Below are 81,705 nucleotides of genomic sequence, written 5' to 3' on the forward strand. Positions count from 1 at the left end.
TCAGCGAGGTGGCATTATAGAGATTGCGATCACATTGGCAAGCCCTTTTTCTCGTTTTTTTTGATTTTTTTATCGTTTGGGTGTTTTTTATTCTAAAAGGCGAGTTTTCACTACTATTCTACCTCCATACACCCTGTAATCGCCCTGAATAAGGAAAAAAGGTGAGCTCAATGAGAAGCTACAAAGGTATAAAGCCTGAACTTGGTGAGCGTGTTTACGTTGACCCAACCTCTGTTTTAGTCGGTGATATCCGAATTGGCGATGATTCTAGCATTTGGCCATTGGTAGCAGCGCGAGGCGATGTAAACCACATTCACATTGGTGATCGAACGAATATTCAAGATGGCAGTGTTTTGCATGTCACCCATAAGAACGCTGAAAACCCAAACGGCTACCCATTGATTATTGGTAATGACGTTACGATTGGCCACAAAGTGATGCTGCACGGTTGTGAGATCCACGATCGTGTTTTGGTTGGTATGGGAGCTATTGTTTTAGATGCTGTTGTAATTGAGTCAGAGGTGATGATCGGAGCAGGCAGTTTAGTGCCACCAGGGAAAGTATTAGAAAGTGGCTACTTATATGTTGGAAGCCCAGTAAAGCAAGCTCGCCCTCTATCAGAAAAAGAACGAGCTTTCTTGCAAAAGTCTGCCAACAACTATGTGCAGAACAAAAACGACTACTTAAATGAAGTAAAAGACTTGAACTAAAGCCCTGTTAACCGATGATGATATGGCCTTCTTCGTTGAAGGCTTCATCTTCTATTAGCTCTTCAGCCATTTCTTCTAGGTCGAATCGGTAATCAGTAAACACTTTAATTGCCGCTTGCTCAGTTTCAATCAGTGAACCACTGAGCTTTTCTAGCTTTTGTTTCGTCACAAAGCACTCTATTAGTGCGCCTGATTGTTGCGCCGAAAAGTTTACCGATTGTGATACTTCATCCCATGATTGAATATCTGGGAATAAGATGGATTGATTCATCGCTTATTGACCTTCAAGGTTCTTTCTTAGTTCTCTGAGAACTTGTTTGGCACCAGGACGTAAGCCACGCCAGAGCATAAAGCTTTCCGCAGCCTGCCCAACTAACATTCCAAGACCGTCATACGCATGAGCGGCACCATTCTCTTTTGCCCATAAGTTAAAGCTCGTCACCCCTTTGCCATAAATCATGTCATAGCTTGTACTGTTAGCGGCAAAGATGGAGGATGAAATAGTCGGTAGTTCACCACTAAGAGAAGCGGATGTGGAGTTAATGATGACATCATACTCTTCATCAATACTTGCCATCTCTTTGGCGAGGATAGGACCGTGAGAGACAAACAGCTCTGCGAGCTCTTGTGCTTTACTAAAGGTACGGTTGGTAATGGTTAAAGAGGTCGGCTTTTGATCGAGTAGTGGCTTAATAACACCACGAGCTGCACCACCAGCACCAATAATTAGGATTCGCGCACCTTCCAATACAACCTGATGCTGAATCAGATCTTGCACTAAACCTGCACCATCAGTGTTGTCACCGATGATTTCACCATCGTCTAACTTCTTGAGGGTATTTACCGCGCCTGCTAACTGAGCCCGTTCTGTCAATCGACTAGCAAATTGATAAGCATCTTCTTTAAATGGCATAGTGATGTTGCACCCCTTGCCACCTTCAGCAAAAAACACCTTCGCCGCGTCAATAAAACCATCAACAGGTGCACTTTCTGCGGTATACACCAAAGATTGATTAGTTTGACGAGCAAACAAGGTGTGAATGAATGGCGACTTACTGTGTCCGATAGGATTACCAAACACGGCATAGCGATCGATTTGCTGGGTCATTTCCTTACCTTTGTTCCTTACTTAGATATAGAGAAAACAGGGCCACCTGATTACAGATGACCCTATCACTATCTATCTATATAGAAAAGGAGATTCCGTGCTTACCACTCTCGGGGCGTTAGGTATCGCTCGTAAAGCTCAGCTTCTGGCGATCCCGCTTCTGGCTCGTAGCAGTACTCCCAGCGAGCGAGCGGCGGCATTGACATCAGAATCGACTCAGTACGCCCACCGGTTTGTAAACCAAATAAGGTGCCACGGTCATACACTAAGTTGAACTCTACGTAACGGCCGCGACGATATAGTTGGAATTCACGCTCACGCTCACCATACTCGATCTCTTTACGACGAGAAACGATCGGCAAATAAGCCTGGCAATAGCCTTCACCGACAGCTTTGATGTAAGCAAAACACTTATCAAATTCCCACTGGTTTAGATCATCAAAGAACAAACCGCCAACACCGCGAGTTTCATTACGATGTGGTAGGAAGAAGTATTTGTCACACCATGCTTTATGCTCTTGGTAAACATCGTCACCAAATGGCGCACAAAGCAGTTTTGCAGTGTCGTGCCATGATTGGCAATCTTCTTCAAATGGATAGAACGGCGTTAGGTCAAAACCACCACCAAACCACCAAATTGGGTCTTCGCCATCTTTTTCTGCAATAAAGAAGCGGACATTGGCGTGTGAAGTCGGTACATAAGGGTTTTTAGGGTGAATAACCAAAGAAACACCCATCGCTTCAAAACGACGACCCGCTAGCTCTGGACGATGCGCTGTCGCAGATGCTGGCATTTCTTTCCCTTCCACATGCGAGAAGTTCACGCCTCCCTGCTCGAAAACAAGGCCATCACGCATAACACGTGAGCGCCCACCGCCACCAAGACGTTCGCCCGGTTCACGATGCCATGCATCCTCGACAAAGACGGCCTTTCCATCTTCTTGTTCTAACTGCTGACAAATGGAGTCCTGAAGTGACATCAAGAACTGCTTTACGGCGTGCTTATCGATCGCTGACATACGTTATTACCTATTACGTGAAACCTAATGATGGCTGGCTAGCAGGGTTAACCCTGTCTTAATATTTGTGAAGTTTTGGCGTCACGAATCTCGCTGGGTTTATCACGACCGCTGGTCTCGCCACGAAGAATGGCGACCAGCTTATCACCCAACTGCTCTTCGACTTCTTCCGTGGTCATACACGGTGGTAAGCCGGAAAGATTCGCGCTGGTAGAGGTTAACGGCTTTCCGAATGCATTACACATTTTTTGCACCAAAGGATGATCAGTCACACGAACCGCAATTGAATCAAACTGCCCTGAAACCCAGTTGGATACTTTATCGCTCGCTGGCATGATCCAAGTGTATGGGCCTGGCCAAGTGGCATGAACAGTCTGTAATTGTTCTTCAGTCAACTGAGATTCATCAATATAAGGCAAGAGCTGATCATAACTTGCCGCGATGAGAATCAGCCCTTTTTCTACCGGACGCTGCTTGAGCTCTAATAGCTTTTGAATTGCTTCTGGGTTATCTGGATCACATCCGACACCAAAAACCCCTTCTGTTGGATAGGCAATCACTTCGCCTTGCTTGAGTGCGTTGAGCACTTGTTCAAAGTTATCCACCGATTACTTCCTATTTGTTTGACTGTGTTGTTTTCACTAAGTGTACAAATATTCATTCTCAGACACTAAAGCAATTTTTTTATAAAATGTATCAATAGCGCCAACAACAAGACGCAAACGTTTGCTTGAGATAAAAATCCCCGTATAATGCGCACAAATTTATAGCTCACCTAATTTTTGCAGCTTAAAGGAGTTTGAGATGAAAGTCGGTATCATCATGGGTTCTAAATCCGATTGGCCAACCATGAAACTAGCAGCGGACATGCTAGACCAATTTGGCGTGCCTTACGAAACAAAAGTAGTGTCAGCACACCGAACTCCTCAATTACTGGCTGACTACGCCAGTGGCGCAAAAGAACGCGGCATCAAAGTTATCATCGCAGGCGCAGGTGGTGCAGCCCACCTACCAGGTATGGCGGCGGCGTTTACTAGTTTGCCAGTGCTTGGGGTTCCCGTTCAGTCTCGTGCACTGAAAGGTATGGATTCACTGCTTTCTATTGTACAGATGCCAAAGGGAATTGCGGTTGGTACATTGGCGATTGGCGAAGCGGGCGCAGCAAACGCCGGTATCCTAGCAGCGCAAATCCTAGGCACTCATGATGAAAACATCATGGCGAAGGTAGAAGCATTCCGTAATGAGCAAACGGAAACAGTTCTCGCAAATCCAAACCCTGCAGAGGATTAATCAGATGCATGTACTGGTTCTTGGTGCGGGTCAGTTGGCTCGTATGATGTCTCTGGCTGGTGCGCCACTGAATATTCAAATTTCAGCTTACGATGTCAGCAGCGGTGATGTCGTTCACCCTTTAACTCAACAGGTACTTGGCCATGGCTTGGAAAATGCGATTACGCAAGTTGACGTGATTACTGCCGAGTTCGAGCATATTCCACATGACGTGCTCAAGGTTTGCGAAGCGAGCGGCAAGTTCCTACCAAGTACGCAAGCCATCAAAGCAGGTGGTGATCGCCGTATTGAAAAAGCACTGCTTGATGATGCTGGCGTGCGCAACGCGAAATACTACGTCATTGAAACTCGTGAAGACTTTGAGCGCGCAATTGAACACGTTGGTATGCCAATGGTTCTGAAAAGTGCATTAGGTGGTTACGATGGTAAAGGCCAATGGCGCTTAAAAGAAGCTTCTCAAGTCGACGACATTTGGACTGAGATGGCAGAGTGCATCGCGGCAACACCAACTCAAGCGATTGTTGCTGAAGAGTTTGTTCCTTTTAACCGCGAAGTATCACTGGTTGGTGCTCGAAGCAAAGATGGCAGTGTGGAAGTGTATCCTCTGGCAGAGAACGTCCACACCAACGGTGTATTGAGCCTTTCTACTGCGATTGATGCGCCAGGGTTACAGGAACAAGCAAAGCAAATGTTCACGGCAGTCGCAGATAGCCTAGATTACGTTGGCGTATTAGCGCTTGAGTTCTTTGATGTCGATGGGGCACTTTTAGTGAATGAGATTGCTCCACGCGTGCACAACTCTGGTCACTGGACACAGCAAGGTGCAGAAACGTGTCAGTTTGAAAACCATCTGCGCGCAGTGTGCGGCTTGCCATTAGGTAGTACGAAATTGGTTCGTGAAACCTCAATGATTAATATTCTTGGTGAAGACACACTACCAGAAGCATTGTTATCAATGGATGGTTGCCACCTTCATTGGTATGGCAAAGAGAAACGTGCAGGTCGCAAGATGGGACACATCAACGTGTGTGGCGACTACCCAGGAGAATTGCACCGTAGGTTGTGCGCTCTGGCAGACATCTTAGACCCAATAGCTTTCCCAGCCGTGCAAGCGTTCGCTAAACAGCCTCAACACTAACGTTTGGCAGCAAAAAAATAAAAAAAGGGTCGCACGATGCGACCCTTTTTAATTCCTTTGATGTATTTACCCTTGTTGGGTGTGCTGGCACTTACGGTTGGCACATTGCAATTTCACACCACTGGCGAGTTTCTTCTCCACCAACAGAGTAAAACCACACTCTTCGCATCGCCCCTTGACCGGAGCAAGGTTCACAGCAAATTTGCATTTAGGGTAGTTATCACACGCGTAGAATGTTTTGCCAAATCGGGTTTTACGCTCAACCAAATGTCCTTTGCCACATTCAGGGCAAGCGTGTTGCTCTTGTGACTGCGCCTCTGGCTCTGGTTGATTAATCGACTCAATATGATGACAAGCCGGGTAGTTACTACAACCGACAAACATGCCGTAGCGCCCTTGGCGGAGTACCAACTCATTGCCACACTCAGGACAAGGCACACCCAACTCTTTCACGATGTGCCCATCATTGCTGTGTAGCGGTTTAATATAATCACAGCTTGGGTAATGGTTACAGCCGAGAAATGGGCCATGTTTTCCGTGCTTGAGAGCTAGCTCACCACCACATTTTGGACACGGCTCCTGTTCCAAAGCGTGTTCATGGGCAGAGAAAAGGGTGTTGTCGATTTTACTACTCATACTTACCGTTTCGTGAAAAACACACAAAAAGACAAGCTCGCGTTTATTCTAGCTAAACTCGAACTTGCCCAGATGGTTAGTGAAGAATCCCTTGTTCCTTGGTGTACAACAGCTCTTCCATTAGCGTGTAAGCGTTTTCGTTGCCAGGCACATTAAACAGCACCATCAGAATGATCCATTTGAGGTCTTCAAGCTCAAACTCACTCGTTTCTAATCCCATCACTCGGTCAATCACCATTTCGCGAGTTTCTGTGGTTAACACATTGATTTGCTCGAGAAACAATAGAAATCCTCGGCATTCCAAATCTAAACGCTGCATCTCTTTCGCTGTGTAGATACGAGTTGATGACGAAGCCATGCAAGTCGAGATTGCAGAAGAGGTGTCACTTTGCTGCAATGCGGCAAGCTCTTCTAACCAGACAAGGGCTTTGTAGATATCTTTTTGTTGGAAGCCTGCACGAAGCAACTCTTCTTCCAACTCGTCTTGTTCGACCTGTAACTCTGCATCGCTATGGATGTAGGTTTCGAATAGATACATCAGTATATCCATCATCATAGCTAGCCCCTCCCCTTTCGAATATAGCCACCTGAAACCGCAACGACATGCCCAGAGAGTTCTAACTCTAAGAGCTGCATCATGACTTCTTGGACAGGTATATTGGTCCTGTTTGCAAGAATATCAACCGGTGTAGCTTCACTTCCTACGTTAGCTAACAGCTGAGGAAATGGCAATTCTTCTTCATCATTTAACGTAGAAAATAAATCGGTACTCTGATTAATAGACCAATCAAGCAAGGACTGTATTTCATCTAAGACATCTTTCGTCTTTTCTACGAGGCAAGCGCCATGACGTATCAACTGGTTTCCACCGCAGGCATGGGGGGCATTGATTGACGCTGGCAGCGCAAATACTTCTCGACCTTGCTCAAGCGCGTAACGAGCTGTAATTAACGAGCCGCTCTTTTTCGCCGCCTCGACGACCAGTACACCAAGCGATAATCCACTAATAATACGATTACGACGCGGGAAGTTTTCTGGGCGCGGCTTGGCATTAGGCCGAAACTCAGACACCAAAGCCCCATGTTCAATAACACGTTGCGCTAAACCACGATGACGTGCCGGATAAATATTTTCTAAGCCAGATCCTAGCACCGCAATCGTCTTACCACCCGCTTGCAACGCACCATCATGCGCATGACCATCAATGCCTAAAGCGAGACCACTGGTGACAATAAAATCGTGCTGAACAAACTCTGCAGCAAACTGACGTGCATGCTGTAATCCATCAATACTCGCATTTCGACTTCCAACCATCGCGATTTGTGGCTGAGAAAGACAAGTAGGGTCTCCTTGAACAAAAAGTAGAGGTGGCGGTGCAACGATTTGTTTGAGCTGAGGTGGATAACACGGGTCAGTCAGTGTCAGGATATGATGATTTGTAGAAGCCTCAAGCCAGCTTAAACAAGCATCGACTTCTTTATCTGTTGAAGCCCAAGCTTGAATTTGCTTAGTTGTTAACCCAAGTTGTTGTAGCTGTTCAGGAGAGAAGTTTACGATGTTACGTGGCGTGTCTCTTGCCAGTAGCTTATTCATTTTGACGCCGCCAATGCCTGGCAAACAACTCAGTTTTAACCAGGCAGCGAGATCATCGTTATTTCGTCGATTCATCGATGGTTAATTCGTCCGCCAACGGTGACACCACCGAAATATCTTGGTTAATGGGTTTCGTACTGTTAGTGATCAGTGCCAAGCTAAAGTACTCATAAGGACGAATGACCAGCAACTCACCAACTTTGCTTTGAGGCAAAGTAATTTTCTTATCAAGCACGCCAAACTCTTTCTTGAACTCATCGCCGTCTTTGTAAACTGGGTGCGCGTCTTCTTTTAAATCAAACACACTGCCTTGCTTGAGATTGTCTGACGTGCCTTTATCAATCACCACGACTTGGTTAGTTGAACTAAAGCGAATACCTTCGATATTACCTAGCAACTTTGCAGAACTGCCTTGTGGCGACGGCAGCGGATAGAACGTAGTCGTGAAGTCAGTATTCTCAACCGATTGATTTGGCAACGCGATATCGTTACGTAGGATTTCTTGCATTTGCGATGTAAGCTTCAAACCTGAATAATCACTCGAAGCTTCAACGAGCTCGCCTTTGGCAATCAAACGCAGCGCGGTAATCTCTTCGGACACATCGTCACGCGAAAAGGTAGCTACTGGTCGGTAAATAGCCCAACCTGTCGCGGTCTGATTGCCATTGATATACAGCACATCTTCTGCAGTCAGATACTTACTGCCTTTGCTGCTACCCATCACTTTTGCTGCTCTGTTCAACGAATCTTTATCTAGCAACCGATCCGATTTAAGGTAAGGCATCACCAAACCTTCCGCGACCGTTGGTACCGCTTTCTTTTCCGTGATACGTGCTTTCGGGCTCAGCTTCTTAACCGGTTTTAGGCTCAACACGGGCTGACCGTTAATCCACACCAAAGACAGCTTGTCACCGGGATAAATTAAATGAGGGTTATCGATTTCCGGGTTTACTTGCCATAAACGAGGCCACAACCACGGGCTATCTAAGTACATGGCCGAAATATCCCATAGCGTATCGCCCTTCACAACTACATATGTTTGTGGCGCATCATCTTTAACAGTCAGTGGGTTCGCATCCACATTTGCTACAGCGTTGAAAGAGAAAAGTAACGGCAACGTAACACTGGCAACGTTGCGGAAAATTCGATTCATGACCCTCGTCCTTGGTCTATTAAGCAGGAACCAGAATGGAAATTGGTGCAAGGATGCTGTCATTTAGGCTATAAAATGTCTAGAATTGAGCCAACAAGGTTTGTGCTGTTTCGGCACAGTTCAATATTTCGAGTGAATATGTCTGTATTACAAGTATTAACATTCCCGGATGATCGCCTGCGCACAGTCGCAAAGCCTGTTGAAGCGGTGACACCTGAGATTCAAAAAATCGTCGATGACATGATTGAAACCATGTACGACGAAGAAGGTATTGGCCTTGCTGCAACGCAGGTTGATATCCACAAACGTATCGTAGTGATTGATATTTCAGAAACTCGCGATGAGCCGATGGTGCTAATCAACCCTGAGATTCTGGAAAAGCGTGGCGAAGATGGCATCGAAGAAGGCTGTCTGTCGGTACCAGGTGCGCGCGCACTTGTGCCTCGCGCTGCAGAAGTTACCGTTAAAGCACTGGATCGTGATGGCAAAGAGTTCACCTTTGAAGCCGACGACCTGCTAGCGATTTGTGTTCAACACGAGCTTGATCACTTACAAGGTAAGCTGTTCGTGGATTACCTATCGCCACTGAAACGCAAACGCATTCAGGACAAGCTAGCGAAAATCAAACGCTTTAACGAGAAGCAGCAAAACGCTTAATCTCGAACCATACCAATTAGAAGGAAGTCTACCTTGAGTCAGTCTTTACGAATTGTCTTTGCAGGTACTCCGGATTTCGCCGCCCGTCACTTGGCGGCGTTGTTGTCTTCGGAGCATGAAGTCATCGCGGTTTACACAAACCCAGATCGTCCAGCGGGTCGTGGCAAAAAAATGGCTGCGCCACCGGTAAAACAACTGGCGCTAGAACACAATATCCCGGTTTACCAACCTGAAAGCTTTAAGTCCGACGAAGCGAAACAAGAACTTGCCGATCTGAACGCCGACCTCATGGTTGTCGTGGCGTACGGTATGCTGCTGCCACAAGCGGTTCTTGATACCCCTAAACTGGGTTGTATCAACGTACATGGTTCTATCCTACCTCGTTGGCGTGGTGCGGCTCCAATCCAACGCTCTATTTGGGCGGGCGATGCAGAAACTGGCGTGACCATCATGCAGATGGACATCGGTCTCGACACTGGTGATATGCTGAAGATTGCAACTCTGCCAATCGAAGCGACAGATACCAGCGCTTCAATGTACGAAAAATTGGCTGAGCTTGGTCCAGAAGCCCTGATTGACTGCCTAGTAGACATTGCTGCGGGTAAAGCAGTGCCAGTGAAGCAAGACGATGAGCTAGCGAACTATGCGAAAAAGCTCAGCAAAGAAGAAGCACGCATCAACTGGAACGACGATGCGGCGCACATTGAGCGCTGCGTTCGTGCATTTAACCCATGGCCAATGAGCCACTTTGAGGCGGCAGAAAACAGCATCAAAGTATGGCAAAGCCGTGTCGCAGAGCAAACCAGTGACAAGCCAGCCGGCACCATCGTGCAAGCAGATAAAACCGGTATTTATGTTGCGACAGGCAACGGCGTACTGGTGCTAGAGCAACTGCAAGTTCCTGGCAAAAAAGCCATGTCAGTTCAGGATATTCTGAATTCGCGTGCGGCTTGGTTTGAAGTGGGCACTCTGCTGGTTTAAGCCATATTAGGGGTTATCATCCCCAATAATACGAACTTTTAGAGGGCAGAGATGCCCTCCTTTACTTTAAGGTACTCATCATGAATGTTCGCGCTGCGGCTGCTAACGTCCTGTATCTTGTCGTCGACAAGGGCCACTCACTTTCAAGCGCTCTTCCAGCGGCTCAACAAACGGTACGACCTCGTGACCACGCTCTGCTACAAGAGATCTGTTACGGTGCGCTACGTTACCTCCCTCGCCTAGAAATGATCGCAAACCAGTTGATGGATAAGCCCCTCAAAGGCAAACAACGTGTATTCCATCACCTAATTCTGGTTGGTATTTACCAACTGAGCTTCATGCGTATTCCTGCGCACGCAGCAGTTGGTGAAACGGTTGAAGGCACTAAAGAGCTGAAAGGTCCTCGTCTGCGTGGTTTGATTAACGCTGTATTGCGTAACTACCAGCGCAACCAAGAAGAACTCGACCAAATGGCCGTCAGCAACAACGCTGGCAAGTACGGTCACCCAAGCTGGTTACTAAAACTGCTGCAAGAGGCCTACCCACAGCAATGGGAAAGCATTGTTGAAGCGAACAACCAAAAAGCACCAATGTGGCTGCGTGTGAACCATCAACACCACACTCGTGATGAATACCTTGCGCTGCTCAAAAATGAAAACATTGATAGCACGCCACACACAGAAGCAATGGACGCCATAAAATTGGCCGCACCATGTGATGTGATGAAGCTACCTGGTTTTGAAAAAGGTTGGGTTTCGGTCCAAGATGCGGCGGCGCAGCTCTCGATCAACTACCTAAAACCACAAGACGGCGAACTGATTTTAGATTGCTGTGCAGCGCCAGGTGGCAAGACGGCGCACATTCTAGAGCGCACGTCGGGCAGTGAAGTGGTCGCGATTGACTGCGACGACACACGCTTGAAACGTGTGCATGAAAACCTGAAGCGTCTCAACCTTCAGGCAAAAGTGGTTTGCGGTGATGCGCGTAATCCACAAGAATGGTGGCAAGGCGAGCAATTTGATCGCATTTTGCTGGATGCCCCATGTTCTGCGACTGGCGTGATTCGTCGTCACCCAGACATCAAATGGCTACGTCGTGCAGACGACATCGCCGCATTAGCAGAGCTACAGAGTGAAATTTTTGATGCCATGTGGACGCAACTGAAACCCGGCGGCACCATGGTTTACGCGACTTGTTCAATCACACCGCAAGAAAACGTGGAGCAAGTAAAAGCGTTTTTAGCACGTACCGCGGATGCGCAACTGCTGGATTCTGATCCCGACCAGCCTGGTCGTCAAATTCTACCAGGCGAAGAAGATATGGATGGTTTCTACTACGCAGTGCTAACTAAAACACACGCGTAACAGCATGCTAAATAGGGCGATTGGAGTGATTTCAATCGCCTTTTTCAGATACGAGAAAAGAGTATGAAGATCATTATTCTTGGTGCAGGTCAGGTTGGCGGCACACTGGCAGAAAACCTAGTGGGTGAAAACAACGACATCACCATCGTCGACAACAATGCCGACCGACTGCGTGAATTGCAGGACAAATACGACCTGCGTGTGGTCAATGGCCATGCGAGCCACCCAGACGTGCTGCACGAAGCTGGCGCGCAAGACGCCGATATGCTCGTCGCAGTAACCAACACTGATGAAACCAACATGGCCGCCTGTCAGGTCGCGTTCACTCTATTCAATACCCCAAACCGCGTTGCGCGTATTCGCTCTCCAGAATACTTGGCAGAAAAAGAAGCCCTGTTTAAATCTGGCGCTATTCCTGTTGATCACCTTATCGCACCAGAAGAACTCGTTACGAGCTACATCGAACGTCTGATCCAATACCCAGGCGCGCTGCAAGTGGTGAGCTTTGCTGAACAGAAAGTCAGCCTAGTGGCGGTGAAAGCCTACTATGGTGGCCCGCTGGTGGGTAATGCGCTGTCTGCTTTGCGTGAGCACATGCCGCACATCGATACCCGTGTGGCGGCTATTTTCCGTCAAGGCCGTCCGATTCGCCCACAAGGTACCACCATCATTGAAGCCGACGATGAAGTGTTCTTCGTTGCAGCAAGTAATCATATTCGCTCAGTGATGAGTGAGCTTCAGCGCCTAGAAAAACCGTACCGCCGCATCATGATTGTTGGCGGGGGTAACATCGGCGCAAGCTTGGCTAAACGCCTAGAGCAAACTTACAGCGTGAAGCTGATTGAGCGTAACTACCAGCGTGCAGAAAAGCTCTCTGAGCAACTAGAAAACACCATCGTGTTCTGCGGTGATGCGGCAGACCAAGAGCTTCTCTCGGAAGAGAACATCGACCAAGTCGACGTCTTCATCGCGCTGACCAACGAAGATGAAACCAACATCATGTCTGCAATGTTGGCAAAACGCATGGGCGCTAAAAAAGTGATGGTGCTGATCCAACGTGGCGCTTATGTAGACCTGGTACAAGGCGGCGTAATTGATGTAGCAATCTCACCTCAGCAAGCCACTATTTCAGCCTTGCTAACGCACGTTCGTCGCGCTGATATCGTAAACGTATCCTCACTTCGCCGCGGCGCTGCGGAAGCGATTGAAGCCGTCGCTCACGGTGATGAAAGTACATCTAAAGTGGTTGGACGTGCGATTGGAGATATAAAGCTTCCACCTGGGACCACCATTGGTGCTATCGTTCGTGGCGAAGAAGTTCTTATTGCCCACGACCGTACGGTCATCGAGCAGGATGACCATGTGGTGATGTTCCTGGTCAACAAAAAATACGTATCAGACGTCGAAGCGCTATTCCAGCCGAGTCCATTCTTCCTCTAGGATTTTCCTATGGTCAACTTACGTCCCGTACTGTTTGTTATTGGGCTGGTTTTATCCAAACTGGCCCTGTTTATGTACGTGCCGACTTTGGTCGCTTTCTTTACCGGTACGGGGGGATTCCTCGATTTCGCCCAAGCCGTTGTGATCACGCACCTTGCCGCCTTCATCTGCCTAACGATAGGTCGAACCGCCAAGTTCAAACTCAGCGTACGCGATATGTTCCTCATCACCAGTTTGGTTTGGACCATCGCGAGTGCGTTTGCCGCCTTGCCATTTGTGTTTATCAACCACATCAGCTTCACCGACGCCTACTTCGAAACGATGTCGGGTATCACCACGACGGGCTCAACGGTGCTCAGTGGCCTAGACAACATGGCGCCGAGCATATTGCTGTGGCGCTCTATTTTACAATGGCTTGGTGGCATTGGTTTTATCGTGATGGCGGTAGCAGTGTTACCTATGCTGAATGTCGGTGGTATGAAGCTATTCCAAACCGAATCATCAGATTGGTCGGATAAAAGTAGTCCAAGAGCGAAAACGGTCGCCAAAAACATCGTAGCGGTATATTTAATGCTAACGGGCCTATGTATTTTGGGCTACTTGATCACCGGCATGAACCTGTTCGAAGCAATCAACCATGCCTTTACTACGCTATCGACGGGTGGATACTCTACATCTGATGGGTCAATGAACCACTTCTCTAATGGCGCACATTGGGTGGCCACTACCTTTATGTTCTTAGGTGGTTTGCCGTTTTTGCTCTTTATCGCCGCGTTACGTAAACGCCGTATTGATGTGTTGGTTAACGACGCTCAAGTTAGAGGATTTTCGTACCTGTTCGTATTCTCAAGCTTAGTGATTTCAGCTTGGTTAGTGATTCGAGATGGGTACACCATTTTGGATGCCCTGCGAGTGTCGATGTTTAATATTGTCTCTGTCGTCACCACAACTGGCTTTGGCTTAGAAGACTTCACCGCATGGGGCGCATTACCCACCACTCTTTTCGCATTCTTAATGATGGCGGGGGCATGCTCAGGCTCAACGTCTGGCGGGATCAAAATCTTCCGCTTCCAAATTGCAATGACGCTGCTAAACAAACAAATGATGAAGTTGATTCACCCTTCAGGAGTGTTTGTACAGCGTTATAACCAGCGACCGGTGAATGATGATATTGTTCGCTCAGTGGTGGCATTTGGCTTGATGTTTTTTATCACTATTATCTTTATCGCGGGTTGTTTAAGTGCACTAGGCCTCGACCCTGTGACCAGTATTTCTGGCTCAATCACCGCCGTTGCCAATGTTGGCCCTGGTATGGGCAGTGTGATTGGCCCGACAGGCAACTTCGCGCCTCTGCCCGATACTGCCAAATGGCTCTTAAGCTTTGGGATGTTAATGGGCCGCTTGGAAATTCTGACTATTCTTGTACTGTTCTTTCCTGCGTTTTGGCGCCGCTAAGCAGACTCTAATTAAAAGGTATAACAATGAAAACATGGATTACTCTGGCGACCCTACTTGCCGCCTCATCCACATACGCCGCCGAGGTCATCACTTTAGCCGATGGTCGAGAAGTGAAGTTGAACGATGACTTTACCTGGGAATACGTCATGAAAAAACCGGCGCAGCAAGCGACGGAGACACAAACAACAGCAAGCGTAGTTGAAACAATCGCAGCTCCTGCGATTGCGACAATTCCAGTGGTAACGAAAACCGTTGGCACGACCGTGGTGGTAAACGCCAAAAAGCCAACCATGCAGCTATCAGATTCAGGTGTGGATGTATTGATTGGTTCAGCAAGCTATCAAAGCGGTGAGCTTATTTTGCCTACATCAATCACTAACCAAAGCTCTCAATCTGTCATTCAAGTGGAAGTTGAGGTGCAAGTGTTTGATATGTCTGGTCAGCAACTGGCAAAAGAAAACGTGACTGTTTGGCAATCCATCAAGCGCATGGCGGATACCTACCTGCGACCACAGCAAGCGGAACAAGGTAAGAGCATTAAATTGGCTGTACCGCAATCACAGCAATACCAGTTTTCAGCCAAAGTGCTAGAGGTAAAAACTCGCTAATACGTGTTTAATATTCTTTGTTGAGCCTATCGGCTAGATAGGCTCAACAAAGTAATAAATCGCAAAGAAATGGCACACGCAGCCAGCCAAAACAAAGCCGTGCCAAATCGCATGGTTAAAGGGAATACGCTTCGCAACGTAGAAAATCACCCCCAGTGAATACACAATTCCACCAGCGGCAAGCAGTGTAAGTCCGCCGACATCCAAGTTAATAGCTAATTGATAAATCACAATCAACGATAACCATCCCATCACCAAATACGTCATCAAAGAAAGCTTTTTAAATCGATAGACGAACGCAACTTTCATGATGATGCCGATCAACGCAATGCTCCAAATAACGATCATCAACCCAAATGCTAGAGGTGTTCTTAAGCTGACTAACAAGAAAGGGGTATAGCTGCCTGCTATCAAAAGATAAATAGCACAATGGTCGAAGGTTTTTAGCCAACGTTTCGCTTTGGGATGAGGGATCGCATGATAGAGCGTCGAGGCCAAAAATAGCACGATAATACTCGCACCATAAATCGCCATACTGGTAAGCGTTAAAGTGTCAGCTTGATGGTCTATGGCTTTAACTAACAGCAGTATCAAGCCAACAATACCAAAAATCATCCCTATACCGTGGGTGATGGTATTGGCCAGTTCTTCACGTTGACTGTATTGAGGTTTCTGCAGCTCGGACATCAATGCGCCTATACTAGAGTTTGAAATTTGCTCTAGTATGGCACATTAGGCTTACACGTGTAAGCTTAAATTAAGACTCATGAACGGCAGTAGTTTGATCGAGATAATTGAGTACCAGTTCGCCAACTTGATCTGGCTTAGTCGTGGCAGGAATGGTCAGCTCTCGCTTGAGTTTGCCACTACCCAGTAAGCTCGCGAGCATGCCACCTTGCCCCTTGCGTGTGCGGTCAACTTCAAACCACAACTTGAGCTCTTGCTCACTGCGGTGGGCAACAAATTCTAATTCGCGCCACACGCCGTGGTAAGGTCCGTCGGTTGGCACCAGTTCAAACTCTTGCACAAATGGTAGATCGAATCCTTTCACTTCCTCGCATTCCACCTGGCGAATTCGTAAACCTTGCGCTTCAAATGCAGATAGTACCGCATCCATCAGTGGATCAGGTCGGACGGTGAGGATGTCTTTATCAGTCGGATCCAAAGCAGCAGCAACGTCTAAGCCAGTTTCTAACCATACTTTGGCATCACCAATGGTGACAGGCGTGTTCCAAGGCACATCGAGCTTAACATCGAAGGTACGCTCTTCGCCGGAATGGATGGTAAATGCGTAAGGGAGACTCCACTTAGCAAGCACATGAGTTTGAGGTACTCGGCGCATGCTGTGTCCTTCTCGCGCACCACGGTCATCAGGGGCTTCTGCGATGTAGCGGCAACAGAGTTTTAAATCAATGTTGTCGATCGCTTGTTCAGTCGCACCACCATATACATGGATCGACACATCCACACTTTGACCTGGGTATAGCACGTCTTGGTTTAAGATTGAGTCGACCTTCGCGCTCCCAATCCCAAAACTGGCAAGTGTCTTCTTCAAAAATGACATAGGCACCTCCTTCATCGAGATCTCATACTACTACTGCTGATCGTGGGATCAAACAAAAATTGCCTCGAACATCGCGACAAAATGACAAAATCTAAACAATTCAATTGCTCAACTATCGACCAATTATTACAAGGATGCTAATCTTACACTTGATATGCATGCATATCGGTATTCCTGACTCATTAACTGGATTGGCGAGAGCCAGAAGAGTGATTCTTCAATCTTGTTGGAGCCTAGCTCATAATGATTCAGGCCATTACATCGGCAATGGATATGCCTGACAGTTAGGTAAATTAATGCGCCCAACAACAGTCAGGTTCGCACACACTAATACTAGTGCAATGCGCCGCCGCAGTGGCTTTACTACTGCACCAAAGGCAAAGCAAGTTGCGCCAGCAATGACATTGGTTGAGAAGACAGCAATGATGTCGAGTGTTCCGGCCAAAGTTATCAAAGCAGCTTAATCAAAAGCGCGGCGCCAGCTGCGCTTTTTTCTTTGCACGCGACTCATAAAGCTTCAAAGACTTAGAACAAACTACAGTGAAAGAGATCGTTTTTCCTATTTGGTCTTAGCAAAGCAATTTGGTACCTTTACTGCTAATTACACCTATAAATTCTGTGGAGAAAGAAATGAAGTGTCATCGCATTGAAGAGCTGCTTGAGCTACTAGAGCCTGAATGGCATAAAGATCAAGAGCTGAACCTCTTGCAGTTCATCGTTAAGCTGGCAAAAGAAGCAGGCTATAAAGGAAAGCTAGAAGATCTGACCGACGATGTACTGATCTACCACCTTAAAATGCGTAATAGCAGCAAAGATGAAATGATCCCTGGACTCAAAAAAGACCAAGAGGACGATTTTAAAACGGCGATCCTACGCGCTCGTGGCATCATCAAATAACTAGCTCAACAGCCAGTATTCTTTAAGCGACTCTCTCTGTGAGTCGCTTTTTTATAACCAAAGTTTTTAGTCCCACAATTGGTTATAACTGTTCAGCCAATTATCAGGTTAACTGTACTGATTTTTGTTGTTAAACATTGACTGCGTTAAAGAAACGGAATTGTTATTGATTGTATAATCGCCGTTCATCAGTATTTACTAAAATAATTATGTTCGGTCATCTTTATGACGGAACGAGCAGCAATGTCATCGAGCGACATCAATAGAAATGACGCCGTACATTATAAAAGCCTAAGAAGGATGAGTGCATGAGTCAGGACAAGATCGATATCAAAGATGTGACTCCTAAAACCTATAATCCCAAAACCCATAAAGGAAACGGGGATCGGTTCAACCCAAGTAATCGCATCTATGTACGCGAAAGCAAAGGGACTTACCAGAAACTGCGTCGTTACGGTGGTTGGTTTTTACTGCTTCTCTTCGCTTTGATACCGTGGATCCCTTACGGTGAACGTCAAGCGATCTTGCTTGATATTGGCAACCAGCAGTTCAACTTTTTCGGTACCACGTTGTACCCACAAGATCTTACCCTACTCGCCTTGCTGTTTGTGATCGCGGCGTTTGGGTTGTTCTTTATTACCACCTTCTTAGGTCGAGTTTGGTGTGGCTATCTCTGCCCACAAACCGTCTGGACCTTCATGTATATCTGGTTTGAAGAGAAGCTCGAAGGTAGTGCCAATAAACGCCGTAAACAAGACTCCAATAAGCTGACGGCGAATTTAGCGATGCGTAAAACCGTCAAACATATAGCTTGGTTTGCCATTGCACTCGCCACTGGTTTTACTTTTGTTGGCTACTTCGTGCCAATGAAGCAATTGGTTATCGACTTTTTCACCTTTAACGCCAACTTCTGGCCCGTCTTTTGGGTAATGTTCTTTGCCATTTGTACCTATGGTAATGCTGGTTGGATGCGTTCCATCATGTGTATTCACATGTGTCCTTACGCGCGCTTCCAGTCTGCCATGTTTGATAAAGACACCTTCATCGTTGGCTACGATGCAAAACGTGGGGAAAAACGTGGCCCACGTCCGCGTAAAGCCGATCCAAAGCAACTTGGTTTGGGTGATTGTATTGATTGTGATTTGTGTGTGCAGGTGTGCCCAACAGGTATCGATATTCGTGACGGCTTGCAGTATGAATGTATCAACTGTGGCGCCTGTATTGATGCGTGTGATAACACCATGGATCGCATGGGCTACGAGAAAGGCTTAATTAGTTACACCACCGAGCATCGCTTATCGGGTAAGAGTACCAAAGTCATGCGTCCGAAGCTGTTAGGCTATGGTGCCGTACTACTCGTCATGGTCGGTCTTTTCTTTGCCCAAATTGCAGCGGTAGACCCAGCCGGCATGAGTGTTATTCGCGACCGTAACCAACTGTTCCGCGTTAATGGCTCGGGAGAAGTAGAAAACACCTACACCCTCAAGGTGATCAACAAAACTCAGCAAGTGCAAGAGTACTCGTTGGATGTTGAAGGGCTATCCGATGTAAGCTGGTATGGTAAGCAGACAATTCAGGTCCAGCCAGGTGAGGTATTGAACCTGCCAATGAGTCTTGGTGCCGATCCTGACAAGCTAAACTCTGCGATTACGACAATTCAGTTTATACTCACCGATAAGAGCAACGAATTCACTATTGAAGTAGAAAGCCGTTTTATTAAAAAACTATAGCGCTACTTCAGTGACTAACGGAAAAAGGCTCAGTAATGAGCCTTTTTGTTTATATGTCCCAAAATATGTTTAACTTTGACGCCCTTACCCCAGACTTTATGTGGTACGCGTTAGAAAGCATCGGCGTTCGCGCAGAATCAGGCTTTCTTCCCCTCAATAGCTACGAAAACCGTGTTTATCAATTCACTGACGAAGAGCGTCGTCGTTATGTCGTCAAGTTTTACCGTCCTGAACGTTGGAGCAATGAACAGATCCAAGAGGAACACGACTTTACTTTAGAGCTGATTGGCAATGAGATCCCCGTCGCACCACCTGTGCGCATCAACGGTGAAACCCTGCATCACTATCAAGGCTATGCTTTTGCGCTGTTTGATAGCGTGGGTGGTCGCCAATACGAGGTTGACAATTTAGATCAGCTCGAAGGTGTAGGGCGTTTCCTTGGCCGCATCCATAAAGTCGGCAGCCGCCAAGCCTTCCAACATCGCCCTACGATCGGCTTACAAGAATACCTGTATCAACCAAGAGAGATTCTGCAAAACGCCAATATGATTCCAATGCACTTGGAGAACAGCTTCTTCAATGACTTGGATATGCTGATCAAATCAATTGAAAGCCACTGGCAAGAAGGTTTCAATATGATTCGTTTGCATGGCGATTGCCACCCAGGCAATATTTTGTGGCGAGATGGCCCTATGTTTGTTGATTTGGATGACGCTCGTAACGGCCCTGCAGTACAAGACTTATGGATGCTATTGAACGGTGAACGCCAAGACAAACTGATGCAGTTGGATATTGTTTTAGAGGCTTACCAAGAGTTTTGCGACTTTAATCCTGCAGAATTGAAACTAATCGAGCCACTTCGCGGTCTACGAATGGTGCACTATATGGCATGGCTAGCAAAACGTTGGCATGACCCTGCATTTCCTCTCGCTTTTCCATGGTTTAATGAGCCAAAATACTGGGAAGGTCAGGTCCTTGCATTTAAAGAGCAGATCGCCGCTTTAGAAGAAGCACCGCTGTCTTTAATGCCTCAGTGGTAAGTCAGGCCAAAAATTCAAAAATGGAGATATTTCGATGAAAAAACTGTTCGCACTGTTTTCTATGCTGATGTTAAGCCTGTCGGCACATGCAGCGCAATTCAAAGAAGGTGAACATTACAAAGTATTGGATCTTGAGGCATCAAAAAAACCTCTTGTGACGGAGTTTTTCTCTTTCTACTGCCCGCACTGTAATAGCTTTGAACCGGTTATCCAGCAACTGAAAAAGCAGTTACCAGAAGGTACTAAGCTATTAAAAAACCACGTTTCTTTCATGGGTGGCAACATGGGCCCATCAATGAGCAAAGCCTACGCAACGATGGTTGCATTAAAAGTGGAAGACAAAATGGTGCCAGTGATGTTTAACCGCATCCACAATCTAAAGAAAGCACCACGTAATGATGAAGAACTTCGTCAAATCTTCCTTGATGAAGGTGTAGATGCGAAAAAATTCGATTCTGCATTCAAAGGCTTCGCGGTTGATTCAATGGTTCGCCGTATGGACAAGCAATTTGAAAACAGCGGTCTAACCGGCGTTCCTGCGGTTATCGTTAACAACAAATACCTAGTTCAAGCACAAAGCATCAAAACGATGGATGAGTACTTCTCTCTGGTGAACTACTTGCTGACACTAAAATAAGCACATCGATATCAATCAAAAGGGGAGCACGTCGCTCCCCTTTTGTTTACTTGTAAATCTCTTGTAGTAACCGATCTTTTTCTTGCCACACATCACTCAGCCATTGTTGAAATTGCCGCTTATAGGGCTTATCGTTGAAGTAATCACCAAGCACTCTTTCATCAACGGGTAACACATTTACACGCACAACCACCTTGCTCATGCGGCCCATCAATAAATCCTTGAACGGTTTATGCGTATTTTCTGGGTACGCCAACGTAACGTCGATAATGCTCTCGAACTGTTCCCCCATCGCCGCTAACGTGTACGCAATCCCGCCCGATTTTGGTTGCAGCAAATATTGATAGTTTGCTTTACTCTTACGCTGCTTTTCTTCGGTAAATCGGGTTCCTTCGACATAGTTAACCACTGTGGTTGGAGTGTGTTTGAATTTAGCGCACGAGCGACGTGTCGTTTCTAAATCTTGACCTCGCTTATGAGGATTGCGGATCAGATACTCTCGCGAATAGCGACGCATAAATGGCATGTCGAGCGCCCAACACGCCATCCCGATGAAAGGCACATACAGCAGTTGTTGCTTGAGGAAAAACTTCGGCATGGGAATACGGTCTTTAAACACGCAGCAAAGCACAACAATATCTGTCCAACTGAGATGATTACTGATCAGCAGATACCACCCGTCTTTTTTAAGCGCTTCACCGCCCTGAACATCCCACTCAACACGGTTAGATACCGCCAGAATGCACGCATTAACGGTAGCCCATAACCACATCACCTTATTGGCACAAACGGTCGCTATCGCTTTTAGCTTTACGCCAGGAAGCAATATTTTAAATACAGCGATAACACAAATTGCGAGTGAACAAACCGCAGAATTGAGAATCACAAAAGAAGCGTTAAAAAAAAATAACAAATATGCCAACATGATAGTCAAACAACAGTGATAATGTGTGAAGAATAAAACAGCGTGTAATTATACTGCGCCTTTGCCACATTGGAACATGCGTGGAAATGGTCAGATTTGTTACCGCAACCAATATGTGCACCACTCATTCGACAACAAGGAGATAACGAATGAAACCAAGGCTACTTCTCTTGCCTTTGGCCTTTGTCGTCAGTTCTGCTCAGGCTCAACTCGCTGAAACCGCAGGTTTTGGCGGTGAAATTTCGCTGAATGCCGGATTCATATCATCAGAATCCAATTTCAATACAGAAAATAGTAACACCATCGATTCTCTCGATAAGCGTGCCGATAGTGACAGTTCCGTTATCGCTGCACCGCTAGGGAGTGTGACATACACCTTTGGTAGCCGACTCAACCACCAAGTTTACGCCGGTACCACACGCTCAGATGTCGCGGTAGGTACACTCGCTTTTCAGTTGGGCTATCAACACGAGCTACAATCTGGCACCGTGCTCGATGTTTCCTATCTGCCGACGGTACTCAAAGGCGAAACTTGGCGCAACCCTTATCAAGTAGGAACCGCACGTAAAGAGACGGATGTTGACGGCAATGCGTATCGCTTTCAGATCAAAGGGTTGATTGATAAGAACTTCAACCTTGATCTTGCTTATGCTGATAAAGACATCGAGCAGGAGGCAGTGACCGACCGCTCACTTGCTCGCGATGCTAACCTTTACTACGTCAAAGGCGACTATCGCATTCCACTCAACCAAACGTCTATGTTGCAACCCGCTTTCACCTACATCAATCAAGATGCCGACGGTAAGGCGGAATCATTTGATTCGTACGGGTTTGACATCAGCTGGTTTAAATTTATCAATCGCCATCGATTGGCTCTCACCGCGGGTTACGCATGGAAAGACTATCAAGCCGCTAGCCAAACTTTTGCTAAAACACGAAATGACGACACCATCAGCCTATTTGCGGCCTACGAATATCAAAACGTATTTGACTGGCAAGACTGGTCGTTCATTTCTTTAGCCGGCTATAGCCAAACTGACTCGAATATCACGTTTTATGAGGAGAAAGAGTACCTATTGTCACTTGGTCTCAACTACACCTTCTAACGTCCTTCATCGCAACAAGGCGCTCACAACACTTGTTGCGATGACACTTTGCTGTCTATACCGCTTGCGCCGTAAGCTGTTTCAGTAAACGGTCCATCGCTCGATACCCAAGTGCCTCGGCCAAGTGCGTTCGTTCAATTTGCTCCGCCCCATCCAGATCGGCGATTGTTCGCGCCACTTTGATAATACGATGATACGCACGAATCGAGAGCCCTAAACGATGCAAAGCGGTTTCAAGAAACTCAGCATCACTCTTATGCAAGGGACAAAACGCCTCAATTTCTCGACTACCTAGCAGTGCATTGACCTTACCACTGCGGTTTAGCATATTGTTACGCGCATGGCTCACACGCGCTTTTACGATAGCAGTCGGCTCACCACGATCACCTCCTTCTGCTAATGTCCCTTTGGGCAAAGCTGGGATTTCTAAAGACATATCAAAGCGATCTAACAGTGGTCCAGATAATCGACCAAGGTAGCGCAAAATAGCTTGTGGATTGGTGCGCGCTTGATTGCCTTCGTAATATCCTGTCGGGCTTGGGTTCAATGCTCCAACTAATTGGAAGCGAGCCGGAAAGCGTGTTTTACCTTGCGCTCGAGAGATAATGATCTCGCCAGATTCGAGCGGTTCGCGTAACGAGTCTAGAACTTTACGATCAAATTCGGGCATTTCATCGAGAAACAATAACCCGTTGTGGGCTAAAGAGATCTCCCCTGGTCTGGGTACCGAACCACCGCCGACTAATGCCGCCATTGAACTTGAATGATGCGGAGAACGAAACGGACGCGACTTCCAGTTATGCTCATTAATTTCACTCTGAGTCAACGATGCCACCGAAGCGGTTTCCATTGCTTCTTCGTCACTCATTTCCGGTAATAAGTCACACAAACGCGAAGCCAACATCGTTTTTCCAGTACCTGGCGGGCCAAGGAAAAGTAAGTTGTGGTTTCCAGCGGCAGCAATCTCCAGTGCTCGCTTACCTTGTTGTTGGCCAATAATATCTTGTAAGTCTCGACCATGTTTTTCGATCGTTTTTCGCTTAGGCGTTTGAAAAAGATTCAGTCGATGTTGACCACAAAGCTCGGCACATACTTCCAGTAATGATTGGGCCGATTTATGTTGTTCCTTCCCCACTAGCGCCGCCTGATCGCCATTCACATGTGGGACGACCAAATGACGTTGAATCTTACTGGCTTCCAGCGCAGCAGGCAGCACACCTTTTACAGGTCTTAGACCACCAGATAGCGCCAACTCACCAACAAATTCGTAGTTTTTGAGCTTATCTGTCGCGATTTGCTCTGAAGCGGCCAAAATTCCCAATGCAATAGGAAGATCAAAACGCCCTCCCTCCTTGGGTAGATCTGCCGGAGCCAAGTTCACGGTGATCCGCTTAGCAGGAAATTGAAAGTTAGAATTAATGATCGCACTGCGTACGCGATCTTTGGACTCTTTTACCGTTGTCTCTGGCAAGCCTACTAAGGTAAACCCTGGCATGCCGTTGCTGATATGAACTTCTACACTAACCGATGGCGCTTGCACCCCGACGCTTGCTCGACTATGAATGATTGCCAGCCCCATACGTTCCTCAATTTTTTTGAACACTCTGTAAACAAATGTTTTATCTAGTTGGTTATGTTATATACCGCGTCCCAATTGAGAGTTAATGTGAAAAAAGAATGACTTTTTGCTTGTCATGCAGCGGAATTGTGTGATACCACTAATGACGCAAACAATTTCGTAGAACATTACACAACATTTTTTAACGAAAAAAGAACGACAGACAGATGAACCTTTTCGCTCATATCAACGCACTGCTAGCCCTGATTATCGTGGTCATTATTGGCACCGCGCGGGGTATTGTGGGCGAAAGGTAACCACAAATTACAAAAAACCCCCGCACTGAAAAGTCCGGGGGTTTTTTTACAACTACAAGTTGTCATCTGTCTAACCCTCGGACAGTTTAACGGGAAGAATGGGAGTGCACATGAAGTGCAATAAATATGGCAATCGCTACGAGCCACAACGTAGCAAAGGAGGTTTACGATGACTGGTGCACAACTTGTCGTAGCCGCTTTAAGACAGCAAGGCATCGAAACCGTTTTTGGCTACCCCGGCGGGGCCATCATGCCAATCTATGATGCTTTGTATGACGGTGGGGTGGAACACATCCTATGCCGTCACGAGCAAGGGGCCGCTATGGCAGCTATCGGGATGGCTCGTTCCACTCAAGACGTTGCTGTGTGCATGGCAACTTCTGGCCCAGGAGCCACTAACCTTGTTACCGGCCTTGCCGACGCTTTCCTTGACTCCGTACCTCTAGTTGCCATCACAGGCCAGGTTGCTAGCTCTCATATCGGTACCGATGCATTCCAAGAAATGGATGTGATCGGAATGTCCCTAGCCTGTACTAAGCACAGCTATCTCGTGACCGAAATTGAAGATCTAGCTCCGACACTTGCCGAAGCCTTTGAGGTCGCAAAAACCGGTCGTCCGGGTCCTGTCATTGTCGATATCGCCAAAGACGTTCAACTCGCTCAAGCACCTACAGACCTTCTTCCTCCATACATAGCACCAGCAATCGAAGATGTCAGCGCTGAAGATATCAAACGTGCGCAAGATGTGCTGGCAGCATCTACTCGCCCAGTGTTGTATGTTGGTGGTGGCGTGCAACTTGCGAAAGCAACCGATGCAGTACGCGAATTTCTTCGCTTAAACCCAATGCCTGCAGTTAGCACATTAAAAGGTCTCGGTACCATTGAACGCCATGATCCTCACTATCTTGGTATGTTGGGTATGCATGGCACCAAAGCCGCCAACCTAGTGGTTCAAGAAGCCGATCTATTGATCGTGGTTGGCGCGCGTTTTGATGACCGTGTGACGGGTAAGCTCGATACGTTTGCACCAAATGCGAAAGTGATTCACATCGACATTGATGCTGCGGAGATTCATAAACTGCGCCACGCCAACGCACCATTACGTGGCGACATCAACACCATTCTTCCTCAGCTAGAGCTGACTCAAGATATCTCACCGTGGGTTCATCACAGTGAAAGTCTGCGCAGCGGCTTTAAGTGGCGTTACGACCACCCAGGCGAGTTAATCTACGCACCGCTATTGCTTAAACAACTGTCTGACATGATGCCAGATAGCTCAATTGTCTCGACCGACGTCGGTCAGCATCAGATGTGGGCAGCGCAACATATCCAGCCACGCGAACCACAAAATTTTATCACTTCTGCTGGCCTTGGCACCATGGGCTTTGGCTTGCCAGCAGCGATGGGCGCTGCAGTCGCACGTCCTGATGATCAGTCTATCCTTATTACAGGTGACGGTTCATTTATGATGAACGTTCAGGAATTGGGCACGCTGAAGCGTCGGCAGATTCCAGTGAAGATTGTCCTTCTTAATAACCAACGTCTTGGCATGGTTCGCCAATGGCAGTCATTGTTCTTTGACGGTCGCCACAGTGAAACCATTCTTGATGACAACCCAGATTTCGTGATGTTAGCAAAAGCGTTCGATATCCCGGGCAAAACCATCACCAAGAAAGAAGAAGTCGAACCTGCTCTCAAAGAGATGCTAGCGAGTGAAACTTCTTACATGCTTCACGTTTTGATTGATGAAGAAGAAAACGTGTGGCCATTGGTGCCACCTGGCGCATCAAACAGTGATATGTTGGAAAATACATAGGAGACAATCGCATGGACAGATATTTACTCGACATCAAAGCCGATGACAAACCGGTACTGTTGGAGCGCGTTCTACGTGTGATTCGTCACCGAGGCTTCGTGATCAAACAAGTCGCTGCTACGCAAAACCACGAAAGCAAAGTAGCCAGCGTCGAGATCATCGTCGACAGCGATCGACCAATCTCGTTTTTGATCAATCAAATAGAGAAGTTGTGGGACGTTCGTAAGGTTGAGGTGCTAAAAATCCGCAACGATGAACTGCCAAATCACAACTTACAACAACACGTAAGTGCATAAGGAAGGCAACAAATGGCAACGAAAACTGCAGATTTCATTTGGTTTAATGGTGAGATGGTTCCATGGGCAGAGGCGAACGTTCACGTTCTGACTCACGCAATGCACTATGGCACATCCGTGTTTGAAGGCGTGCGCTGTTACAACACACCAAAAGGCCCAATAGTCTTCCGTCACCGTGAGCATGCACAACGTTTAAAAGATTCCGCCAAGATTTACCGCTTTCCGATCCCTTTCTCTGTAGAGGAAATCATGGAAGCGACCCGCGAAACACTGCGCCAAAACAAACTCGACAGCGCTTACATTCGTCCATTGGGTTTTGTCGGTAATGTTGGCTTAGGCGTATGTCCACCAGTTGGCACTGAGATGGATCTAATCATTGCAGCATTTCCTTGGGGCTCTTACTTAGGCGAAGAAGCGCTAGAAAAAGGTGTCGATGCGATGATTTCAAGCTGGAACCGCGCTGCGCCAAACACCATCCCAACTGCGGCTAAAGCAGGCGGTAACTACCTATCTTCACTACTGGTTGGTGGTGAAGCGCGTCGTCACGGTTACGACGAAGGTATTGCGCTAAGCGTAGATGGTTACCTATCGGAAGGGGCTGGTGAAAACATCTTCGTTATCAAAGATGGCGTAATCACCACACCACCAGCAACTAGCGCGATTCTACCGGGCATCACTCGTGACTCGATCATGACAATTGCACGCGATAAAGGCTACAAAGTACGTGAGGCGAACATTGCTCGTGAAGCCCTTTACCTTGCCGATGAAGTCTTCATGACCGGTACTGCGGCTGAGATTGTACCAGTGGCAACCATCGACAAAATTGAAGTAGGCACAGGTAAACGCGGCCCAATCACTAAAGAACTACAAGCAGCCTACTTTGGCCTATTTGACGGCACCACGGAAGATAAGTGGGGCTGGTTAGACTATGTGTACCCAGAACAGAAGTAAGAAGGATTTAAGAAATGCCAAAATATAGATCAGCTACCACCACACATGGTCGTAACATGGCGGGGGCACGCGCGCTGTGGCGTGCAACGGGCGTGAAAGAAGAAGACTTCGGTAAACCAATCATCGCCGTTGTAAACTCGTTTACTCAATTTGTTCCGGGTCACGTACACCTGAAAGACATGGGTCAGCTTGTAGCACGCGAAATCGAAAAAGCTGGCGGTATTGCGAAAGAATTCAACACCATCGCGGTTGATGATGGTATCGCAATGGGTCACGGCGGCATGCTGTACTCACTGCCTTCACGCGAACTGATCGCAGACTCTGTGGAGTACATGGTCAACGCGCACTGTGCCGATGCCATGGTATGTATCTCTAACTGTGACAAAATCACTCCGGGAATGTTGATGGCATCTATGCGTCTCAACATCCCGGTTATCTTTGTTTCTGGTGGTCCAATGGAAGCGGGTAAAACCAAGCTTTCTGATCAGATCATCAAACTAGACCTTGTAGATGCGATGATCCAAGGCGCGGATCCAAAAGTGTCTGATGAGCAAAGCGAGCAGATCGAACGCAGCGCATGTCCAACGTGTGGATCGTGTTCAGGCATGTTCACTGCAAACTCAATGAACTGTCTAACGGAAGCACTGGGTCTTTCTCAACCAGGTAACGGTTCTATGCTGGCAACGCACGCTGACCGTGAACAACTGTTCCTTAATGCAGGTCGTCGCATCGTTGAACTGACTCGTCGTTACTACGAGCAAGATGACGAATCAGCACTGCCACGCAACATCGCTACGTTTGATGCGTTCGAAAATGCGATGGCACTGGATATTGCAATGGGTGGCTCAACCAACACCATTTTGCACCTGTTGGCTGCAGCGCAAGAAGGTGAAGTGGATTTCGATATGGAAGATATCGATCGCCTATCACGCCAAGTACCACACCTATGTAAAGTGGCACCATCTACCCAGAAATATCACATGGAAGACGTACACCGCGCTGGTGGCGTCATGGCAATTCTTGGTGAGTTAGATCGTGCAGGTCTTCTACACAATGATGCGCGCACCGTGCTTGGCCTTTCGATGAAAGAGCAGCTGGCGAAATACGACATCATCCAAACTGAAGACGAAGAAGTACTTAAGTTCTACCGCGCAGGTCCCGCGGGTATTCGTACTACTCAAGCGTTCTCACAAGATTGCCGCTGGGATCGCCTTGATGACGACCGTGCGGAAGGTTGTATTCGTACTATCGATCATGCCTTTAGCCAAGAAGGTGGTCTAGCCGTTCTATCAGGCAACATCGCATTAGATGGTTGTATCGTTAAGACTGCTGGTGTTGATGAGAGCATCCATAAGTTCACTGGTCCAGCCGTGGTATTTGAAAGCCAAGAAGACGCCGTAGAAGGCATCTTGGGTGGCAAAGTAAAAGCAGGCGACGTGGTTGTTATCCGTTACGAAGGCCCTAAAGGTGGTCCGGGCATGCAAGAAATGCTTTACCCAACCACTTATCTAAAATCGATGGGCCTTGGCAAAGAGTGTGCACTTCTGACTGACGGCCGTTTCTCTGGCGGCACATCAGGTCTGTCAATCGGTCACGCCTCTCCTGAAGCAGCAAACGGCGGTGCAATTGGCCTGGTAAAAGAAGGCGATATGATCGCAATTGATATTCCAAACCGTTCAATTTCACTCCAAGTGTCTGAACAAGAACTTGCTGAGCGCCGTGCAAAACAAGACGAGTTAGGCTGGAAACCAGTTGACCGCCAACGTGAAGTTTCATTTGCACTCAAAGCGTACGCGAGTATGGCAACCAGTGCTGACAAGGGTGCAGTACGAGACAAGTCGAAGCTAGAGGGCTAGCAATGATGGAAGCTCAACCCGAAAAACAAGTGAACCAAACTGGCGCAGATTATCTGCGCCAAATCCTTCGCGCACCTGTTTATGAAGTAGCAACAGTGACGCCACTGCAAGAAATGCCTCGTTTATCTGCACGTATCGGGAATAACGTGCAGATCAAGCGTGAAGATCGCCAACCCGTACACTCGTTCAAATTGCGCGGTGCATACAACATGGTGGCGAGTTTATCTGAAGCACAAAAAGCCGCTGGTGTCATTGCAGCATCGGCAGGTAACCACGCTCAAGGCATGGCGCTCTCTGGTACTAAGCTAGGCATCAAGACCACCATCGTGATGCCCAAAACCACACCAGACATCAAAGTCGATGCGGTACGTGGCTTCGGTGGCAATGTAGTGCTGCACGGCAGCAACTTTGATGAGGCAAAAGCGGAAGCGGAACGCCTTTCTGATCTGCATGGGTACACATTTGTCCCTCCTTTCGATCACCCACTGGTGATTGCAGGTCAAGGCACCATAGGCATGGAAATGCTGCAGCAAAATGGTCACCTTGATTACATCTTCGTCCCTGTCGGTGGTGGCGGTTTGGCTGCCGGTGTTGCGGTACTTGTGAAGCAACTGATGCCAGAAATCAAAGTGATTGCAGTTGAACCTGAAGACTCATCTTGTCTTAAAGCCGCGCTGGATGCTGGTGAACCAGTGGTACTAGACCAAGTCAGCATGTTTGCCGATGGCGTCGCTGTAAAACGCATTGGCGAAGAGACTTTCCGTCTATGCCAAAAGTACATTGATGGCCATATTGCCGTCTCTAGCGATGAAATCTGCGCAGCCGTAAAAGACATCTTTGAAGACACTCGCGCCATTGCTGAGCCTTCGGGCGCACTTGCTCTGGCAGGTTTGAAGAAGTTTGCTGAGCAAAACAAATTGCAAGGTAAGAATCTAGGAACTGTACTGTCTGGTGCAAACACCAACTTCCACGGTCTGCGTTATGTTTCTGAACGCTGCGAGCTTGGTGAAAAACGTGAAGGTCTGCTTGCCGTCACCATCCCTGAGCGTCAAGGTGCTTTCTTTGAGTTCTGTAACCTCATTGGCGGCCGTGCCGTGACAGAGTTTAACTACCGCTACAACGATGACGCATTGGCAAATATCTTTGTCGGTGTGCGTTTGCAAGGCGGTCAGGAAGAGCTAGAACATATCATTCACGACTTACGTGATGGTGGCTACCCAGTGGTTGATTTGTCTGATGATGAAATGGCGAAGCTGCACGTGCGCTACATGATTGGTGGTAAGCCGTCTAAGCCGCTTAAAGAGCGCCTATACAGCTTTGAATTCCCAGAATATCCGGGAGCGCTACTCAAGTTCTTAAGCACACTCGGTACTCATTGGAATATCAGCTTGTTCAACTACCGTAACCACGGCGCTGACTACGGACGTGTTTTATGTGGTTTCGAGTTAGATGAAAGCGATTTAGCTCAGTTTTCAGCACATTTACGTGAACTTGGCTATCAATGCAAAGACGAGACAGACAACCCATCGTATAAGTTTTTCTTGTCATAAAACGCCACATTTCAAATATATCAAAGACAACACCTCGCATTAGCGAGGTGTTTTTTATGACTGTAACCAATCTTTATGTAGCTGATTAGGCGACCCAAGATAGTCCACCATCCACTGGATCAATTTATGATTATCATCTTTGCGCCATACTAAGCAGCAGTGACTGAGCGGTTTATCATCCGGCATGACCTTCTCCACCAGCACACCATCATTGATTAAGGGTGTTGCAATATGACGTGGCATGTAACCCACGCCCACCCCATTTTTTAAACATTCAATCGCACTATACCAATTGGGCAATAATAATCGGCGCTGTTGCGGATAATGGCCAGTATGGCGTTTTGGCAGCACGTTCGAAGTATCATCAAGACAGATCGCCGGAAATTGACTCACAAACTCTTCAGTAAGCACTTGTTGTCTAACGCAAGGATGAGCGGGTGACATTACAAATGCCCAATCTAATACGCCCATATCTTTGACTTCAAAATCTCCCCCAACGGGAACCGCAGATGTCGCGCCAACGACAATGTCGGCTCGACCTTGTGCTATGGCTTCCCAAGAACCATTGAAGACCTCCATATTGATCTGCAATTCAGCAAATTCAAACTCGCGATAAAAATCTTCCACCAAAGGTTTGAGTTTTTCTAACTTCACCACGTTATCTAAGGTCAGCTTTAACGTGCTTTTCCATCCTTGAGCCGCTCGCCGCGTTTGTGCTTTCACCTCTTCCATTTGACGCAGCAAAGAGCGCGCCTCGGCCATAAAAAGTTCACCCGCTGGAGTTAGCTCAACTTTCCTTGGTAAACGTCGAAACAGCACCACATCTAAATCTTGCTCGACCTGCCTTACTCCATAGCTGATGGCTGAGGGGACTTTATGCAATACATCAGCCGCAGCGGTGAAACTGCCTAAACGGGCAACCGTATCCAGCATTTCCAAAGACGCTTTAGAGAACATGATTTAACCTTTCAAAAAATTTGATTGATAACCAACAATTTTAGCGTTTTATTTTATCAAAATCGAAAAATAGAATAATAAGGTAAATAAATCAGGGTTGGCGCCAACTGATGTTGATTAAAAAATGATTAAATAATTTGACTGGTTGAATCATGAAAATCTCAAAACTACAGCTCATTTATCTGGCAGCATTATCGATGCTTGGCTTCGTTGCTACCGATATGTATCTGCCAGCATTCAAAGCGATGGAAATCGACTTTGCAACAGGCCCTGAGCAAATTGCGCTCTCTTTAACGGTATTCCTCGTTGGTATGGCGATTGGTCAACTAATGTGGGGATTGGCATCCGATAAATTTGGCCATCGTAATACACTCGCAGCCGGGTTGGTGCTATTTACTATCGCGTCATTCGGTTTGGCTTTCTGTGATCAAGTATGGCAACTACTCACACTGCGCTTTATCCAAGCTATCGGTGTGTGTGCACCAGCCGTGATCTGGCAGGCTATGGTCATTAAGCGCTACTCAAGCAGTAGCCAACAAATTTTTGCGACAATCATGCCACTCGTCGCGCTATCACCAGCACTAGCACCTCAATTAGGGGTTGTGTTGGCAGATAACTTCGGCTGGCACAGTATCTTTATTACGCTAACACTGGTTGGTGTCTTTTTGGTCTTTGCGACCATGGCACAAAAAGACGAGAAAGCAGAAATCAAACAAACCAGTATGTCTGCCGACATCAAAGCGCTGCTGAGTTCTAAAAAATACCTTGGCAACGTGTTTATGTTTGCGACGGCTTCAGCTGCATTCTTTGCTTACCTAACTGGGATGCCAGAAATCATGGCGCAACTGGGCTACGAAGCAAAAGATATTGGTTTGAGCTTTATCCCACAAACCATCGCGTTTATGGCTGGTGGCTACTTAGGTAAAGTAGGCGTTCGAAAATTTGGTGATGAAAAGGTTCTACGCCAACTGATTGGCCTATTTAGTGTCGCGGCATTAATGATTTTCATTGCTTCACAGTGGGAGCTGTCATCGATTTGGCCTATTCTTGCGCCATTCTGTTTGATTGCCGTCGCTAACGGCGCGCTGTACCCAATCGTGGTAAACCGTGCACTGGCCAGCGCACAACAGAGCCCTGCAACAGCAGCAGGTCTGCAAAACAGCCTGCAAATCTGTGTAAGTAGCTTCTCAAGTGCATTGGTAGCCGCAATGGCAAGCCAAGCTCAGATGGTTACTGGCATCGCAATCATCATCTGTATGGGTGGGCTGTGGATGGGATATATTCTGTCGAATCGCGAATTATCCAAGCACTTTACGACTCCTGACAACGCCCGAGTCGTGAGTGAAGACGAACTTTAATCGTTCAAATAATAAAAAGAGCCGCGCAATGCGGCTCTTTCTGTTTATAAGCTTTTCAACCCCCACTTCTTGGCGGTCTGCTTAAAAAAGCCTTGAGTCTTTTTCAACTCAACCCAGTGATTGATGTAATTAATCCATACTTGATCGTCTTGCGGCAACAACATAGCAATTGGGGTTGGTTTACGCGGTGCGGTCACTGGCACTATCGCCAACTGTTTAAACTTGTCCACCAACGTCGCAGCTTCCACATTGGACGTCACCGATACATCGGCCCTGCGAGCTAGTAGTTCTTGGAAGTCGCGCGCTGGCGCTTCAATAACAATATGCTGAGCAGACGGGAAGAACTCTTTCACCATTTTTTCTTGTACCGTACCTAACGTCGCCGCGACTTTTACTTCTGGTTTATTAAAATCCGCCCAATCAGAGAATTTGGCGAGATCTTTCTTTTGCACCACAGGTACAAAGGCAAGGTAGAAATATGGCTGGCTATATCCAGCTACTTTCGCGCGCGACATGTTCAGAGATGCGCTGCCAGTAATATCGTATTTGTTGGCGGTAATGCCATTAACTAGCGTCTTCCAATCCGTGGGAACATACTCCACTTTTACACCGAGATCTTTAGCAAGTTCTGTTGTTACATCGATATCGAAGCCACGATAACTGTTTGTCGCGGGGTCTTTCATCGTCATCGGATTCCAATCTCCCGTCGTTCCAACTCGGAGTACGCCATTGTCTAAAATGGATTGAAGACGGCTTTCAGCGTGAGCGACTTGAGTCGCAGCAAGCAAACACATTCCTAGCACTAGTAAAATCTTTCTCATTTTTATTCCCTTAAAAATAATGACCTTATACGGTTTAATAATTAACCTTTATTAGAGCTCTACTGATAACATAGCAGCAACAAAGGAAGTTTTTTAGTTAATTCAGGGAGTAAATGTGACGTTTCGAACTCTATGGCTGTTTTCACTGCTATTACTCACTGGTTGTTCAGATTATCAATGGGGCTGGTATGTACTTGACCCTTCGACGGATCAAGGGCTCACCAATCTAAAGTTTTTAATCGCTGGGTTTAATGACACCATTCAGGTATCACTCCTCAGTATGTTATTTGCGATGAGCTTGGGCCTGATCGTTGCGTTACCCGCTCTGTCGGACTCAGCCTCTCTGAAGTGGATAAACCGTATTTATGTCGAGGTGATCCGTTCAGTGCCAGTTTTAGTCTTACTACTTTGGGTGTATTACGGCATGCCTACGCTATTGGATGTCTCACTCAATCACTTTTGGGCGGGTGTTATTGCACTGACTATCGCTGAGAGCGCGTTTATGGCGGAAGTATTTCGCGGTGGAATACAAGCTATCAGCCGTGGCCAGCATGAAGCGGCTGAATCTTTGGGCTTAAGCTATTGGCAAAAGATGCGCTTGGTAATTCTTCCCCAAGCGTTTCGGCAAATTCTCCCACCACTGGGCAATCAATTTGTCTACATCCTCAAGATGAGTTCTTTAGTCAGCGTGATTGGTTTAAGCGATCTCACTCGCCGTGCTAATGAGCTGGTGGTGAATGAGTACTTACCCTTAGAGATTTATACCTTCCTCGTTTTGGAGTACTTGTTACTCATCCTATTTGTATCTCAAGCCGTTCGTTGGCTCGAAAAACGTATTGCCATTCCTAGCTACTAGCGATGAAGCCTTAGCTAGAAACAACAAAGCCGCTCTTGTTGAGCGGCTTTGACAATATAGAGACAGAGTGTAGGTAATGCTTATTTCTGTTTTACAGGACGCTGCCAGCCAGTAATTTTGCGTTCTTTGACGCGAGTAATTACTAACTCACCTTCTTCAACATCTTTTGTTAGTGTCGTGCCAGCACCGATGGTTGCGCCATCAGCGATAGTGACAGGCGCCACCAGCTGGCTATCAGAACCAACAAAAACATCATTACCGATGATGGTTTTAAACTTGTTCGCACCATCGTAGTTACAAGTGATAGTACCTGCACCGATGTTAGTGCGTTGGCCGATCTCTGCATCACCTAAGTAAGTTAGGTGGTTCGCTTTTGAACCTTCTCCGATGCGCGCATTTTTCACTTCAACGAAGTTACCCACATGGGAATCGTTACGCATTTCAGCACCAGGACGAAGGCGAGTAAATGGACCAACCGTACATTCTTCACCAACCGTTGCACCTTCAATCACACTGTAAGGGCGAACGATGGTGTTGTCGTCGATTTCACAATCTTTCAGTACACAACCCGCACCGATAACCACGTTATCACCCAGTGAAACTTTACCTTCGACGATAACATTCACGTCGATTTCACAGTCCATACCGCACTGTAACTCACCACGCAAATCAAAGCGTGCTGGATCGCGTAGCATGACACCTTGCTCTAGTAGCTTCTGAGCTTGCATTGACTGGAAAGCACGCTCTAGACGAGCAAGCTGTGCGCGGTCATTGACCCCTTCCACTTCAATGGCATTGACTGGGTGTACAGCCTCAACGGCACGACCTTCATCGTGTGCAGCTGCAATAACGTCAGTTAGGTAGTATTCGCCTTGTGCGTTGTTGTTGTTTAAGCCAGACAACCAACGCTTAAGATCCCCACCAGTCGCAACCATCACGCCAGTATTGATCTCTTTAATTTGTTTTTGTTCTTCTGTTGCATCTTTTTGCTCAACGATCGCCACAACAGGACCATTCTTACGGATAATACGACCGTAGCCTGTCGGGTTATCTAGAATCACTGTTAGTAGTGCAATACCGCCTGTTGGCTGTGCATCTAATAGGTTTTCAATCGTTTCAGCTGAAATCAGTGGAACATCACCGTAAAGCACCAGTACTTTTTCATCGTCTTCAAACTTCGGAGACGCTTGATCAACCGCATGACCTGTACCTAGTTGCTCCGCTTGCAGTACCCAGTTTACAGGCTCTTCTGCTAGCGTTTGCTGCATTTGATCACCACCGTGACCATATACTAAGTGGATGTTTTGTGCGCCAAGACCTGTACATGTATCAATCACATGTTTTGCCATTGGCTTCCCTGCCAAAGTGTGTAGCACTTTAGGCATGTTTGAATACATACGGGTACCTTTACCCGCAGCAAGGATCACAGCACTGAATTTCATTAATAACCTATTGACGTTCTATTTTAATTGGGCGTTATTTTAAACACCTTGGAAGGATTAGTTAATGGTGGGATGTAAATTTCCAACTAAAATTAATCAAAAAGGCGACCAATTGGCCGCCTTTTTTCATGCAACGTTGCTAATTGAGCTTAGCGACGCTTTTTTGTCAGCTCGATAACTCGTAGCTGAGCAATGGCTTTAGCCAGTTCACTGGCCGCTTGTGCGAAGTCCATGTCACCATGCTGATTCTGGATTTGCTCCTCAGCGCGGCGTTTGGCTTCTTCTGCCTTCGCTGCGTCTAGCTCTTCACCACGGATAGCTGTATCAGCTAGTACAGTCGCTGTACCAGGCTGAATCTCTACCATACCACCAGAAACATAAATAATTTCTTCGTGGCCGTGCTGTTTCACAATACGCACCATACCAGGCTTGATAGCGGTCAGCAGCGGTGTGTGACCATGGAAAATACCAAGTTCACCTTCGCTACCGGTCACCTGAAACGTTTCAACACGACCAGAGAAGATTTTCTTCTCAGCGCTTACTACGTCTAGGTGAAAGGTTATTGCTGCCATATCGCCTCCTAGTTAGCCTTATAGCTTCTTCGCATTCTCAATAGCATCGTCGATGCTACCGCAGTACATAAATGCCTGCTCAGGAATGTCGTCGTATTCACCAGCTAGTAGGCCTTTAAAGCCACGTAGAGTCTCTTTTAGAGGTACGTAAATACCAGGGTCACCTGTAAATACTTCTGCTACGTGGTAAGGCTGAGTTAGGAAACGCTCAATCTTACGTGCACGAGATACAACTTGCTTATCTTCTTCAGATAGCTCGTCCATACCTAGGATAGCAATGATATCTTTCAGCTCTTTGTAGCGCTGAAGAGTCTGCTGAACACCACGAGCAACTTCGTAGTGATCTTGACCAACGACTAGTGGATCAAGCATACGAGATGTTGAATCTAGCGGGTCGATCGCAGGGTATAGACCCATTGCAGCGATGTTACGGTTAAGTACAACCGTTGCATCCAAGTGCGCGAACGTTGTTGCTGGAGACGGGTCAGTCAAGTCATCCGCTGGTACGTATACCGCCTGTACAGACGTGATAGAACCTGATTTCGTTGACGTGATACGCTCCTGGAGTACACCCATCTCTTCTGCAAGAGTTGGCTGGTAACCTACCGCAGAAGGCATACGACCTAGTAGTGCTGATACCTCTGTACCTGCAAGTGTGTAACGGTAGATGTTATCAATGAACAGTAGTACGTCACGACCTTCGTCACGGAAACGCTCTGCCATTGTTAGACCAGTCAGTGCAACACGTAGACGGTTACCTGGTGGCTCGTTCATCTGACCGTAAACCATCGCTACTTTTGATTCTTCAGGCTTCTCAACGTTTACAACGCCCGCTTCCTGCATCTCGTAGTAGAAATCGTTACCTTCACGAGTACGCTCACCAACACCAGCAAATACTGATAGACCTGAGTGCTGTAGTGCGATGTTGTTGATAAGTTCCATCATGTTAACGGTCTTACCTACACCTGCACCACCGAATAGACCGATTTTACCACCCTTAGCGAATGGACAAATTAGGTCGATTACTTTAACGCCCGTTTCTAGAAGTGCAATTTCGTTTGATTGCTCTTCGTAGCTTGGTGCACTACGGTGGATAGAGTAAACCTCTTCCGCACCCACTTCACCACGCTCGTCAATCGCGTCACCTAGGACGTTCATGATACGACCTAGAGTTTTAGTACCTACTGGTACTGAAATTGGAGCGCCAGTGTTAACCACTTCTACTCCACGACGTAAACCATCAGAGCTACCCATTACGATACAACGAACTACGCCACCGCCTAGCTGTTGTTGAACTTCAAGAACTAGACGCTCTTTTGAGTCCGTTACGTTTAGAGCGTCATATACACTAGGTACATTGCTCTGTGGGAACTCTACGTCGACTACCGCACCGATGATCTGTACGATCTTACCTGTAGCCATCGTTAATCCTCTAAACTATTTCGTTTTACCTAAGCTTAAACCGCAGCTGCACCACCAACGATTTCTGATAGTTCTTGTGTAATCGCAGCCTGACGGGCTTTGTTGTACACAAGTTCCAAATCGTCAATCAAACTGGTTGCGTTATCCGTTGCAGCCTTCATCGCAATCATTCGAGCCGCTTGCTCACAAGCAAGGTTCTCAACCACACCTTGGTATACCTGAGACTCTACGTAACGCACTAATAGCGTATCCAGTAGAGGTTTTGGTTCAGGCTCATAGATGTAGTCCCATGAATGCTCACGCTGCATCTCTTCGCTGTCCGATTTAGGCAAAGGTAGCAATTGATCGATCGTTGGTTGCTGAACCATAGTATTTACAAACTTGTTGAATACTACATATAGACGGTCCAGTTCACCTTCATCGTATTTCTTCAGCATTACGCCAACAGAGCCGATTAGGTCTTGTAGGCTTGGATTATCTCCAAGACCAGAAACCTGTGCCGCAACTTTTGCGCCACCATGTTTAAAGAAAGCTGTTGCTTTTGAGCCAACAACGGCTAGCTCAATCTCAGCACCTTTCTCTCTCCATGCTTGCATGTCTGTAACGGCTTTTTTGAACACGTTAATGTTCAAACCACCACACAGACCACGGTCTGTCGAAACGATGATGTAACCAACACGTTTAGCTTCACGCTCTTCTAGGTACGGATGACGGTACTCTAGGTTTGCGTTAGCCACATGACCGATCACTTTACGCATTGTTTCAGCGTATGGACGAGAAGCTTCCATTGCATCTTGAGAACGACGCATTTTTGAAGCTGCTACCATTTCCATCGCTTTCGTAATTTTCTGAGTGCTTTTAACACTACCGATTTTATTACGTATCTCTTTTGCGCCGGCCATCGTTACTCTCCGTTAGTTGGTGGCAGAAACTGCCACCGACCTAATTACCAAGTTTGGGTTGCTTTGAAGTCGTCAGTCAGTTTCTTCAACTGAGCTTCGATTTCATCGTTGTAAGCGCCAGACTTGTCGATCTCAGCTGCTAGTTCAGCGTATTGACCGCGAGCGTACGATAGTAGAGCCGCCTCGAAATCTAGAACTTTGTTAAGTTCTACATCATCAAGGTAACCGCGCTCTGCCGCGAAGATAGTTAGAGCTTGGTCAAATACAGACATTGGAGCGTACTGCTTCTGCTTCATTAGTTCTGTAACTTTTTGACCATGGTCTAGCTGTTTCTTCGTTGCGTCATCAAGGTCAGAAGAGAACTGAGCAAATGCCGCTAGTTCACGGTATGCAGCTAGTGCTGTACGGATACCACCTGATAGTTTCTTGATGATTTTCGTCTGAGCTGAACCACCTACACGAGATACTGAGATACCTGGGTCAACAGCAGGACGAACACCAGCGTTGAATAGCTCAGTTTGTAGGAAGATCTGACCATCGGTAATCGAGATTACGTTAGTCGGTACGAATGCTGAAACGTCACCTGCTTGAGTTTCGATGATAGGAAGAGCAGTCAAAGAACCAGTCTTACCTTTCACTTCACCGTTAGTGAAACGCTCTACGTACTCTTCGTTTACACGAGCTGCACGCTCTAGTAGACGCGAGTGTAAGTAGAATACGTCACCTGGGAATGCCTCACGGCCTGGTGGACGTTTAAGTAGTAGAGAGATCTGACGGTAAGCTACCGCTTGCTTAGATAGATCATCGTAAACAATCAGTGCGTCTTCACCGCGATCGCGGAAGTATTCACCCATCGCACAACCTGCGTAAGGCGCTAGGTATTGAAGCGCTGCAGATTCAGAAGCTGATGCAACTACAACGATAGTGTTTTGTAGTGCGCCGTGCTCTTCTAGTTTGCGAACAACGTTAGCGATAGTCGATGCTTTCTGACCGATTGCTACGTAGATAGAGAAAATACCAGAGTCTTTCTGGTTGATGATCGCGTCGATCGCCAGTGCTGTTTTACCAATCTGACGGTCACCGATGATAAGCTCACGCTGACCACGACCGATTGGGATCATTGAGTCAACTGACTTATAACCAGTTTGCACAGGTTGGTCTACCGATTTACGGTCGATTACACCTGGTGCGATCACTTCTACAGGCGAAGTCATTTTCGCTTCGATTGGACCTTTACCATCGATAGGCTCACCCAGCGTGTTTACTACGCGGCCTAGTAGTTCTGGACCAACTGGCACTTCAAGAATGCGGCCAGTACCTGTAACTTTCATGCCTTCCTTAAGGTCAGCATATGGGCCCATTACAACCGCACCAACCGAGTCACGCTCAAGGTTAAGTGCCAGTGCATAACGGCCACCCGGTAATTCAATCATTTCACCTTGCATCACGTCCGCTAGGCCGTGGATGCGGATGATACCATCGCTTACCGATACGATAGTACCCTCGTTGCGAGCTTCACTAACAACTTCGAAAGATTCGATACGTTGTTTGATCAGATCGCTAATTTCCGTGGAATTAAGTTGCATGCTCCAATCCCCATTAAGACTGCAATGCATCGCTCAGGCGGTTCAAACGACCACGCGCTGAGTCATCGATGACTAGGTCTCCGGCTCGAATAATAACCCCACCAAGTAGGGTCTCATCTACACTGCAATTCAGCTTCACTTTGCGTTCAAGACGCTTTTCAAGTTTGCTGCCAATGTTTGCAAGTTGTTCATCAGAAAGCTCTGTTGCTGAAATTACTTCAACATCAATTTCTTTCTCATGTTCTTTTTTCAGAGTAAAAAACTCTTTACAAACATCAGGAAGGGCCGCTAAACGACCATTCTCAGCCATTACCTTCAAAAGGTTTTGACCGTGCGCATCAACTTGTTCGCCGCAAACTGCAACAAAAATTTCTGCCATTTTGTCAGCAGAAACCGAACCCGTTAGTAGTTCGTTCATTTGTTCGTTTTTGGCCACTTCAGCAGCAAAAGATAACATTTGGCCCCATTGGTCCAACTGGTCTTTCTCTAAAGCAAAGTCGAAGGCTGCTTTAGCATAGGGGCGTGCGATAGTAGTCAAATCAGACATATGCGCCCCCAGACTTAAAGTTTTGCAGTAATGTTGTCGAGAATATCTTTTTGCGCATCTTTATCGATAGAACGCTCAAGGATTTTCTCAGCACCAGCTACAGCCAGAGTAGCAACTTGTTTGCGCAGCTCATCGCGTGCACGATTGCGTTCAGCTTCAAGTTCTGCTTCTGCTTGCGCTAAGATTTTCTGGCGTTCTGCCTGAGCTTCCTCGCGAGCTTCATCAAGAATTTGAGACTTACGCTTGTTCGCTTGTTCGATGATCTCAGTTGCTGTGCGCTTCGCTTCTTTCAATTGATCAGAAGCGTTGGCTTGTGCTAGATCCAAGTCTTTCGCAGCACGTTCTGCTGCTTGAAGACCATCAGCAATTTTCTTCTGACGCTCTTCGATCGCTTGCATCAATGGTGGCCATACATACTTCATGCAGAACCACACAAATAGTGCGAACGAGATTGCTTGACCTAGCAGAGTTGCGTTTATGTTCACAACAGCTACCCCTCTATTTGGACTTAGTGTTAATCAGTGACAAGCGATAATCGCCCGTCCCGAGTTAAAGGTGATTAACCTAGTTGACCAACGAATGGGTTTGCGAAAGTGAATAGTAGCGCGATTACGATACCGATCATTGGAACCGCATCAAGTAGACCCGCGATGATGAACATCTTAACTTGTAGCATAGGAGCCATTTCTGGTTGACGTGCAGCACCTTCTAGGAATTTACCACCTAGCAGTGCGAAACCAATCGCTGTACCAAGAGAAGCAAGACCGACGATAATACCTACGGCGATTGCAGAAAAGCTCAGTAAAGTTTCCATTACTATCTCCAATTTATAGTTGTTGGCTTAGTGCCCAAATAAAAAGCTTTAAAAAAATTAATGATCAGGATCTTCGTGTGCCATTGACAGGTAAACAATTGTCAACATCATGAATACGAAGGCTTGAATCGTAATAACCAAGATATGGAAGATTGCCCACGGTAGTGAACCCATCCATTGTAAGTACCATGGTAGCATTGCCGCACAAAGAATGAATACAACCTCACCCGCGAACATGTTACCGAATAGACGCATACCAAGTGATAGAGGTTTCGCTAATAGCGATACCACTTCAATTAGTAGGTTAAACGGAATCATCAGTGGGTGATTGAATGGATGTAGTGCAAGTTCTTTTGCGAATCCACCTAGACCTTTTACTTTGATGCTGTAGTAAATCATCAATGCAAAAACGCCTAGAGCCATAGCCATGGTGATATTCACATCAGCAGACGGTACAACCTTAAGGTAAGGAATACCTAGCCAATGCTCTGCTGGGTATGGTAAGAAGTCGATAGGAACTAAGTCCATCACGTTCATCAAAAATACCCAACAAAAGATAGTCAGTGCTAAAGGCGCGATCAGTGGGTTGCGTCCATGGAACGTGTCTTTGACGTTATCGGCGACAAATTCAACGATCATTTCTACAGCACACTGAAGCTTACCCGGTACACCCGCTGTTGTTCTCTTTGCTACTTTGTAAAAAATTCCGAGGAAGATTAAACCAGTAAACCAAGAAAAAAACAGGCTATCGATATGTACGTTCCAGAAACTTGTCTCCGACCCTACTAAACCCAACTTGTATAGCGATAGGTTAGAAAGGTGGTGGGCAATGTAACCGGACGATGTTAGCGCTTCACCTGGCGCAGCCATAACTCATCCTATTTTTTGTTGTTAATGAATAGCACTGGTGCACAGATATTAATACCTAGTACCAGCAAATAGGTTAGTTTGAGGGGAACAAGTTCCACCTGCATATACATGTAGGCAACATAGAACAGTGCAACCGTGATGAGAATTTTCAGTACTTCACCCGTATAGAAGGAAGCAGCGATGCGCTTGGCAGCGCGAGCTCCACTAAACATGAAAGCACACAGCGCGAATACTGCATTGGCAACAACAAAAATGCCTCCGCCAATCAGCGCTGAAAATCCCCAGTCAGGATTTATGGCTACCGCCATTCCTGCTGCCACAAAAATAACCGCGCCAGACTGGATCATTAACAATTGCCTTGCGAGCTCTCGTCCTGGTCTAGCTAACGCAGCTACCATGTATTCGTACCTCTAGTAATATCCACTTCGCACTTAACTCTCTGTGCTGGGAAATTGGCGAAAATTATACGTTCAGTTCAACGTAAAGCAATTCGATTGCATCAAAAACTTACAGTTTTGTTTACAAAACGACAACTTTCGCACAAAATTCGATTAATTAGATTAATTGACCTAAATCAATTATCTCATCTAGGCCTCAAGCTTGGCAATTAGTTGGTCCAATTTGTGAGGCTCATCAAGACTTATCGTCAATTTCGCTTTTCCGTTTGCAGAACGGGTAAGAGAAACTTTTGCATCAAGCAGCTGACTCAATTTATGCGACATTTGCTCGGCTTCGGTATCCTCTTGTTGCCCTTTTTGCTCATTTTGTGGGGCTAAGCACTTTTTTACTAACTGTTCGGTTTGGCGAACAGTCATTTGCTTCTTAGCCACTTGTTGAGCTACTTCGACTTGCTGTTCGCCTTCTAACGCTAACAGAGCTCGAGCATGACCCATTTCCAATTTTTTATCTGCAACCAGACCTTTTACATCAACTTCCAACTGATTCAGACGTAATAGGTTACTGACCGTCGTTCTTGATTTACCAATCACATCGGCCACTTGCTGATGTGTCAGCGTGAATTCATCTTGTAGACGTTCAAGCGCTTGGGCTTCCTCAATCACATTCAAGTCTTCACGTTGAATGTTTTCAATCAACGCCATGGCGATGGCGGCACGATCTTCAACTTTTTTCACCAAACACGGCACGCGTTTTAAACCCGCCTGCCTTGCAGCACGCCAGCGGCGCTCACCTGCGATGATCTCAAACTGACCATTTTCGACCTGGCGAACCACGATTGGTTGAATAATGCCTTGTGATTGAATCGAAGCCGCTAGTTCTTCTAGCGCTTCAGGCGCCATATCTTTACGCGGTTGGTATACGCCCGGCTGCAATTGACCAATCGCTAAATCGGTTAACTCACCGTCTGCCGATAATTCTTGGCTATGCGATGCAATATGCTGTTTTTCACGAGCAAACGAACTGGTCGACAATAACGCATCCAGTCCTTTTCCGAGACCACGCTTAGACATGGGATTGAATTCCTTAGGTTAGAGTTAAACTGGGATTTCTTCGCGGCGGAGCATTTCGCCCGCTAGAGCAAGGTACGCTTTGGCACCTGCGGAGTACTTATCGTAGTACATTGCTGGCTTACCGTGACTTGGCGCTTCAGCCAAACGAACATTACGCGGAATGACAGTACGGTAAACTTTATTCCCAAAGTGTTTTTTAAGTTGATCGGATACTTCATTCGATAAGCGGTTGCGTGGGTCGTACATGGTACGCAATAAACCTTCGATTTTTAGGTTTTCATTCACAACAGCCGCTAACTTGCTGATTGTATCCATAAGAGCAGTTAAACCTTCTAACGCAAAGTATTCACATTGCATCGGCACCAGCACAGAGTCAGCTGCCGCCATCGCATTGATTGTAAGAAGGTTTAGAGAAGGAGGACAATCAATAAAGATGAAATCATAGTTATCGCGAACTGACGACAATGCATTTTTTAGACGCACTTCACGAGCGAAAACTTCCATCAATTTGATTTCTGCCGCGGTTACGTCTCCGTTCGCCGCGATCAAATCATACTTCCCTGTTGTTTGGGTACAAACGACTTGATCGAACGGTGTATCTTCGACCAAAAGATCGTATGCGGTGGCATCGACCATATACTTATCCACGCCACTGGCCATCGTAGCATTGCCTTGCGGGTCGAGATCGATCACCAAAACCTTGCGCTTTGTTGCCGCCATCGAAGCCGCTAAGTTAATGCACGTTGTTGTTTTGCCGACCCCACCTTTCTGGTTGGCGATTGCTACAATTTTACCCACGATTACCTCGCTAATTTTCCTTGCGCGATAAGATTACTAGATGACGATCACCTTCCAACTCAGGAACAGCCAAAGATATGATCTCTGTCACACTGCACCATTCAGGAAGCTGATCCATTTCATCTTTAGGGTGCTGTCCTTTCAGCGCTAGAAACACCCCGTGCTCTTGTTTCGGCAAATGGTGGCACCATTCCACCATGTCTGTCATTGAAGCAAAAGCTCGACTCAAAACGCCATCAAATTTTTCTTCAGGTTGGAATTCTTCGACGCGACTTTGAATTGGTGTCACGTTTTTCAGCCCTAATGTGTGCACGACTTGCTTGATAAAACGAATGCGTTTGCCAAGACTGTCGAGCAAAAAGAAGGTTTTCTCAGGGTTCATTATTGCCAAAGGGATGCCCGGTAACCCCGGACCAGTACCAACATCAATGAAGCGCTCACCGGGCAGGTGTGCGCTTACAACGATACTATCAAGAATATGTTTCACTAACATATCAAGCGGATCACGTACCGATGTTAAATTGTACGCTTTGTTCCATTTGTCGAGCAGTTCGACATAACCAACTAACTGCTCTCGTTGCTGTTCTGACACTTCCAAATCGGTTTTCGCGATCAGTGAATCCAGCTTTGTTCGCAATGCGCTCATTATTCTTCCTCACCTTTCTTCAGCAAACCATGCTTTTTCAAGTGAACAAGTAGAATAGAAATTGCAGCAGGCGTAATACCAGAAATGCGTGATGCAATACCGATGCTCTCTGGTTTGGCCTCGCTCAGTTTAGCAACGACTTCGTTTGATAAACCTTTTACATCGCGGTAATCCAAATCAGCAGGTAACTTGGTATTTTCGTGACGCAGTGATTTTTCGATCTCTTCCTGCTGACGCTTGATGTAACCATCGTATTTCACTTGAATTTCAACTTGCTCAGCCGCTTGCTGATCTTCAAGTGCAGGAGCAAACGCTTCAAGTTGCGTCAGTTGCGAATAAGTGATCTCTGGACGACGCAGAAGATCCTCACCACTCGCTTCACGGGCCATTGGGGTTTTCAGCAGCTTGTTCAGCTCATCAACACCCTCTGACTTCGGATTCATCCACGTTGCTTTCAAACGCTGACGCTCCGTTTCCATATTGTTGATTTTCTCGTTAAAGCGAGCCCAACGAACATCATCAATCAAGCCTAGCTCGCGCGCTTTTTCCGTTAAACGTAAATCGGCGTTATCTTCACGAAGTAGCAGGCGGTATTCCGCACGAGAAGTGAACATGCGGTACGGCTCTTTGGTACCCATGGTCGATAAGTCATCAATCAACACGCCCATGTAAGCTTGGTCACGACGTGGGCTCCAGCCTTCTTTGTCTTGGCTAAACAAGCTTGCATTTAGACCGGCCATCAAGCCTTGCGCTGCGGCTTCTTCGTAGCCAGTCGTGCCATTAATCTGGCCAGCAAAGAACAAACCATGGATGAACTTCGTCTCGTACGTTTGCTTCAAATCACGTGGATCGAAGAAATCATATTCAATCGCATAACCTGGGCGAACGATGTGTGCATTTTCAAACCCTTTCATTGAGCGCACGATTTGTACTTGCACATCAAATGGCAAGCTGGTCGAGATACCATTAGGGTATAACTCGTGCGTGGTTAGGCCTTCTGGCTCAATGAAGATTTGGTGGCTGTTTTTGTCAGCGAAACGCATCACTTTGTCTTCAATAGACGGACAGTAACGCGGACCAATACCTTCAATCACACCTGCGTACATTGGACTGCGATCCAAGTTACTACGGATCACATCGTGAGTTTGTTCATTGGTGTGGGTGATGAAACATGGAATCTGACGCGGATGCTGTTCACGTTTGCCCATGAACGAGAATACAGGCGTTGGGTTATCACCGTGCTGAGCTTCTAGCACTGAAAAATCAACAGTACGAGCATCAATGCGCGGTGGAGTACCTGTTTTTAAACGATCCACACGGAACGGCAGTTCACGCAGTCGATCCGCTAATGCGATCGATGGTGGATCCCCGGCACGACCACCAGACGAGCTTTCCATACCTATGTGGATCTTACCACCAAGGAAGGTACCCACGGTTAGCACAACGGCTTTCGCATGGAAGCGAAGTCCCATTTGAGTTACCACACCAACTGCGCGATCTTGTTCAACAATCAGATCATCAACTGATTGCTGGAACAACGTTAAGTTAGGCGCATTTTCTAATGCATTACGAACGTACGCTTTGTACAGAGCGCGATCGGCTTGAGCTCGAGTTGCTCGTACTGCAGGACCTTTGGAGGCATTTAGTGTACGAAACTGAATACCTGCATGGTCGATGGCTTCAGCCATCAAACCGCCCATAGCATCTACTTCTTTTACTAAGTGACCTTTACCAATACCACCGATCGCCGGATTACAAGACATCTGGCCTAATGTATCGATGTTATGGGTAAGGAGAAGCGTTTTTTGTCCTGTGCGTGCAGATGCGAGCGCGGCTTCCGTTCCTGCGTGTCCGCCACCGACAACAATGACGTCAAAGTTTTCGTGATAAAGCATGAACTGACCTCAGGTATTCAAAGGGATTTAATGGACAGATAAAGGAGCCGTATTTTACCTGCTTTATGCCAGAGAGAAAAACGTTTTCTCGTTTTATCCGTTTTAAGCTTCAAGATAAATATATATAAGATCTATATATATGATCTTTTATTAGATCTACTATTAGGATCGACCGTTTCTGTGGATAACCTAAAAATGATCAACAAGATCATGGATCTTCTTTGGATCATATCTTGTGATCATGATTGGATCAGATCGAGGATTACCTGGGATCAAAAGTGGTGGTTATACACAGGGGGTAAAATTGATCAAAGTTGTTATTGGGATAACTAAAGGAAAATCACTGGATCTTATTGTAGTTATCCACAGTCTGTTTGGTTGGTTTTTGAGCGGTTAAACAAAATAATTTGGTGGGAGTTATTCAAATGGGAGAAAACAGAGCCGAATTTCGACTCTGTTGAAGGGAAAGTCGTGAGTTTAAAAACGTTCGATATTCTCTTTTAACCACATCTCTGCGGCGTCTTCTGGTACATCATGGCTCAGTACATCGATTTTAAAGCAATCTGCGAGAGGGGTTGCACCAATATCCTCTAATAAATCATAAGCGTGTTGACCAGCGGCACAGAACGTATCGTAGCTAGAGTCACCAATCGCAATCACCGCAAATTTTACATCAGTCATTTTTGGCGGTGTATTTTGTAATGCTGCGATAAAAGGTTGGATATTATCAGGATACTCACCAGCTCCATGTGTAGAGGTGATCACCAACCACGTACCTTGATTTTCGATATCACTGAGGGAAGGCTGGTTGTGGATCGTTGTTTCAAATCCATTCTCGTTGAGTAGATCACTCAGGTGATCCCCTACGTATTCTGCGCCACCTAACGTGCTGCCTGTAATAATGTGGATCATACTTCTTCCTTATTGAATGCGACGGCTAAAGCTCATGGATGGCTTGCCGTACAAAAAGAAACGCGGTGTGAGTTAAGCTCAGCACCGCGCGTTCGATTATTTACTTCCCGATACAGAATGAAGAGAAGATTCGTCCCAGTAAGTCGTCAGAACTGAACTCACCGGTAATCTCATTGAGATGTTGTTGGGTGATGCGTAGCTCTTCAGCCAATATTTCACCTGCCATATAGCCTTCAAGCTGCTCCTGGCCTATTTGAAGGTGCTGTGCGGCACGTTCTAATGCATCGAGATGACGACGACGAGCCATAAACCCACCTTCACTGTTGCCAGAGAAGCCCATACACTCCTTGAGATGATCGCGCAGAGCTTCAACCCCTGCACCAGTCTTCGCTGACAAACGGATAAGAGTAGGGTTATTGACGTGGCAGATCCCCATATCTTCACCCGTTTGATCCGCTTTATTACGGATCACAGTTATGCCAATGTTGTCTGGTAGGCGATCCACAAAATCTGGCCAGATATCTTTCGGATCGGTGGCATCGGTTGTCGTGCCATCCACCATGAACAACACGCGGTCTGCTTGGGCTATTTCATCCCACGCGCGTTCGATACCGATTTTCTCTACTTCATCGGAAGCATCACGCAAACCTGCAGTATCGATGATGTGCAGAGGCATGCCATCAATATGGATATGCTCACGCAGTACATCACGCGTAGTTCCTGCGATGTCGGTTACGATTGCAGACTCTTTACCCGATAGCGCGTTCAGCAGGCTTGATTTGCCCGCATTTGGACGACCCGCAATCACGACTTTCATCCCTTCACGCATAATAGCGCCTTGGTTAGCTTCTTTGCGCACCGCATCTAGGTTGTCGATGATGGCTTGTAGGTCACCAGCCACTTTACCGTCGGCCAAAAAGTCGATCTCTTCTTCAGGGAAGTCGATGGCTGCTTCAACATAGATACGCAAATGAATCAGCGACTCAACTAAGGTATTAATGCGGCCTGAAAATGCGCCCTGTAAGGATTGCAGCGCCGATTTTGCTGCTTCTTCAGAACTGGCATCAATGAGGTCTGCAATCGCTTCGGCTTGAGCTAAGTCGAGTTTATCGTTCAGAAATGCGCGTTCAGAGAACTCACCAGGGCGAGCAGCTCGAATACCATCTATACCTAGAATGCGTTTTATCAGCATATCCATCACGACAGGGCCGCCATGGCCTTGCAGCTCAAGTACGTCTTCACCTGTAAATGAGTGTGGGTTAGGGAAGTACAGTGCGATGCCCTGATCAAGCACAGTGCCATCTTCTGACTTAAACGGCAGGTACTCTGCGTAGCGGGGCTTTAGTGTTTTGCCAGTGACTTCTAACGCCACTTGGTTGGCTTTAGGGCCAGAAACTCGAATAATACCGACACCGCCACGACCAGGCGCGGTCGCTTGAGCGACAATCGTATCTGTAGTCATAATTTTGCCTTTTGAGCTGGGCTATAGGGAAGATACCTAGGGAGCCATCACAATTAATTAGCTGAATTGTAATCAGCCAAAAACAAAAAGGCGACCTTTTGGCCGCCTTTCTCAATCATTTCCTAAAAGGTTACTTGCTGTGTAAGCCTTTTTTCTCTAATCCTTTGTAGATCAGAGTTTGCTGGATAAGCGTTACGATGTTCGACACCAACCAGTACAGAACGAGACCTGATGGGAAGAACAAGAAGAAGAAGGTAAACATAACCGGCATAAAGGTCATGATCTTCTGCTGCATTGGATCCGTTACCGTTGTCGGGCTCATCTTCTGGATTAGGAACATAGACGCACCCATCAATAGCGGCAGGATGTAGTAAGGGTCCTGTGCTGAAAGGTCATGAATCCAACCGAAGAATGGAGAGTGACGTAGCTCTACCGATTCCATTAGTGCCCAGTAAAGCGCGATGAAAATAGGCATCTGTAGGATAAGAGGTAAACAGCCACCTAGTGGGTTCACTTTCTCTTTCTTGTACAGTTCCATCATTTCTTGGCTCATGCGCTGACGGTCATCACCGATACGCTCACGCATTGCTTGCAGCTTAGGCTGTAGCATGCGCATTTTCGCCATAGACGTGTATTGCGCTTTTGTTAGTGGGTACATTGCACCACGAACGATGAAGGTCAGACAGATGATTGCCACACCCCAGTTACCAACAAAGCTCTGGATGAATGAAAGCAACATATGAAGAGGCTTCGCAATGAACCATAACCAGCCGTAGTCCACTACTAGGTCTAGGTTAGGTGCCACTTCTGCCATTTCATCTTGCAGTTTTGGACCAACCCAAAGTGTTGCTTCAAACTTAGCCTGATCGCCTGTTGCGATAGTTTTGTTCGGCATACGAACGCCGATGTCGCCTAGGTTGCCAATTACACGAGTGTATAGGTTAGTACCTGGTTCGTTACGTGGGATCCAAGCTGCGGCAAAGTAGTGCTGAATCATTGCTGCCCAACCTTGGCCATCGGCTAGGTTAAGAGACAGGTTGCGATCCTGCATATCATCAAAGCTGTACTTCTTGTAACGCGTATCTTCTGTTGAGTATGCGCCACCACGGTAAGTAGGCATTGTGATGCTACCACCATCGTCCATTAGGTTTTGACGTAGGTGAGCGTACATACCAAATGTTGCGTTGTTGCCTGAGTTGTTCACTACATCGTATTCAACATTAAGCGCGTAGCTGCCGCGTTTAAAGATGTAAGTTTTGGTGTATTCGATACCGTTTGCAGTGAATGTCATCGGAACGCGAAGTTCATCTTGACCGTCAGCCATTGTGAAGCTGTCTGCACTTACGTTGTAGTGAGGGCGATTTGTGCTGCTCAAGTCGATACCTTGAGGGCCCACTAGACCGCTTTGAGCGATAAATTGGTGACCTTGAGCGTCTTTAAGCAGAACAAAGGAATCTGATGAATCTAACTCAGCAGAGTATTCGTTAAGGTTGGCATGTACCACATCGCCACCAACGGTGTCGATCGACAGAGTTAAAACATCAGTCGTTACTGTGATAGTTTTTGCAGAAGCTTGCTGTTGACCAGGAACTGGGTCAAGTTCATCAGCAAAAGATGGTGCAGGTAGAGTGCTGCTTGATTGAGCCTGTTCAACTGCTTGAGGTTCTGGATTCTTTGCAACTTGCCATTGTTGAAACAGCAAAAAAGAAACCAGGGCCAAACCGATGAGCAGGATATTACGTTGAGAATCCATCGTTAGTTATCTCTGTCTTGTTTTTGGACTGGTGGAACGGGGTCATACCCCCCTTCATTCAAAGGGTGGCATTTTAATAGACGTTTGCCTGATAACCAACATCCTTTTACAAAACCGTGAGCTCTCAAAGCTTCTAGCGCGTAAGTGGAACAGGTTGGTGTGAACCGGCAACGAGGACCAATCAAAGGGCTGATAAACCAGCGATACAGATAAACGAGCCCAATGGCTATCCACGTGAAGGGCGAGACAGGCGTTGCCATAGCTTATCAAACAACTTAAAAATTTCCTCATTGCTTAAATCTTGCGCGCTTTTCTTCGCAATCACAACAAAATCTTTGTTTGGAAGCTGATGTTGATTGTTACGAAAGCTTTCACGAGCCAAACGCTTAAATCGGTTACGACCGACAGCCGTTTTGATTTGCTTTTTGGGAACCGCTAAACCTAATCGTGGGTGAGAAAGTTTGTTATTGCGAGCAATGATGGTGAAATGAGGCGAGCCAGCTCGATGAGCTTGCTGGAAGACGTTTTGATAATGCTCGGGAGTTAACAAACGTAACTCCCGATTAAACGCGTACGTGTTCAAAATAAACTAGCGATTATTTTGATAGGCGCGCACGGCCTTTTGCACGACGTGCGTTGATAACTTTACGACCGTTCTTAGTTGCCATGCGAGCACGGAAGCCGTGAGTACGCTTGCGCTTTAGAACTGTAGGTTGAAAAGTGCGTTTCATGATAATTACCTTTACTGATCAGTAGTTTTAGGTTCTTGTTAAACCCGGCGTGGGTATTTGCTTTCTTATATAAAGAAGCTCTTTATATAGAGAAGGACAACCGACGCCTCTCAACAAAGAGGCGGAATTGTAATCACACTCACATAATGTGTCAATGACTCAATGAGTACGAAATTCCGGCCGGGCGATTATACGTAGTGTGAGTAAAATCTCAAGGATCAATCGATCCTGATGCTTGATCGTTACTCTATTCCTACTTGGTTAAGGAATTTTTTCAAACGAGGATCTTGTGGATTATCGAAGATATCCTGTGGAGAACCTTGCTCAACGATATTGCCTTCCGCCATGAAGATCACTCTATCAGCGACTTCTTTCGCGAATTGCATCTCGTGCGTCACCACCAGCATGGTTTGATGCTGATTAGCTAACTTCTTCATTAATGAGAGAACTTCACCGACCCATTCAGGATCCAGCGCAGAAGTTGGTTCGTCAAACAACAGCAGTTCTGGTTGCAGCGCCATCGCTCGGCCGATACCCACGCGTTGTTGTTGGCCGCCAGATAATGCCGCTGGATAACTATCGCCTTTATCCCCAAGGCCGATGTCATCCAGAATTTGTTGCGCTCGTTTGAGAGCATCGGCTTTTTTCCAACCTCGAACGGTCACTAGACCTTCGGCAATGTTCTGGCGCGCATTCATATGGGCAAACAGGGCATAGTTTTGGAACACAAAGCCAGTTCGACGACGCAGCGCTAATACTTCGGCTTTAGTGTGTTTTTGAGTATCAACGGAGATGTCATCTATCGTGATACGACCTTCATCTGCTTGTTCTAGAAAGTTCACCGTACGCAGCAAGGTTGATTTACCCGTACCACTTGAGCCGATAATCACGATGATCTCACCTTGCTTAATATCGAGGTCGATGCCTTTCAGCACTTCAGTCTCACCAAAACGTTTGTGAATATTTTCTAACTTAATCATCGTACGTACGCCTTATTCAGTTTTGCTTCTGCCCAGATTTGTACGCGAGTCAGAATTACCACCACGCCCCAGTAAATAAGAGCAACCGCAAGGAAAGCTTCAAAGAAACGGAAACTTGATGAGGCTTCCATCTGTGCTTTCGCCATGATTTCGGCCACACCAAGCGTGAAAGCGAGAGACGTTGACTTGATCATATCGATGAAATAGTTCATCAATGAAGGCAGTGCGACACGCGTTGCTTGAGGTAAAATCACTCGGCGCATTGCTTGGGATGTCGTCATACCGACCGATAAGCTCGCTTCCATTTGGCTGCGATCAATGCCAATAATGGCGGCACGAATACTTTCCGCCATATAAGCGGCAAAGTGCAGCGTTAAACCGATAACCGCTGCTGAAAAGGCGTCGATACCGACCATCAATGGAAAAATTTGCGGTAAGCCGTAATAAAGCAGGAAAAGCTGAACCAACAGTGGGGTGCCACGGAAGAAGCTGATGTACAGTTGGCTTAATTGATCCAGAACTGGCAGTTTAAATACGCGAATATTGGCTAAAATGACGGATAAAATCAGCGAAAACACCAATCCCCATGTCGCCATTTCCATGGTTGTGCCAAGATATTTCAGCAATATCGGCAGCAGTTCCAACATGTAATTAAAGTCAAATCCCATACGGCTTACCTAAAGGCTAGAGAAAAGAAAAGGTGGAAAACAAGTTCCACCTTTACGTAAGTTTATTTTAGTCCGAGAGTGATACCACTTTGCGGCCTAAAGTACAAAGAGTTCTTATTTCGTGATGTCAGCGCCAAACCACTTCACGGAAATTTTCTCTACTGTACCATCTGCGCGCATCTCAGCCAGTGCTTTGTTTACTTCTTCTTGCAGCTTACGACCTTTCTCGTTGTCAACGAAAGGCCATGCGTTTTGAATGGTCTCAAACGGTTCGCCTGCCAATTCCAGAGGAAGGCCAGTTTTCTTAATCAGCTCTAACGCAGAAAGACGATCCATTACAAACGCGTCTGCACGACCGAGCGCCACGTCATGTTCGATACCTGTGTCGTACGTTTTAATGTTGATCTTGCCGTCTTTGTCGTATTGACGCAGCAGTTGCTCAAAGTTAGAGCCTAGGTTCACCGCAACGGTTTTGCCCGCAAGATCGTCAACACCTTTGATGCTGTCGTTGCCTTTACGCACGGTAATTTGTGCGCCATCTACAACGTAAGGGTCAGCAAATAGGTATTTAGCTTTACGCTCATCAGTCATGGTGATTTGGTTGGAGATCGTATCGATACGACCAGTTTCTAAAAGACCAAATAAACCAGAGAAGTTGGCTGTTACGTATTCGATTTTGTAATCGTTACGTTTACCGATTTCATCCCACATGTCGACTTCAAAGCCTTGTAGCTTGTCTTGCTTTACAAAAGTAAACGGGAAGTAGCGACCTGACATACCAACTTTGACTTCAGTAGCGGCTTGTACGGTTGCTGCCGACAGTGCAATGGCTGCAACGGCAACCTTAATCCAGTTTTTCATAATACATCTCCATAATTTTATGGTTGGAAATACTACTGTTAGTTAGCTCAATTAAATAAATAACCAAGAGCAATAACCTAGACCTGTGAGTTATTAGATAATAGAAGAAGAATGTTAAATGTGACGAAAATGCGAACTGAACCTAGCGAAATGATCGACAAAATCAGCATTGGGAATAAAATAATACACAGACTTATCACCAATCGCTCGATCTTGTGAACTTTGCCCAATTGTGGATCGTTGTGTGGGCAAATTTGGGGCAAGGTGTGTTGATCTCATCAAGTTTGCAGAAATAATTGTGAATAACTTGGATCTTATTCACTGGATCGTCGATCAATCGCTGGCGATCTTGGTTATCAACAGGTAAAATTGCCAGTCTTTTCCGATAATTCAATTACTCAGTGGGGGCACCGTGTCATCTTCGCTTTGGCTGCAATGTTTGCAGCAGCTTCAAGAAGAGCTACCAGCTACAGAATTCAGCATGTGGGTTCGTCCGCTACAAGCGGAGCTCAATGACAATACTCTCACTCTATTCGCGCCAAACCGCTTCGTGTTGGACTGGGTGCGTGATAAGTATCTGAACAATATTACTCGCTTACTGCAGGAATACTGCGGTGGCGATATTCCTAACTTACGTTTTGAAGTGGGGAGCCGACCTGTCTCTGCACCAAAACCAGCGCCGACACGTACGCCTGCAGATGTGGCTGCCGAGTCATCTGCACCTGCGCAATTACAGGCGCGTAAGCCAGTACACAAAACCTGGGATGACGACGCTCAAGCGATTGCGGCTATCAATCACCGCTCAAACATGAACCCAAAACACAAGTTCGATAACTTTGTTGAAGGTAAGTCGAACCAACTGGGTTTGGCTGCGGCGCGTCAGGTATCGGATAATCCTGGTGCAGCATACAACCCGCTGTTCCTATACGGCGGCACGGGCTTGGGTAAAACGCACTTGTTGCATGCGGTGGGCAACGCGATTGTGGATAACAACCCGAACGCAAAAGTGGTCTACATGCACTCAGAACGTTTTGTGCAAGACATGGTAAAAGCGCTGCAAAACAATGCGATTGAAGAATTCAAACGCTACTACCGCAGCGTGGATGCGCTCCTTATCGATGACATCCAATTCTTTGCTAATAAAGAACGTTCACAAGAAGAATTCTTCCATACCTTCAACGCACTATTGGAAGGTAATCAGCAGATCATTCTAACGTCTGACCGTTATCCTAAAGAAATTAATGGCGTTGAAGATCGTCTTAAATCTCGCTTTGGTTGGGGTCTTACTGTTGCGATCGAGCCGCCTGAGCTTGAAACGCGTGTGGCGATCTTGATGAAAAAAGCTGAAGATCACCAAATCCACCTTGCTGATGAAGTGGCATTCTTCATTGCCAAGCGTCTGCGTTCGAACGTTCGTGAGCTCGAAGGTGCACTGAACCGTGTTATTGCGAACGCGAACTTTACTGGCCGTCCAATTACGATTGATTTTGTTCGTGAAGCGCTGCGCGATCTGCTTGCTCTACAAGAGAAGCTTGTGACGATCGATAACATTCAAAAGACCGTGGCGGAATACTACAAGATTAAAGTAGCGGACTTGCTGTCTAAGCGTCGTTCTCGTTCTGTAGCGCGTCCTCGTCAGCTGGCTATGGCGTTAGCAAAAGAACTAACCAACCATAGCTTGCCTGAAATTGGCGATGCGTTTGGGGGCCGCGATCATACGACCGTACTTCATGCTTGTCGCAAGATTGAGCAGCTGCGTGAAGAGAGCCACGACATTAAAGAAGATTACTCTAACTTGATTCGCACCCTGTCTTCGTAATCGGTTAGAATAACGGTATTCTAAGCAAATCATTTATTGAGCTGACAGCGTAAAGAGCCAAGCATGAAATTTACCATTGAACGTAGTCATTTAATCAAACCGCTACAGCAGGTTTCGGGCGCTTTAGGTGGCCGACCAACTCTGCCAATCCTGGGTAACCTACTTCTTAAAGTAGAAGAGAACGTATTGTCGATGACGGCAACCGATCTTGAAGTAGAGTTAGTAAGCAAAGTGACGCTAGAAGGTGATTTTGAAGCGGGCAGCATTACCGTTCCTTCGCGTAAGTTTCTCGATATCTGCCGTGGTTTACCGGACGATGCGATCATCACATTTGTATTAGAAGGTGATCGCGTACAAGTTCGCTCTGGTCGCAGCCGTTTCTCGCTGGCAACGCTTCCTGCGAACGATTTCCCTAATATTGAAGACTGGCAAAGTGAAGTGGAAGTATCACTGAGCCAAGCTGATTTACGTACGCTGATCGACAAAACTCAGTTCTCGATGGCGAATCAAGACGTTCGTTACTACCTCAACGGCATGTTGTTTGAAATTGACGGCACCACGCTACGCAGCGTGGCGACGGACGGCCACCGTATGGCGGTATCGCAAACTCAGCTAGGTGCGGACTTTGCGCAGAAGCAAATCATCGTGCCACGCAAAGGTGTGCAAGAATTAGTAAAGTTGATGGATGCGCCAGAGCAGCCCGTAGTACTTCAGATCGGTAGCTCCAATGTTCGTGCTGAGGTGAATAACTTTACTTTTACCTCTAAGTTGGTTGATGGTCGTTTCCCTGACTACCGCCGTGTATTGCCTCAGAGCACCAATAAGACACTAATAGCAAGTTGTGACGAGTTGCGCCAAGCCTTCTCTCGTGCTGCGATTCTTTCCAACGAAAAATTCCGTGGCGTGCGAGTGAATCTGGCTGATACTGAAATGCGCATAACCGCGAATAACCCAGAACAAGAAGAAGCGGAAGAGATGCTTGATGTAACCTTTGAAGGTGACGCCATCGAAATCGGCTTTAACGTAAGCTATGTGCTTGATGTTCTGAACACGTTGCGTTGTGAAAATGTACGTGTGTCGATGTCGGATGCTAACGCTAGCGCGTTGATTGAAAATGCCGACGATGACAGTGCCATGTACGTGGTGATGCCAATTCGTCTATAAGCCAACTGAATGCCTCTTTCTCGTCTCATCATTCAGCAGTTTCGAAACATTAAAGCCTGTGATATTGAGTTATCAGCAGGCTTTAACTTTCTTATCGGGCCGAACGGCAGCGGTAAAACCAGTGTCTTAGAAGCGGTTTATCTGCTCGGGCATGGCCGCTCATTCAAGAGCTCTCTCACCGGACGAGTGATACAAAATGAGCGTGACGAACTGTTTGTTCATGGTCGTTTTTTGAACTCGGATCAATTTGAGCTACCTATCGGCATTAATAAGCAGCGTGATGGCTCAACAGAGGTTAAAATAGGCGGTCAATCTGGACAAAAATTAGCGCAGTTGGCACAAGTTCTGCCTCTGCAGTTGATACACCCAGAAGGGTTTGATTTACTGACAGATGGCCCTAAACATCGTCGTGCGTTTATTGATTGGGGCGTGTTTCATACCGAGCCCGCTTTTTATCAAGCATGGGGAAGGTTCAAGCGCCTGAACAAGCAGCGCAACGCGTTGTTGAAAACCGCCAATAGTTATCGTGAGCTCAGTTATTGGGATCAGGAAATGGCAGGATTGGCTGAAAACATCAGCCAATGGCGAGCAAGTTACATCGAGCAGATGAAAACCGTCGCAGAAACTATCTGTCAGACATTTTTGCCAGAATTTGAGATCCAATTGAAGTATTATCGTGGCTGGGATAAAGACACTCCATACCACGAGATACTAGAAAAGAATTTTGAGCGTGATCAGGCTTTGGGATACACCTTTAGTGGCCCAAACAAAGCTGATTTGCGCATTAAAGTGAACGGAACGCCCGTTGAAGATGTTCTGTCACGCGGTCAATTAAAACTCATGGTGTGTGCATTGCGTGTCGCGCAAGGGCAACACCTGACAGAGATGGCCGGTAAACAATGCATTTACCTAATTGATGACTTCGCGTCGGAATTAGATAGCCAACGTCGCAAGCGTCTTGCTGACTGCTTAAAAGAGACGGGCGCACAAGTATTTGTAAGCTCTATCACTGAAAGCCAAATCGCCGATATGTTGGACGATAACGGTAAATTGTTTCATGTGGAACATGGCAGGATAGAGTCAAACTAGAAGAGAGAAACTCATGTCTGAAAATTACGATTCATCGAGTATTAAGGTACTGAAGGGTCTGGATGCGGTACGTAAGCGTCCAGGAATGTACATCGGCGATACGGACGACGGCACCGGCCTTCACCACATGGTTTTCGAGGTGGTGGATAACTCAATTGATGAAGCGTTGGCAGGTCACTGTAAAGACATCGTTGTGACAATTCATGAGGATAACTCGGTTTCCGTTAGCGATGATGGTCGTGGCATTCCAACAGAAATCCACTCAGAGGAAAATGTCTCTGCAGCAGAAGTAATTATGACGGTTCTTCACGCGGGTGGTAAGTTCGACGATAACTCATACAAAGTATCGGGTGGTCTTCACGGGGTAGGTGTTTCAGTAGTAAACGCACTATCAGAGAAAGTTGAGCTAACGATTCATCGTGGTGGCCATATCCATACGCAAACCTACCGCCATGGTGAGCCTCAAGCGCCACTAGCCGTTGTGGGTGATACGGATAAAACCGGTACACAAATTCGTTTCTGGCCAAGTGCCGAGACGTTCTCTAACACTGAGTTCCACTATGACATTCTGGCGAAACGCCTGCGTGAACTGTCATTCCTGAACTCTGGTGTGTCGATCAAATTGGTTGATGAACGTGAAGCGGACAAACATGATCACTTCATGTATGAAGGTGGTATTCAAGCGTTCGTTGATCACCTAAACACCAACAAAACGCCAATCATCGAAAAAATCTTCCACTTTAACTCTGAGCGTGAAGACGGCATTTCAGTTGAAGTGGCGATGCAATGGAACGATGGTTTCCAAGAGAACATCTTCTGCTTTACCAACAATATCCCACAGCGTGATGGTGGTACTCACCTTGCTGGTTTCCGTGCTGCGCTAACACGTACATTGAACAGCTTTATGGATAAAGAAGGTTTCTCGAAGAAAGCGAAAACAGCGACTTCAGGCGACGATGCGCGTGAAGGTCTAACTGCGGTTGTTTCGGTGAAAGTGCCTGATCCTAAGTTCTCAAGCCAAACAAAAGACAAACTGGTTTCTTCTGAAGTGAAATCAGCTGTTGAGTCTGCAATGGGTGAAAAACTGTCTGAGTTCTTGATTGAGAACCCGACAGAAGCGAAGATGGTTTGTTCGAAAATCATCGATGCAGCACGTGCTCGTGAAGCAGCGCGTAAAGCTCGTGAAATGACGCGCCGTAAAGGTGCACTAGACCTAGCTGGCCTTCCAGGTAAACTTGCAGACTGTCAGGAAAAAGATCCGGCACTCTCTGAACTATACATAGTGGAGGGTGATTCGGCAGGCGGCTCCGCAAAACAAGGCCGTAACCGCAAGAACCAAGCAATCCTACCGCTAAAAGGTAAGATTCTTAACGTAGAAAAAGCACGTTTCGACAAGATGCTATCTTCTCAAGAAGTAGCAACACTGATCACCGCACTAGGTTGTGGTATCGGTCGTGACGAGTACAACCCGGACAAGCTTCGTTACCACAACATCATCATCATGACCGATGCCGATGTCGATGGTTCGCACATCCGTACGCTACTGTTGACCTTCTTCTACCGTCAAATGCCAGAGCTTATCGAGCGTGGCTATGTGTACATCGCTCAGCCACCACTATACAAAGTGAAAAAAGGCAAACAAGAGCAGTACATCAAAGATGAAGAAGCGATGAACCAATACCAAGTATCATTGGCTCTGGACAATGCATCGCTACACGTAAACGCAGAAGCACCTGCACTGGCAGGTGAAGCACTAGAGAAGCTTGTTCAACAGTACAATGCGGGTATTAAACTGGCGGAACGTATGAGCCGTCGCTACCCAAGTGCTTTGGTAAACGAGTTGATTTACACTCCTCGCCTAACGCCAGAGCAATGCCATGACGCATCAGTTGTGGAAGCTTGGACGAAGCAGCTTATTGAACAGCTGAATGCGAAAGAAGTGGGTGCAAGTCAGTACAGCTACGAAGTTGAGCAGCACGAAGAGCTAGGCTTAAACTTGCCTAAGATTGTGGTTCGTACTCACGGCGTGACGCACGAACATGCAATTAGCATCGACTTCCTAAACTCGAAAGAGTACGGCAAGTTGGCCGATCTATCAGAAGCACTTGATGGACTTCTGGAAGAAGGCGCGTACATCAAACGTGGTGAGCGTACTATGCCAGTGGCAAACTTTGCAGAAGCGCTTGACTGGTTAGTGAAAGAGTCAATGCGTGGATTAAGCCGTCAGCGCTACAAAGGTCTAGGTGAGATGAACCCAGACCAACTTTGGGAAACCACCATGGACCCAGAAACACGTCGTATGATGCAGGTAACGATTGAAGATGCGGTAGGCGCAGATCAACTGTTCACGACGCTAATGGGTGACCAAGTAGAGCCTCGTCGTAACTTCATCGAAGAGAACGCACTGAAAGTAGCGAACCTAGACGTATAACGACACTGTTCGTGATAGTAAAAAGCAGCGAGAAATCGCTGCTTTTTTTGTTTTACCACCAGCTAAAATCGCCACTTTCTGCTAAAGCGGATGTTTTTCTGGTACTAACTGCCAACAACGCGATCAAGCCTGCCATTTTATATCTGTTTTCTTTTTTTCTCGCCATTTTGTTCGCTTGAGCGCTTTTGCTTTCTTTTTTCTGCTCGCTATAGTGCTGAAGAGCTGATGAATAAGGAGACTAAGAAAATGGTGATGACTTTCCTGAACTAAGCCGGAAGTGATGCACTTCCGGTTCAATGCACTGAATTTATTTGTAAGACAAGGCATTAAGAAGGAAATAATCATGTTTGAACGCTGGTTCTCAGCGTACTGCTTGGCGCTGCGAACTTGGTGGTTAACCAGTCGCTTTTTAACCTATCAATCACCACTAAGGTTGTTATCGCTATTTGAAATCTGCGAGCAACAAGCCCATTGCCGTAACCGAACTCGTATTGCGGTTGGGGACACGGTTCGCTTAGTGGATGTTGAACGCGCCTATCAATATCGCATGACATTGGTCAGCTCGCGCAAGGGGCAACCCATGACAGGTATGCTCGCGGTCGATTCTTATTTGGGGTCTCGACTGTTAGGTCGAGCTAAAAATGATGCGCTCGAAGTGGAAATTTTTAATCAGCGACGCTGCTTTGTGATTACTGAAATTGTTCATCAATCGCAGCCACCAGCTCAGAAAATGCTGTGTGGTTGTCTGTTGTGCCAATAAATAGAGGTGAAGTCATGAGTAAGAAAGAAAAGAAACAACCGCAGTTGAGTCTAAAAGAAAAGCGCAAACTAAAGCAGGAAAAGGCGGCAGAAAAGGGCGTTGTAAAAGCGCGTAAATCCTCCCGCAAGTAAAGTGTAGATTGAGCCCTCCAGAACGGCGGGCTTTTTATCACTGATCGCGAAGTGATGAGGAACTAAGCTGTTCAAGGGGATAGTGGATGCTTTAAAAATTTTTTATTTTTTCCCTTGAAAGTCATTTTTGACGACCTTATATCTAGTTACGAAGAGGGTGACTGGCTTGCTAGAGACTAGAAGACCAGCCCTCTGAAATCGCTAAAACGAGATCGCTCAGAAGAGGATATGGCGTTTTAGCACACAACTTAAACCTTTAGATTCAATATCATGTCTCCGAGCCAAACCAAGGCCAGTGGAATGATAAGAATCTCTTAGTTCGGCGTTGGTTTTTGCATAAACACGCCAGTAGGATGAAACTCATCTGAACTAAGACTATTGCTTAATTAAGAGGATAGATTTATGCGTAATGTAGATTTCTCACCACTATACCGTAATGCAATTGGCTTTGATCGTCTGCTAAACCTGATGGAAGCGAATACAGCGAAAAATACTTCTGGCGGTTACCCTCCATACAACATTGAGCAAAAAGACGAGCACAACTACCGTATTACTATGGCCGTTGCTGGCTTTGCTGAAGAACAGCTCGATCTAACTCAAAATGAAAACATGTTGATCGTGAAGGGCGAGCGTAAAGCAGAAGAAGGCAAAAACTACGTTTACCAAGGTATTGCAGAACGTGATTTTGAACGTAAATTCCAGCTAGCGGATTACGTAAAAGTCGTGGGTGCATCAATGGAAAACGGTCTGCTTCATATTGATTTAGTTCGTGAAATCCCTGAAGCCATGCAACCACGTAAGATTGCTATCGGTGGCAACAACCTGATTGAGAACAACTAATCAGTTAACCACCCGGTTATAGAATGAGAAAGAGCGCCATATGGGCGCTCTTTTTAGTTTGGGGTTTTCAAATCCGCTATTTTAAAGCTGTAATTTCAAAGAGAAGAACGGCTGAGTTCAATCCGTCTATTTACCTTCGCGGTAAGCCTTTTCCACTTCTTCAGCGATAATCGCAATGCCTTTTTGCATCATCTCATCATCTTGAACGTAGTTCATACGCAGGCATTGGTGCGCGTGATCCCACTCGTCTTGCTGACCAATAAAGAAATATTCACCAGGGACAATCAATACGCCACGCGCTTTCAAGCGTTGGTACAGTTCCATTGTTGTGATTGGCAGTTCATCAAACCATAACCACAAGAAGATAGCGCCTTCCGGCTTGTGGATGCGGAATCGCTCATCGGTAATTGCTTGTTGGAGCAGTTCAACCGCACGTTGTGATTTTTGCTTGTAGAACGGCTTAATCACCTCTGAACTCAGTTTAAGCAGATCGCCTTTACCAATGATGTGGTTTGCCAACGCAGGCCCAACACTGCCTGGAGCTAGGCTGATGATGCCGTTCATATTGGTTAATGCTTGAGTGATTTCTTCACTCGCAATCACAATCCCACAACGCACACCTGGCAAGCCAAGTTTAGATAGGCTCATGCATAGGATGGTGTTTTCATTCCAGAACGGTTCGACATCTTCAAAGATGATGTTCGGGAAAGGTAGACCGTAGGCGTTATCGATGATCAGCGGGATGTTGTTCTCACGTGCTAGCTTGTCCAGCTTACGTACTTCTTCGTCTGTCAGTACATTACCCGTTGGGTTGGTTGGACGAGATGCACAGATTGCCGCAACAGAGTCGTCGACGGTTAGCTGCTCAAAATCGACGTGGTATTTAAACAGACCGTTATCTAACAGCTCGATTTCTGGGTGGTAAGAGATAAAGATATCTTCATCAATGCCTGCATCACCATAACCGATGTACTCAGGTGCGATAGGCAGTAGCACTTTCTTATGCGAACCATCTGGCTGTTTACCTGCCAACAAGTTGAACAAGTAGAAGAAGCCACTTTGGCTGCCGTTAGTTAGGCTGATGTTTTTTTCTGAAATATCCCAGCCGTAAGTTTCACGGAATAACTGAGCTAGCGCTTTGACGAACGCGTCTTTACCCTGCGGGCCATCGTAGTTGGCGAGGGCGGCGACGAGCTCCCCACTGGCGAGCATTTCCTCACTGGCTTGGTGAAAGTAATCGAGCATGGCAGGAATGGCGGCAGGATTACCTCCACCGAGCATGATGGCACCTGGTGTGCGCAGACCATCATTCAAATCGTCCATTAACTGCGTAATACCTGAATACTGATTAAATTTTTCACCAAACTTTGAGAACTGCATGCTGACTTATACCTAATTCATTGTGATTGCTTTGTGTATGTTTATGCCGATGTTTTATCGGCTTATCGAGTAATCCTTGACCTTACCTCAATGTGTAATTAACGCAAAGTGTGAATTAAGCCGAAAAAGAAAAAAGTGTGTCATCAGACCAGAGGGACGAGACTAAATGGCAAAAAGAACAATAAAAAAGGGAAGCTTATGCTTCCCTTGCTGGTGGAGAGAGTGTGATTTACTCACCGGTGTAAACAATCAACACCTTGTCGTCTTGGTATTGGCGTTCAAACGCGTAGTAACCTTCTTGGTTGCGAGTGATGTGCTTACCTTGAGCAACTGCTGGGTGGCGTTTACGGAATTCACCCAACTTTTGCCAATGTTTCAGTAGATCTTCTCGCTCGCCATGAATCTTATCCCATGGCATATCTGAGCGTGTGCCTTGGTGGGCGTCTGAACCAGTAATGCCAAAATCACGAGCTATCTCATCACCGTAATAGATTTGTACTGCACCGGGAGCCAGCATCAGTGCATTTGCTGCACGTGCTTGGTCATCAAAGCTGCGGCTGCGCGCTGACCAAAACAGTTGTGTATCGTGTGAAGACAGGTAGCTCAACACGTTGAACTCAGGATCGGTATTGATGCGTTCTGCATAACGGCGGTAATCATTATCAAGTTGAGCGAAACACTTCAGCGCTTTTGGTGCTACATCAGATTGGAACTCGAAGTTGATGATGGAGTCGAAGCCGTTGTCGAAATACGGGCTCTTCACCACGCTGTGTGCCCATACTTCACCTGTCATCCAAAATGGCAGGTCATCTAGTGCTTTGTCTGGATTGTTTTGCTTCCACTGGGCAAGGGCTTGAGTGGTGCTGGCTTTCAACTCTGCCCACGCTTCCATTTCAACGTGTTTAGCGGTGTCGACGCGAAAGCCATCAATGCCATAGTCACGTACCCAGTCGGATAACCACGTAATCAGATGCTCACGCGGGGTTTGCAGTTCATCTTGCGCATTGGTGTCTTTATTGCGGAAGAAGTTTGGTAGTCCGGTTTTCTGAGTTGATTCGGTTTTGAGATCCGGTAAGTAGTTCAAAGACATGGTGATGTCGTTGTATCCCGGCGCATCGTAATCGCCAATGTCGGTGCGGATCCAACCTTTGCCCCACCATTTATCCCACGCTTCGCTATCCCCGTATTTGATGTAATCGTTGAAGCTATGCCAGCTTTGTCCTGATTTTGGCTGCCAGTCGGTCCATTTTTCACCGAGGACTTCTTTGGCTTCTTGGTCATCAAGGTAAAGCTGACCAAAGCCGAATTCCTGCATGTCTGCTAATGTTGCGTAGCCAGTGTGGTTCATGACCACATCCCAAATCACGCGGATACCTTTTTTATGGGCAGTATCGACGAAGGTTCTGAGTTCATTTTCGGTACCCATGTTAGCATCAAGCTTGGTCCAATCTTGGTGATAGTAGCCGTGGTAACCATAGTGCTTAAAGTCGCCTTTATCGCCGCCGCCAACCCAACCGTGGATTTGTTCCAGTGGCGAGGTTATCCAGATAGCATTCACACCAAGTGATTCGATGTAATCGAGTTTTTTCGTCAGACCCGCCAAGTCACCACCGTGGAAGGTGCCAATCTCGTATTTTCCATCTTTGCTGCGACCGTAGCTGTTGTCGTTGTCTGGGTTACCGTTGTAGAAGCGGTCGGTCATGACGAAGTACACCGTCGCGTTATCCCAGCTAAATGGTTTATCGGCTTGCTGTTCAACCTCTTCTAGCAGCAATAGACCTTGGCTCATAGGACCCGGCTGCATGGTGACGCTGCCATTGGCGACAGTGGTTTCTTGTCCGGTTAAGGCGTCACGAACCACAGTGCCATCATTAAAGGTTTGAGCAACATTGATGGTTTTTGGCGTGTCAGTTGCGACAGGGCAAGAGTAGGTGATGTCCTGAGTCTGTTTTGGTTTGATTCTTACCGTCAGCTCGTTGGTGGTTGGATTGAGCGTAAATTGATAGGTATTGGCTTTGAAGATGCGCAGCGGCATTTGTGCATCAGTGGCGCAGTTATCCATTTTTAATGGACGATTGAACTTGATGCGATCTTCTTCTGCTAGGGCAAAGCTACTGCCACAACTTTGCTTGCTGTCAGCAATGGTAAAGGTGTAACTGCCTTTTTCGAGTTTTTGCTCGGCGACAAGTAAGCCCTGTGAGTTTTCCTCAAAAACAGCGGTGTCATCACCAACGCTTAATACGATGGCATTTTCTGGAATCTGGCTGCAGGCGCTCAGTAGACCGATAGAGAGTGCGAGAATTGTTTTTTTCATTGTGTCCTTCCCCCGAATAAACAGTCCAGTTATAGCAAAACTGTGCCTCTACAATCCGAGCTCTACACCAACAAGTTAAACGCGTCTCACCCTACAAATTTTAGTCTTGTTCACAAAGGCAACAAAAAAGGGAAGCATCTGCTTCCCTTTTACTTATTTCTTAATCACTCCGAAGAGTAATGAATTACTTTTGAAGCAAAGAAATGTCTGCGATCTGTAGGAACAGGTTACGCAGGTTGTTCAGTAGTGTCAGACGGTTCTTCTTAAGTGCTTCGTCGTCTGCCATTACCATTACGTTATCAAAGAACGCATCAACTGGTTCACGTAGGTCAGCTAGCTTGCTTAGGGCTTCTTGGTAGTTACCTGTAGCAAATGCTGGCTCTAGCGCTTCTGTCATTACTTCAACGCTTTCTGCTAGTGCTTTCTCTGCGTCTTCTTGTAGAAGTGCTAGGTCGATGTCTGCTGCTAGTTCACCGTCGAATTTCGCTAGGATGTTACCTACACGTTTGTTCGCTGCTGCTAGAGACTCTGCTGCTTCTAGTTCACGGAAGTGAGAAACCGCTTTAACTCGTTGGTCGAAGTCTGCTGGTTTAGTCGGACGACGAGCTAGAACCGCTTGAATGATGTCTACGCTGAAGCCTTCGTCTTGGTACCAAGCACGGAAACGACCAAGCATGAACTCGATAACGTCTTGTTCAACGTTGTCGTTGGTTAGGCGGTCGCCAAATAGTGACTTCGCTTTCGCTACTAGGTCAACAAGATCTAGGTTGTAGCCGTATTCAACGATGATACGTAGTACACCTAGAGATGCGCGGCGTAGTGCGAATGGGTCGCTGCCTTTAGGCGCTTGACCAATACCGAAGATACCTACGATAGTGTCTAGCTTGTCTGCCATTGCAACTGCAGTTGAAACACCGTTTGATGGCAGTTCATCACCTGCGAAACGAGGCATGTATTGCTCGTTCAGTGCTACTGCAACTTCTTCTGCTTCACCGTCGTGGCGAGCGTAGTGCATACCCATCACACCTTGAGTATCCGTGAATTCGAATACCATTGAGGTCATTAGGTCACATTTTGCTAGTAGACCAGCACGCTTTGATTTCTCAACGTCAGCACCGATTTGCTCAGCAATGTAGCCAGCAAGCTCTGTGATGCGGTCTGTTTTGTCTTTGATCGTACCCAGTTGCTTTTGGAAGATCGCTTGCTCTAGTTCAGGCAGACGGTCGATAAGCGGACGCTTACGGTCTGTGTTGAAGAAGAACTCTGCGTCAGCAAGACGAGGGCGAACTACTTTCTCGTTACCTTCGATTACGTAACGAGGCTCTTTTGATTCGATGTTCGATACGAAGATGAAGTTAGGTAGTAGCTTCTTGTTTTCGTCATAAACAGGGAAGTATTTTTGGTCACCTTTCATGGTGTAAACCAACGCTTCAGAAGGCACTTTTAGGAACTCTTCTTCGAACTTCGCTGTTAGTACTACTGGCCATTCAACCAGAGACGTTACTTCTTCTACTAGGTCATCTTCTAGGTCAGCGATACCGCCAACCGCTGCTGCTGCTTTTTGTGCGTCAGCTAGGATGATTGCTTTACGCGCTTCGTAATCTGCCATTACTTTACCGCGCTCTTCTAGGATCGCAGGGTATTGTTCAGCAGAATCGATAGTGAACTCTTGCTCACCCATGAAGCGGTGACCACGGATAGTGCGATCAGAAGCGACACCAAGGATCTCGCCTTCGATTAGGTCGCTGCCCATTAGCATGGTTAGCGTCTTAACTGGACGGATAAATTGAGTCGTTTTGTTACCCCAGCGCATTGGTTTTGCGATAGGTAGGTTTGCTAGTGCTTTCGCTGCAAGTTCAACTACGATCTCAGACGTTGGCTGACCTTTCACTTCTTGTTTGAACAGTAGCCATTCACCTTTGTCTGTAACCATGCGCTCTGCTTGGTCAACCGTGATGCCACAACCGCGTGCCCAGCCTTGAGCCGCTTTTGTTGGGTTGCCTTCCGCGTCAAACGCTGCAGAAACCGCAGGACCACGTTTTTCAACAACTTTGTCAGACTGGCTGTCTGCTAGTGCTGCGACTTTAAGTGCAAGACGACGAGGTGCCGCGAACCATTTAACGCCTTCGTGAGCAAGCTCAGCGCCTTTTAGTTCTGCTTCGAAGTTTGCTGCGAATGCTTCAGCTAGAGTGCGAAGTTGCGTTGGTGGTAGCTCTTCTGTACCTAGCTCGATTAGAAATTCTTTTGCCATGTTACTCTACCCCTTGCGCTTGTTCTTTCTTACACATTGGGAAGCCTAGAGCTTCACGCGATGCGTAGTATGCTTCTGCAACTGCTTTAGTCAGGTTGCGGATGCGTAGGATGTAACGTTGGCGTTCAGTTACTGAGATCGCTTTACGTGCGTCTAGTAGGTTGAATGCGTGACCAGCTTTTAGAATGCGCTCGTAAGCAGGTAGTGGCAGTGGCTTTTCAAGCTCAAGCAGCTCTTTACACTCTTTCTCGCACTGTTCGAAGAAACCAAATAGGAATTCCACGTCTGCGTGCTCGAAGTTGTAAGTCGATTGCTCTACTTCATTTTGGTGGAAGATGTCACCGTAAGTCACTTTGCTGCCGTCTGGTGCGATGTTCCAAACTAGGTCGTAAACAGAGTCTACTTCTTGGATGTACATTGCTAGACGTTCGATACCGTAAGTGATCTCACCAGTAACTGGCTTACACTCAAGACCGCCAACTTGCTGGAAGTAAGTAAACTGAGTCACTTCCATGCCGTTTAGCCAAACTTCCCAGCCTAGACCCCATGCGCCTAGTGTTGGGTTTTCCCAGTTGTCTTCTACGAAACGGATGTCGTGTACAAGAGGGTCAATACCAAGAACTTCAAGGGAGCCAAGGTACAACTCTTGAATATTGTCAGGCGATGGTTTTAGCGCTACTTGGAATTGGTAGTAGTGCTGAAGACGGTTAGGGTTTTCACCGTAACGGCCATCAGTAGGACGACGTGAAGGTTGTACGTAAGCTGTCGACATTGGCTCTGGGCCAAGCGCTCGTAGACAGGTCATTGGGTGAGAGGTACCCGCACCCACTTCCATATCTAGCGGTTGAACAATGGTACAACCATTTTGAGCCCAATAATCCTGCAGCGCGAGGATCATTCCCTGGAAGGTTTTGATATCGTATTTTTGCATAAGTCAGGTTCGCGCGATTCTCTTGTTACTCGTTAATTCGTCATCTATGCCGAGTTTTTCAACTCTAACAACGGCGATAAAGAGTAATTACGGTTGAATAAATTAACAATCTAGTATAACCAGATATTGAGCATGGGAGTAGAGCTAATCTTGATTAATTCGTGGGCGATTTTCTCCTTTAATGAATTTTTACCGCGTTATCTGCTGTATTTTTCCTAAAAGGGAGTTTTCGCCTGCTTTGGCTCTTGAGAAGCGCAACAAAGGTGGCTAGAATTGCGCCTGTCTTTGGGGAGTAGCTTACCTGATGAAGTTTCTGTTTCATCTGGTTCGTCCGTCAACATAATTGGTGCAAAATCACCATGGCGTTCGAGACTTGAAGCCTTTCAAGTTTAGCAAGACCTTAGACAAATCATCACGAACCGGGGTAGGGGCGTGAGGTTTGTCTTCGGTTAAAAATAATAATCCCTGCCCCAATGAGCATGTCGTGAGCGTTTTAGCTATTTCAATTACTACTGTAGCGTTAGCAGAAATTGGCGATAAGACCCAATTGCTATCTCTATTACTCGCAAGTCGTTACCGAAAACCAATCCCAATTATTGCAGCAATCTTTTTGGCAACTATTGCCAACCACGCTTTGGCTGCATGGTTAGGTGTGGTTGTCGCAGACTATCTATCACCTGAGATTTTAAAGTGGGTGCTGGTGGTCAGTTTTGTCGCGATGGCGGCTTGGGTTCTGATCCCGGACAAACTGGATGATGACGAGCAGATTTCTAATCGAGGCCCATTTATTGCCAGCTTTATCGCGTTCTTCGTTGCGGAGATAGGCGATAAAACTCAGATCGCCACTTCCATCTTAGGGGCGCAATACGCGGATGCGTTAAGTTTGGTGATTATCGGTACCACAATCGGTATGCTGCTGGCGAATGTACCTGTGGTCCTGATTGGTAAATTGTCGGCCGACAAGATGCCTTTAGGGCTGATCCGTAAAATCACCGCATTTTTGTTTATTGCTCTGGCAATAGGGGCTGCACTGTTCTGATTTTTTGCACGTGAAATGATGTGAGTTATCAATCATTAGTAGCGTGCTGCGCGAGTTCAAACTCTGACTCTAAATCGTTCCGTTGCGTGACGGATGACATATAAGTGTCATACTTGTCATGGTAGTTTAATGGTGTGAATGATAGCGAGAGGGCAAGTTTATGCTTACACGTTACATGGGGATGTCCCCGAAGAGTCAGAGTTATTTATTCACTTTTGGTTTAGCGCTGTGTTTACTAGCGATGGTGCTAACTGATATGTGGTTACCGATTGTAGCAGGATCGTTCGTTCTTACTGGATTGACAGTAGAAGCGTGGATTCGTGTCGCTCACATCATTCCTATGCATGAAGAGATGCGGGCAATGAAGAAACAACTTAACAAGCTCCAATCAGAAGTTCGCACACTCGAATACGACGAATAAACAAACGGCAGCCAATATAGGCTGCCGTTTTTAGTTCGACCAGATTATTCCAATCCTTTCTTGATCAGGTACTGATACGGAACTTGCTCCGTTTGTGCCGCAACTAACTGGTGGTCCATAAAGCGGCAGAAACTCGGAATGTCTCGAGTCGTGGATGGATCGTCTGCTTTGACCAGCAAAATCTCACCATCTTGCATGTTGCGAATTGTCTTCCTGACCATCATCACTGGCTCTGGGCAGCGCAGTCCTTGCGCCTCTAATGTCTTGTTTGCCAGTTCAGGATTAAAGCTCATAGTGTGATTCTCGTAACTAACTGAGCGTTGAATTTTACTTTCGTTGAAAAAATATTCAATAACCACTTGGCAAACCGAATTTTTTGTTTTACCTTAAATTAACAATTTGGTAACAACTGGCAAGGGAGAGGCAATGTTAACAGCGTTAGACAGACTTACGATTTACTCAGTGCTGTGTTTTATCTCGTTCTGTGCATTGGTACTTAGGACGCCAGCTGACACCTCTTTGACGCCTCTCGTAGGCATGGTTGCCACTATTATTGGGATTTGGATCGAGATGCGCAGATGGTCTGGCGCATCTGAGCAAGAAAATTAGCGCTTCTTGCTTGGATCAGAATGCTTTTAATAACGCTCACCTATTTTTTACCGACACTTCATTCCGACACTATCCCCATTTTTCTTGGGCTTCCCCGCTGAAAGGCGGGATTTTTTTTGCCTAAAGAGTACAATTTACCCAAACACATACAAAATAAGTGGCTAATTCGTGGAACTGGAAGATATCTATCGCCGAGATTTAAATTTACTGGTTGCGTTGCGAGTACTGATAGAAGAAAACAGTGTCAGTAAGGCGGCAACACGTCTGAACTTGAGTCAATCGGCAATGAGTCGTGTGCTTGGTCGTCTACGCGACTTATTGGGAGACCCGCTGTTTACTCGTCAGGGACAGCATTTGATCCCAACTCAGAAAGCGTTAGAGATCGATCGCTCATTGGGCGAGCCATTAGAGTCTTTACGTCAGTTGTTATCTCCGGTTGAGTTTGACCCATTGCAATGCGTACAGACTTTCAACATCGTGACCACCGATTATGCCATGCAAACGATATTACCGTTCGCTTTGCCGAGAATTTACCAAGAAGCACCAAATGTGTCTTTCAACTTCTTACCACTGCAACACGACCGTTTATCAGATCAGCTCACTTATGAAGGTGCAGACTTAGCGATTTGTCGCCCGACAGGCCCGGTGGAGCCTCTACGCAGTGAAGTGTTGGGGCGAGTGGGGGTGCTGTGTATGCTTTCAAAACAGCATCCATTAGCGAATAAAGAAATGAGCTTGGATGATTATCTGAGTCATCCACATGCCATGATCGCCATCAGTGATGGTGTTAAGGCACTGATCGAACAAGCTTTGATGGAGAAACCTAAGCGTAAAATGGTTCTGCGGGCTTATCATTTAGAAGCCGCATTGGCGATCATGGATACCTTGCCAATTATCATCACAGTGCCAGCGGACTTGGCGTATCTGGTTGCCGAGCGTTATGACTTGGTGGTGAAACCGTTACCATTCCAATTCACGCCGTTTGAATACTCGATGATTTGGCATGCGCGTTGCGAGCATTCTCCCGCTCAAGAATGGTTAAGAACGATTGTGCGTGAAGAGTGTAGCCGTCTGATAGCTAAACGTATCGAAGATATGGGACTGAACTGCTAACAAAAAAGAGCCAGCAATGCCGGCTCTTCGTCTGTTTACACTGAGTCAGTGTTTATAGCTTGATAACCACACGACCCGTTACTTGACCGTTGGTGATGTCTTCTGCATATTTCGGTGCTTCAGTAAGAGCAACTTCAGTACACGCTTGCTCGAAGTAGCTGTCTGGTAGTAGCTCGACCAGCTTTTCCCATGCTGCGATACGTTTCTCTGTTGGGCACATTACTGAGTCCACACCTTGTAGGCGAACATTACGTAGGATGAACGGCATCACTGTGGTTGGTAGATCAAAACCACCTGCAAGACCACAAGCTGCAACTGCACTGTTGTAATCCATTTGCGCCAATACTTTTGCTAGTACTTTGCTGCCTACAGTATCAACCGCACCTGCCCATACTTGTTTTTCAAGCGGACGTGCTGGTTCTTCAAATTCAGTACGGTCGATGATGCGGCTAGCACCTAGTTTTTCAAGTAGCGGGCCGTTTTTCTCTACACGACCTGTCACTGCAGCAACTTTGTAGCCAAGCTGTGCTAGAAGCGTTACTGCGACTGAGCCTACACCGCCACTTGCGCCAGTTACAAGGATTTCACCATTTTCAGGTTTGATGCCTGCATCAAGCAGTGCTTGAACACATAGCATGCCTGTGAAACCAGCAGTACCAACCATCATTGCTTTCTTGCTGTCTAGACCTTTTGGTAGTGGTACTAGCCAATCTGCTTTTAGACGAGCACGCTGAGACATACCACCCCAGTGGTTTTCACCCACGCCCCAGCCAGTAAGGACAACTTTGTCACCAGCTTGGTAGCGGTCGTCTTCTGAGCTTACTACCGTACCTGCTAGGTCAATACCTGGCACCATCGGGAAGTTACGGATGATTTTACCTTTACCTGTGATCGCAAGACCGTCTTTGTAGTTTAACGATGAGTAATCAACGTCAATCAGAACGTCGCCTTCAGGCAGTTGTGTTTCATCGATTTGCTCGATGTTAGCGATAGTACGTTTGTCTTCTTGATTTAGAACTAGAGCATTAAACATAAGGTTCTCCGATTGTGCGGTAGCATGACTCTGGGTCACATGCAGCAAGATATCAACTGGTCTAAGTGTATGTCTTCTTTGTCTATGAATAAAATGAAACTTGAGCATTTAATGTATGCTCTTCATGCATGTTTGATGTAAAACAAAAAGGGCGACATCAATTGTCGCCCTTAAGTGTAATACTAAAAATTTTAGTATTAGTTCATTTGCTTATGATTGTTGGCTCGATCACTACAACAACGTCTTGAACTGTTATGGTCGTTCAAATACTGTCGCAATGCCCTGACCCAAACCGATACACATGGTGGCCAGACCGTATTTCGCGTCTTTCGCTTCCATTAGGTTGATCAACGTTGTTGAGATACGTGAACCAGAACAGCCGAGTGGATGACCCAATGCTATCGCACCACCATTAAGGTTGACTTTCTCATCCATAACATCAAGCAGGCCTAAGTCTTTAGCACACGGCAGAGACTGCGCGGCAAATGCTTCGTTTAGCTCAACCACATCCATGTCTTCAATTGAAAGACCGGCACGCTTGAGCGCTTTTTTCGTCGCAGGTACAGGACCGTAACCCATAATAGAAGGATCGCAGCCCGCAATGGCCATGCCTTTAATACGTGCACGAATATTCAAGCCAAGCTCATTGGCTTTCTCTTCGCTCATGATCAACATCGCTGATGCACCATCGGACAGAGCCGATGATGTACCGGCTGTTACTGTACCGTTTGCAGGGTCGAACACTGGGCGAAGTTGAGATAGACCTTCAACGGATGTTTCAGGGCGAATCACTTCGTCATAATCCAGAGTGAACAGTGTGCCGTCTGCTGCGTGGCCTTCAATTGGTAGAATTTCGTTTTTAAAACGACCCTCTACGGTTGCTGCGTGCGCACGAGCGTGAGAGCGAGCGGCAAACTCGTCTTGTTGCTCACGGCTAATGCCATGTAATTTACCCAGCATTTCAGCCGTTAAGCCCATCATGCCCGCAGCTTTTGCTACGTTCTTTGACATACCTGGGTGAAAGTCTACACCGTGGTTCATTGGCACATGCCCCATGTGCTCAACACCACCAATTAGGCAGATTTCAGCATCGCCAGTCATGATGGCACGTGTACCATCGTGAAGCGCTTGCATTGATGAGCCACACAAGCGGTTCACCGTCACGGCGCCAATTTCAATCGGCAGACCAGCAAGCAGCGCCGCATTACGTGCAACGTTAAAGCCTTGCTCTAGTGTTTGCTGTACACAGCCCCAGTAGATGTCTTCAATCTCGCTTGGGTTCACTTGTGGGTTACGCGCAAGAATGCCTTTCATTAGGCGCGCAGATAGATCTTCTGCTCGTGTATGACGGAAAGCACCACCTTTAGAGCGACCCATTGGAGTACGTAGACAATCGACTACGACAACATTTCTTGTTTGATTAGTCATTTTAGAATCCCTCCTTAGATAGAACCTTGCTGTTGTGCACCGTAAAAGCTTTCACCTTTCGCAGCCATATCAATCAGCATTTGCGGTACTTGGTACATCGCACCTAGCTCGGCGTGTTGTTTTGCCATTTCAACGTATTCAGCAATACCCACGCTGTCTAGATAGCGGAATACGCCACCGCGGAATGGAGGGAAACCAAGACCATAAACCAATGCCATATCTGCTTCCTGCGGAGTTGCGATGATGCCTTCTTGTAGGCACAGCACCACTTCGTTGATCATTGGAATCATCATACGTTGAATGATGGTCTGATCGTCAAAGTCCTGCTTATCGGCACAAACGTCAGCAAGTACCGGTAAGATCGCTTCGGAGAAGGTTTTCTTCGGCTTACCTTTTTTATCTATGGTGTAGCTGTAGAAGCCATTACCATTTTTCTGACCATATTTGTCTGCTTCGAACAGTGCATCAATCGCATCACGACCTTGTTTACCCATACGCTCAGGGAAACCGTCAGCCATCACAGCTTGTGCGTGGTGCGCGGTATCAATGCCGACTACGTCAAGCAAGTACGCCGGTCCCATCGGCCAGCCAAACTTACGCTCCATGACTTTGTCGATTTTCGTAAAGTCAGCACCATCACGAAGTAGCATGCTGAAGCCGCCAAAGTATGGGAACAATACGCGGTTAACGAAGAACCCTGGGCAGTCATTAACGACAATTGGTGATTTGCCCATTTTCGCAGCATACGCCACAACACGATTGATGGTTTCATCAGAGGTGTGCTCACCACGGATGATCTCAACAAGAGGCATACGATGCACTGGGTTGAAGAAGTGCATACCACAGAAGTTTTCTGGGCGTTTTAGTGATTTTGCCAATAGGTTGATAGGAATCGTTGAGGTGTTTGAGGTGATAACGGTGTCGTCACCGACATGGGATTCAACTTCACTTAAAACTGCTGCTTTTACTTTCGGGTTTTCAACGACAGCTTCAACAATCACATCAGAGTTTTCAATACCTGCGTAATGTAAGCTCGGTGTGATTGACGCTAAAATACCCGCCATCTTAAAGCCATCAATGCGACCGCGAGATAAGCGTTTATTCAGCAGCTTAGATGCTTCAGTCATGCCTAGGTCGAGCGACGCTTGCGCGATGTCTTTCATTAAGACTGGCACACCTTTTAGCGCTGATTGGTAAGCAATGCCGCCACCCATGATACCTGCACCTAACACGGCTGCACGTTGCGTGTCTTTACTTGCTGACTTCGCTGCTTTTTTCGCAATGCCTTTGATGTATTGATCATTAAGGAATAGGCCAACGAGTGATTTTGCTTCTTCCGATTTAGCCAATTTCACGAAGTGCTTACGTTCAATGTCTAACGCTTCATTACGTGCAAAGCGAGCACCTTCTTCAATCGTGATAACGGCTGTCATTGGGGCAGGGTAGTGAGGGCCTGCTTTTTGTGCCACCAGACCCTTCGCCATGGTGAAGCTCATCATTGATTCAAGCTTACTCAGCGTTAGCGGAGATGTTTTCTGTGCTCGGCGTGCTTGCCAGTCAAGTTTCTCGTTAATTGCAGAGTTAAGAGTTTGTAGTGCTGATTCGTATAAAGCATCAGTCTCTACAACTGCATCGAGTAAGCCAATTTTCAATGCTTCATCCGCACGGCATGCTTTACCTTGGGTGATGATTTCCATTGCGCTGTCTGCGCCAATAACGCGAGGTAAGCGTACACAACCACCAAAGCCAGGCATGATTCCCAGTTTCGTTTCTGGTAGGCCGATGCTGGTGGTTTTGTCACCAATACGCATGTCTGTTGCTAGCACACATTCACAACCGCCACCAAGAGCGTGGCCTTTGATCACTGAGATGGTCGGAACGGGTAAGTCTTCTAATTTGTTAAAGATGCTATTAGCAAATTGCAGCCATTGGTCGAGCTCGGCATCCGTTTTAGCAAACAGACCTAAAAACTCGGTAATGTCTGCGCCTACAATGAATGCGTCTTTATCTGAAGTGAGCAACAACCCCTTGAGGCCTTGATGGGCAATGAGCGCATCAAGAGCTTTATCTAGCGATTCCAATGTCGCTAGGTCGAGTTTGTTGACGGATTTTGGAGAGCAGAAGCTTAGCTCTGCAATACCATCTTGTATTTCCTTTACCTGTAGGGTTTCGGCTTGGTAAATCATTGTCTATCTCCATGACATACAATCGTGGATTGTCTGTATACCTATTTCAACGACGCCGTGTACCTCGGCAAATAGGTATCGAGGAAGTCGTTTTATTTTTGTTCTGGTTTGACCAGTAAAGTTAGTTTGGATCGTGGATTGTCTAATTTCAATACATTTTTTAAACAAGTGTTTAACATTGTGCGCTGTGGCAGATCTTATGCGACGGGTAAATCACACTCGTGATAGACTTCAGGCAAATAAACCTGAATCCATAATCCTATGAATGACAAGCCTTATCTGATTCCAGCAGAGCCCGCTCAATTTGAAGAAGAAATTAAAAAGAGCGTCTTCATTACTTATTTGGCACACACGCCAAGTATCGAAGCTGCAAAAGCATTTGTTGATCAAATCAAAGCTAAACACGCTGATGCTAGACATAACTGTTGGGGCTTTGTTGCTAGTCGACCAGAAGATTCGATGCAGTGGGGCTTTAGTGATGATGGAGAACCTTCAGGGACGGCAGGTAAACCGATCCTTGCTCAGCTGTCTGGATCTGGTGTGGGGGAGATCACGGCTGTGGTCACGCGATACTCTGGTGGAATCAAGTTAGGTACAGGCGGCTTGGTTAAAGCGTATGGGGGTGGGGTACAACAAGCGCTCAAGCTGCTTCAAACTATTGAGAAAAAAATAACCACAAAGCTCAGACTAACGTTAGACTATGGGTTTATGCCGATCGCACAATCAATCATGCCGCAATTTGGTGCGATAGAAGTCGAGGCTGAATACAGCGATCAGGTCGTATTAGTGGTGGAAATTGAGCTTCGAGAAGTGAGCGCGTTTACCCAAGCAATCATTAATAAAAGCGGGGCAAAGGCAATTGTCACTCCGCTAGACGGACAATAATGAAAAACAGGAAGCAACAGGGACAGCTTCGCTAGTCAATTTATCCATGCAATTTCGTTCAATTATTCGAATCGTCGGGCTACTGCTCGCACTCTTTAGTGTCACTATGCTTGCGCCAGCACTCGTTGCGCTGATCTATCGAGATGGTGCTGGTGTGCCTTTTGTCACGACATTTTTTGTTCTGCTGTTTTGTGGGGCCGTTTGTTGGTACCCAAACCGCAGGTATAAGCACGAGCTTAAAGCTCGAGATGGCTTTCTTATTGTCGTCTTATTCTGGACAGTACTTGGCAGTGCAGGCTCGATCCCCTTTCTCATTGCTGACAACCCGAACGTCTCAGTGACAGATGCGTTTTTTGAATCGTTTTCTGCTCTCACGACGACCGGGGCGACCGTTATTGTTGGTTTGGATGAGTTACCTAAAGCGATTCTATTCTATCGACAGTTACTGCAGTGGTTCGGCGGTATGGGAATCATCGTATTAGCGGTGGCGATTTTGCCAGTACTTGGCATTGGTGGTATGCAGCTTTACCGCGCCGAGATCCCTGGTCCAGTCAAGGACACTAAAGTGACGCCGCGCATAGCAGAAACTGCTAAGGCGCTTTGGTACATCTATTTGAGCCTGACTATCGCCTGTGCTTCGGCTTTTTGGTTAGCTGGTATGACGCCATTTGACGCCATCAGTCACAGCTTTTCCACCATTGCTATTGGCGGCTTCTCTACCCACGATGCCAGCATCGGATATTTTGATAGTTACGCGATTAACCTGATTACTGTGGTTTTTCTGCTTATATCTGCATGTAATTACACACTGCACTTTGCTGCATTTGCATCAGGTGGCGTACATCCCAAGTATTACTGGAAAGATCCTGAGTTTCGCGCCTTCTTGTTTATTCAAGTGCTGCTATTTATCATTTGCTTTCTATTATTACTGAAACATCATTCTTACACATCGACATACGATGCTTTCGATCAGGCTCTGTTCCAAACCGTATCAATATCCACAACAGCGGGCTTTACGACAACAGGTTTTGCGGATTGGCCGCTCTTCTTACCTGTGCTGTTATTGTTCTCTTCCTTTATAGGTGGTTGTGCTGGTTCAACAGGCGGCGGCATGAAAGTGATCCGTATCCTGCTTCTTACCTTACAAGGTGCGCGTGAACTAAAACGTTTAGTCCATCCACGCGCGGTTTACACCATCAAAGTAGGTGGCAGTGCCCTACCGCAACGTGTTGTCGATGCGGTTTGGGGTTTCTTCTCCGCATACGCATTGGTATTTGTGGTTTGTATGTTGGGGTTGATTGCAACAGGAATGGATGAGCTCAGTGCGTTCTCGGCGGTGGCTGCGACTCTGAACAACCTCGGTCCTGGCTTGGGAGAAGTGGCGCTTCACTTTGGTGATGTTAACGACAAAGCAAAATGGGTATTAATAGTTTCTATGCTGTTTGGTCGTTTGGAAATCTTTACCTTACTTATTCTACTTACGCCGACGTTTTGGCGTAGCTAAGGGGAAATCGTGGCAAAAGCATTATTTCTATACTCTTCCCGCGAAGGGCAGACTAAAAAAATTCTCCACTATATAGATGAACAACTTCCAGATTTCGATTGTGAGCTGGTGGATTTACATAATGTCGAGACGATTGACTTCAGCCAATACGACAGAGTATTGATAGGCGCCTCTATTCGCTATGGCCATCTTAATAAAAAGCTATACCAGTTTATTGAGCGAAACCTCAATCAATTGGAGCAAAATAAAGTGGCATTTTTCTGCGTAAACCTAACCGCTCGTAAAGAGGACCAAGGAAAGGATACACCTGAAGGTAGTGCCTACATTCGCAAGTTCCTAATTAAGTCGCCTTGGAAACCAACGCTAATCGGTGTTTTTGCTGGTGCACTTTATTACCCACGTTATAGCTGGTTCGACAGAACTATGATTAGGTTCATTATGTCGATGACGGGTGGCGAAACCGATACGACCAAAGAGGTGGAGTACACCAATTGGGAAAAAGTGGCTCTTTTCGCAGATAAATTTAGAGAACTGTAGAAATAACGTGCTCTTTTGACCGCTTTTGATGCAAATTTATCCGAACGATAAAAAAATCAAAAAAAACGAGAAAAAGGGCTTGCCAATGTGATCGCAATCTCTATAATGCCACCTCGCTGA

80 protein-coding genes are annotated in these 81,705 nt (G+C 46.6%); 35 read left to right on the forward strand and 45 right to left on the reverse strand.

Translation table 11 applies throughout. The annotated features are described in order from the left end of the window. Window positions 1–161: 161 nt before the first annotated feature. Window positions 162–710: a gamma carbonic anhydrase family protein gene (locus R7Z78_RS21490; RefSeq protein WP_005379096.1), complete on the forward strand. Its 549-nt coding sequence runs from the start codon at window positions 162–164 to the stop codon at window positions 708–710. Between the two features lie 7 nt (window positions 711–717). Here the strand turns inward: R7Z78_RS21490 and R7Z78_RS21495 are convergent, their stop codons facing one another. The 4 genes from R7Z78_RS21495 to R7Z78_RS21510 form a co-directional block, all read right to left on the reverse strand. After that, entirely contained in the window at window positions 718–981 is a 264-nt protein-coding gene (locus tag R7Z78_RS21495) for a DUF1488 domain-containing protein (protein ID WP_005379090.1), read from the reverse strand. A gap of 3 nt (window positions 982–984) precedes the next feature. Continuing rightward, window positions 985–1,818 (reverse strand): shikimate dehydrogenase, encoded by an 834-nt coding sequence (gene aroE, locus R7Z78_RS21500; RefSeq protein ID WP_104975712.1) that lies wholly within the window; start codon window positions 1,816–1,818, stop codon window positions 985–987. Between the two features lie 101 nt (window positions 1,819–1,919). Next, the gene (gene hemF, locus R7Z78_RS21505; protein ID WP_104975713.1) at window positions 1,920–2,837 is read right to left on the reverse strand and encodes an oxygen-dependent coproporphyrinogen oxidase; all 918 of its coding nucleotides are present in this window, start codon (window positions 2,835–2,837) and stop codon (window positions 1,920–1,922) included. Between the two features lie 47 nt (window positions 2,838–2,884). Continuing rightward, complete coding sequence (locus tag R7Z78_RS21510) at window positions 2,885–3,442, reverse strand: L-threonylcarbamoyladenylate synthase (RefSeq protein WP_005379084.1); 558 nt, start codon at window positions 3,440–3,442, stop codon at window positions 2,885–2,887. A 199-nt stretch (window positions 3,443–3,641) separates the two neighbouring features. Between R7Z78_RS21510 and purE the strand changes: the two genes are divergently transcribed. Both purE and R7Z78_RS21520 read left to right on the forward strand, forming a co-directional pair. Then, a complete protein-coding gene (gene purE / locus R7Z78_RS21515; RefSeq protein ID WP_005379082.1) occupies window positions 3,642–4,127 on the forward strand; it encodes a 5-(carboxyamino)imidazole ribonucleotide mutase in 486 nt (161 codons plus the stop codon). A 4-nt stretch (window positions 4,128–4,131) separates the two neighbouring features. Then, a complete protein-coding gene (locus tag R7Z78_RS21520; RefSeq protein ID WP_104975714.1) occupies window positions 4,132–5,265 on the forward strand; it encodes a 5-(carboxyamino)imidazole ribonucleotide synthase in 1,134 nt (377 codons plus the stop codon). A gap of 66 nt (window positions 5,266–5,331) precedes the next feature. On the opposite strand, the gene R7Z78_RS21525 is transcribed toward R7Z78_RS21520, so the two are convergent. The 4 genes from R7Z78_RS21525 to R7Z78_RS21540 all read right to left on the reverse strand — a co-directional run bounded on the left by R7Z78_RS21525 (window position 5,332) and on the right by R7Z78_RS21540 (window position 8,647). Next, entirely contained in the window at window positions 5,332–5,901 is a 570-nt protein-coding gene (locus tag R7Z78_RS21525) for a type I DNA topoisomerase (protein WP_104975715.1), read from the reverse strand. Between the two features lie 76 nt (window positions 5,902–5,977). After that, entirely contained in the window at window positions 5,978–6,457 is a 480-nt protein-coding gene (locus R7Z78_RS21530) for a DUF494 family protein (RefSeq protein WP_005379074.1), read from the reverse strand. Between the two features lie 2 nt (window positions 6,458–6,459). Continuing rightward, window positions 6,460–7,569, reverse strand: a complete 1,110-nt coding sequence (dprA, locus tag R7Z78_RS21535) for a DNA-processing protein DprA (protein ID WP_104975716.1) — start codon at window positions 7,567–7,569, stop codon at window positions 6,460–6,462. Further along, window positions 7,553–8,647, reverse strand: coding sequence for a LysM peptidoglycan-binding domain-containing protein (locus R7Z78_RS21540; protein WP_017821578.1), 1,095 nt, complete (start codon window positions 8,645–8,647; stop codon window positions 7,553–7,555). Before R7Z78_RS21540 ends, dprA begins: the two co-directional genes overlap by 17 nt. Window positions 8,648–8,785: 138 nt before the next feature. Between R7Z78_RS21540 and def the strand changes: the two genes are divergently transcribed. The 6 genes from def (at window position 8,786) to R7Z78_RS21570 (ending at window position 15,155) form a co-directional block, all read left to right on the forward strand. Continuing rightward, a complete protein-coding gene (gene def / locus R7Z78_RS21545; protein ID WP_005379068.1) occupies window positions 8,786–9,304 on the forward strand; it encodes a peptide deformylase in 519 nt (172 codons plus the stop codon). 33 nt (window positions 9,305–9,337) lie between these two features. Next, entirely contained in the window at window positions 9,338–10,285 is a 948-nt protein-coding gene (gene fmt, locus R7Z78_RS21550) for a methionyl-tRNA formyltransferase (protein ID WP_017635609.1), read from the forward strand. Between the two features lie 80 nt (window positions 10,286–10,365). Beyond that, the gene (gene rsmB / locus R7Z78_RS21555) at window positions 10,366–11,649 is read left to right on the forward strand and encodes a 16S rRNA (cytosine(967)-C(5))-methyltransferase RsmB (RefSeq protein WP_025628789.1); all 1,284 of its coding nucleotides are present in this window, start codon (window positions 10,366–10,368) and stop codon (window positions 11,647–11,649) included. Between the two features lie 63 nt (window positions 11,650–11,712). Continuing rightward, entirely contained in the window at window positions 11,713–13,089 is a 1,377-nt protein-coding gene (gene trkA / locus R7Z78_RS21560; RefSeq protein WP_005379062.1) for a Trk system potassium transporter TrkA, read from the forward strand. A 9-nt stretch (window positions 13,090–13,098) separates the two neighbouring features. After that, window positions 13,099–14,544 (forward strand): TrkH family potassium uptake protein, encoded by a 1,446-nt coding sequence (locus tag R7Z78_RS21565; RefSeq protein ID WP_104975717.1) that lies wholly within the window; start codon window positions 13,099–13,101, stop codon window positions 14,542–14,544. Between the two features lie 26 nt (window positions 14,545–14,570). After that, window positions 14,571–15,155: a DUF3157 family protein gene (locus R7Z78_RS21570; protein WP_005379050.1), complete on the forward strand. Its 585-nt coding sequence runs from the start codon at window positions 14,571–14,573 to the stop codon at window positions 15,153–15,155. A gap of 33 nt (window positions 15,156–15,188) precedes the next feature. On the opposite strand, the gene trhA is transcribed toward R7Z78_RS21570, so the two are convergent. After that, entirely contained in the window at window positions 15,189–15,842 is a 654-nt protein-coding gene (trhA, locus tag R7Z78_RS21575) for a PAQR family membrane homeostasis protein TrhA (protein WP_005379047.1), read from the reverse strand. A gap of 70 nt (window positions 15,843–15,912) precedes the next feature. After that, on the reverse strand, window positions 15,913–16,719 hold the full coding sequence (locus R7Z78_RS21580; RefSeq protein WP_005379045.1) for a sporulation protein: 807 nt from the start codon (window positions 16,717–16,719) through the stop codon (window positions 15,913–15,915). 296 nt (window positions 16,720–17,015) lie between these two features. On the opposite strand from R7Z78_RS21580, the gene R7Z78_RS21585 reads away from it, so the two are divergent. From R7Z78_RS21585 to R7Z78_RS21605, 5 genes are all read left to right on the forward strand, one after another. After that, window positions 17,016–17,183, forward strand: a complete 168-nt coding sequence (locus R7Z78_RS21585; protein WP_005379043.1) for a hypothetical protein — start codon at window positions 17,016–17,018, stop codon at window positions 17,181–17,183. A gap of 166 nt (window positions 17,184–17,349) precedes the next feature. Then, window positions 17,350–17,616 (forward strand): YihD family protein, encoded by a 267-nt coding sequence (locus tag R7Z78_RS21590; protein ID WP_005379040.1) that lies wholly within the window; start codon window positions 17,350–17,352, stop codon window positions 17,614–17,616. Between the two features lie 308 nt (window positions 17,617–17,924). Then, window positions 17,925–19,346 (forward strand): cytochrome c oxidase accessory protein CcoG, encoded by a 1,422-nt coding sequence (gene ccoG, locus R7Z78_RS21595; RefSeq protein WP_017821570.1) that lies wholly within the window; start codon window positions 17,925–17,927, stop codon window positions 19,344–19,346. 53 nt (window positions 19,347–19,399) lie between these two features. Beyond that, window positions 19,400–20,386: a serine/threonine protein kinase gene (locus R7Z78_RS21600; protein ID WP_104976032.1), complete on the forward strand. Its 987-nt coding sequence runs from the start codon at window positions 19,400–19,402 to the stop codon at window positions 20,384–20,386. A 34-nt stretch (window positions 20,387–20,420) separates the two neighbouring features. Continuing rightward, complete coding sequence (locus R7Z78_RS21605; RefSeq protein ID WP_005379036.1) at window positions 20,421–21,023, forward strand: thiol:disulfide interchange protein DsbA/DsbL; 603 nt, start codon at window positions 20,421–20,423, stop codon at window positions 21,021–21,023. Window positions 21,024–21,069: 46 nt separating this feature from the next. Here the strand turns inward: R7Z78_RS21605 and R7Z78_RS21610 are convergent, their stop codons facing one another. Beyond that, a complete protein-coding gene (locus R7Z78_RS21610) occupies window positions 21,070–21,948 on the reverse strand; it encodes an acyltransferase (protein WP_017821568.1) in 879 nt (292 codons plus the stop codon). Between the two features lie 149 nt (window positions 21,949–22,097). Between R7Z78_RS21610 and R7Z78_RS21615 the strand changes: the two genes are divergently transcribed. After that, on the forward strand, window positions 22,098–23,054 hold the full coding sequence (locus R7Z78_RS21615; protein ID WP_104975718.1) for a DUF2860 domain-containing protein: 957 nt from the start codon (window positions 22,098–22,100) through the stop codon (window positions 23,052–23,054). A gap of 55 nt (window positions 23,055–23,109) precedes the next feature. Here the strand turns inward: R7Z78_RS21615 and R7Z78_RS21620 are convergent, their stop codons facing one another. Next, window positions 23,110–24,633 (reverse strand): YifB family Mg chelatase-like AAA ATPase, encoded by a 1,524-nt coding sequence (locus R7Z78_RS21620; RefSeq protein ID WP_005383862.1) that lies wholly within the window; start codon window positions 24,631–24,633, stop codon window positions 23,110–23,112. A gap of 465 nt (window positions 24,634–25,098) precedes the next feature. On the opposite strand from R7Z78_RS21620, the gene ilvG reads away from it, so the two are divergent. From ilvG to ilvA, 5 genes are read left to right on the forward strand one after another with little or no spacing between them, the layout of a single operon-like run. Continuing rightward, entirely contained in the window at window positions 25,099–26,745 is a 1,647-nt protein-coding gene (ilvG, locus tag R7Z78_RS21625) for an acetolactate synthase 2 catalytic subunit (RefSeq protein WP_005378960.1), read from the forward strand. An 11-nt stretch (window positions 26,746–26,756) separates the two neighbouring features. After that, entirely contained in the window at window positions 26,757–27,041 is a 285-nt protein-coding gene (gene ilvM / locus R7Z78_RS21630; RefSeq protein ID WP_005378958.1) for an acetolactate synthase 2 small subunit, read from the forward strand. A gap of 12 nt (window positions 27,042–27,053) precedes the next feature. Beyond that, complete coding sequence (gene ilvE, locus R7Z78_RS21635; RefSeq protein WP_025768922.1) at window positions 27,054–27,992, forward strand: branched-chain-amino-acid transaminase; 939 nt, start codon at window positions 27,054–27,056, stop codon at window positions 27,990–27,992. A gap of 14 nt (window positions 27,993–28,006) precedes the next feature. Continuing rightward, the gene (ilvD, locus tag R7Z78_RS21640) at window positions 28,007–29,848 is read left to right on the forward strand and encodes a dihydroxy-acid dehydratase (protein WP_005383859.1); all 1,842 of its coding nucleotides are present in this window, start codon (window positions 28,007–28,009) and stop codon (window positions 29,846–29,848) included. A 2-nt stretch (window positions 29,849–29,850) separates the two neighbouring features. Further along, window positions 29,851–31,398: a threonine ammonia-lyase, biosynthetic gene (ilvA, locus tag R7Z78_RS21645; RefSeq protein ID WP_017635600.1), complete on the forward strand. Its 1,548-nt coding sequence runs from the start codon at window positions 29,851–29,853 to the stop codon at window positions 31,396–31,398. A gap of 54 nt (window positions 31,399–31,452) precedes the next feature. Here the strand turns inward: ilvA and punR are convergent, their stop codons facing one another. Further along, the gene (gene punR, locus R7Z78_RS21650; RefSeq protein ID WP_104975719.1) at window positions 31,453–32,355 is read right to left on the reverse strand and encodes a DNA-binding transcriptional activator PunR; all 903 of its coding nucleotides are present in this window, start codon (window positions 32,353–32,355) and stop codon (window positions 31,453–31,455) included. Window positions 32,356–32,507: 152 nt separating this feature from the next. Between punR and punC the strand changes: the two genes are divergently transcribed. After that, window positions 32,508–33,713, forward strand: coding sequence for a purine nucleoside transporter PunC (gene punC / locus R7Z78_RS21655; RefSeq protein ID WP_005378946.1), 1,206 nt, complete (start codon window positions 32,508–32,510; stop codon window positions 33,711–33,713). Window positions 33,714–33,757: 44 nt separating this feature from the next. On the opposite strand, the gene R7Z78_RS21660 is transcribed toward punC, so the two are convergent. Then, window positions 33,758–34,534, reverse strand: coding sequence for a transporter substrate-binding domain-containing protein (locus tag R7Z78_RS21660; RefSeq protein ID WP_005378944.1), 777 nt, complete (start codon window positions 34,532–34,534; stop codon window positions 33,758–33,760). A gap of 115 nt (window positions 34,535–34,649) precedes the next feature. On the opposite strand from R7Z78_RS21660, the gene R7Z78_RS21665 reads away from it, so the two are divergent. Continuing rightward, window positions 34,650–35,390: an amino acid ABC transporter permease gene (locus R7Z78_RS21665; RefSeq protein ID WP_005383852.1), complete on the forward strand. Its 741-nt coding sequence runs from the start codon at window positions 34,650–34,652 to the stop codon at window positions 35,388–35,390. Between the two features lie 80 nt (window positions 35,391–35,470). Here the strand turns inward: R7Z78_RS21665 and glmU are convergent, their stop codons facing one another. From glmU to R7Z78_RS21780, 23 genes are all read right to left on the reverse strand, one after another. Further along, window positions 35,471–36,832 carry a bifunctional UDP-N-acetylglucosamine diphosphorylase/glucosamine-1-phosphate N-acetyltransferase GlmU gene (gene glmU, locus R7Z78_RS21670; protein ID WP_017821563.1) on the reverse strand — a complete coding sequence of 454 codons (1,362 nt, stop codon included), beginning with the start codon at window positions 36,830–36,832 and terminating at the stop codon, window positions 35,471–35,473. Window positions 36,833–36,981: 149 nt separating this feature from the next. After that, window positions 36,982–37,404 carry a F0F1 ATP synthase subunit epsilon gene (locus tag R7Z78_RS21675; RefSeq protein ID WP_005378937.1) on the reverse strand — a complete coding sequence of 141 codons (423 nt, stop codon included), beginning with the start codon at window positions 37,402–37,404 and terminating at the stop codon, window positions 36,982–36,984. 18 nt (window positions 37,405–37,422) lie between these two features. Next, window positions 37,423–38,826 (reverse strand): F0F1 ATP synthase subunit beta, encoded by a 1,404-nt coding sequence (gene atpD / locus R7Z78_RS21680; RefSeq protein ID WP_005383849.1) that lies wholly within the window; start codon window positions 38,824–38,826, stop codon window positions 37,423–37,425. Window positions 38,827–38,861: 35 nt separating this feature from the next. Next, a complete protein-coding gene (atpG, locus tag R7Z78_RS21685; protein WP_005378932.1) occupies window positions 38,862–39,728 on the reverse strand; it encodes a F0F1 ATP synthase subunit gamma in 867 nt (288 codons plus the stop codon). 44 nt (window positions 39,729–39,772) lie between these two features. Then, window positions 39,773–41,314, reverse strand: a complete 1,542-nt coding sequence (gene atpA, locus R7Z78_RS21690; RefSeq protein WP_005378931.1) for a F0F1 ATP synthase subunit alpha — start codon at window positions 41,312–41,314, stop codon at window positions 39,773–39,775. A 13-nt stretch (window positions 41,315–41,327) separates the two neighbouring features. After that, entirely contained in the window at window positions 41,328–41,861 is a 534-nt protein-coding gene (gene atpH, locus R7Z78_RS21695; RefSeq protein WP_005378930.1) for a F0F1 ATP synthase subunit delta, read from the reverse strand. A gap of 14 nt (window positions 41,862–41,875) precedes the next feature. After that, entirely contained in the window at window positions 41,876–42,346 is a 471-nt protein-coding gene (gene atpF, locus R7Z78_RS21700) for a F0F1 ATP synthase subunit B (protein WP_005378929.1), read from the reverse strand. A 74-nt stretch (window positions 42,347–42,420) separates the two neighbouring features. Next, window positions 42,421–42,675 carry a F0F1 ATP synthase subunit C gene (gene atpE / locus R7Z78_RS21705; protein WP_002540812.1) on the reverse strand — a complete coding sequence of 85 codons (255 nt, stop codon included), beginning with the start codon at window positions 42,673–42,675 and terminating at the stop codon, window positions 42,421–42,423. A gap of 57 nt (window positions 42,676–42,732) precedes the next feature. Next, complete coding sequence (gene atpB / locus R7Z78_RS21710) at window positions 42,733–43,545, reverse strand: F0F1 ATP synthase subunit A (RefSeq protein WP_005378922.1); 813 nt, start codon at window positions 43,543–43,545, stop codon at window positions 42,733–42,735. An 8-nt stretch (window positions 43,546–43,553) separates the two neighbouring features. Further along, entirely contained in the window at window positions 43,554–43,943 is a 390-nt protein-coding gene (locus tag R7Z78_RS21715) for a F0F1 ATP synthase subunit I (RefSeq protein WP_005378921.1), read from the reverse strand. 189 nt (window positions 43,944–44,132) lie between these two features. Then, window positions 44,133–45,014, reverse strand: coding sequence for a ParB/RepB/Spo0J family partition protein (locus R7Z78_RS21720; protein ID WP_005383840.1), 882 nt, complete (start codon window positions 45,012–45,014; stop codon window positions 44,133–44,135). Between the two features lie 24 nt (window positions 45,015–45,038). Next, on the reverse strand, window positions 45,039–45,812 hold the full coding sequence (locus R7Z78_RS21725; protein WP_005383838.1) for a ParA family protein: 774 nt from the start codon (window positions 45,810–45,812) through the stop codon (window positions 45,039–45,041). A 10-nt stretch (window positions 45,813–45,822) separates the two neighbouring features. Beyond that, complete coding sequence (gene rsmG / locus R7Z78_RS21730) at window positions 45,823–46,458, reverse strand: 16S rRNA (guanine(527)-N(7))-methyltransferase RsmG (RefSeq protein WP_005378902.1); 636 nt, start codon at window positions 46,456–46,458, stop codon at window positions 45,823–45,825. Next, a complete protein-coding gene (gene mnmG, locus R7Z78_RS21735) occupies window positions 46,458–48,353 on the reverse strand; it encodes a tRNA uridine-5-carboxymethylaminomethyl(34) synthesis enzyme MnmG (protein ID WP_005378901.1) in 1,896 nt (631 codons plus the stop codon). The genes rsmG and mnmG overlap by 1 nt, the downstream gene beginning before the upstream one ends. 477 nt (window positions 48,354–48,830) lie before the next feature. Further along, on the reverse strand, window positions 48,831–49,265 hold the full coding sequence (mioC, locus tag R7Z78_RS21740) for an FMN-binding protein MioC (RefSeq protein ID WP_005378900.1): 435 nt from the start codon (window positions 49,263–49,265) through the stop codon (window positions 48,831–48,833). Between the two features lie 100 nt (window positions 49,266–49,365). Beyond that, window positions 49,366–50,727, reverse strand: coding sequence for a tRNA uridine-5-carboxymethylaminomethyl(34) synthesis GTPase MnmE (gene mnmE, locus R7Z78_RS21745; RefSeq protein WP_005383836.1), 1,362 nt, complete (start codon window positions 50,725–50,727; stop codon window positions 49,366–49,368). 130 nt (window positions 50,728–50,857) lie between these two features. Continuing rightward, complete coding sequence (yidC, locus tag R7Z78_RS21750; RefSeq protein WP_005383834.1) at window positions 50,858–52,480, reverse strand: membrane protein insertase YidC; 1,623 nt, start codon at window positions 52,478–52,480, stop codon at window positions 50,858–50,860. Between the two features lie 2 nt (window positions 52,481–52,482). Continuing rightward, window positions 52,483–52,740, reverse strand: a complete 258-nt coding sequence (yidD, locus tag R7Z78_RS21755) for a membrane protein insertion efficiency factor YidD (RefSeq protein WP_005378822.1) — start codon at window positions 52,738–52,740, stop codon at window positions 52,483–52,485. After that, window positions 52,707–53,030: a ribonuclease P protein component gene (gene rnpA / locus R7Z78_RS21760; RefSeq protein WP_005394102.1), complete on the reverse strand. Its 324-nt coding sequence runs from the start codon at window positions 53,028–53,030 to the stop codon at window positions 52,707–52,709. Before rnpA ends, yidD begins: the two co-directional genes overlap by 34 nt. A gap of 46 nt (window positions 53,031–53,076) precedes the next feature. Continuing rightward, complete coding sequence (rpmH, locus tag R7Z78_RS21765) at window positions 53,077–53,211, reverse strand: 50S ribosomal protein L34 (RefSeq protein ID WP_005378825.1); 135 nt, start codon at window positions 53,209–53,211, stop codon at window positions 53,077–53,079. A 242-nt stretch (window positions 53,212–53,453) separates the two neighbouring features. Continuing rightward, window positions 53,454–54,191, reverse strand: coding sequence for an amino acid ABC transporter ATP-binding protein (locus R7Z78_RS21770; protein WP_005378827.1), 738 nt, complete (start codon window positions 54,189–54,191; stop codon window positions 53,454–53,456). After that, the gene (locus R7Z78_RS21775) at window positions 54,188–54,859 is read right to left on the reverse strand and encodes an amino acid ABC transporter permease (protein WP_005378829.1); all 672 of its coding nucleotides are present in this window, start codon (window positions 54,857–54,859) and stop codon (window positions 54,188–54,190) included. The genes R7Z78_RS21770 and R7Z78_RS21775 overlap by 4 nt, the downstream gene beginning before the upstream one ends. A gap of 114 nt (window positions 54,860–54,973) precedes the next feature. Further along, a complete protein-coding gene (locus R7Z78_RS21780) occupies window positions 54,974–55,720 on the reverse strand; it encodes an amino acid ABC transporter substrate-binding protein (protein ID WP_005378831.1) in 747 nt (248 codons plus the stop codon). A 412-nt stretch (window positions 55,721–56,132) separates the two neighbouring features. Here R7Z78_RS21780 and dnaA point away from each other — a divergent pair, with 412 nt between their 5' ends. From dnaA to R7Z78_RS21810, 6 genes are all read left to right on the forward strand, one after another. Beyond that, window positions 56,133–57,539 carry a chromosomal replication initiator protein DnaA gene (gene dnaA, locus R7Z78_RS21785; RefSeq protein ID WP_005378835.1) on the forward strand — a complete coding sequence of 469 codons (1,407 nt, stop codon included), beginning with the start codon at window positions 56,133–56,135 and terminating at the stop codon, window positions 57,537–57,539. Between the two features lie 63 nt (window positions 57,540–57,602). Further along, complete coding sequence (gene dnaN / locus R7Z78_RS21790) at window positions 57,603–58,703, forward strand: DNA polymerase III subunit beta (protein WP_005394106.1); 1,101 nt, start codon at window positions 57,603–57,605, stop codon at window positions 58,701–58,703. A 9-nt stretch (window positions 58,704–58,712) separates the two neighbouring features. Then, complete coding sequence (gene recF, locus R7Z78_RS21795; protein ID WP_104975721.1) at window positions 58,713–59,792, forward strand: DNA replication/repair protein RecF; 1,080 nt, start codon at window positions 58,713–58,715, stop codon at window positions 59,790–59,792. Between the two features lie 13 nt (window positions 59,793–59,805). Continuing rightward, window positions 59,806–62,223, forward strand: a complete 2,418-nt coding sequence (gene gyrB / locus R7Z78_RS21800) for a DNA topoisomerase (ATP-hydrolyzing) subunit B (protein WP_005378841.1) — start codon at window positions 59,806–59,808, stop codon at window positions 62,221–62,223. Between the two features lie 343 nt (window positions 62,224–62,566). Next, window positions 62,567–62,983, forward strand: coding sequence for a GreA/GreB family elongation factor (locus R7Z78_RS21805; protein ID WP_104975723.1), 417 nt, complete (start codon window positions 62,567–62,569; stop codon window positions 62,981–62,983). 533 nt (window positions 62,984–63,516) lie between these two features. Further along, on the forward strand, window positions 63,517–63,954 hold the full coding sequence (locus R7Z78_RS21810) for an Hsp20 family protein (protein ID WP_005378857.1): 438 nt from the start codon (window positions 63,517–63,519) through the stop codon (window positions 63,952–63,954). A 126-nt stretch (window positions 63,955–64,080) separates the two neighbouring features. Here the strand turns inward: R7Z78_RS21810 and R7Z78_RS21815 are convergent, their stop codons facing one another. From R7Z78_RS21815 to glyQ, 4 genes are all read right to left on the reverse strand, one after another. Next, on the reverse strand, window positions 64,081–65,334 hold the full coding sequence (locus R7Z78_RS21815) for a valine--pyruvate transaminase (RefSeq protein WP_025768941.1): 1,254 nt from the start codon (window positions 65,332–65,334) through the stop codon (window positions 64,081–64,083). 229 nt (window positions 65,335–65,563) lie between these two features. Beyond that, the gene (locus R7Z78_RS21820; protein ID WP_169643940.1) at window positions 65,564–67,648 is read right to left on the reverse strand and encodes an alpha-amylase; all 2,085 of its coding nucleotides are present in this window, start codon (window positions 67,646–67,648) and stop codon (window positions 65,564–65,566) included. A gap of 184 nt (window positions 67,649–67,832) precedes the next feature. Then, complete coding sequence (gene glyS / locus R7Z78_RS21825; RefSeq protein WP_005378875.1) at window positions 67,833–69,899, reverse strand: glycine--tRNA ligase subunit beta; 2,067 nt, start codon at window positions 69,897–69,899, stop codon at window positions 67,833–67,835. 1 nt (window position 69,900) lies between these two features. Beyond that, window positions 69,901–70,830 (reverse strand): glycine--tRNA ligase subunit alpha, encoded by a 930-nt coding sequence (glyQ, locus tag R7Z78_RS21830; protein ID WP_064376850.1) that lies wholly within the window; start codon window positions 70,828–70,830, stop codon window positions 69,901–69,903. 484 nt (window positions 70,831–71,314) lie between these two features. Between glyQ and R7Z78_RS21835 the strand changes: the two genes are divergently transcribed. Next, window positions 71,315–71,869: a TMEM165/GDT1 family protein gene (locus R7Z78_RS21835; RefSeq protein WP_005378877.1), complete on the forward strand. Its 555-nt coding sequence runs from the start codon at window positions 71,315–71,317 to the stop codon at window positions 71,867–71,869. Between the two features lie 160 nt (window positions 71,870–72,029). Beyond that, window positions 72,030–72,290 carry a hypothetical protein gene (locus R7Z78_RS21840; protein ID WP_005378878.1) on the forward strand — a complete coding sequence of 87 codons (261 nt, stop codon included), beginning with the start codon at window positions 72,030–72,032 and terminating at the stop codon, window positions 72,288–72,290. Window positions 72,291–72,334: 44 nt separating this feature from the next. Here the strand turns inward: R7Z78_RS21840 and tusA are convergent, their stop codons facing one another. After that, window positions 72,335–72,583, reverse strand: coding sequence for a sulfurtransferase TusA (tusA, locus tag R7Z78_RS21845; RefSeq protein ID WP_033906598.1), 249 nt, complete (start codon window positions 72,581–72,583; stop codon window positions 72,335–72,337). A gap of 133 nt (window positions 72,584–72,716) precedes the next feature. On the opposite strand from tusA, the gene R7Z78_RS21850 reads away from it, so the two are divergent. Continuing rightward, complete coding sequence (locus R7Z78_RS21850; protein WP_005378880.1) at window positions 72,717–72,899, forward strand: hypothetical protein; 183 nt, start codon at window positions 72,717–72,719, stop codon at window positions 72,897–72,899. A 168-nt stretch (window positions 72,900–73,067) separates the two neighbouring features. Beyond that, window positions 73,068–74,012, forward strand: a complete 945-nt coding sequence (locus R7Z78_RS21855) for a LysR family transcriptional regulator (RefSeq protein ID WP_017821924.1) — start codon at window positions 73,068–73,070, stop codon at window positions 74,010–74,012. A 52-nt stretch (window positions 74,013–74,064) separates the two neighbouring features. Here R7Z78_RS21855 and R7Z78_RS21860 read toward each other — a convergent pair whose 3' ends face one another. From R7Z78_RS21860 to fadB, 3 genes are all read right to left on the reverse strand, one after another. Beyond that, window positions 74,065–75,045, reverse strand: a complete 981-nt coding sequence (locus R7Z78_RS21860; RefSeq protein ID WP_054730021.1) for an MDR family oxidoreductase — start codon at window positions 75,043–75,045, stop codon at window positions 74,065–74,067. Window positions 75,046–75,297: 252 nt separating this feature from the next. Beyond that, a complete protein-coding gene (gene fadA / locus R7Z78_RS21865) occupies window positions 75,298–76,473 on the reverse strand; it encodes an acetyl-CoA C-acyltransferase FadA (RefSeq protein ID WP_169643941.1) in 1,176 nt (391 codons plus the stop codon). Window positions 76,474–76,487: 14 nt separating this feature from the next. Then, window positions 76,488–78,659, reverse strand: a complete 2,172-nt coding sequence (gene fadB, locus R7Z78_RS21870; protein WP_054579435.1) for a fatty acid oxidation complex subunit alpha FadB — start codon at window positions 78,657–78,659, stop codon at window positions 76,488–76,490. A gap of 261 nt (window positions 78,660–78,920) precedes the next feature. Between fadB and R7Z78_RS21875 the strand changes: the two genes are divergently transcribed. The 3 genes from R7Z78_RS21875 to hemG are packed head-to-tail and all read left to right on the forward strand — an operon-like array spanning window position 78,921 to window position 81,585. Then, complete coding sequence (locus R7Z78_RS21875; RefSeq protein ID WP_025768945.1) at window positions 78,921–79,544, forward strand: YigZ family protein; 624 nt, start codon at window positions 78,921–78,923, stop codon at window positions 79,542–79,544. Between the two features lie 46 nt (window positions 79,545–79,590). Then, window positions 79,591–81,048: a TrkH family potassium uptake protein gene (locus tag R7Z78_RS21880; protein ID WP_005378893.1), complete on the forward strand. Its 1,458-nt coding sequence runs from the start codon at window positions 79,591–79,593 to the stop codon at window positions 81,046–81,048. Window positions 81,049–81,057: 9 nt separating this feature from the next. Continuing rightward, window positions 81,058–81,585 (forward strand): menaquinone-dependent protoporphyrinogen IX dehydrogenase, encoded by a 528-nt coding sequence (gene hemG, locus R7Z78_RS21885; RefSeq protein WP_005378894.1) that lies wholly within the window; start codon window positions 81,058–81,060, stop codon window positions 81,583–81,585. Window positions 81,586–81,705 lie beyond the last annotated feature (120 nt).

The organism is Vibrio sp. 1167, from assembly GCF_033340375.1.
In the GTDB taxonomy this organism is placed as follows: Bacteria; Pseudomonadota; Gammaproteobacteria; order Enterobacterales; family Vibrionaceae; genus Vibrio; species Vibrio alginolyticus.

Excerpts from the sequence above, each read along its gene's own strand:
- R7Z78_RS21810 (WP_005378857.1), top strand. The coding sequence starts at position 63,517 with ATGCGTAATGTAGATTTCTCACCACTATACCGTAATGCAATTGGCTTT.
- R7Z78_RS21815 (WP_025768941.1), bottom strand. The coding sequence starts at position 65,334 with ATGCAGTTCTCAAAGTTTGGTGAAAAATTTAATCAGTATTCAGGTATT.
- R7Z78_RS21570 (WP_005379050.1), top strand. The coding sequence starts at position 14,571 with ATGAAAACATGGATTACTCTGGCGACCCTACTTGCCGCCTCATCCACA.
- ilvD (WP_005383859.1), top strand. The coding sequence starts at position 28,007 with ATGCCAAAATATAGATCAGCTACCACCACACATGGTCGTAACATGGCG.
- rsmG (WP_005378902.1), bottom strand. The coding sequence starts at position 46,458 with ATGAGCGCATTGCGAACAAAGCTGGATTCACTGATCGCGAAAACCGAT.
- atpB (WP_005378922.1), bottom strand. The coding sequence starts at position 43,545 with ATGGCTGCGCCAGGTGAAGCGCTAACATCGTCCGGTTACATTGCCCAC.
- R7Z78_RS21615 (WP_104975718.1), top strand. The coding sequence starts at position 22,098 with ATGAAACCAAGGCTACTTCTCTTGCCTTTGGCCTTTGTCGTCAGTTCT.
- dnaN (WP_005394106.1), top strand. The coding sequence starts at position 57,603 with ATGAAATTTACCATTGAACGTAGTCATTTAATCAAACCGCTACAGCAG.
- trhA (WP_005379047.1), bottom strand. The coding sequence starts at position 15,842 with ATGTCCGAGCTGCAGAAACCTCAATACAGTCAACGTGAAGAACTGGCC.
- purE (WP_005379082.1), top strand. The coding sequence starts at position 3,642 with ATGAAAGTCGGTATCATCATGGGTTCTAAATCCGATTGGCCAACCATG.
- ilvA (WP_017635600.1), top strand. The coding sequence starts at position 29,851 with ATGATGGAAGCTCAACCCGAAAAACAAGTGAACCAAACTGGCGCAGAT.
- R7Z78_RS21860 (WP_054730021.1), bottom strand. The coding sequence starts at position 75,045 with ATGTTTAATGCTCTAGTTCTAAATCAAGAAGACAAACGTACTATCGCT.
- R7Z78_RS21720 (WP_005383840.1), bottom strand. The coding sequence starts at position 45,014 with ATGTCTAAGCGTGGTCTCGGAAAAGGACTGGATGCGTTATTGTCGACC.
- rsmB (WP_025628789.1), top strand. The coding sequence starts at position 10,366 with ATGAATGTTCGCGCTGCGGCTGCTAACGTCCTGTATCTTGTCGTCGAC.
- tusA (WP_033906598.1), bottom strand. The coding sequence starts at position 72,583 with ATGAGCTTTAATCCTGAACTGGCAAACAAGACATTAGAGGCGCAAGGA.
- R7Z78_RS21660 (WP_005378944.1), bottom strand. The coding sequence starts at position 34,534 with ATGAGAAAGATTTTACTAGTGCTAGGAATGTGTTTGCTTGCTGCGACT.
- punR (WP_104975719.1), bottom strand. The coding sequence starts at position 32,355 with ATGTTCTCTAAAGCGTCTTTGGAAATGCTGGATACGGTTGCCCGTTTA.
- R7Z78_RS21880 (WP_005378893.1), top strand. The coding sequence starts at position 79,591 with ATGCAATTTCGTTCAATTATTCGAATCGTCGGGCTACTGCTCGCACTC.
- R7Z78_RS21620 (WP_005383862.1), bottom strand. The coding sequence starts at position 24,633 with ATGGGGCTGGCAATCATTCATAGTCGAGCAAGCGTCGGGGTGCAAGCG.
- atpH (WP_005378930.1), bottom strand. The coding sequence starts at position 41,861 with ATGTCTGATTTGACTACTATCGCACGCCCCTATGCTAAAGCAGCCTTC.
- atpA (WP_005378931.1), bottom strand. The coding sequence starts at position 41,314 with ATGCAACTTAATTCCACGGAAATTAGCGATCTGATCAAACAACGTATC.
- recF (WP_104975721.1), top strand. The coding sequence starts at position 58,713 with ATGCCTCTTTCTCGTCTCATCATTCAGCAGTTTCGAAACATTAAAGCC.
- glmU (WP_017821563.1), bottom strand. The coding sequence starts at position 36,832 with ATGAAATTCAGTGCTGTGATCCTTGCTGCGGGTAAAGGTACCCGTATG.
- R7Z78_RS21850 (WP_005378880.1), top strand. The coding sequence starts at position 72,717 with ATGTTAACAGCGTTAGACAGACTTACGATTTACTCAGTGCTGTGTTTT.
- atpD (WP_005383849.1), bottom strand. The coding sequence starts at position 38,826 with ATGGCTACAGGTAAGATCGTACAGATCATCGGTGCGGTAGTCGACGTA.
- fadA (WP_169643941.1), bottom strand. The coding sequence starts at position 76,473 with ATGACTAATCAAACAAGAAATGTTGTCGTAGTCGATTGTCTACGTACT.
- R7Z78_RS21565 (WP_104975717.1), top strand. The coding sequence starts at position 13,099 with ATGGTCAACTTACGTCCCGTACTGTTTGTTATTGGGCTGGTTTTATCC.
- hemF (WP_104975713.1), bottom strand. The coding sequence starts at position 2,837 with ATGTCAGCGATCGATAAGCACGCCGTAAAGCAGTTCTTGATGTCACTT.
- R7Z78_RS21775 (WP_005378829.1), bottom strand. The coding sequence starts at position 54,859 with ATGGGATTTGACTTTAATTACATGTTGGAACTGCTGCCGATATTGCTG.
- R7Z78_RS21610 (WP_017821568.1), bottom strand. The coding sequence starts at position 21,948 with ATGTTGGCATATTTGTTATTTTTTTTTAACGCTTCTTTTGTGATTCTC.
- ilvG (WP_005378960.1), top strand. The coding sequence starts at position 25,099 with ATGACTGGTGCACAACTTGTCGTAGCCGCTTTAAGACAGCAAGGCATC.
- ccoG (WP_017821570.1), top strand. The coding sequence starts at position 17,925 with ATGAGTCAGGACAAGATCGATATCAAAGATGTGACTCCTAAAACCTAT.
- trkA (WP_005379062.1), top strand. The coding sequence starts at position 11,713 with ATGAAGATCATTATTCTTGGTGCAGGTCAGGTTGGCGGCACACTGGCA.
- punC (WP_005378946.1), top strand. The coding sequence starts at position 32,508 with ATGAAAATCTCAAAACTACAGCTCATTTATCTGGCAGCATTATCGATG.
- R7Z78_RS21540 (WP_017821578.1), bottom strand. The coding sequence starts at position 8,647 with ATGAATCGAATTTTCCGCAACGTTGCCAGTGTTACGTTGCCGTTACTT.
- gyrB (WP_005378841.1), top strand. The coding sequence starts at position 59,806 with ATGTCTGAAAATTACGATTCATCGAGTATTAAGGTACTGAAGGGTCTG.
- R7Z78_RS21585 (WP_005379043.1), top strand. The coding sequence starts at position 17,016 with ATGCGCCCAACAACAGTCAGGTTCGCACACACTAATACTAGTGCAATG.
- ilvE (WP_025768922.1), top strand. The coding sequence starts at position 27,054 with ATGGCAACGAAAACTGCAGATTTCATTTGGTTTAATGGTGAGATGGTT.
- yidC (WP_005383834.1), bottom strand. The coding sequence starts at position 52,480 with ATGGATTCTCAACGTAATATCCTGCTCATCGGTTTGGCCCTGGTTTCT.
- R7Z78_RS21840 (WP_005378878.1), top strand. The coding sequence starts at position 72,030 with ATGCTTACACGTTACATGGGGATGTCCCCGAAGAGTCAGAGTTATTTA.
- R7Z78_RS21770 (WP_005378827.1), bottom strand. The coding sequence starts at position 54,191 with ATGATTAAGTTAGAAAATATTCACAAACGTTTTGGTGAGACTGAAGTG.
- R7Z78_RS21530 (WP_005379074.1), bottom strand. The coding sequence starts at position 6,457 with ATGATGATGGATATACTGATGTATCTATTCGAAACCTACATCCATAGC.
- R7Z78_RS21820 (WP_169643940.1), bottom strand. The coding sequence starts at position 67,648 with ATGAAAAAAACAATTCTCGCACTCTCTATCGGTCTACTGAGCGCCTGC.
- mnmG (WP_005378901.1), bottom strand. The coding sequence starts at position 48,353 with ATGCTTTATCACGAAAACTTTGACGTCATTGTTGTCGGTGGCGGACAC.
- rpmH (WP_005378825.1), bottom strand. The coding sequence starts at position 53,211 with ATGAAACGCACTTTTCAACCTACAGTTCTAAAGCGCAAGCGTACTCAC.
- R7Z78_RS21805 (WP_104975723.1), top strand. The coding sequence starts at position 62,567 with ATGTTTGAACGCTGGTTCTCAGCGTACTGCTTGGCGCTGCGAACTTGG.
- R7Z78_RS21495 (WP_005379090.1), bottom strand. The coding sequence starts at position 981 with ATGAATCAATCCATCTTATTCCCAGATATTCAATCATGGGATGAAGTA.
- fadB (WP_054579435.1), bottom strand. The coding sequence starts at position 78,659 with ATGATTTACCAAGCCGAAACCCTACAGGTAAAGGAAATACAAGATGGT.
- glyQ (WP_064376850.1), bottom strand. The coding sequence starts at position 70,830 with ATGCAAAAATACGATATCAAAACCTTCCAGGGAATGATCCTCGCGCTG.
- R7Z78_RS21675 (WP_005378937.1), bottom strand. The coding sequence starts at position 37,404 with ATGGCAGCAATAACCTTTCACCTAGACGTAGTAAGCGCTGAGAAGAAA.
- ilvM (WP_005378958.1), top strand. The coding sequence starts at position 26,757 with ATGGACAGATATTTACTCGACATCAAAGCCGATGACAAACCGGTACTG.
- R7Z78_RS21580 (WP_005379045.1), bottom strand. The coding sequence starts at position 16,719 with ATGTCATTTTTGAAGAAGACACTTGCCAGTTTTGGGATTGGGAGCGCG.
- atpG (WP_005378932.1), bottom strand. The coding sequence starts at position 39,728 with ATGGCCGGCGCAAAAGAGATACGTAATAAAATCGGTAGTGTTAAAAGC.
- atpE (WP_002540812.1), bottom strand. The coding sequence starts at position 42,675 with ATGGAAACTTTACTGAGCTTTTCTGCAATCGCCGTAGGTATTATCGTC.
- R7Z78_RS21875 (WP_025768945.1), top strand. The coding sequence starts at position 78,921 with ATGAATGACAAGCCTTATCTGATTCCAGCAGAGCCCGCTCAATTTGAA.
- mnmE (WP_005383836.1), bottom strand. The coding sequence starts at position 50,727 with ATGACTACAGATACGATTGTCGCTCAAGCGACCGCGCCTGGTCGTGGC.
- aroE (WP_104975712.1), bottom strand. The coding sequence starts at position 1,818 with ATGACCCAGCAAATCGATCGCTATGCCGTGTTTGGTAATCCTATCGGA.
- def (WP_005379068.1), top strand. The coding sequence starts at position 8,786 with ATGTCTGTATTACAAGTATTAACATTCCCGGATGATCGCCTGCGCACA.
- R7Z78_RS21525 (WP_104975715.1), bottom strand. The coding sequence starts at position 5,901 with ATGAGTAGTAAAATCGACAACACCCTTTTCTCTGCCCATGAACACGCT.
- glyS (WP_005378875.1), bottom strand. The coding sequence starts at position 69,899 with ATGGCAAAAGAATTTCTAATCGAGCTAGGTACAGAAGAGCTACCACCA.
- dprA (WP_104975716.1), bottom strand. The coding sequence starts at position 7,569 with ATGAATCGACGAAATAACGATGATCTCGCTGCCTGGTTAAAACTGAGT.
- R7Z78_RS21520 (WP_104975714.1), top strand. The coding sequence starts at position 4,132 with ATGCATGTACTGGTTCTTGGTGCGGGTCAGTTGGCTCGTATGATGTCT.
- R7Z78_RS21605 (WP_005379036.1), top strand. The coding sequence starts at position 20,421 with ATGAAAAAACTGTTCGCACTGTTTTCTATGCTGATGTTAAGCCTGTCG.
- R7Z78_RS21600 (WP_104976032.1), top strand. The coding sequence starts at position 19,400 with ATGTCCCAAAATATGTTTAACTTTGACGCCCTTACCCCAGACTTTATG.
- mioC (WP_005378900.1), bottom strand. The coding sequence starts at position 49,265 with ATGATCCACATTATTACAGGCAGCACGTTAGGTGGCGCAGAATACGTA.
- R7Z78_RS21780 (WP_005378831.1), bottom strand. The coding sequence starts at position 55,720 with ATGAAAAACTGGATTAAGGTTGCCGTTGCAGCCATTGCACTGTCGGCA.
- R7Z78_RS21590 (WP_005379040.1), top strand. The coding sequence starts at position 17,350 with ATGAAGTGTCATCGCATTGAAGAGCTGCTTGAGCTACTAGAGCCTGAA.
- R7Z78_RS21715 (WP_005378921.1), bottom strand. The coding sequence starts at position 43,943 with ATGGTAGCTGCGTTAGCTAGACCAGGACGAGAGCTCGCAAGGCAATTG.
- yidD (WP_005378822.1), bottom strand. The coding sequence starts at position 52,740 with ATGGCAACGCCTGTCTCGCCCTTCACGTGGATAGCCATTGGGCTCGTT.